We start from the raw sequence: 115343 nt of genomic DNA on the forward strand, positions 1-115343 counted from the left end.
CTATTCGCCAAACAACCGTACCCACCAGCGGACCGTGACGTGGAAAAACGGTCGCTGGCAGATCGAGGCGCCGCAACGGTTGCTCGGTGGCGGAATCGTACAGAGCCTATTGAATCGGACCCCGGAAACGTCGCAGCAGAGGACTTACAACGCATTGCTGGAAGGCGTGCTGGTCGATCATCATTGGCCTTCTTGGGAAGTGATGAATACGGCAAGAAGTGTCATCCATACGATGCCCGGTGAACTGGCCGAACGCATCCTGCACGAGAGCATGAATGACCTCGGCGTCAACGACATCGACACCTATCGCTCGCTCTTGAGTCAAATCAACAGGCGCCTGCGAGGCCTCGCCCACCATAAAATCGCCCACGAAAAATTGCTTTATAAATTCAACGTCTGGCAGGCCATCGATTACTGCACCAAAGACATCGACTCACAGGTACGGGGGATCCAGCTTACTTCCGCCCAGAAAATAAAAATATTCGACATGACCCTGCCGCTCAAGAAAGAGCTTTTCGACAACGAGGGTAACTTCAAGATGATGATGTCCTCGTTGCCGGATAACCTTACCGGCGCGTTATTCATCACCATCATTCCCGACCAGGGAAAAAAGAAAGCGGCGATGACTAAGATCCAGAACGACATCAACGACGTGGTCAAAGCAGCGGAGAAGCGAGTCTGGGCAGAGCTGGGCGCTCTGTATTCGGGGGAGGGGCCCGAAGTTGAAGCCGCCAGGAATAAGTACAAAGCGACGCCCGAAAACTTCTTGGAATACAAAAAGAACAAGCTCAGCGCCTTCAGGGACGAGATGAAGAAACGGCACAAGCCCGGCCTGCTGACAGAACTGCGCAGTAACAGGATTCCCTACGTCATTGCCAACAGGGGCAAGTCGCAACGAAAAACCCTGCTGGTGACGGGAGAGGACATTAGCAACTTCACGAAAGACCTCTCGAACTACGACGCCTTCGATATCGAGGTCGTGACCCAGGTCCGGACGAAAAAGGTTCCCGGCAAGTCGCCCACCACCAGTACCCCTCCGGCCACCGCGCAGGCGTCGATTGCCACCGATAAATTCACGGTGAGCCTCAGCACACTGGCTGAAACCCAGATGTCTTATGACAACTTCCCCGAAGCAGCCAGGGCCAAGATCACCGAAATCATGGATGACATCCGAGCCGGCCGGGCCACGACAAAACGCATCAACAAATATTACTGGTACGACATGGCCCAGCTATCCCCCGGCAGCGGCAGAGGCGCATGGCGCGCTGCGTTTGAACGCAAGGGCGATACTTGGGTGCTTCAAGGGTTTTACGACTACCACGCGAATAAACCTGCGACGGTCTGGGAAGGCTAAGTGGAAAAATAAAGGATCGAGGTGAGCACCGATTGCCACGGCAAGCGCCGCCCCCCACACGGATAATTCTGAATATGCGGCGCCAGCCGTGGCAGCGATCCTCAAACCGCTTCACCTGCCACCGAAAAACCAAATAGAGAAAGCGGAGTACGCAATTTCGGAAACGTCCCACAACAAGGTGTTGAGCTTCGAGCTACGGTCACTTCTTCAACACCTATTGGGACAGGTCCAAAATGAATGAAATGAGAAAAAAAGCAGTCGTCGTTTTCAGCGGCGGCCAGGATTCAACCACTTGCCTGATTCACGCCTTGCCCCGGTACGACGAAGTTCATTGCATCACGTTCGACTACGGCCAACGCCACCGTGAAGAAATTGAAGTGGCGAAACGGCTCTGCAAAACCCTTGGCGTGACCGTACATAAAATACTGGATACCACGCTACTCAAGGAACTGGCCATCAGCAGCCTGACCCGCGATAACATTCCAGTACCTTCGGCAAACGAAGGCGATGGCCTGCCTAGCACTTTCGTACCCGGGCGCAATATTCTGTTTTTGACCCTGGCATCTATTTATGCGTATCAGGTGGGTGCGAAAACGCTTATCACCGGTGTGTGTGAAACCGACTTCTCGGGCTATCCGGATTGCCGCGATGCGTCTGTGAAGGCGCTGAACAACGCCATTGAACTGGGCATGGACTATCCCTTGCGCATCGAGACGCCCTTGATGTGGCTGAACAAAGCCCAAATCTGGGCGCTGGCCGATTATCACGGGCGGTTGGAGTTCATCGATCAACAGACACTGACATGCTACAACGGCATCAAGGGCAGTGGCTGCGGTGACTGCGCCGCCTGTCATCTGCGCGCAAAGGGCCTGAGCCACTACCTTGAAAGCCGGGTGGAGATCATGAACAGCCTGAAGACAAAACTGGATTTATAGGCCCAACGCTCGAAGGGTAATGGGCTATGAGGCAATAGCCCATTGAGCTCTTATGCAGGCTGGGCACCGGTTACGTACTTTCTAAACAACGCCCTGACGCCATAGGCGGGTAGTACATTAAAAACAGCAAAACACATCTTTATCACTATTTGAACATAGACTATGTTTAAGATTTCCGAAACTGGCATCTTTCCATAAAATGCAATAAAGCAAAAAATATAGCTATCTATTATCACCGCAAAGAAGGTACTGAGAAAAACCCGCAAGAATAAATATCTAGAATTTGTGAGTTCTTTTATTCGACATAACAAATAGGAATTCACATACTCAGAAAAAACGAAAGAAACCGACGACGCTACTAACACAGCTAGCACATGAGAGACAACCTCACTGTAGGGACCGTCAAGCTTCCAACCCGACAGTCCCGGAAGCCAACTGCTGCCACTTAATAAAACAAGAATAAACGCGTTACTTGCAAACCCAAACAGTATCGCCTTTCGTGCCAGCCTAAACCCATAAAACTCATTCAGCATATCCACCATAAGAAAAGTCAACGGATATAAAAAACACCTGGAGTAACCACCACATCGAAATATTCTATATAGACAAGCTTTGCGGCGGAAATATTAGTAAAAATATATATCGCAAACAGCATCAAATTCAAAACCACGTAAATCAACCATGATCGTTCATGACGATCCCTGACCTCGTAAGCAGTCAGTGCTGTTCCGCCCGAATAGTATTTCTTATAAACCTCCCGAATTTCCGACTTATTTAAATCATCCACAACTTCACTACGCAATAAATTCTCCAACTTTATTCTGATGACTTGTCCGGTTGCTATCACCATGATGATCGCGAGGCTTTTATGGTTGTCAAAGCCCAACAGCTTATATCTACTGTTCTCCATTCCTGGGCCATCAGCCATTGAAACGCTCCTCTATTATATCTCCAATCACAACAACTACATCCGGATCAACGCAAATCTCAGCAACGACGAAAAATCTGTCGATTACTTTATCGTACACCAGCTTTTCACTTTCTCTGGTCCATGCACCTTTCTTCACTATCAGTAAATCACCAGCATCATTCATCCCATTGATTTTGTTTTCCAATAAAACGCCTATCAAATTACACGCCGTGCCAAAATAATAAGTCAAGGAATGACTGATAATCAGCTCACCAATTCGCTTATTCATATTCTGAATGACCTGGCTTTCCTTGATGATCGGCACCGCAGCAGGGTTCATATTTCCATACAAGGACACACTGCTCTCTATAATCTCCTTCTCTTCAAAATCCACCGTCTCTATTTCTTCATAAGAAACACCAAAAAAATCGGATATCTTACGAATAGTGGACTGCTGTACGTTAACAACCCGGCCTTCTAGGATGTTGTAGATAGTTGTTCTGGTCAAACCGCTCGCATTACACAAGGACAGCTGTGTTTCCCCACGGCTTTTTATAAGGTATCTAATATTATTCCGTAGCTTTTCTGTCCGATCTCTTTTAAACATCTACGCCTCGCTACTTCCTTATAATCACAACAAATCAAACACCTTGACGAAACACCTTCGAAAGTGATTTTCATAGGGTGGGGCATGTTACACACCCTGCCTCTCAGAAAAAATACTTATATTTGAAATGCAGGGTATTTCCTACACACAAAGATCTTCGACTACGAATCGAGCGATATTTCTTACACCACAAAAAGAAAACCCTGAAGGAACTTCATAGACTCAATACAAATGAATCATTTTTTTACATAGATGTTAAATAATTTGATGGGTGCCAAAGGTTTTTCTGCTAAATATTACTGACCGTCAGTCAATACATAGTCCGGCTGGACAAATAAGAGTGACGCCCCTTAAATCTTGCAAGGAGCTCAACATGAACAGGACACCCCCCAACCTCCCTGAGTCCCCAGACTTCGACGACTCCCGAATGTACGACCCTGGCCGTCCCGAGCCTGCCAGTCATGTGTTCATGATCATTCCGGATGTCGACACCGAGTCCCTGCTTTGCCACGCCTGCGAAACCCTTACCTCGCTCAACGTCATGACCGCCGACCTCGCCTGCGAATTGCAAGGCCCACGGCGCAACGTGGCGCTGGCCATCCAACAGCTGGCCGTGTTGGGCGAGTTACTGGTCAACCGCGCCCTGGACAACCTGGCCCCGCCCCGAGGGCGCGCTGACGCACTGTTGAACAACCAACGCTGAGATGAAATCGCGGCCTACCGTACTGTGTCCATGCCGTGACCCAGCCGTTGGGAGGATGCCGATCAATTAAGCGAAATACCTTTGGGGGAGCGCCTGGTCAGTACCGGTGAGAATGGCTGTGCCGTCATCGCGAGCAGGCTCGCTCTCACAGGCATTCCTCATTCATTGGACTCCCCCCTCATCGTCTTCGAGTGCAGGCGGTGAACATCCGCCAGCTTAAGCGCGGGCAAGAAATCCTCTGCCATCGGCACGCCTTCACGCACGATGATAAAGAAACGTCTCTGGAGCGTATTGATGATCTCGTCGCCATTGCTCAGGCGGCTGCCGACCAGCGCAATGTTGCTGTTGGCTTCCCCGGCGGCGGTTACGATCCGCGCCGTGCTGCCATCGGCGTACACAACCTGGTCGCCTTTCTGCGCTGCTCGTATTTTCCAGCCATTATCCAAGGTGAACCGCAACGACGATGACGCTTGCTGGACCGTTCCGCCGTTACGAGTCTGGCTACCCTCAGTGGCTACTCGGTAAATAGCGAGTGGAGGATGAGCTTCGACTTAAGATTTTTGACGATTAATAAAGGCCACGACTGTTTCGTCGCAACCCTCCAGTTGCCGTTGCACCAAATACAAGTCATCCAAATGGCGGAGCGATTCATGAGAGATTTCGTTGGTGTAAGGGGCATGCAAAGATGGACGCATTTCCAGGGGCCTTATTCAGGGGTTTCAGGCAGCGTCCCTTTCCGTCGGGAAGGCGCACTGAGCCGGATGACTCGAAATAATGAATAAAACATTGCAGCGCTGGCGAGTCGCAACCCCAAAAACACGGCATCTGTAGCGAACAGGAAACGTCGTAACTAGGAACGCGCGATTTCCTACAGTCGGGAGGAGCCTTACGCAAGTTACACCTTATTTTCCACCCGCCCCTCTTCTGCTGATTCAATTGGAGCAGCGCTTTTTTTGCCACTTGTCGGAACTGTCAGCTCTGACAGTATCGAGGGGATCCGGGATAGCTCCAGTCTTTTAGACATCGTTGGGGCAACAGTCGGTAAACCGCTCGGCCTTATGAGCCGCAACACGCGCCTCAGAAACATTAACCTGGCTCCAGACATGGATAAAAAATTGATGGACACAATAGCCTGGTCCGGCCGCGCAGCCATGTCTACCAACCACGCCACATCCTCTTCGGGGAAACAAAACAGCGTCGTTATTGACGGCGTGGAACTTACACGTGCCTATGCATACGTGAACGGCATTCGCCTGCACTACCTTATGAGCGGTGATGGCCAACACCCAGTTCTGCTGGTGCATGGGTTTCCAGGCAGCTGGCGTAATTGGGAGCCGTTGGTAGGTGCACTGGCGCGTGCCGACTTTACGCTGATCATTCCTGATTATCGCGGTGCTGGAGAAACAGATATATCCATCAGTGGCTACGACAAAAAAAACATGGCACATGACTTACACGAGCTGGTAACGCTGCTGAATATCAAGCAGGTCGATATCGTAGGTCACGACATGGGGTTAATCATTGCCTACGCCTACGCAGCGTTATATCCCGAAGAAACCAAACACATCATATTGATGGATGGATTCATTCCAGGTATCCCCGGCTGGGAAACCGCTTATAACGGGAACCCTGCGGCCGGCATTGCGAGCAAATGGCACTTCCGCTTTTTTGGCGAAACGGCCATCCGCATGATCCGAGGGCAGGAAAAAACCTACTTGGACATGTTTTTTGATGATTTTGTCTTCGAAGGCAACGACAAAGTGCCAGATGAGGTGCGACAGGCGCTGGTGGAAGACTACTCCCGGCCCGGACGCATGGAAGCCGCCTTCAAGCTGTATTCAGCCTGGATAACGGATGATGCGAATGACAACCAGGAGTTTTCCAAGAATAAACTGACTGTTCCTGTGCTCACCATCGGCGGTGACCATTCGAGAGGAAAGACCTTGGCCGAGCAGGCCTTGTGCATCGCTACACAACCGCATTCATTGATATTGGTAGACACCGGGCATTGGGTGCTGGAAGAACAAACGCAGGCTACCCGCGAGGCGATTTTGGCGTTTTTGCGAAATAGATAATGATCGGACGGTACAGCCTGTACAAAAAAGTCTGAGCCCTTTTTCACACTTAGCCAGAGCCCGGATCACTTGGAGCGTTCCGCAAGATTGAGAGATGCTTGCGTCGATAACTCCACCCCATCGTTTAACAACGCCACAAACGCCTTCGCCATCGGCGAGCGCTGGTCCTTGCGCTGCACCAGCCACACCGCCGAGACCGCCGCCGGGTCGAGCAGCGGCCGGTAGACCACGCCATCGATACGCATGCGTTGGTAAGACGCTGGCAATACCGAAACGCCAAGCCCCGCCGCGACCAAGCCAATGATGGTCATGGCTTCGCCGGCTTCCTGGGCGAAATGCGGGCTGAAGCCAGCGTCGCGGGCCAGGCTCAGGAGTTGGGCATAGAGGCCGCTGCCGTAGCTGCGGGGGAAGAACACGAACGGTTCCTGGGCCAATGCCGAAAGAAACAGGCCTTCTTCATTGCCCTGGGCCAGGGGATGCTTGGCACTGAGCACAGCCACCAGGGGTTCGCGACTGAGTTCGATTTCCCTGAGGGAGTCGGGCAATGGCAGCGGACGCATGATGCCCACCTCGATCGCGTCATCCAGCAGCGCATCGGCCACCTGGGTGCTGCTCATTTCCCGCAGGTTCAGGTGCACGGCCGGAAAGCGTTGGCGAAAGGCGAATATCGCCTGGGGAATGGTGGAGTTGAATGGCGCCGAAGAGGTGAAGCCGATTTTCAGCTCGCCCAGTTCCCCCAACTGGGCACGGCGGGCCACGTCAGCCGCCTTGTCGACTTGGGCCAATACCCGGCGTGCCTCTTCGAGGAACAATCGCCCGGCCTCGCTCAATTCGACCCGACGATTGGTGCGCTCGAACAACCGCGCGCCAATCTCCTGCTCCAGGGCTTGGATCTGCTGGCTCAAAGGAGGCTGGGAAATACCCAGGGCCAGGGCGGCCCGGCCGAAATGCAGTTCTTCGGCGACGGCGATGAAGTAGCGCAGGTGACGCAATTCCATGGGCAATCCAATAGGTCGTAAAACGTCTTAAACAGGTCGAACAATATATTGGATAGAAAGATTACCCGGCTATATGCTTTTTCCATTGCCTGCCTGGCCGTGCTTCGCTGAGGTCCACCGTGAAAACTGCTCTCGCTCCATTGGCCCATGAAATCCCGCCTCGTGTGCAGGATGACGCCGTCGCCGAACTCAAAGACATTTACATCGAAAAAGGCACGCCGAAGTTCATGCGCACGGTGCTGGCGCTGTTCAGCGGTGGCTTTGCAACGTTCGCCCTGCTGTATTGCGTGCAGCCGATGATGCCGCTGTTGTCCAGGGAGTTCTCCGTCAATGCGGCGCAAAGTAGCCTGATCCTGTCGGTGGCGACCGGCCTGCTCGCCATCGGCCTGTTGATCACCGGCCCGATTTCCGACCGCATCGGCCGCAAGCCAGTGATGGTCGCGGCGCTGTTCGCCGCATCGGTGTGCACGATCGCCAGCGCGATGATGCCGACCTGGCACGGCGTGTTACTGCTACGCGCCTTGGTGGGGCTGTCGTTGAGCGGATTGGCGGCGGTGGCGATGACCTATCTGAGTGAAGAAATCCATCCCAAACACATTGGCCTGGCGATGGGGCTGTACATCGCCGGCAACGCCATCGGCGGCATGTGCGGACGCCTGATTACTGGGGTATTGATCGATTTTGTCAGCTGGCACACGGCAATGCTGGTGATCGGCGGCCTGGCCCTGATTGCGGCGGCGGTGTTCTGGAGGATCCTTCCCGAGTCGCGTAACTTCCGTCCCCGCTCGCTGCACCCGCGCAGCCTGCTGGACGGTTTCACCATGCACTTTCGCGACGCCGGCCTGCCGCTGCTGTTCCTGGAAGCCTTCGTCTTGATGGGCGCATTCGTCACGCTGTTCAACTACATCGGCTACCGCCTGCTGGCCGAGCCGTATCACCTGGATCAGGCCTTCGTCGGTTTGCTGTCGGTGGTGTATCTGTCGGGCATCTACAGCTCGGCGAAAGTCGGCGCGCTGGCAGACAAGCTCGGTCGTCGCAAGATGCTCTGGGCAACCATCGCCCTGATGCTCGCCGGCCTTGCGCTGACCATGGCCACGCCGCTGTGGCTGGTTGTCCTGGGCATGCTGGTGTTCACCTTCGGTTTCTTCGGCGCCCACTCGGTCGCCAGCAGTTGGATCGGTCGTCGTGCCCTCAAAGCCAAGGGGCAGGCCTCGTCGCTTTACCTGTTCAGCTATTACGCCGGTTCAAGCGTCGCGGGCACGGCAGGCGGCGTAGCTTGGCATCTGGCAGGCTGGAACGGGATCGGCCTGTTCATCGGCAGCTTGCTCGCGGTGGCGTTGTGGGTGGCGGTAAAACTGGCGAAATTGCCGTTGCTGCCGGGGAATGTTCAGGTTTAGACCAGGTCCCCAATTCGAACAGTTTTAGTTGATCTGGCCCAACACCACCCGCGCCTCAAGCACCCCGTCCCGCGCTTCCAGGCTCAACGACTGCAACGCCGTGCCGTCCCGCTCGTGTTGATCCAACCAATGAAGCAACCGGCTGGCATCGCCGCTGACGGTGAGTCGCAACGAGTCGCCGTCGATCTGCATTTCGGCCATGTCCAACCCCGCCGCCGTCGCACTGTCACTGGCTCGCACCGACAAGGGCCGTGTAGCGGCGCTCATGTCCCGGACGGGCTCGGCGCGCTGGATCCGGGCGCTCAGTTCGGCCTGCTGGCGATACTGTCGTTCGGCAATGTCCAGCCGTTGCCGGGTGGGTTGCCAGATCGAGGTATAACCCACCGCCACCCACACCAGAGCGGCCAGTCCCAGCAACAAACCTCTCTCACGACGTGACAACCTCCCCCACGCCTGCATCAAGCCCCGCCATGCATTGACGTTCATCAACTGTCCTCCAGCGTGAGGATGGCCTGCACCCGATTGTCCTGCTTACTGGCGCTGCCCAATGCGAGGGGCAGCCCGTTTTGCTGTCCGCGCTCGCGCAACTGTTCGAGTTCGATGAAGCTATTGGCCGTCAACTGGATCTTCCAGCCTTCGCCTTCACGAAAATCGATGCGCTGCACCTCGACATTGCTGGCGCCAATGACCTGCTCCGTGAGACGCACCAGCCGCGCAACTTGAGTGTCCCGAGGCGGCCCACCTCGGCTCTGCAAGGCCTGGAATTGTGCCGCCAGGTCGACGATCCGGCTTTGCCCGGGATACAGCGACCTGAATTGCTGCTCCGCCTGGGCATACAGGCGCCGGGTTTCGCTCTCAAGGAACCGCACCCGGGCCTCATTGAAAGCCCAACTGAGCACCAGTGCTCCCAGCGCAGCCACCGCCGCACCGCGCCAAGGCAGAGGCCGGCGACGCCGACGAAACTCACCCTGCAACAGATCGATGGAATGTCCACCGCTGCTCAGTAGCCAGTCATCGATGCCCTGGCAATCTCGTGTTTCATCCAGCCAATGCATGTCCTCGGGCAAGCCCGGCTTGAGCGCCGCCAAGGCTCGGGCGGACAACGACAGCCGCGCCGACAGCGCGCCGCCCAGCAACCAGCGACCGAACCAGCGCACGCCATACGCCTTGTCGTCAGGCAACAGATCGGCATCGACATGCACTGTACCCACATCGATTCCTTGCTCAGCGAGCAGGGCCAGCAACGCTTGGAATCGGGCTCGCTGGGTCACGATCAGCGGATAGCGCTGTTGACGATCCCGTGGGCCGACGCTGATGTGCAGCGCCTCCAGGTTCTCACTCAGTTGCTCTTCGATGGCGAACGCAAGCGCCTGGGGTCGGGGATGGCGCCGTGAGGGCCACGGCTCGCTGCGCAACCCGCTGCACATTTCCATCGGCAACAACACATCGACGACATGCCCATGCAGCTCGCGGGCCGCTTCGTGCAAGGGCATGCAACGCCGTTCGCCCGCTGGCGACCACACGCAGCAGGGCCAATTGGCGCAAGGCGCGCTCAAGCCGTCAGCGGTCAGGTAAAGCCAGGTTTTCATCAAGGACGCTCGTTGGGGCTGATGGGCAGGAAACGACGCTGGAGCACCGTCCAGCGTCCGGTTAAGGGGTTACGCTCGATATCCGAGGCCAGGCGCAGGCGGCTGCCTGCGTGCGTCACGCTCACGGTGATGCGGAACCAGCGGCTGCTGACCCCCAGGCCATGGCTGCTGAGGCCCAATCCGGACAGCAACGGGTCGTTGGTAAAGGCCTGCACACTGGTGTAGGGCGCTTGCGCGCGTTGGCTGATCAACGCCTTGGCCGGCTCGGCCTCCATGCCGTCCAGGGTCATCAATAATCGCTGCGGTGCGGTATTGATGTTCAGTCGCGCCTCCTTGGGCAGCAGCACCACCCAGGGTTCCAGGCGGCGCAGCGTCTGGCCATCCATGTCTGGCAACAAACGCAATTGACTCAACTCCTTGACCGCCCCGACCTGAGGCAACACCAGCGGCGGTAGATCCAGCGAAGCGAGCAACCGCGTCCAACGGCCGAGGGTGACTGGGTCGATTTGGCCCCGGGCCAGTAACGCGTTGAGGTTCAAGCGCCCGGACAAATCCTCGATATCGATATGAAGCCTGGCGTCTTCCACTTCGAATACCGGCTCGAACCGAGCCCAATCCTGGCTCAGGTCCACGGGCCCGGACGGCGTAATCGCACTGCCTTCCAGCTTCGCCTGGGCCCAGGCTTCACCGGCCAACCCCAACTGCCGCAGTTGGACCTGTTGCAACTGCTGCGCGCTGCTTTTGAGCAACAGGCGATGACTGCGCAGCATGCCACCGACCAGCAGCAGCGCCAGGCTCAGCACCAGCAACACGCTGATCAGCGCCACGCCTCGTTGTCGATTCATGGCAACGCCCCCGGCAACAGCAGCACGCGACGGACCTGTTCGAAACGCCCCGTCGACAGGATCAATTCCAGCGCCAACGGCGGTGTATCACGCACCGTGTCGCCGCGCCAACCCCGTTGCGGATCGAACACACGCCAATCGAGGCTGTGTACGCCTTCGAGCAGTTTTTGCCGCTGCTCGCGGGTCGTGCCTTCACCGACACTGTCGCGCCACAACGCGGCGCCCTCGAGTCGATAGTCCACCGTTTGTCGCTCACTGCGCGGCTGGTCCAGTGGGTTGCGCCAATGGCTGCGCTGCAGTTGCAGATGTCCCTGCGTGAGCACGACAGTACCGTCGACGGCCTGCCACACATCCCGTTCGATCACCGCCACGGCACGCTGCAAGGCCCGGATCTCGCGCTCATGTTGGCCAGCGCCCTGCTGGGCACGCACCGCGCCATCGAACAAACGCCAACCGGCCAGGCCGAGCAGGGCAAAAATGGCGATGGCGATGACCAGTTCCAACAAGGTGAAGCCCGACTGTTTATTCATGGCGATTGCGGATCCACCCGGTGGTGCGGTGCACGACCATCGGGCTACCGGCGCGGCTGACCTGGATCTCGACCTGGAGCAGACGCGGGTCATTGGCTGGCGCGATTCGCTGTTGCAGGGTCCAGTCGCGACGATCCAGGTGTCGGTCCAGCAACTGTTGCCCTGGCGACGTAGCGGCTTGCAGGCGCAGTTCGCTCAACTGGTTGTCCGCCAGCCAGGCGCCGAACAGGCGATCCTCGAGCCCGGCGCTTTGCTTGAGCACGAACTGGCTGGCCGAGAGCACAGCCGCCGCCACCGTGGCGAATATCGCCAGGGCAATCATGACCTCCAACAAAGTGAACCCCTGGCAACCGGCGGCCAGCCTGCGAGTATCACGCATCGATCGACGGCTCCGCCAAACCATCACTCGACACCTGCGCAACCGGCTGGCCGAAGGCTCGGATGAACAATCTGAACGGGCTGATCTCATCACTGCTGAGCATCAGCAATTGCGGCGGGCCCTGGGCATCATCGAGGGGCACGACGTGACCGTCCTGCTCCAGCCCAAGGGTCAGGTTTTCGGGCAACCGGTAAATCGCCGCCACGGCAGTCCAATCCCTGGCCTCGAATCGCATGGCCTGATAGCCGCCACGCTGTATCCGCAGCCCATATTCCTGCCCCTCCAGCACCGCTCGTTCGCGCAATTGCTGCACCGCACGGACGAAGTCCTCGGCTTGCTGACGGGACTCACGGGCCGGGCTCGGGCCGAGGGCGAGGCTGACCATGCTCGCCAATACGCCAATCAGAACGATGACGACCATCAGTTCCAGCAAGGTAAAGCCCCGACAACGACGGCCCATCTTCACTCGGCCCAATTGCCGATGTCGGCTGCCATTCCATCCCCACCCGGCAAGCCGTCGGCGCCCAGCGAGTACAGGTCATAGCTGCCATCGGCAGATTTGTGGCCAGGATTGAGATACTGGTAAGGCGTGCCCCAGGGGTCGATCGGCAGGCTTTTCAAATAGCCATGGGGGTTCCAGTTTCTTGCCGCGGGCGTGCCGGACGGGCGTTTGCTCAGCGCCTCCAGGCCTTGCTGGGTCGAGGGATATTGGAAATTGTCGAGGCGATACATTTCCAGCGCCGTGGCAATCGCCTGGATATCGGTCCGCGCCGCCGTGGCCTTGGCTTGGTCGGGCCGGCTCATGAACTGCGGCACGACAATGGCGCCCAGCACGCCGATGATGACCACCACCACCATGATTTCGATCAGGGTAAAGCCGCGTTGGCGACGTGCAGGTCGGTTGTTTTGAAGTTTCATGGGTCAGTTCACCAATTGGTTGAGGCTCAAGATAGGCAGCAGGATGGCCATGACGATCAGCAGCACCACGCCACCCATCAGGACCAACATGGCTGGTTCGAAAAGGCTCACCACCAGCGCAATGCGCGCCGCGAGGCTGGCCTCCTGTTGTTCGGCAGCCTTGGCCAACATGCGGTCGAGTTCGCCGGCCCGTTCGCCGCTGGCGATCATGTGCAGCATCAGCGGCGGGATATCGCCGCCCAGCTCCAGGCCACGGGTCAGGGTCCCGCCTTCACGGACCGAACGGGCGACGTCGGCCATGCGGGCGCGAATGGTCAGGTTGCCGATCACCTGCGCGGCGATGTGCAAGGCTTCCACCAGCGGCACGGCGCTTTTGCTCAGGATCGCCAGAGTGCTGGCGAACCGGGCCGCTTCCATCGCCCGCAGTACGTCGCCCAACAAGGGCAGCCTGAGCAGCAGGCGATGCCAGCGCAGGCGCCACACCGTCTGGCGCAGGCTCCAGCGCCATAGCCCAATCAGCCCAGCCAGCGCCCCGAGCAACAACAGTCCATAGCGGCGCAGCCCATCGCTCACGGCGATCAATGCCTGGGTCAGCCAGGGCAAGGGCTGGCCGCTGTCGATGAAAATCTTCACCACATCCGGCACCACGTAACCCAGCAGGAACGCGACGATCGAGACGCAGGCCAGCATCAGGATCAGCGGATACACCAGGGCCAATTGGATGCGCTGGCGCGATGCCTGGCGTGCCTGGGTGTAGGTCGCCAGCTGTTCCAGCACCTGGCCCAAGTGTCCGGATTGTTCGCCCGCCGCAACCGTGGCGCAGAACAGCTCGGGGAACGCCTGGGGAAATGTCCTCAGTGCCGTCGCCAACGCATGGCCTTCCATCACACGGCTGCGCACCGCCGACAAGAGATGGGCAATACGACGTTTCTGGCTCTGCTGGGCCACGGCCCCAAGTGATTCTTCAAGGGGCAGGCCGGCCTGGATCAAGGTGGAAAGTTGCAACGTGAGCAACGCCAGGTCCGCCGCATTCAGGCGTCCTCCGGCATGACCGGCCCCCAAGGCCCGTTGTGGCCCGCCTTCGTGCAGTTCCCACGGCAGCAGGCCACGCTCGCGCAACAGTTGCCGGGCATGGCGAGGGCTGTCGGCGTCCAGCCGCCCCTTGCAGCGCCGGCCTTGGGCGTCTTCGGCCCGATAGTCGAAGGTCGGCATGGCGCTAATCCTCCTGGGTGATGCGCAGCAGTTCATCGACACTGGTCAGGCCTTCCAGCACCCGTTGCCGTCCGTCCTGGAACAGGCTGCGGGAGCTCTTGCGCGCCTCAAGGGCCAGCGCCTGCTCAGTGGCGCCTTGATGGATCAATTGCGACAGGGCAGCGCTCACAGTCACCAGCTCATAGATGCCAAAGCGTCCCCGATAACCTTTCTGGCATTGCTCGCAGCCCCGGGCCTTGAACAACCGTGGCGCGGCATTGGTTTCAAGCCCCAGGCGCCGACACGTGGCGGCATCAGCCACATAGGGCGTCTTGCAAAACGGGCACAGGGTGCGCAGCAATCGCTGGGCGACGATGCCGGCCAGGGAAGACGCCAACAGATAGGCATCCACGCCCATGTCCACCAGCCGCGTCACCGCGCCAACAGCGGTGTTGGTGTGCAGGGTCGAGAGCACCAAGTGACCGGTCAGGGAAGCTTGGACGGCGATTTCGGCGGTCTCGCGGTCGCGTATTTCGCCGACCATCACCACGTCCGGGTCCTGGCGCAGAATTGCCCGCAGGCCACGGGCGAACGTCATGTCGACTTTGGGATTGACCGGCATCTGGCCGATGCCCGGCAGGTGATATTCGATCGGGTCCTCGACCGTGAGGATGTTGCGGGTCTGATCGTTGATGCTGCTCAGCGCCGCGTACAGGCTGGTGGTTTTTCCCGAGCCCGTGGGGCCGGTGACCAGCACGATGCCGTGGGGTTTGCCGAGCAACTGGCGCAGGCTCGCCAGGGTGTCGTCGGGCAGGCCCAGGCGCTGTAGATCGAGGCGACCGGCCTGCTTGTCGAGCAGGCGCAACACCACGCGCTCGCCATGGGCCGAAGGCAGGGTGGAGACACGCACATCGACTTCATGGCCGGCCAACCGCAACGCCATTCGCCCGTCCTGGGGCACGCGTTTCTCGGCGATATCCAGGCGTGCCATGACCTTGATCCGCGACACCAACAGGTTCGCCAACTCCCGCCGAGGGCGGAGCATTTCCTGAAGCTGGCCGTCGATGCGCATGCGCACCGAGAGGTATTGCTCGAACGTTTCCAGGTGCACGTCCGAAGCGTGTTCGCGCACCGCTTCGCTGAGCAGGGCATTGATCAGGCGGATGATCGGCGCATCGCCCTGTTGTTCCAACAGGTCGGTTGTCTGCGGTATCTGGTCGGCCAGGCTGAGCAGGTCCAGTTCCTCGTCCAGGCCTTGGGCAACCTGCTCGGCGGCGCTCTGGCCCTGGCGGTAGACGCTGGCCAGGCGCGCGGCGAACTGCGCCGGCTCCAGGACCTGGATGGGCAAATCCCGACCACACAGGCGCGTGACTTCCGCGACGGCGCTCAAGGGCGTGTCGCGGCGCATGACCAGGCTCAAGGTTGGCCCCTGGCCTTCCAGCAACACCCCCTGGCGCCTGGCAAAACCAAAGGGCAACGACTCACTCACAAGTCACCCGAGTGCTGGGGACGCGAATCGGCCGCCGGGGTGGACGGCTCGAACAGCTGGCGGGCGTCCCGGGGCAGCAGCAGCGAATTGTTCTTGCGCGAGCCCGGCTTGCTCAATTCCCGCAGCGCGTCGTAGCGCTGCTGGCTCACTTCGGCCAGGTCCGCGTGGCTGCGCACGATGGTCGGGCGCAGGAATACCATCAGGTTGCTTTTGGTCTGGGTGTCGCGGTTCCAGCGAAACAGCGCGCCCAGGTAAGGGATACTGCGCAGCAGCGGCACACCGCTTTGCTGGGTTCGGACACTGTCGCGGATCAGGCCGCCGATCACGATGATCTCGCCATCGTCCGCCAGGATCGTGCTCTTCAAGGCGCGCTTGTTGGTGATCAAGTCCGAAGAGGCCACGCCGGAAACCGACGGCGCGATGTCCGAGACTTCCTGCTGGACTTCAAGACGCAAGGTGGAACCTTCGTTGATATACGGCTTGACCTTGAGGCTGATGCCGACGTCCTTGCGCTCCACGGTGGTGAAGGGGTTGTCCGCACCATTGCCGCTGGTGGCGTAGGAGCCGGTCTTGAACGGGACGTTCTGGCCGACGATGATTTCCGCTTCTTGGTTATCCAGGGTCAGCAAGCTGGGGGTCGACAACAGATTGCTGTGGGTATCGCTCGCCAGCGCCGTCACCAGCGCGCTGAAGCGGTCTGTGCCGAGCCGCAGCAGCGCGCCTTCCGTGGTTTTATCCAGTTCCTTGAGCCCGCCGATGATGGGGATGTCGGTTCCGGGGAAATTGACGAACCCGGTCGCGCTGCCGCTGTTGAGCCCCCACTGCACGCCCAGCGCCTCGGCGATATCACCGGAGACCTCGACGATTGCCGCATGGATGAGCACCTGCGCCCGAGGCTGGTCCAGCTCACGGACGATGTTTTCGATGGTGCGGATCTGGGCCGGTTCGGCGATCAACACAAGGGCATTCTGGCTTTCGTCAGCCTTGATCATGAATGGGCTCGACGGATTCTTTTCCCGTTGGCCAGCCAGTGTCGGTGCGGTTTTTCTATCCTGTCCGATGGTTTCCAGCACCTCGGCCAATTGCTTGGCATCGCTGTGGCGCAGGCGAATGACCCGCGCGTTGTCCTGGGAGGCGACCGCCGGGACGTCCAAGGTCCGGGCGAGGTCGACCAGGCGCTGGCGCACCGCCGGGGCGCCGATGATCACCAGGCGGTTGCTGCGTACGTCGGCAATCACCAGGCCTGCGGTGTCGCCCTCGCGCTTGCCACCCGAGGCCTCCATGAGCGGTCCGATGTCCGCGGCCTGGGCGTGCTGCAAGCGCACCACCACATGGTTGCGGTTGCGGCCAGCGTCCAACTGCTGCACCACTGCGGCGATGCGCTGGACGTTGGCGGCCGTGTCGGTGACCACCAAGGCGTTGGACGAAACCGAGGGACCGACGTAGCCATTGGCCGATACCAACGGCCGCACCAGCCCGGCGATGTCGGCGGCAATGCTCGATTGCAGGTCGAGGACTCGGGTGACGAACTGCGACGGCGTGGCACTTTTGGCATCGTTACCGGCGCGCGTCTTGGCATCGCTGACGGGAGTGATCAGGATCCGCTCGCCTTCATCGATCACGGTGAAGTTGTGGGCATCGAGCACCGAGTAGAACAACCGGCGCACGCCCTCGCGATCCAGTGCCTCGCGGGACATGACGGTAATGCGCCCTGACACCCGAGGATCGAGCACCACGGTCTTGCCCAGGATCGCCGAGAACTCCTCGACCACGTCGCGCAATTCCGCGTTGTTCATCGCCAGTTGCCATTGGGCTTGCTCAGCCCGCAGCGCACCCGGGAATATCAATGGACAAGCCACGGCAAGGCAGCACAGGACACGCGATAAGCGGCCCCGGATAAAACTGTTCATTTATTCGATCGCTCTGATTGCCCGGCCACCGGGCGTAGGTATTGCGGGGAAGCAAGCATTGCCGGGCGTCCCTCTTCGGTGCCCAAGCGGCGCAGCATGGCTTGGGCCTCTGGCTTCAAGGGCAAGCGCTCTTCGCGCCCGTTGCGCCACAACGTCACATGACTGGCCTCGACCCGCCGCAGCACGCTGCCACCGGGCAAACGTTCGCCTACCTGATACATGCGCGAGCCCGTGGCATCCGCCAGCAGCGCCCGCGACAAGCCTTCGCCGACGACAAAACTGGCCTGCAAGGTGATCGGCTCGGCGCTGGGCGCGCGGGCACTTTCAGGGACCAGACCGAGCACCGTCGCCACCGCTTGCACGTTCGGCAGCTCGCGAACCGCAACGGTCGGTGCGTCGGCAATCACCGGCATATCACGGGCCAATGCCTGGCGATATCGCCACTCCTGCTCGGCCAGGAATCCCCCATACAACAGCGGGGCGAGCACCAGTAGTGCCGTTGACAAACGGCTGCCGGCCTTGAAAGAACACTTCACTTTTGCGCTCGCCCGGTGGTCGCGCCCGCGGGCTTGGCGAAGGTCATTCGCCGCACCACCCTACGCCCGGAATACTCATGCCAGGCCACCGCGCAGAGGTGCAGCGCGACGAGTATCGACAGCACCACGCAAGACAGGACGTGGGCCGTGTTGGCCAATTCGATCAACGACGGGTCGCCGAGCGGCTGGGGTATTCGAACAAGGCCAAAAATACTGATGGGGCTTTTCATCATCAGCACGCCGGTCACCAGCACGACGCCAATGGTCAGGTAGATCAGCGCGTGTACCGCCAAGGCCAGCCTTTGAACCGATGAAAGCACACTGACACAGGGTCTTGGAGCGCGGACAAACAGCCACGCTCGCCACGCAAACAACGGAATGAACAACGTTGTCAGCGACACATTCAGCGACCCGACCCAATGTTCGGTCGCAGCCGACACCGGCAGGTAAGCCACGTAAAAACCGGACACCAGCGCCCATAAAATAATGACGGCCGACAGCCAATGCAGCAGCACCCGTCGCCTGGAATAATTGGAATGCATCAGCGCGCTCACCTAAAGGCTCCAGGCAACCCATGCGGACTGCCTGGAGCCGTGCCTGTCAGGACTTACAGCTTGTCCCAGGCGCTTTGCCAGGAGGCGCCGACACCTGGTTCAAAACCGTTCGACGTTGGGCTGTACTGCTTGCAATAGCCGGACGCGGGGAACGGCTTGCACTCGAAGACTTCGTCAGTCTTGGGTTGCAGCACTTTGGTACCGACGGTGTAGTCAGAGATGCCCTCAGGGAAAACGAAGTCGTACTCGATGCCTGCGCCCTCGCCGGTCAGGGTCACCGACTGAGTGTCCTGGCGAGTGGTACGTCCGTCTTCAGTCGTTCCTACCAACGTCAGGGTGTGAGCGCCCGGGGCGCTGCGCACGTCCAGGTTCAGGCCTGTGCTGCCGTCATTCGCCGTCTGGCTCACGACACCCACCTGCTTGTTCTTCTCATCGAACAACGTGGCTTCGAGGTTCATCTTGCGGTTGGTCTGCGCCGTGAACGTCATGCTGACCCGACCTTTGTCGAGCACGTACTCTGGCTGCAGCGAGGAGATCTTCATGCTGGCGGCGGCGTCTTCACGCATGTCCAACTGCACTTCATAGCGGGTCACGCCGCTTTCTTTCTGAGCGTACAGCTTGTTGGTGCCCTTGATCGGCGTGATATTGCCGTCGTCGTCACGGATACCGGCACGAATCAGAGGATGGGCTTTGTTGATGGCGTCGGCCAGTTTGAACGACCAGTTTTCAGACTTGCCTTCTTCAGCGTTGTCGATGCTGATTTGCACGCTGTATTCGGTGTTCTCGCCAGAGGCGGAGAATGCCCGCGCCTTGACCTTGTCGCCCACCAGCAACTGGGTCGACGGAGCGATGCTGCCTACCGGCGACCAGCCACCCGGCAACGCGGCTTCAGCGAGGATGTTCACATCCGCAGGGTTATAAAATGCGGCGTCGGTGTCGCCAACGGTCCAGACCGCCAGGATGACGTGGTGGCCCGTCTTGCCGTCGGGAATCACGCAACTGTGCTTGGCACCACTTACTGGATTTTGATGACCGCCATCGATCGTACAGAACGGTGCGCTATCGAACGATGCACGCTTGAGCGGCACGTTCGGATTCCACCCGTCGCGGGTAATGAAATATTCGTGTTTGGTCGCCGGATGCGGGGCGATGTATCGCCATTGAAAGTCGATGTTGCGATCTCGGATATCGGTCAGTTGCCAGCGAGTTGCCGACTGCGCATCCAGGGCGGAAAACAACGAGTTACCGCCACTGGCGATTTTACCGTCGATTGGCCCTTGCAGCGGGGCGCCGCCTGCTCCATTCGGGAAGCCCTTGAACGTTTCTCCAGTGCTATGAGGCTCGTACTGCGCGCCACCACAATTCTTGTTTTCACCTTTCTGGCACAAAAATGCGCGCGAAGGCGGTACTTCAAGGTACCCGTGGGCGAACACGCCTTGCGACGTCAGCAGGGCCGACAACAAAACCAATGACGATGCGCCCCCCGTTAAAACAGCACTCTTGTTGAAGTTGTTTTTCATATAAGTTCCAGACTATTCATCGAGTTTGAACGACGTATTACCGTCAACTTGCGAGGGCGCACTGGACCGTTCAGCACCACACCTCACAAGCGCCGAACCTTATAGAAAGTCGAACTTTCTCTATGTAGGATAAATCTCTCAAACCAGAAGGAATGATCTCTGAATCTATTTCTCTTACATAAAAAGAGAAACTTCTTATCAAGAGAAATATTTGTTAAACGCAACAAACAGCTACGCCCGATCAAATAGCGGACGGCGCTCATGTTGAATGGCTCGACGACAAGGCAGGCAATAAAAAGCCTGTCGGGCACTGGGCCGGACAGGCTGGGGCAATCAGGTTGAATCAGACGTGGTATTGCGCCGACAGCTCATGCACCGCCCGCAGGAAAGCACCGGCGTGTTCCGGGTCGACTTCCGGGGTGATGCCATGGCCGAGGTTGAACACATGGCCGCTGCCGCTGCCGTAGCTGGAGAGAATACGTCCGACTTCAGCCCGGATGGCGTCAGGCTTGGCGTACAACACAGTCGGATCCATGTTGCCCTGCAGGGCGACTTTATGGCCGACCCGTTCGCGGGCATTGCCGATGTCGCAAGTCCAGTCCAGGCCCAGGGCATCGGCGCCAACGTCGGCGATGCTTTCCAGCCACAGCCCGCCGTTTTTGGTGAACAGGATCACTGGGACTTTGCGACCTTCGTGCTCGCGGATCAGGCCGCTGACGATCTTGCGCATGTAGGCCAGGGAAATTCCTGGTAAGCCGCCGCCGACAGGTTGCCGCCCCAGGTATCGAAGATCTGCACCGCCTGCGCACCAGCGAGGATCTGGCCGTTGAGGTAGGACGTGACCGACTGGGCCAGCTTGTCCAACAGCAGGTGCATCGCTTGCGGGTTGTCGTAGAGCATCGCCTTGGTCTTGCGGAAGTCCTTCGACGAGCCGCCTTCGACCATATAGGTGGCCAGGGTCCAGGGGCTGCCGGAAAAACCGATCAGCGGCACGCGGCCGTTGAGTTCGCGGCGAATGGTGCTGACCGCATCCATGACGTAGCCCAGGTCTTTTTGCGGATCAGGAATCGGCAGGGCTTCGATGTCAGCCAGGGTGCTGACGACTTTCTTGAAGCGCGGGCCTTCGCCGGTTTCGAAATACAGGCCTTGGCCCATGGCGTCGGGGATGGTGAGGATGTCGGAAAACAGGATCGCCGCGTCCAGCTGCGGATAACGATCCAGCGGCTGCATCGTGACTTCGCAGGCGAACTGCGGGTTCATGCACAGGCTCATGAAGTCGCCGGCCTTGGCGCGACTGGCGCGGTACTCCGGCAGGTAGCGACCGGCCTGGCGCATCATCCAAACAGGGGTGACGTCCACAGGTTGCTTGAGCAGGGCGCGAAGGAAACGGTCGTTCTTCAGGGCAGTCATGTCGGCATCCGCAAAAAAAGTGCGGGCATTTTCTCAGAGCGCGACGCAAAAGGCACGGCAAGAGCCGTGCCTTTTATCTATCGGGGCAATTTGTCGCGGTGGTACGCAATATTCGCAACACAACAAAATACCTGTGGGAGCGGGCTTGCTCGCGAAAGCGGTGTGTCAGACAACATAAATATTGACTGAAAATCCGTATTCGCGAGCAAGCCCGCTCCCACACTTTTAGTGCATTTCAATCCAGGGACGAAGTCAGACCCGCAGGTAATCCAGGATCCCTTCCGCCGCATTACGGCCTTCGAAGATCGCCGTCACCACCAGGTCGGAACCCCGGACCATGTCGCCACCGGCGAAGATCTTCGGGTTGCTGGTCTGGTGCTTGTACTGGCCTTGCTCCGGGGCCACGACGCGGCCCTGGCTGTCGGTCTGGATGCTGAACTGCTCGAACCACGGCGCCGGGCTTGGGCGGAAACCGAAGGCGATGACCACGGCGTCGGCCGGGATGATCTCTTCGGAACCGGGGATCGGCTCGGGGCTGCGACGGCCACGGGCGTCCGGTTCGCCGAGACGGGTCTCGACCACCTTCACGCCTTCGACCTTGTCTTCACCGACAATGGCGATCGGCTGGCGGTTGTAGAGGAATTTCACGCCTTCTTCCTTGGCGTTCTTCACCTCTTTGCGCGAGCCGGGCATGTTGGCTTCGTCACGACGGTAGGCGCAGGTCACCGACTTGGCCCCCTGGCGGATCGATGTGCGGTTGCAATCCATTGCCGTGTCGCCGCCGCCGAGCACCACGACCTTCTTGCCTTTCATGTCGACGAAATCTTCCGGCGACTTTTCAAAGCCCAGGTTGCGGTTGACGTTGGCAATAAGGAAATCCAATGCGTCATAGACGCCCGGCAGGTCCTCGCCGGCAAAGCCGCCCTTCATGTAGGTGTAGGTGCCCATGCCCATGAATACCGCATCGTATTCTTCGAGCAGTTGCTCCATGGTCACGTCCTTGCCCACCTCGGTGTTCAGGCGAAACTCGATGCCCATGCCGGTGAAGACTTCGCGGCGATTGCTCAGCACGGTCTTTTCCAGCTTGAACTCGGGGATGCCGAAGGTCAGCAGGCCGCCGATTTCCGGGTTCTTGTCGAACACCACCGGGGTCACGCCGCCACGCACCAGCACGTCGGCACAGCCCAGGCCCGCCGGGCCTGCGCCGATGATCGCCACGCGCTTGCCGGTCGGCTTGACCTTGGACATGTCCGGGCGCCAGCCCATGGCGAACGCGGTGTCGGTGATGTACTTCTCCACCGAACCGATGGTCACCGCGCCAAAACCGTCGTTAAGGGTGCAAGCACCTTCACACAGGCGATCCTGGGGACACACCCGGCCGCAAACTTCCGGCAGGGTGTTGGTCTGGTGGGACAGCTCGGCGGCCTGGAGGATGTTGCCCTCGGCCACCAGCTTCAGCCAGTTGGGAATGAAGTTGTGCACCGGGCACTTCCATTCGCAATACGGGTTACCGCAACCCAGGCAGCGGTGGGCCTGGTCGGCCGACTGCTGGGGTTTGAAAGGCTCGTAGATTTCCACGAACTCTTTCTTGCGTTGACGCAACAGTTTCTTCTTCGGATCCTTGCGCCCGACATCGATGAACTGGAAGTCGTTATTCAGACGTTCAGCCATTGTTAAAACCTCATCAAACTCTTCAGGCGCATATCACTGCGGGTTGGCACGAGTGCTGGAAAGCAACGACTTCAGGTTGGCAGCCTTGGGCTTGACCAGCCAGAAACGACGCAGGTAGTCATCGAGGTTTTCGGCGAGTTCACGACCCCACTCGCTGTCGGTTTCCGCGACGTACTCGTTCAGCACGTTTTGCAGGTGGCTGCGATAGGCTTCCATCGCCTCGCCGCTGATCCGCTGGATTTCCACCAGTTCGTGGTTGACCCGGTCAACGAAGGTGTTGTCCTGGTCGAGCACGTAGGCAAAACCGCCGGTCATGCCAGAGCCGAAGTTGTAACCGGTCTTGCCCAGGACGCAGACGAAACCACCGGTCATGTACTCGCAGCAGTGATCACCCGTGCCTTCCACCACCGTGTGGGCCCCGGAGTTACGCACGGCAAAACGCTCGCCTGCGGTGCCGGCGGCGAACAGCTTGCCGCCCGTGGCGCCGTAAAGGCAGGTGTTGCCGATGATGGCACTGTCCTGGGTCTTGTAGACGCTGCCCTTGGGCGGAACGATGACCAGCTTGCCGCCGGTCATGCCCTTGCCCACGTAGTCGTTGGCATCGCCTTCCAGATACATGTTCAGGCCGCCAGCGTTCCAGACGCCGAAGCTCTGGCCTGCGGTGCCCTTGAACCGGAAGGTGACCGGCGCCTTGGCCATGCCCTGGTTGCCGTGCTTGCGGGCGATTTCGCCGGAGATCCGCGCGCCGATGGAACGATCGCAGTTGCAGATATCCAGGGCGAATTCGGCGCCGCTCAGGTCGTTGATCGCCGAAGCGGCCATGTCGACCATCTTCTCGGCCAACTCGCCCTTGTCAAATGGCGGGTTGCGGTCGACCTGGCAGAACTGTGGCTTGTCCGCCGGGATCAGATCGCTGCCCAGCAACGGAGTCAGATCCAAGTGATGCTGCTTGGCGGTCTGGCCTTCGAGCACCTCCAGCAGATCGGTACGACCGATCAGCTCTTCGAGGGAGCGCACGCCCAGCTTCGCCAGCCATTCACGGGTCTCTTCGGCCACGTAGGTGAAGAAATTCACCACCATGTCGACAGTACCGATGTAATGGTCCTTGCGCAGCTTGTCGTTCTGGGTGGCCACGCCGGTGGCGCAGTTGTTCAGGTGGCAGATGCGCAGGTATTTGCAGCCCAGGGCGATCATGGGTGCGGTGCCGAAGCCGAAACTCTCGGCGCCGAGAATGGCCGCCTTGATCACGTCCAGGCCGGTTTTCAGGCCGCCGTCGGTCTGCACCCGGACCTTGCCGCGCAAGTCGTTGCCGCGCAGCGTCTGGTGGGTTTCGGCCAGGCCGAGTTCCCACGGCGCGCCCGCGTATTTGATCGAGGTCAGCGGCGATGCACCGGTACCGCCGTCATAACCGGAGATGGTGATCAGGTCGGCATAGGCTTTCGCCACACCAGCAGCGATGGTACCCACGCCGGCTTCCGCCACCAGTTTCACCGAGACCAGCGCCTTCGGGTTGACCTGCTTGAGGTCGAAGATCAACTGCGACAAGTCTTCGATCGAGTAGATATCGTGGTGCGGCGGTGGCGAGATCAGGGTCACGCCCGGTACCGCATAGCGCAGCTTGGCAATCAGGCCGTTGACCTTGCCGCCAGGCAGTTGACCACCCTCACCCGGCTTGGCGCCTTGGGCAACCTTGATCTGCAGCACTTCAGCGTTGACCAGGTACTCCGGCGTCACACCGAAGCGGCCGGTGGCGACCTGCTTGATTTTCGAACTCTTGATGGTGCCGTAGCGCGCCGGGTCTTCGCCGCCTTCGCCGGAGTTGGAACGCGCACCGAGGCGGTTCATGGCTTCAGCCAGGGCTTCGTGGGCTTCGGGGGACAAGGCTCCCAAGGAAATACCGGCCGAATCGAAGCGCTTGAGCACCGATTCCAGCGGTTCCACTTCGTTGATATCCAGCGGCGTGTCGAGGGTCTTGACCTTGAGCAGGTCACGGATCATCGACACCGGACGGTTATCCACCAGCGCGGTGTATTCCTTGAACTTGCTGTAGTCGCCCTGCTGCACGGCGGCTTGCAAGGTATTGACCACGTCCGGGTTGTAGGCGTGGTATTCGCCACCGTGGACGAACTTCAGCAGCCCACCCTGTTGGATCGGTTTGCGCGGGCTCCAGGCTTCGGCGGCCAGGGCTTTCTGTTCGGCTTCGATGTCAACGAAACGCGCACCCTTGATGCGGCTCGGCACGCCACGGAAGCTCAGCTCGCAGACTTCTTCGGACAGGCCAATGGCCTCGAACAATTGCGCACCGCGGTACGAGGCAATGGTCGAGATGCCCATCTTCGACAGGATCTTGAGCAGGCCCTTGGTGATGCCCTTGCGGTAGTTCTTGAACACCTCATAGAGGTCGCCCAGCACTTCACCGGTGCGGATCAGGTCGCCCAGCACTTCGTAGGCCAGGAACGGATACACCGCCGAGGCACCGAAACCGATCAGCACCGCAAAGTGATGCGGATCGCGGGCGGTGGCGGTCTCTACCAAAATGTTGGAGTCGCAGCGCAGGCCTTTTTCGGTCAGGCGATGGTGCACCGCGCCGGTGGCCAGCGAAGCGTGGATCGGCAGCTTGCCCGGCGCGATGTGACGGTCGCTCAGCACGATCTGGGTACGACCCGCGCGAGCGGCCTCTTCAGCCTGATCGGCGATGTTGCGGATCGCCGCTTCCAGGCCGACGCTTTCGTCGTAGTTCAGGTCGATGACCTGGCGCGCGAAGCCCGGGCGGTCGAGGTTGGTCAACGAGCGCCACTTGGCGGGCGAGATGACCGGCGAGCTGAGGATTACCCGCGAGGCGTGCTCCGGCGACTCCTGGAAAATGTTGCGCTCGGCACCCAGGCAGATTTCCAGGGACATCACGATCGCTTCACGCAGCGGGTCGATCGGTGGGTTGGTCACCTGGGCGAACTGCTGGCGGAAATAATCGTACGGCGTGCGCACACGCTGGGATAGCACGGCCATCGGCGTGTCATCGCCCATGGAGCCGACCGCTTCGTAGCCCTGCTCGCCCAACGGACGCAGCACCTGATCACGCTCTTCGAACGTCACCTGGTACATCTTCATGTACTGCTTGAGCTGGTCGACGTCGTAGAAAGCCGAGCCGTGGTCGTTGTCTTCCATGGTCGCCTGGATGCGCAGGGCATTCTTGCGCAGCCATTGCTTGTACGGATGACGGGACTTGAGACGGTTGTCGATGGCGTCGGTGTCGAGGATCTGGCCGGTTTCGGTGTCCACGGCAAAGATCTGGCCCGGGCCTACGCGGCCCTTGGCGATGACGTCTTCAGGCTGGTAGTTCCAGACGCCGATTTCCGACGCCAGGGTGATGAAGCCATTGGTGGTCGTGACCCAGCGCGCTGGACGCAGGCCGTTACGGTCCAGCAGGCACACGGCATAGCGACCGTCGGTCATGACGATACCGGCCGGGCCATCCCACGGTTCCATGTGCATGGAGTTGTATTCGTAGAAGGCCCGCAGGTCCGGGTCCATGGTCTCGACGTTCTGCCACGCCGGCGGTACCAGCATGCGCACGCCACGGAACAGGTCGATGCCGCCGGTCACCATCAGTTCGAGCATGTTGTCCATGCTCGAAGAGTCGGAACCCACGCGGTTGACCAGCGGGCCGAGGTCTTCGAGGTCCGGCATCAGGTCGTTGGCGAACTTGGTGCGACGAGCCACGGCCCAGTTGCGGTTGCCGGTGATGGTGTTGATCTCGCCGTTGTGGGCGAGGAAGCGGAATGGCTGGGCCAGCGGCCATTTCGGCAGGGTGTTGGTGGAGAAACGCTGGTGGAACACGCAGATCGCGGTTTTCAGGCGCTCGTCGCTCAGGTCTGGATAGAAGGCGGTGAGGTCCGCCGGCATCATCAGGCCTTTATAAATGATGGTCTTGTGGGAAAAGCTGCAGATGTAGTGATCGGTGTCGGCAGCGTTGGCCACCGACGAGCGACGACGGGAACTGAACAGCTTGATCGACATGTCCTGGTCGCTCAGGCCTTCGCCGGCGATGAACACCTGTTCGATCTGCGGCAGGCGCTCAAGCGCCAGGCGGCCGAGGACGCTGGTGTCGATCGGCACTTTGCGCCAGCCGACGAGTTGCAGGCCGGCAGCCAGGATCTCGCGGTTCATGTTTTCGCGAGCGGCCTGTGCCTTCACTGGGTCCTGGTTGAAGAACACCATGCCCACGGCGTACTGCTTGGGCAGGGTCACACCAAACGTTTCCTGGGCAACGGCACGCAGGAACTCGTCGGGTTTTTGAATCAGCAAGCCACAACCGTCACCGGTCTTGCCGTCGGCGTTGATCCCACCGCGGTGGGTCATGCAGGTCAAGGCCTCAATGGCCGTTTGCAAAAGGGTATGGCTGGGCTCGCCCTGCATATGAGCTATCAGGCCGAAACCGCAGTTATCCTTGAATTCATCTGGTTGGTACAGACCTGCTTTCATAGACACTTTCTCACCAGGCTGCCTCTCATCGAGGCAAATTTCTTTTCAATTCAACCAGTTGCATACCGCGCCGAACGTACGCCAGCTTTGCGGGGGCAAAAGGGAGGTCATTGTACACACCGACACAGGGGCTCACAAATTTGACGACGAACTGTCGCAAATCCATGTCGCATTTGTGAAAGGTTTAAAGCTATATGCTGTGCTAGTCAAAACTTTTTTGGGTTCGACCGCTACGACTCAAACGCTACTGTGACGCAGACACCACAAGGCGCGCGGCCTGAAAGGTCGCTCGCCCTTGTGGAAATTTTGAGGTTGCCGGGAGAGGCGGCCTGGGTAAGGCCGCCGAATCTTCAGCGAGTTGCTGCCAGTTCCTGTTGGACGCTGGCGACAGTGCGAGGCCAAGGTTTACCAGCCTGAACCTTCGCTGGCAAGGCCTTGATGGCGGAAACGGCTGCATCACGGTTGGCGAAGCTGCCGTAGGTGATGACATACAGCGGCTTGCCATTGAGCACTTTCTTGAAATAGCGGTACTCGCCGCCCTGTTCCTTGACGAAGTTTTGCGCCGTCGCTTCAGAGCTGGTGCCGAGGATCTGCACCACGTAGTTGCCTGGCGCCTGACCGGCGTACCAGTTGCCGCCAGCGGCCTTGGCCGGGGCAGCTGGCTTGGCCGCTGGCGCCGGTGCCGCCGGTTTGGCCGCAGGCGCCGGAACCGGTGCAGGCTTGGCGGTTGCCACTTGGGTAGGCGCCGGGGTCGGCTTGGCAGGCTGCGCCGGAGCGGGCGTCGGCGCTGGGCCGGCCGGCACGCCCACAGGCGGTGCCGTAGTGGTCACGGTTGGCGGGGTGTCGCTGCTGTCGTCAATTGGCGGGGCTGCGCCGTCGTCGCCTTCGGTGATGCCGCCGGCAGCTTCGGCCAGGGGACCACGCATTACCGGCTGCGACTGGCCGACCAGCGGTAGCGGCATCGGCTGGGTGTTACCGGCAAATTCCACTGCCGGCGCCCCACCGTTGGGTTTCGGCGTGCCCTGGCCGAGGGGCAGTTGTGCCTGTTCGTTGGCTGGCGTACCCGTGGTTGGCGCCTTGTTGCGACCCGGCATCAGCCAGGCGGCGGCGACCGCGACCACGACCACGGCGGAAATCGCCAATACGTGTTTCTTCGGCATATTGAACCCCATACTTGGACGCTTCACCGCAGAGCGGCTGGCAATCATGACTTCGATCAGAGCATCGCGGGCAACCTGGTTGATGTTCCCAGGCCAGCCGTCGGAGCTTTCGTGAATCTCAGAGATCTGATCGGCGGTGAAAAGTTCGATACCCCGGCCAGCACCTTCAAGACGCTGGGCAAGGTATTCGCGGGTCTCTTCCTCGGTGTAGGGCGCCAGCTCGATGACGTGGAAGCGCTCTTCTTCGAGGTTCAATTGATCCAGATCGGCGATCAACGACGACTCACCGAACAGGAACACATGCGGACGGCCTTCCGGCGCACCGGCCGCCAGGGCCAGCAGGGCTTCGAGGGCCGACTCGTCGAGTTGCTCGGCGTCGTCCACCAGCAGATAGACTTCCTGCCCGGTCAGCGCCAGTTGCACGATCTGGTCGACAATCGCGCCGACCTCGGCTTGGCCGACATTCAGTGCCTGGGCCACCTGGCGCAACACTCCGACGGCATCGCCAGCACCGCGGGCAGACACCACCACGCTTTGCACTGACTGCTTGTTGGTGCTGGCCACCAGGGCCTGGCGCAGCAAGGTCTTGCCGCTGCCCTGGGGGCCGGTGACCACCAGGAGCAACTGGCTGTAGCGCGCCAGGTGATGCAACTGACCCAGCACCGGCTTGCGCTGGGCAGGGAAGAACTTGAAGCCCGGAACCCGAGGAGCGAAAGGGTCATGACTCAACTGAAAATGGCCGAGGAACGCCTCGTCGGCATGCAAACTAGTCATCGGAATCTTATTAACCTTTAAGCTGAGCCAGGGCGCGGTAGTCCGCTCCCAGCGTGGCCTGTAGAACCTCTTTCGGATAATCGTCGGTCACCACCGCTTCGCCCATGTGGCGCAGCAGCACCAGGCGCAGACGACCGTCGATCACTTTTTTGTCGATTGCCATGTGTTCAAGAAAATCCGCCTCGGTCATTTCCTCGGGCGGAACCACCGGCAGCCCGGCGCGTTGGAACAGGCGAATGCCGCGATCACGCTCCTGTTCGCTGATCCAGCCCAGGCGCGCGGACATTTCCAGGGCCATGACCGTACCGGCCGCAACCGCTTCACCATGCAGCCAGACACCATAGCCCATGTGGGTTTCGATGGCATGGCCAAAGGTGTGGCCCAGGTTGAGCGTGGCGCGCACCCCCGACTCACGCTCATCGGCGCCGACCACGGCAGCCTTGGCGGCGCAAGAGCGCTGGATCGCATAGGTCAGGGCCACTTGCTCCAGCGCCCGCAGGCGGTCGACGTTCTCTTCCAGCCAACCCAGGAACGGCTCGTCGCAGATCAGCCCGTACTTGATGACTTCCGCGAGTCCCGCAGACAGCTCCCGCGCCGGCAAGGTATTGAGGGTGGCGGTATCGATCAGCACCACGTTGGGCTGATAGAAAGCGCCAACCATGTTCTTGCCCAGCGGATGGTTGATGCCGGTCTTGCCGCCCACCGACGAATCGACCTGGGACAACAACGTAGTAGGGATCTGGATGAAATCGACGCCACGCTGATAACAGGCGGCGGCAAAGCCGGCCATGTCGCCGATCACCCCGCCGCCCAGGGCGACCACCGTAGTCCGGCGGTCATGGCGTGCAGTCAGCAGGCCATCGAAAATAAGTTGCAGGGTTTCCCAGTTCTTGAAGGCTTCGCCATCGGGCAACACCACGGAGATGACCGAGTAGGCCGACAGGCTGCGGGTCAGGCGTTCCAGATACAGAGGGGCGACGGTTTCGTTGGAGATGATCGCCACTTGCCGTCCGGCGATATGCGGCGCCAGCAGTTCGGGCTGGTCCAGCAAGCCTTCGCCAATGTGAATCGGGTAGCTACGCTCGCCCAGGTCGACCTTAAGTGTCTGCATGTGTCCCCACAGTGAAGATGGAATCAGGCGTCCTGCCTGCAATTAACGAAAGTCCACGGTGCTTGTTCTGACGCCAAGTGATAGCCAACCGCCACGCCCCAGGCGGACCAAAACGGGACGTCGAGGATAGCGCATTTCGCCAGGCGCATTAACGGGGCGGCAGTAGTTGAAGGCGATCGAGAATATCCAGCACGACCATTCGCGGCGGCCGCTCGTCGGTTTCCACCACCAGGTCGGCAATTTCCCGATACAGCGGATCGCGCAGTTCCAGCAGATCGCGCAGGGTCTTGGCCGGGTCGGCGGTGCGCAACAACGGCCGGTTGCGATCCCGCGCGGTGCGGCCAACCTGCTGCTCGACGGAGGCGTGCAAATAGACCACCCGACCGCCGGCGTGCAATGCCCGACGATTGGCTTCGCGCATGACCGCGCCGCCGCCGGTGGCCAGCACCACGCCATCGAACGCGCACAGCTCGGCGATCATCGCCTGCTCACGGTCACGAAAGCCTGGCTCGCCTTCCTTGTCGAAAATCCATGGGATATTGGCGCCCGTGCGCAATTCAATTTCCTTGTCGGAATCTTTGAATGGCAGGCGCAGCTCTTTGGCCAGCAAACGGCCGATGGTGCTTTTTCCAGCGCCCATCGGCCCTACAAGAATCAAATTTCGCACAGAATCAACGACTCACAGCAATCGCCTGGTTGTTCATGATACGCGGAGTGAGGAACACCAGCAGCTCGGATTTTTTCTCCGAAACCACATCACGCCGGAAAAGGCGGCCAAGATACGGCACATCGCCAAGAAATGGCACCTTATCTACAACCTTGCTCTGAGTATTTGAGAAAACCCCGCCAATCACAATGGTCTCGCCATCATTGACCAGCACCTTGGCGTTGACCTCGTTTTTCTTGATCGGCGGTACTTCCTGCACCTTGTTCAAGTAGTCCGGCTCATCCTTGGTGACCTTGACCTCCATGATGATGCGGTTGTCCGGGGTGATTTGCGGGGTGACTTCCAGTGACAGCGAGGCCTCCTTGAACGACACCGACGTGGCACCGCTGGAGCTGGCTTCCTGGTAGGGAATCTCGGTGCCCTTGAGGATTTTCGCGGTCTCCTTGTCGGATGTCACCACTTTGGGCTGGGAGACGATTTCGCCGTTGCCGGTTTTCTCCATGGCCGTCAGCTCAAGGTCCAGCAAGACGTTGTCGGTAATGAAGGCGATGCCGATCCCCGAGGTGTTACCCGAGGCGCCCATGTCGACGAACGGCTGGTTGGTACTGGTGCTGCCCGGCGTGCCAATGGTGGTGGAGCTGCCGTTGGTGACGCCGGAGGAATTCCAGTTGCCCTGGTTCTGTACCGAACCACCCCAGCGCACGCCCAGGCTTTTGTCGTAGTCGACGTTGGCCTCGACAATCCGCGCCTCGATCATCACCTGGCGCACCGGAATATCCAGCTGCGCCACGATCCGCCGCAGTTCGTCGAGTCGATCCTGGGTCTGGTAGGCAATGATGTTGTTGGTTCGCTCATCGACTGTGATCGTGCCGCGCTCATCGGCTTTCGCCTCGGCACTGGTCACCGACTGGAAGAGCTTGGCGATGTCCGCCGCTTTGGCATAGTTGACCTGCAACAACTCGCGCCGCAGCGGCGCCAGGTCGGCGATCTGTTTCTGGGACTCCAGCTCCTGGCGTTCACGCGCGGCAATTTCGTCGGCCGGAGCCACGAGCAGCACGTTGCCGACCTTGCGCTTGTCCAGCCCCTTGGTCTTGAGCACCAGGTCCAGCGCCTGGTCCCAGGGAACATTCTGCAACCGCAGGGTGATGCCGCCCTGCACCGTGTCGCTGGCCACCAGGTTCAGGTTGGTGAAGTCGGCGATCAGTTGCAGGACCGAACGCACTTCGATGTCTTGAAAGTTGAGCGAAAGCTTTTCACCACTGTAGGCGGCGCGATCGGTATTGCGTTTTTGCAGGTCCTCGACCGTCATCGGACGAACGCTGACGGTGAGCTTGTTATCCGTCTGGTAGGTCGAGTAATCGAACGTGCCGCTGGGTTCGATACTGATGGTCGCCCGGTCGCTGCCGGCGCTGGCGTTGACGAACTGCACCGGGGTGGCGAAATCCTTGACGTCCAGGCGCACCCGCAGCGGCTCGGGCAACTGCGTCCTGGCAAAACTGAGGATAATCTTGCCTTCGCGCTCCTGGATATCAGGCGCGATGGAGGGATCTGACAGATCGATCACCACGTTGCCTTCGCCCTGGGTCCCGCGCTGGAAATCCACCCCACGGATAGCCTTGCCCACCGGCGCGTTGCTTTTCACCGGCGCCGCGCTCGCAACCGCCGGACGAGGTGCCTGGGCGGCAGCCTTCGGTGCGGCGCCCTTGCCAACCACGACGAACAGGTTATTACCTTCGACTCGGGTGTTATACGGTGCCAATTGGGTCAGGCCAATAATCAGTCGGGTGCGGTCACCGGCCTCGACCACGGTGGCGCTGCGTGCGTTACCGCCGCCGAGATCATGACTCTTGCTGGCCAGTTGGCTGGTCACGCCCGGCAGGTCCAGCGCAATCCGGGCCGGCTGTTCGGTGGTGTAGCCCCGGGGCGTGGGCGGCGGGGCGTCGAAGGAGAGTTTCAACTCGACGCGGTCCCCCGGCAATGCCGCGACGTCCAGCGTCTTCAGACTGGCCGCATGAACCATCGGCGACACCAGCGCTATCCATAGCGAAATACCGAAGGCTGATATAAACCTGTTCATTGTTGGGGTTCCACGATTGAGTGCTCTTTCAAGGGAATGGTTCGCGGTCGCTCCAGCCAGGCACCCTCGCCATCGGGAACGATTTCGATCACATCGACCTGGGTCGCGCCGATGGCGGTGATCCGCCCGTCGTTGCGCCCCAGATAGTCACCGACCTTGAGCCGATGCACCCCGCCCGCCCCCCGCAGGAGCGCGAAGGAACCGCTGGCGTTGGCGATCGTGCCGACCATTTCGAATTGTTCGATGTTGAAGCCTTCCAGGTACTGCTTGACTCGGTTGGGGTCGGGCCGGACGTTGCGCGAACCCTTCTGCCGCTCGGCCTGGTCCACCCGAACCTGCCTGGAAAAGGGGCTGCGCAGGTTGGCGGCGCTGTAAGTGAAGGTTTCGTAGGGCCTGAAGGTCGGCGTTGGCTCGATCTTGCCCGGTGGGCGCAGGCGCACTTCGTTCATGTAGGCGTCCAGGTCGCTGAAACCGTTGTCGTCGTTACAGCCCGCCAGCGCGACCAGGCCTGCCAGCAGGCAAAAGCGGCAGACCGGCTTCATGGCTGCGCCTCCTGCTCGTTATAGCGGTAGGTCTTGGCCTGGATACTCATGCGAAGCTTCGTTCCTGCCTCGGGCTCCATCGGCGCGATCTCGAAATCGTGCAACGTGACGATCCGGGGCAGGCCGGCCACACCGCTGACGAACGTCGCCAGGTCGTGGTAGCCGCCGGTCACGGTGATCTGGATCGGTAGCTCGATGTAGAACGGTTGGGTGACCTCGGGCAGCAACTTGATTTCCTCGAACTCCAGGCCACTGCCCAGGCCGGTCCGGGTGATGTCTTCCAGCAGGCCCGGCACCTCGGTGTCGCTGGGCAACTGCCGCAGCAGCACACCGAAAGAGGTTTCCATCTGCTTCATCTGCTCGGTGTAGCGTTCGAGGTTGGCAGCCATGTGGGCCTTGCCTTCGAACTGCGCCTTGAGGGTGTTTTCCTCCTCCCGCACCTGCTGCAACCGATCTTGCAGGTCGCTCAAGGCAAAGTTATAGCCCAGCCCCAATACCAGGATCACCAGCAGGATGCCGGCCAGCCACTTGATGGGCGCCGGCCAGGAACCGATGTTGTTGGTGTCCAGGTCGCTGAGTTCGATCTTGCGCAGCGCGTCAAACCATTCCCCCGGCTTCATTGGGCGTCCTCCCCATCAGCCGGACGGGTCTGGCGAACCGTCAGTTGGAAAACGTTGGCCTGGTCGACCTGGCCGGCCGTGGTGGCCTTGACCTCCGTCAGGCTGGGGGCATCGAACAGGTCCGACGCATCCAGGTTACGCATCAGGTCCGAGACGCGGTTGTTCGACTCCGCAGCGCCCTTGATTGAAAGCGTCCGGTCTTCCATCTTCACCTCAGTGAAATAGACACCGTCCGGCAAGGTCCTCGCCAACTGGTCGAAGATGCGCCCGCTGACCGGCCGGTTGCCCTGCAAGTCCTGGATTATCCGCATGCGCTCCAGCAGTTGCTGGCGACGGGCTTTCAGTTCGCTGATCTGCTTGATGCGCTCGTCCAGCACGGCGATCTGTTCCGAGAGATGAGTGTTGCGAGCCAGTTGATGGTCAATGGCGCTGTCGAGGTACTGGACGACGATCAGTGTCAGGCCCACCGCGCCGACCAATGCCCCCACCAACGCCAGCAGAAAACGCTTGCGGCGCTCTTCGCGAAGTTCTTCGCGCCACGGAAGCAGATTGATCCGCGCCATCAGTCAAAACTCCTGAGGGCCAGCCCACAGGCAATCATTAGCGCGGGCGCGTCACTGGCCAGGGCGCCGGCATTGACCTTGCTGCCCAGCGCCATGTTGGTGAACGGGTTGGCCACCTGGGTCGGCGTCCCCAGGCGTTGCTCGATCAGCCGATCCAGGCCGGCCACCGAAGCCGTACCGCCGGCCAACAGGATGTGATCCACCGCGCTGTACTGGCCCGACGCGAAGAAAAATTGCAGCGACCGCGACACCTGCTGCACCAGCGCCTCGCGAAAGGGCTGCAGTACCTCGGCGAGGTAATCGTCCGGCAAGCCGCCCTGCTTTTTTGCCAGGCCCGCCTGCTCGGGCGTCAGGCCATAGCGGCGCTGGATTTCCTCGGTGAGCTGGCGGCCGCCGAACAGCTGCTCGCGGGTATAGATGATGCGCCCGTTGTGCAGCACGCTGAGGGTGGTCATGGTGGCGCCGATATCGATGACCGCGACGGTCAGCCTTTCCTGGGAAGCGGCCAGTTGCGTGGCCAGCAGGCCGAAGGCACGCTCCAGCGCGTAGGCCTCCACGTCGACGACGCGCGCCGTCAGCCCGGCCAGGGCCAGCGCGGCCTCACGGACCTCGACGTTTTCCTTGCGGCAGGCAGCCAGCAGCACTTCCACTCGCTCGGCGTTGCGCGGCGATACGCCCTGGACCTCGAAATCGATGGCCACCTCGTCCAGCGGGTAGGGTATGTATTGATCAGCCTCGATCTTCAGCTGGTTTTCCATCTCGTCGTCGGACAACCCGGCATCCATCTCGATGGTCTTGGTGATGACTGCAGAACCCGCCACGGCCACCGCGACGCTACGCAAGGGCGTCCTGGCCTTGGCCAGCACGCGCGACAATGCCTGCCCCACGCCTTCGAGCTCGGCGATGTTCTTCTCGACCACAGCGTTGGCGGGCAACGGTTCGACCGCATAGGACTCGACGCGGTATCGGTCCCCCTGACGGCTCAACTCGAGCAGTTTCACCGACGTCGAGCTGATGTCGATTCCCAGAAGCGCATGGGCTTTTTTATTGAAGAGTCGTAGCACTACCAATTCCCTATGACTATCCGTGAGTTACGGACTCTCTAATATGCGTTGCGTTCCATCACCGCGGTCCGACAGACGTCCGGATGGCATTCCTGACGAAAAAAAATGCTTATAATGCCCAGCGTTTTTTTCGCTTTGTTGCAAGCACGGGTCCTTCCCTGCACCTGGCGCCTTTTTTCATTCTTTGCCTGGATATCCAAAAGCCTTGATTCGTCTGCTGAAATTTTTCGGATGGTCCATCGTCGCCGTTTTCTGCGGACTGCTCTTGGGCCTGAGCGGTGCGTATCTTTACCTTAGTCCGGGATTGCCGTCCGTGGAGGCGCTGAGAAGCATTCAGTTGCAGATTCCCCTGCGGGTGTACAGCAGCGACAACAAGCTGATCGCCGAATTTGGCGAAATGCGCCGCACACCGATCCGTTTCGCCGACATTCCGCCCAATTTCATCAATGCGTTACTAAGTGCTGAAGACGACAATTTCGCCAATCACTATGGCGTCGATCCCGGCAGCCTGATGCGCGCCGCCAGCCAGCTGGTCAAGAGCGGACATATACAGTCCGGCGGCAGCACCATCACCATGCAGGTGGCCAAGAACTTCTTCCTGACCAGCGAGCGCAGCTTCTCGCGCAAGACCACCGAGATTTTGCTGGCCCTGCAAATCGAGCGGCAGCTGACCAAGGATGAAATCCTCGAGCTGTACGTGAACAAGATCTACCTGGGCAACCGCGCCTACGGCATCGAGGCAGCAGCGCAGGTGTATTACGGCAAGTCGATCCGCGACGTGAGCCTGGCGCAGATGGCGATGATCGCCGGCCTGCCCAAGGCGCCATCGCGCTTCAACCCGCTGGCCAACCCGGCGCGCAGCAAGGAGCGTCGCGACTGGATCCTGGGGCGCATGTACAAGCTCGGCAAGATCAGCGAGGCCGACTACACCGCCGCGATCAATGAACCGTTGAACGCCAGCTACCACGTGCCGACCCCGGAAGTGAACGCCCCGTACATCGCCGAAATGGCCCGTGCCGAAATGGTCGGGCGCTATGGCAGCGATGCCTACACCGAAGGCTTTCGCGTGACCACTACGGTGCCGAGCAACCTGCAGGAAATGGCCAACACCGCGCTGCACGAAGGCCTGATGACCTACGACCAGCGCCACGGTTACCGGGGCCCTGAATCGCGCCTTCCAGGCAAGACCAAGCAGGCCTGGGCCTTGGAACTGACCAAGCAGCGCACCATCAGTAGCCTGGAGCCGGCGATCGTCACGTCGGTGGACAAGGATGGCCTCAAGGTTCTGACCCGCAACGGCGAACTGGAAGAACACGTGGGCTGGGACACCATGAAATGGGCGCACCCGTTCCTCAATACCAACAGCATGGGGGCCGCGCCGCGCCAGCCATCGGACGTCGCCCAGGTTGGCGATCTGATCCGCGTGCAGCGCCAGGCGGACAACACCCTCAAGTTCAGCCAGATCCCGGCCGCCCAGGGCGCGCTGGTATCCCTCGATCCGCAGGACGGTGCCATCCGTTCGCTGGTGGGCGGCTTCGCCTTCGAGCAGAGCAATTACAACCGGGCATTGCAGGCCAAGCGCCAGCCGGGGTCGAGCTTCAAGCCATTCGTCTACAGCGCCGCCCTGGATAATGGCTACACCGCCGCCAGCCTGGTGAACGATGCGCCAATCGTCTTTGTCGACGAATACCTGGACAAGGTCTGGCGACCGAAGAACGACACCAACACCTTCCTGGGCCCGATCCGCCTGCGCGAAGCGCTGTACAAGTCCCGCAACCTGGTGTCGATCCGCCTGCTGCAAGCCCTGGGCGTGGATCGCACCATCGACTACATCAGCAAGTTCGGCTTCAACAAGCAGGATCTGCCGCGCAACCTGTCCCTGGCACTGGGTACCGCAACCCTGACGCCGATGGAAATCGCCACGGGCTGGAGCACGTTCGCCAACGGTGGCTACAAGATCACCCCGTACATCATCGATAAGATCGAAAGTCGCAACGGCGATACGCTGTTCGTCGCCAACCCGCCACGCGTCCCCACTGGCGAGCAGGCCAGTGATGGCGTCGCCGCGCCGGCCACCCAGGCCTTTACGGTCAATGCGACACCGGGTGAAGCGACGACGGCACCAGCGGTACCGCAAGCGCCGGCCATCGCCGAACGCATTGTCGATGGACGTACCACCTACATCCTCAACAGCATGCTGCAGGACGTGATCAAGCTCGGCACCGGCCGCCGCGCCCTGGCCTTGGGTCGAACCGACCTGGCGGGCAAGACCGGTACTACCAACGAATCCAAGGATGCCTGGTTCTCCGGCTACAACGCCGATTACGTGACCACCGTCTGGACCGGTTTCGACCAGCCCGAAAGCCTCGGTCGTCGCGAATTCGGCGGCACCGTGGCGCTGCCGATCTGGATGAGCTACATGGGCGCGGCCCTAAAGGACAAACCGCCACACACCCAGCCGGAGCCGGAAGGCATCCTCAGCCTGCGTGTCGACCCGGTCAGCGGCCGCGCGGCCACGCCCGGCACTCCGGGCGCGTACTTCGAACTGTTCAAGAGCGAAGACACCCCACCGTCCGTCAATGAACTGGGCAATGGCTCCGCACCGGGCAGCCCGCTGCCGGCAGACGAAGCGGCGCCGATCGATTTGTTCTAAAGAGCACGCACACCCACCTGTGGCGAGGGAGCTTGCTCCCGCTCGGTTGCGCAGCGACCGCAAGTTTTTGGGGCCGCTTCGCAGCCCAGCGGGAGCAAGCTCCCTCGCCACAAGTCATCTGGCTTCCCTGAAGGGCCATGCCGCCCCAGACAATCTTCGTAGACAATAAAAAACCCCGACTCACAAGAGCCGGGGTTTTTCGTTGAAGCGCTACAACAGCTTAGCCGTTGAACACGTCATCCACGCTCTTGAGCGGGTAGTTCTTCGGATACGGCAGGGTCGCCACGCCGGTCTCAATCGCGGCCTTGGCCACGGCGTCGGAGATCAGGGTGATCAGGCGGGCGTCCATAGGCTTCGGAATGATGTACTCACGACCGAATTCCAACTTGATGCCGCCGTAGGCGTCGCACACTTCCTGAGGCACCGGCAGCTTGGCCAGTTCGCGCAGGGCGTTGGCGGCCGCGACTTTCATTTCTTCGTTGATGCGCTTGGCGCGAACGTCCAGGGCACCGCGGAAGATGAATGGGAAGCCCAGTACGTTGTTGACCTGGTTCGGGTAGTCCGAACGGCCGGTGGCCATGATCACGTCGTTGCGAGTGGCGTGGGCCAGCTCCGGGGAGATTTCCGGATCCGGGTTGGAGCAGGCGAACACGATCGGGTTCGGCGCCATGCGCAGCAGGTTTTCCGCGCTCAGCAGGTTCGGGCCCGACAGGCCGACGAAGACATCGGCACCGTCCAGCGCGTCCGCCAGGGAGCGCTTATCGGTCGCGTGGGCAAACACGGCCTTGTACTGGTTCAGGTCGTCACGGCCGGAGTGAATCACACCGGTACGGTCAACCATGAAGATGTTTTCGATCTTGGCACCCATGCTCACCAGCAACTTCATGCACGAGATGGCGGCAGCACCGGCACCCAGGCAGACGATCTTGGCTTCTGGCAGGGTCTTGCCGGCGATTTCCAGGGCGTTGATCATGCCGGCTGCGGTCACGATGGCGGTGCCGTGCTGGTCATCGTGGAACACCGGGATGTCGCACTGTTCGATCAGGGCGCGCTCGATCTCAAAGCACTCAGGCGCCTTGATGTCTTCCAGATTGATGCCGCCGAAAGTGATGGAGATACGCTTGACGGTATCGATGAAGGCTTGCGGGCTTTCGGAGTCGACTTCGATGTCGAAGACGTCGATGCCGGCGAAGCGCTTGAACAGCACGCCTTTACCTTCCATGACCGGCTTGGAAGCCAGTGGGCCGAGGTTACCCAGGCCGAGAATCGCGGTGCCATCGGAAATGACTGCAACCAGGTTGCCCTTGCCGGTGTATTTGTAGGCCAGCTCAGGATCGCGTGCGATTTCGCGGACTGGTTCGGCTACGCCGGGGCTGTAGGCCAGCGACAGATCGCGGGCAGTAGCGGTGGCCTTGGTGAGCTCGACACTCAGCTTCCCCGGACGAGGGTGAGCGTGATATTCGAGAGCGGCAGTTTTCAGATCAGACATGTGGGCATTCCGCTTTTACTGTGTTGGACAGACGGACCGCCGAGGATACGCGCCTCGCAAAGTCCCTACAAGACTGACCAGTCACCGCTGTCAAGCGCCCTGCCCTACGACTTTGGACCAAGGGCCGCGAAACACAAGGGCTGCATGCATACAATCCAAACAAAAAATGTCTACAATTTTTTATTCCTGCGCCAGACCCAACATGGTCGGGTCGGTCAACGGCAAGAGCCAGCGCGCCTGTCCTTGCTTGAGTCCGTCACGCCGCGAACGATCGATGACCCAGCCACGCGCCTCAATCCGCTTGCCCTTTAGCCCTTCAAGCGATGCCCTGTCAAAGCGACCCACCAGACCAGGGGCAATACGCAATACAACCGAATCCTGCAATTGGAGCCAAACGCCGCCGCGATTACGCCTGATTTCGCTCACCCGACCACTGAGCACGGCGAAGCCCGGCGCGTTGATTTGCCCTGCCTTGCGCACAGGCGAGCGCTTCCACAACCCCAGGCCCGCATCACGCGCCTGACGTTCGGCGGCGCGCTGGCAGGCCACCAAATCGACATTTGGCGCCACAGCCACATGAAAACCCAGGCCCTCGGCGAGCAATTGCGCTTCGACATTTTTACCGTCGGCGCCATAGACATGGGCCAGCGTGCGGCCGTAGCGATCCTTGCCTTCCTTGCCCACCAGCAAACCCACGCGCCCAGCACTGCCGGCGATCAGCGCTTCAAGGCGCCGGCGAGCCGCAACCGCGAAAGGTTCGTCGGAGCGCCCTTGTCGGCCCAGCTCGGGGCTGTTGAGGCCAATCATGCGCACGCTGCGGCCATCGGCCAGGCGCAGGGTATCGCCATCCACCACGCGCCTGACCGTCACCTGGGAAAGGTTCGCCGGCGCGGGACAAAAGGCCTGGGCTCCCGTGAGCCAAATCGCGGACACAAAAAAGGCGCCCGCAAGGGACGCCTTCTTTATCAGTCTGGAGCCGTCGAGACGAGCATCCAAAATGATTAGCCTCAGGCTTTTGGAGTAACTTTGCCGAAAGCACCGAAACGATCGGCGAACTTCTGAACGCGGCCGCCGGTATCCAGAGTCTTTTGCTTACCGGTGTAGAACGGGTGGCATTCGTTGCAAACGTCGATCGCCAGGGCTTTGCCGTAGGTCGAACGCGTTTCGAACTTGTTGCCGCAGCTGCAAGTCACGGCAATTACTGGGTAGTCCGGATGGATATCGGTTTTCATGCTGTTTTCCTCAGGCTAGCGTGCCGCCACCCAACACTATTGTTGAATACCGCACGTAATTAGGCCGCGGATTCTACCAGACATCGTCATTCGCGCAAGCTGTCGCTTATACCAACCGTCTGCTAGGCTCGCGCCCTCAAGCACCCGTCCTGCGTGGGAGCGGGCTTGCTCGCGAAGGCGGTCGGTCAGTTTGGGCTGATTGTGACTGTGCCGCCGTCTTCGCGAGCAAGCCCGCTCCCACGAGAATCGTGCCCAGCCTTAGAACGTGTCTGTTACCGAGATTCCCCGCGTGCCCAACGCCATCCTGCGCCTCGCCCTGCCATCGCCCCTGCGCCGCCTGTTCGACTACCGCGCCCCGGCCGGGATCCTGCGCGCCCAGTTGCAGCCAGGCATGCGCCTGCGGGTGCCATTTGGCCGGCGGGAGATGATCGGGATCCTGGTGGAAGTCACCGACCACAGCGAGGTGCCGGCCGACAAGCTCAAGCCGGCCCTGGCCCTGCTCGATGCCACGCCGCCGCTGCCGGCGTCGCTGTTCAAGCTCTGCCTGTGGACCTCCCAGTATTATCAGCACAGCCTCGGCGACACCTTGAGCTGGGCGCTGCCGGTGCTGCTGCGCCAGGGCGAACCGGCCGAGGCGCGCCAGGAGCGATTCTGGTCCGTGACCCCCGGGGCTTCGCTGGACGATCCGCGCATCGCCCGCGCTCCACGCCAGCGCGAAGCCCTGGCGACCCTGGCGCAGCATCCCCACGGCGTTGCCCATCAACTGCTGAGCAAGCTGATGCTGAGCAAGGACAGCCTCGATCTCCTGCTGGCCAAGGAGCTGGTTCAGGTGGAGGTCCGCCGGCATGCCCCAGGCATTCGCCATGAACATTGGCTGGCCCAGCCGGAACTGCCACTCAATGCTGAACAGCGGGCCGCTTGCGAAGCCATTCGTGCCGGTTTCGACAGCTATCATGCGTTCCTGCTGGCGGGCGTCACCGGCAGCGGCAAGACCGAAGTTTATCTGCAACTCATCCGCCAGACCCTGGAAGCCGGCAAGCAGGCCCTGGTGCTGATTCCGGAAATCAACCTGGGCCCACAAACCCTGGCGCGCTTCGAACAGCGCTTCAACGCCCGGATTGCCCTGGTGCACTCGGCGGTCAACGACCGCGAACGCCTGGAAGCCTGGCTTGCCGCCCGGGACGGCGAGGCTGATATCATCATTGGCACTCGCTCGGCCCTGTTCACGCCGATGAAGAACCCCGGCCTGATCATCATCGACGAAGAACACGACGGTTCCTATAAACAGCAGGAAGGCCTGCGCTACCACGCCCGCGACCTGGCGCTGGTGCGCGCTCGCCAGGAAAACATCCCGATCGTGCTCGGCTCGGCCACGCCGTCCCTGGAAAGCCTGCACAACGCCTACACCGGGCGCTACGGCTTGCTGCGCCTGAACGAGCGGGCCGGCGGCGCCAAGCAGCCGCGGTTCCTGCGCCTGGATGTGAAAAGCCGCCCGCTGGACAGCGGTATTTCCGGGCCGATGCAGCAAGCCATCGGCCAGACCCTGGCGGCCGGCCAGCAGGTCCTGGTGTTTCTCAATCGCCGAGGCTTCGCCCCGACCCTGCTGTGTCACGACTGCGGTTGGATGTCCGGCTGCGAGCGCTGCGACGCACGGATGACCGTGCACCAACGCCACGGCGAGCTGCGCTGCCACCATTGCGGCCACGCCGAACGGGTACCGAGGCATTGCCCGCAGTGCGGCAAAGTGGACTTGCGCCCGGTCGGTGCCGGTACTGAACGCGCCGAAGAGCGGCTGGGCATCCTGTTCCCGGATTACCCGGTGCTGCGGGTGGATCGCGACAGCACCTCGCGCAAGGACGCGATGAACCAGCTGTTCGCGACGATCCAGAAGGGCCAGCCGTGCATCCTTGTAGGCACGCAAATGCTCGCCAAGGGCCATCACTTTCCCCGGGTCACGCTGGTGTCGATCCTGGATGCCGACGGCGGGCTGTTTTCCGGCGATTTCCGCGCCAGCGAGCGCATGGCGCAGTTGATCGTCCAGGTCGCGGGCCGCGCCGGACGGGCCGAGGAGCCGGGCAAGGTGATCATCCAGACACACCTGGCCGACCATCCGCTGCTGATACAGCTGACCGAGCAAGGCTACTTCGCGTTTGCCGAACAGGCCTTGAGCGAGCGCCGCAGCGCCGGCCTGCCGCCGTTTGCCCACCTGGCATTGTTGCGCGCCGAAGCCCATAAACCCGGCCAGGCCGAGAGCTTCCTCGACGAAGCCTGCAGCGAGGCGGAGCGCTTGCTGGCCGAGCAGCACCTCACCGGCATCGAACTGCTCGGCCCGGTGCCCGCACCAATGGAGCGGCGGGCCGGGCGTTACCGGGCGCAGCTTCTATTGCAGGCCAATGCCCGAGCGCCGTTGCATCGGCTGTTGAGTGCCTGGCTGCTGGTGCTGGAACAGATGCCCAGCGGGCGCGCAGTGCGCTGGTCGCTGGATGTGGATCCGGTGGATTTGTATTGATTTGGCGCTGCTCATATAGCCGCTACCGATACCCTTGTGGGAGCGGGCTTGCCCGCGAATGCGATGGAACCATCAATACGTGTGTCGACTGACACGCCGCTTTCGCGAGCAAGCCCGCCCCCACAGGGAATTGAAAAGCATTCTGCAACATTAAGACTCCAACCGACCCGCTACAGTTGGCAAGCTCGTCTGGGCCACGGATAATGCCCAGTTTTTCCACCAGCGCATCGAAGCGCCGCCGCGCCTGCGGTTGAAAGAGATGACCATGAAAGACACCATTCGCCAGCTCATCCAGCAAGCCATCGCCCAACTCGTCACCGAAGGTGTGCTGCCAGAAGGCCTGTCGCCGGCGATTCAGGTCGAAAACACCCGCGACAAGACCCACGGCGACTTCGCCAGCAACATCGCGATGATGCTCGCCAAACCGGCCGGCATGAAACCGCGGGACCTGGCGGAAAAAATCATCGCCGCCCTGCCCGCCGACGAAAACGTCAGCAAGGCTGACATTGCCGGCCCTGGTTTCATCAACTTCTTCCAGAACACCCAGGCCCTGGCCTCGCGCCTGGACGCAGCCCTGGCCGATGAACGCATCGGCGTGCGCAAGGCCGGTCCGTTACAACGCACCGTGGTCGACCTTTCGGCGCCCAACCTCGCCAAGGAAATGCACGTCGGCCATTTGCGCTCGACCATCATTGGCGACGGCGTGGCCCGGGTACTCGAGTTTCTCGGCGACACCGTAATCCGCCAGAACCACGTCGGCGACTGGGGCACCCAGTTCGGCATGCTGATGGCCTATCTGCAGGAAAACCCGATCACCAGCGACGAGCTGTCGGACCTGGAGAACTTCTACCGCGCCGCCAAGCAGCGCTTCGATGAGTCGCCCGAGTTCGCCGACCGCGCCCGTGGCCTGGTGGTCAAGCTGCAGGCCGGCGATGCCGAGTGCCTGGCGTTGTGGACCAAATTCAAGGACATCTCCCTGTCCCATTGCCAGAAAATCTATGAACTGCTGAACGTCAAGCTGACCATGGCTGACGTGATGGGTGAGAGCGCCTACAACGATGACTTGGTCAACGTGGTCAACGACCTCAAGGCCAAGGGCATGCTGGTGGAGAGCAACGGCGCCCAGTGCGTGTTCCTCGATCAGTTCAAGACCGCCGATGGCGAGCCGCTGCCAGTGATCATCGTCAAGGCCGACGGCGGCTACCTCTACGCCACCACCGACCTGGCGGCCGTGCGCTACCGCAACGGCGTGCTCAAGGCCGATCGAGTGCTGTATTTCGTCGACCAGCGTCAGGCCCTGCATTTCCAGCAAGTGTTCGAAGTGGCGCGCCTGGCCGGTTTCGTGACCCATCCGATGGAGATGGAGCACATGGGCTTCGGCACCATGAACGGCGCCGACGGCCGCCCGTTCAAGACCCGCGACGGCGGCACGGTGAAGCTGATCGACCTGCTGACCGAAGCCCAGGACCGCGCCTATACCCTGGTCAAGGGCAAGAACCCGGACCTGGCCGAAGACGAATTGCGCAAGATCGCCAAGGTGGTGGGCATCGACGCGGTGAAATACGCCGACCTGTCCAAGCACCGCACCAGCGACTACAGCTTCAACTTCGACCTGATGCTCAATTTCGAAGGCAACACCGCGCCGTACCTGCTGTACGCCTACACCCGCGTAGCCGGGGTGTTCCGCAAGCTCGGCAAGCGCTTCGACGAAGTGGACGGCCAGATCGTGCTTGAGGCGGCCCACGAGCAGGAGCTGGCGGCGAAACTGGCGCAGTTTGGCGAAGTGCTGAACAACGTCGCCGACAAAGGCACCCCGCACACCTTGTGCGCTTACCTGTACGATGTCGCCGGCCTGTTCTCCAGCTTCTATGAGAACTGCCCGATCCTCAGCGCCGATACCCCAGCGCAAATACAGAGCCGCCTGCGCCTCGCCGCGCTGACCGGGCGTACGCTCAAGCAAGGCCTGGAATTGCTGGGCCTGGAAACCCTGGAGCGCATGTAAGTTGGCCGCCAAGAAAAAACCTGCACCCAAACGCGGCGCCAGTCGTTACCAGGCCCCGGCCAAGAAGCCGATTCCGGGCTGGTTGTGGATGGCCATCGGCCTGACCGTCGGCGCATTCATTGTGTTCCTGATGAAGCTCGACCCGGGCCAGGGCGATGACGTCAAGCGTGTCCGGCAAGAGCAACAGAAAGCCACGCGCATCGCCGAGGCGAACAAGACTCCGCCGAGCCCGACGCAACCGGTGAAGCCGAAGTACGACTTCTATACCTTGCTGCCGGAATCGGAAGTCATCGTGCCACCCGATGCGGTGCCGGAAAAAACCCTGCCGACCCCGCAAGTGCCCACCACGCCGGTGACGCCAGCCGAAGCGGCAAAAATCGACACCGCCCGCGCCCAGGCGGCGCTGGCCGGCATCACGCCGCCACCGGCTCCGCCAGTTCAGAAAGCCGCGCCGGTGACCAAGTTCTTCTTGCAGGCCGGCTCGTTCCGCAAGGAAGCTGATGCCGACAAGGTCCGGGCGCAGATCATTCTGCTGGGCCAGTCGGTGTCGGTGGAGTCAGGGACCGTGAAGGACGAAACCTGGTATCGGGTATTGGTGGGGCCGTTCAGTAACCGCGAGGAGCTGACCAAGGCCCAGAAACAACTGGCCGGCAGCGGCTTCAGCAACCTGTTGTTACAACAACGCCAGAGCCGCTGATTTCGCCAAGGACACCTGTGGCTGTGGGCTTTTGTGGCGAGGGAGCTTGCTCCCGCTGGGCTGCGCAGCAGCCCCAAAAGCTTGGGACCGCTACGCGCTCCAGCGGGAGCAAGCTCCCTCGCCACAGTGAATGCCTTTGCCACAAACTTGATCGACAACCCCGGGGCACCACTCGTCCCCTCTCCCACCCGGCAGTTGAAAAACCCCACGCCACCCCCATATGAGTTCCATCCGGGCATTTTCGCCCCGCTGCGTGGAGACTCTCCCTTGACCACCATCGTTTCAGTCCGCCGTCATGGCAAAGTCGTCATGGGCGGCGACGGCCAGGTTTCACTGGGCAACACCGTGATGAAAGGCAACGCGAAAAAAGTCCGTCGCCTGTACCACGGCCAGGTCATCGCCGGTTTCGCCGGGGCCACTGCCGACGCCTTCACCCTGTTCGAGCGTTTCGAAGGCCAGCTGGAAAAACACCAGGGTCACTTGGTCCGCGCCGCCGTTGAGCTGGCCAAGGAATGGCGCACCGATCGTTCATTGAGCCGCCTCGAAGCCATGCTCGCGGTCGCCAACAAGGACGCCTCCCTGATCATCACTGGCAACGGTGATGTCGTCGAGCCAGAAGACGGCCTGATCGCCATGGGTTCCGGCGGTGCCTACGCCCAGGCTGCGGCCAGCGCCCTGTTGAAAAAGACTGACCTGTCGGCCCGCGAAATCGTCGAGACAGCCTTGGGCATTGCCGGCGACATCTGCGTCTTCACCAACCACACCCAGACCATTGAGGAGCAGGATCTCGCGGAGTAAGCCGGCCACCTGCGCCACGGCTCATTCCCGCTCGAGAACCGCCAATTATTATGTCCATGACTCCCCGCGAAATCGTCCACGAACTCAACCGTCATATCATCGGCCAGGACGATGCCAAGCGCGCCGTCGCCATTGCCCTGCGTAATCGCTGGCGCCGGATGCAGCTGCCTGAAGAGCTGCGCGTCGAAGTGACGCCCAAGAACATCCTGATGATCGGCCCGACCGGTGTCGGTAAAACCGAGATCGCCCGTCGCCTGGCCAAGCTCGCCAATGCGCCGTTCATCAAGGTCGAAGCCACCAAGTTCACCGAAGTTGGCTACGTCGGTCGCGACGTCGAGTCGATCATTCGTGACTTGGCCGATGCCGCCATCAAACTGCTGCGCGAGCAGGAAATCACCAAAGTCCGTCATCGTGCAGAAGACGCCGCCGAGGAACGCATCCTCGACGCCCTGCTGCCGCCGGCGCGCATGGGCTTCAACGCCGACGCCGCCGCGACGCAGGATTCCAACACTCGCCAGCTGTTCCGCAAGCGCCTGCGTGAAGGTCAGCTGGACGACAAGGAAATCGAGATCGAAGTGACCGAGATGGCCGGCGTCGACATTTCCGCGCCGCCGGGCATGGAGGAGATGACCAATCAGTTGCAGAGCCTGTTCGCCAACATGGGCAAGGGCAAGAAAAAAAGCCGCAAGCTCAAGGTCAAGGAAGCGCTGAAACTGGTGCGCGATGAAGAAGCCAGCCGCCTGGTCAACGAAGAAGAATTGAAGGCCAAGGCCCTGGAAGCGGTCGAGCAGCATGGCATCGTGTTCATCGATGAAATCGACAAGGTCGCCAAGCGCGGCAATGTCGGCGGCGCCGACGTGTCCCGCGAAGGCGTGCAACGCGACCTGCTGCCGCTGATCGAAGGCTGCACGGTCAACACCAAGCTGGGCATGGTCAAGACCGACCATATCCTGTTCATCGCCTCCGGCGCGTTCCACCTGAGCAAGCCAAGCGACCTGGTGCCGGAACTGCAAGGCCGCCTGCCGATCCGTGTCGAGCTCAAGGCCCTGACGCCGGAAGACTTCGAACGCATCCTGAGCGAACCCCATGCGTCGCTGACCGAACAGTACTGCGCACTGCTCAAGACCGAAGGCCTGAACATCGAGTTCACGCCAGAAGGCATCAAGCGCGTGGCGCAGATTGCCTGGCAGGTCAACGAGAAGACCGAAAACATCGGTGCCCGTCGTCTGCACACGCTGCTCGAACGCCTGCTTGAGGAAGTGTCGTTCAGCGCCGGCGACCTGGCCAGCGCCCACGACGAAGCGCCGATCCGCATCGACGCCGAGTACGTCAACAGCCACCTGGGTGAGTTGGCGCAGAACGAGGACCTGTCGCGCTATATCCTGTAACCCAGCATTACAGGCGAACGCGGACCTGTGGGAGCGGGCTTGCTCGCGAATGCGATGTATCAGTCAATATTGCAGTGACTGACACGCCGCATTCGCGAGCAAGCCCGCTCCCACATCTGTCGGTGTCGTTTAATAGATCAAGGCTCCCTTCATATACGGATCCAAAGCCATGACCAAACTCCCCACCGCCATCAACCTGCACAAAGCCTCCAAGACCCTGACGCTCAAATACGCGCCAGACGAGGAGTACCACCTGCCCGCCGAATTCCTGCGGGTGCATTCGCCTTCCGCCGAAGTCCAGGGTCACGGCAAGCCCATCCTTCAATATGGCAAGCTCAACGTCGGCCTGAGCAAGGTTGAACCCGCCGGCCAGTACGCACTGAAATTGACCTTCGACGACGGTCATGACAGCGGACTGTTCACTTGGGATTACCTCTATCAATTGGCCGTGCGCCAGCAAGACCTGTGGAACGATTATCTCGCCGAACTCAAGGCCGCCGGAAAAACCCGCGACCCGGACCAGTCCGTCGTCAAACTGATGCTCTAACTCAAGGGCTGGCGCTTTAGGGCGAATTTTCTAGACTCATCTGCTTGAATGCCCGCGCAGCAACGTCAATGACTGGCCTGCTTGCGAAATAAATCAAACTCGGGTAACCAATGGAGCTGGCAAGGTCCCTGCAAAGGAACCGGCGAGTTCTGGCACACGTTTCCTCATTGGCCCTCGATGCGGAATTAATGGTCACCCGAGCAGCGTATCCGGTATTGGCTGTGGGCTTTACGGCACGGTCCGGGTACTCGTCTGAAGGACAATGGAGCGTCGTAGATGAGCAACAAGAACAACGATGACCTGAAGTACCAGGCCTCGGAAAACACCTTGGGGTTGAATCCTGTCGTCGGCTTGCGCAGGAAAGACCTGCTGGCTTCAGCCCGTATGGTGCTGACCCAGGCCATCAAGCAACCGCTGCACAGCGTCAAGCACGTCACCCATTTCGGCATCGAACTCAAGAACGTGCTGTTTGGCAGATCCGAGCTGCAACCGGCCAGCGATGACCGCCGCTTCGCCGACCCGGCGTGGAGCCAGAACCCACTCTACAAGCGCTACCTGCAAACCTACCTGGCGTGGCGCAAGGAGCTGCATGCCTGGATCGATGACAGCAGCCTTTCGCCCCAGGACATCAGCCGCGGGCACTTCGTGATCAACCTGATGACCGAAGCCATGGCCCCGACGAACTCGGCGGCCAACCCGGCAGCGGTCAAGCGCTTCTTCGAAACCGGCGGCAAAAGCCTACTGGACGGCCTGTCTCACTTGGCCAAGGACCTGGTGCACAACGGCGGGATGCCGAGCCAGGTCAACATGGGCGCATTCGAAGTCGGCAAGAGCCTGGGCGTGACCGAAGGCGCCGTGGTGTTTCGCAACGATGTGCTGGAGCTGATCCAGTATCGGCCCATCACCGAACAGGTCCACGAGCGGCCGTTGCTGGTGGTGCCGCCACAGATCAACAAGTTCTACGTGTTCGACCTGAGCCCCGACAAGAGCCTGGCGCGCTTCTGCCTGCGCAGCAACGTGCAGACGTTCATCGTCAGTTGGCGCAACCCCACCAAGGAACAGCGCGAATGGGGCCTGTCGACCTACATCGAGGCGCTCAAGGAAGCGGTGGACGTGGTCACCGCCATCACGGGCAGCAAGGACGTGAACATGCTCGGCGCCTGCTCGGGTGGCATCACCTGCACTGCGCTGCTGGGCCACTACGCCGCCCTCGGCGAAAAAAAGGTCAATGCCCTGACCTTGCTGGTGAGCGTACTCGATACCACCTTGGATACCGACGTGGCGCTGTTCGTCGATGAGCAGACCCTGGAAGCGGCCAAGCGCCATTCCTACCAGGCCGGCGTGCTCGAAGGCCGGGACATGGCCAAGGTCTTCGCCTGGATGCGCCCCAACGACCTGATCTGGAACTACTGGGTCAATAATTACCTGCTGGGTAACGAGCCGCCGGTGTTCGACATCCTGTTCTGGAACAACGACACCACAAGGCTGCCGGCGGCGTTCCACGGCGACCTCATCGAAATGTTCAAGAACAACCCATTGATCCGGCCCAATGCACTGGAAGTGTGCGGCACGCCGATCGACCTCAAGCAGGTCACCGCCGATATCTTTTCCCTGGCCGGTACCAACGACCACATCACTCCATGGAAGTCCTGCTACAAGTCGGCGCAGCTGTTCGGCGGAAAAGTGGAGTTCGTGCTGTCGAGCAGCGGTCACATCCAGAGCATCCTCAACCCGCCGGGCAACCCCAAGTCACGCTATATGACCAGCGATGACATGCCGGCCAAGGCCGAGGACTGGCAGGAAAACTCCACCAAGCACACCGATTCATGGTGGCTGCACTGGCAGGCCTGGCAAGCCGAGCGCTCGGGCAAACTCAAGAAAGCCCCTACGGTATTGGGCAACAAGGCGTATCCGGCGGGTGAAGCGGCGCCGGGCACTTATGTGCATGAGCGGTAACGGATGCAACTCGTCTGCTGCGGGGATGGGCTTGCTCACGAATACATCCCGCCAGCCGACATTTATTTTTGAATGCAAGGCCGTCTTCGCGAGCAAGCCCGCTCCCACATTGGTTTTGCTGCGAACATGTGTTTGGAGTTCGCAACCGATCAAGTGTGGGAGCGGGCTTGCTCGCGAAGGTCGCGACTCGGTCCGACAGACCGAACACACCCGAGACATGACCCACAGGGCTTGAAGCATGCCGCAACCGTACATTTTTCGTACCGTCGATCTGGATGGCCAGACCTTGCGCACCGCGGTACGTCCCGGCAAGCCTCACTTGACGCCCCTGCTGATTTTCAACGGCATCGGCGCCAACCTGGAACTGGTCTTCCCGTTCATCCAGGCGCTGGATCCGGACCTGGAAGTCATCGCCTTCGATGTGCCCGGTGTCGGCGGTTCATCGACGCCCAACCGGCCGTATCGTTTTCCCGGCCTGGCGAAACTCACCGCGCGGATGCTCGATTACCTCGACTACGGGCAGGTCAATGTCATCGGCGTGTCCTGGGGCGGCGCGCTGGCCCAGCAGTTCGCCTACGACTATCCGGAGCGCTGCAAGAAGCTGGTGCTGGCCGCCACTGCCGCCGGCGCGGTGATGGTGCCGGGCAAGCCGAAAGTGTTGTGGATGATGGCCAGCCCCCGGCGCTACGTCCAGCCGTCCCACGTGATGCGCATCGCCCCGCTGATCTATGGCGGCTCGTTCCGTCGCGATCCAAGCCTGGCGGCCAGCCATGCGGCCAAGGTTCGTTCGGCGGGCAAGCTCGGTTACTACTGGCAGTTGTTCGCCGGCCTGGGCTGGACCAGCATCCATTGGCTGCACAAGATCCACCAGCCGACCCTGGTGCTGGCTGGCGACGACGACCCGCTGATCCCGCTGATCAACATGCGCATGCTGGCCTGGCGCATCCCCAATGCCCAACTGCACATCATCGATGACGGCCATTTGTTCCTGATCACTCGGGCCGAGGCCGTGGCACCGATCATCATGAAATTCCTCGAGGAAGAACGTCAGCGCGCCGTGATGCACCCGCATCCTTCGCCGCTGGGTGGCGGCTGACACCGCCCGTTAGCGCCTGGCAGGACGCCGGATCGCGCAGCGACCCGAAACAGCGACTATGTTGTCTGGTTCGGTGTGTTTGTTTTTAGCCTGATGACGAAGGAGTTGACTCATGCGCGACAAACCGGCGAAGGGTTCCATTTCCGCCCCTGCCAGCTTCATCAATGTCCAGAGTGCGGTTACCGGCCTGCGTGGGAGAGACTTGCTGTCGACGCTGCACAGTGTGGTCGCACAGGGTTTGCGCAACCCGGTGCACAGTGCCCGGCACGCGTTGAAGCTGGGCGGACAGCTGGGCCGGGTGCTGCTGGGCGAAACCCTGCACCCCACCAACCCCAACGACCAGCGATTCGCCGATCCCACCTGGCAGCTCAACCCGTTCTACCGGCGCAGCCTGCAAGCGTACCTGAGCTGGCAGAAGCAGGTCAGGAGCTGGATCGACGAAAGCACCCTGAGCGAGGACGATCGAGCCCGCGCCCACTTCGTCTTCGCCCTGCTCAACGATGCCGTATCGCCCTCCAATACCTTGCTCAACCCGCTGGCCGTCAAGGAGCTGTTCAACTCCGGCGGCACCAGCCTGATTCGCGGCATCAGCCACCTGGTAGATGACCTGCTGCACAACGATGGACTGCCGCGGCAGATCACCCCCCACGCTTTTGAAGTCGGCAAGACCCTGGCGACCACACCTGGTGCCGTGGTGTTTCGCAACGAATTGCTCGAGCTGATCCAATACCGGCCCATGAGCGAAAAGCAGTACGCCAAGCCACTGCTGATCGTGCCGCCGCAGATCAACAAGTTCTATATCTTCGACCTGAGCCCCTCCAACAGCTTCGTCCAGTACGCCCTGAAAAACGGCCTGCAGGTTTTCATCATCAGCTGGCGCAACCCTGACGTACGCCACCGTGAATGGGGCTTGTCCAGCTACGTCGAGGCCACGGAAGAAGCCATGAACGTCTGCCGGGCGATCACCGGCGCCCGGGAAGTCAACCTGATGGGCGCTTGTGCCGGCGGCATGACCATCGCCGCCCTGCAAGGCCATCTTCAAGCCAAGCGCCAGTTGCGCCGGGTCGCCAGCGCCACCTACCTGGTGAGCCTGCTGGACTGCCAGATCGACAGCCCGGCGACGCTGTTCATCGACGAACAGACCCTGGAAGCGGCCAAGCGCCGCTCCTATCAAAAAGGGGTCCTCGATGGTCGCGACATGGCTCGGGTATTCGCCTGGATGCGCCCCAACGATCTGATCTGGACTTACTTCATCAACAACTACCTGCTGGGCAAGGAGCCGCCGGCCTTCGACATCCTTTACTGGAACAACGACTGCACCCGGCTTCCAGCCGCCTATCACGGCGACCTGCTGGACTTCTTCAAGCACAACCCGCTGACCCATCCTGGCGGCCTGGAAGTGTGCGGCACGCCAATCGACCTGCAGAAAGTGACCGTGGACAGCTTCAGCGTGGGCGGCATCAATGACCACATCACGCCGTGGGACGCGGTGTATCGCTCGACCCTGCTGCTGGGCGGCGAAAAACGCTTCGTGCTGTCCAACAGCGGTCATGTGCAGAGCATCCTCAACCCGCCGGGCAACCCCAAGGCCAACTTCATCGAAAGCCCCAAGCTAAGCAGCGACCCGCGCGCCTGGTACTACGACGCCAAGCACACCGAGGGCAGTTGGTGGACCCAATGGCTGGAGTGGATCCAGGCACGCTCTGGCGCCCAGCACGAAACGCTGATGACCCTGGGCAATGCGAATTACCCGCCCCTGGAAGCCGCTCCCGGAACCTATGTTCGCGTGCGCTGAACACCTCATTCCACGGTCAGGCTGTTGGCCGTGGCACGACTCGATCATTAAGAAGACCGGATGAAAACCCGCGACCGCATCCTTGTATGTGCCCTGCAGTTGTTCAATGAAAAGGGCGAACCGAACGTTTCCACCCTGGAAGTTGCCAATGAAATGGGGATCAGCCCTGGCAACCTCTATTACCACTTTCACGGCAAGGAGCCGCTGGTCCTCGGCCTGTTCGAGCGTTTCCAGGCCGAACTGGCACCGCTGCTGGACCCTCCCGCAAACGTGCAGTTGGCGCCGGAAGACTACTGGCTGTTCCTGCACCTGATCGTCGAACGCCTGGCCCAATACCGGTTCCTGTTCCAGGACCTGTCGAACCTGGCCGGGCGCCTGCCGAAGCTGGCCAAGGGCATCCGCCAATTGCTCAATGCCCTGAAACGAACCCTCGCTTCACTGCTGGCGCAGCTCAAGGCCCAGGGCATGCTGGTCAGCGACACCCAGGCGCTGGGGCAGTTGGTGGAGCAGATCACCCTGACGTTGCTGTTCTCGCTGGACTATCAACGGATCCTCGGTCGCGAAGGCGAGGTTCGGCTGGTGGTCTATCAGGTCATGATGCTGGTGGCCCCGCATTTGCCGCCCGCGACCAAGGTGGCGACCGAGCAGTTGGCGTTGCGGTATCTGGAAGAACACGAATAACGACCTGTGGGAGCGGGCTTGCTCGCGAATGCGGTGGGTCAGTCAATATCACTATTGAATGACCCACCGCATTCGCGAGCAAGCCCGCTCCCACATGGATATGTGACGCCTTGAGATATCCCTCAAACAAAAACGCCTGACCTTCACAGGCCGGGCGTTTTTGCGTGTCCTGCTGTATCAGGACTGGGTGCTTGGCGTCGATGGAGCCGGCGCGATAGTCGGGGTGGCCACTGGGGTCGGAGCCGAGGCGGAGTTCGCTGTGCTCGTCGGAGTAGCCGGTTTGGCGGCCGCGGTCGGCGCCTTGGGGGCGGCAGTTTTCGGTGCGGCCGCTTTTTTCACGGCAGGCTTTTTCGCTGCGGCGGGTTTGGCCGCTGCCTTTGCCGCAGGTTTGGCGGCGGGCTTAGCGGCGGGTTTAGCAGCCGGTTTGGCCGCTGCGGTTTTAGCAGCGGGTTTGGCGGCAGGCTTGGCTGCTGCTTTGACCGCTGGCTTGGCCGCTACCGGTTTGGCTGCTGCCTTGGCTGCAGGCTTGGCCGCTGCGGTTTTAGCCGCTGGCTTGGCCGCCGCTTTTGCCGCGGGCTTGGCGACGGTTTTTGCCGCAGCCTTGACCAATGGCTTGGCCGCCTTGGTGGCCGGTTTAGCCGCTGCAGTCTTGCTGGCCACCGGTGCGACTTTCGCCCCGGTAAGCTTTTCGATTTGCTTGGTCAGGGTATCGACCTTGCTGTGCAGCGCCTTCACTTCGTTACGGCTCGGCACGCCCAGGCGAGAGATCGCACTGTTCAGGCGCTTGTCGAAAGCCCCTTCCAGTTCACTCCACTTGACCAATGCCTGATCCTTCACACCGCCGATTCGCGACTTGGCGGACTCGGCAGAGCCCTTGGCGGCATCGACTTGTTTGCCAACTGCTGTCTTGGTGAGTTTTTCGGCTTTTTCGCCGTCCTTTACCAGGGACTCGAAGAGCTTGTTGCCGTCAGTGTCGATCTTCGAGTACACGCCTAAACCGGCAAGCCAGATTTTGCGGGAATATTTTTCAATCTTCCCGGCCCACGAGCTGCCTTCTTTTTCGGTGATTTTTTTACCAGCCATCCCGTTCTCCTTAATGTTTACGCGCGACACGTTCGAGCAATGCTGTCAGCTCATCGAGCTTAGCAGAGAGTGTCTCAACGTCATGTTTAGACGGAATGCCGATACGATTCAAGGCACTTGCAACACGGGCATCAAATACTTTCTCGACCTTATCGAGTTGTACTTCAACCCGAGCCTTGAAAGTACTGACATCGGTCTTGGCTTCAATCAATTCGCTGTTGGCCGCTTCAAGTTTTCCGGCAATCTTCTTTTTACCTTTGGTTTCAACAACTTCGCCGGCTTTTACCAACTCCTGGAAATACCCGCTGCCTTCCTGGCCGACCTTGGTGTAGGCGCCCAGGCCAGCCAGCCAGATCTTGCGCGCGTACGTTTTCACGTCGCCCAGCGTGGAAGATTCAACGTCGGTTTTTTTCTTCAGAATAACTTTGGCCATGGTGCACCTCACTGGAAGACAGGTTTGAGGAACTGCCCGCACATGGACGGGCTCAGGCACAAAGTAGTGACAATAATTAGAAAGGGCACCCTAACAACTGATACACATCCTGAGGGTGACAGACTTCATGTGGGAGCGGGCTTGCTCGCGAATGCGGTGGACCACTCACTATTGATGTCGACGGATCCACCGCTTTCGCGAGCAAGCTCGCTCCCACAGAGGTTGGTGGTGAACTTTAATTCTGCATTCGCCGCCCTTCCGATAAATCAGGCCAACGCTTTATCCAGCGCCTTCTCGATTTCCGCCTTGATCGTGCCGCTCATGGCTGACATCAACAGGCCCAGTTCCACATCGACGCGGATCGAGTCTTCGCCCACGTGCACTTCGCCCTTGACCCCGGAACGCTTGAGTTTCAAGGTGTCGCCCGCCCACTGCGGCTCCAGGCCATAGCTGTCGGACAGCTTCTGTGCCAGCTTGTCGGCTTTCTCTCGTGCCACTTCCTTGCCCAGGCCATGGGCACGTTCAACCGTTATACGGGCCATCGGGTGACTCCTGTTTGATCGGGACTTGCCGGTACGTTTCGGACACTGGCTGCGTCAAAACGTCCCGGCGGTAGCCCATCTTACCTTCAGCCTTGCCAAGACAAAGCCCTCTACCGGGATTAGAATGTCCCGCATTCTTTTTTGGTGACCGCGATATGACTGATCAGCGCAAAGGCAGCGATGCCGAACCCACCACTCACTTCGGCTTCAAGAACGTGCCGGAAAGCCAGAAGGCGGAAAAAGTCGCTGAGGTTTTCCACTCGGTAGCCGCCAAGTATGACCTGATGAACGACCTGCTCTCCGGTGGCATGCACCGCCTGTGGAAGCGTTTCGCGATCGAACTGTCAGGCGTGCGCAGCGGCAATCGCGTACTGGACATCGCTGGCGGCACGGGCGACTTGACCAAGAAGTTCTCCCACATCGTCGGGCCGACCGGCCAGGTGGTGCTCGCCGATATCAACGAATCCATGCTCAAGGTCGGTCGCGATCGCCTGCTGGATCTCGGTGTGGCCGGCAACGTCGAGTTCGTCCAGGCCGACGCTGAAAAACTGCCGTTCCCCGATAACCACTTCGACTGCGTGACCATCGCCTTCGGCCTGCGCAACGTCACCCACAAGGAAGACGCCCTGCGCTCGATGCTGCGGGTGCTCAAGCCCGGTGGCCGCCTGCTGGTGCTGGAGTTCTCCAAGCCGACCAACGCGCTGATGTCCAAGGCCTACGACGCCTACTCGTTCGCCTTCATGCCGCTGATGGGCAAGCTGATCACCAACGACTCGGAAAGCTATCGCTACCTGGCCGAATCGATCCGCATGCACCCGAACCAGGAGACGCTGAAGTCGATGATGGTCGACGCCGGTTTCGACCGGGTGACCTACCACAACATGACCGCAGGCATCGTCGCCCTGCACCGCGGCATCAAGCCCTGATGCTGCTCACCGGCCTGCTCGCCAGCGTGGAACTCGGTATCAACCGCGTGCTGCGCCTGGACGGCACGGCGCTCCCGCGCCTGGCGCACTTGAGCGGCAAGGTGATCGCCGTCGATTGTCGCAGCCCGGCGTTGCGTCTGTTCATCCTGCCCAGCGACGAAGGCCTGATGCTCGCCGCGCACTGGGAGGCCGATGCGGACTGCACCCTGCGCGCCCCGGCGTCGAGCCTGCTGAACCTGGCCCTGAACAAGGACAAGACCGCGGTGCTGCACAGCCCCGAGGTGGCGCTGGACGGCGACAGCGGCGTGCTGCTGGAACTGGCAGCCATTCTCCAGGACCTGGAGCTGGACTGGGAATATGAAGTGTCGCGCTGGCTCGGTCCGGTGGCCACCCAGTTGCTCAGCGGCCACCTGCGCAGCCGCACCCGCTGGTACCGCCAAGGGTTCGCCAGCCTGGGACAGAATCTGAGTGAATACCTGGCCGAAGAATCGCGTACTCTCGTAGGCCAACGCGAAGCCGAAGCCCGCTTCAATGAACTGGACCAGATCAAACTCGACCTGGAACGTCTCGAGGCGCGTTTCGAGCGCCTTTCCCGATCCCTTGAAACCAAGCGATAACGCATGAAGCTGCTTGCCGTCCGCCGTTTGTTGCGCATCCAGCGCGTCGTGATCCGTTACCGCCTCGATGACTTGCTGTTCGCCCTGCCTTTGCCCTGGTTTCTGCTGGCACTGCGCTTCGTATTGCCGTGGCGCTGGTTTCCCCGCCGCACGCTGGACCTGAGTCGCGGCGCGCGCCTGCGTCTGGCCTTGCAGGACCTGGGCCCCATTTTCATCAAGTTCGGGCAGATCCTCTCGACCCGTCGCGACCTGCTGCCCGAAGACATCGCCGATGAATTGATGCTGCTCCAGGACCGCGTGCCGCCCTTCGACTCCAAGCTGTCCGTGGCGTTGATCGAAGCGCAACTGGGCAAGAAAATCAGCGAAGTCTTCAGCCGTTTCGATGTCGAGCCGCTGGCTTCGGCCTCCGTGGCCCAGGTTCACGCCGCGCAACTGAAAAGCGGCGAAGAAGTGGTGGTCAAGGTCATCCGCCCGGGCCTCAAGCCGATCATTGCCCAGGACCTCGCCTGGCTGTTCATCCTCGCCCGCGCAGCCGAGCGATTGTCCGCCGATGCACGCCTTCTGCACCCGGTGGATGTGGTCCAGGACTACGAAAAAACCATCTACGACGAGCTCGATCTGCTGCGCGAGGCCGCCAACGCCAGCCAGTTGCGCCGCAACTTCGAAGGCTCGCCGCTGCTCTATGTGCCGCAAGTCTATTGGGACTGGTGCCGCCCGAAAGTGCTGGTGATGGAGCGCATCTACGGCATCCAGGTCACCGACCTGGCGACCCTGGCCGACCAGCGCACCGACATGAAAATGCTCGCCGAGCGCGGTGTGGAGATCTTCTTCACCCAGGTATTCCGCGACAGTTTCTTCCATGCCGACATGCACCCGGGCAACATTTTCGTCAGCACCGTGCAGCCGTGGAGCCCGCAGTACATCGCCATCGACTGCGGCATCGTCGGCAGCCTGACCCCGGAGGACCAGGATTACCTGGCCCGCAACCTGTTCGCCTTTTTCAAGCGCGACTACCGTCGTGTGGCACAGCTGCACATCGATTCGGGCTGGGTACCGGCAGAGACCAAGCTCAACGAATTCGAAGCGGCGATCCGTACTGTGTGCGAACCGATCTTCGAAAAACCGTTAAAGGATATTTCCTTCGGTCAGGTGCTGATGCGCCTGTTCCAGACCGCCCGGCGCTTCAACATGGAAGTCCAGCCGCAATTGGTGCTGTTGCAGAAAACCCTGTTGAATATCGAAGGCCTGGGTCGCCAGCTATACCCGGACCTGGACCTGTGGAACACCGCGCAGCCCTTCCTCGAACGCTGGATGCGCGAACGCGTCAGCCCACGCACCTTGCTAGGCAATGTGCAGAGCCAGTTCGAGCAGATTCCGCACCTGGCCAACATGACCCGCGACCTGCTCGAACGCATGTCCCAGCCCCACGCCCACGACCCGGCACCGCCCTGGCATCGACGCAAGGATGATTGGATCCTGCGCCTGCTTGGCGCGGCTCACCTGGGCGGCGGCGCGGTGTTGGCGACTGGCGGGCCGTTGAGCCAATTGGGCCACTGGCCGGCCGGTGTCATGATTGTGGTGGGTTTGTATCTGGTCGTTCGCCGATAGCACGAATCAGTTGCAAGCGATAAGCTGCAAGCCGCAAGTTCATGGGTTGAACCTACCAACGCAGCACGACACAGAATTGTTTTTACTTGCAGCTTGAAGCTTAAAGCTTGCCGCTGCCGTCAGGACTCAAGATGAAAAACTGGCAGGACGAGATCAAATGGGACGCTGACGGCCTGGTGCCGGCCATCGCCCAGGATCACAAGACCGGGCGCGTATTGATGATGGCCTGGATGAACCGCGAAGCGCTGGCCCTGACCGCCGCCGAGAACCGCGCCATCTATTGGTCACGTTCCCGTGGCAAGCTATGGCGCAAAGGTGAAGAGTCCGGGCATGTGCAGCATCTGCATGAGATGCGCCTGGATTGCGACGGCGACGTCATCATCCTGATGGTCGAACAAGTCGGTGAGATTGCTTGCCACACGGGCCGTCAAAGCTGCTTCTATCGCGTCTTCGAAAACGGTGACTGGAAAACCGTCGACCCGGTGCTCAAGGACCCGCACGCCATTTATTCAGGACATTCCCATGAGTGACACCCTGACCCGCCTGGCCCAGGTGCTGGAAGAGCGCAAGGGCGCCGCCGCCGACAGCTCCTATGTCGCCAGCCTGTACCACAAGGGTTTGAACAAGATTCTGGAAAAAGTCGGCGAAGAGTCCGTCGAGACCATCATCGCCGCCAAGGACGCCGCCATCAGCGGCGATTGCAGCGACGTGATCTACGAGACCGCCGACCTGTGGTTCCACAGCCTGGTCATGCTCGCCCAACTGGGGCAGCATCCGCAGGCCGTACTGGATGAACTGGACCGTCGTTTCGGTCTGTCCGGGCATGTCGAGAAAGCCTCACGCCCGTCCGCCTGATCAACTTTTGAGAGGAATAGCCCCATGGGTATTTTTGACTGGAAACACTGGATCGTCATCCTGGTAGTCGTGGTCCTGGTGTTCGGCACCAAGAAACTGAAAAACCTCGGCACCGATGTCGGCGAGTCGATCAAGGGCTTTCGCAAGGCTATGAACGATGATGAAAAACCGGCCGACCCGGCGACAACCCAGGCTCAGCCCGTACAACCGGCCCAACCGGTACACCCACAGGCCACCCAGCCGGTGAACGCGCCGAACACCATCGACGTGCAGGCCCAGAAAGTCGAAGAGCCAATCCGCAAAGACTCGTGAGCACTGACTAATGTTTGGGATCAGCTTCACTGAACTGCTGCTCGTCGGCCTCGTCGCCCTGCTGGTATTGGGCCCCGAACGGCTGCCGGGTGCTGCGCGCACCGCAGGTCTCTGGATCGGGCGGCTGAAGCGCAGCTTCAATGCGATCAAACAGGAAGTTGAACGTGAAATCGGTGCCGACGACATCCGTCGGCAACTGCATAACGAACACATCCTCTCCCTGGAGCAGGAAGCCCGGAAGATATTAAACCCGACCCAGCAGGAACCGACGCCAGTCGCGCCTGCAGTCGAGCCGACGATCGCGCCGCAAGCGCCAGTGGCCGAGCCGGCACCGGGGCTTGCAACCGAGCCCGTCAAAGCGGTGGACCCAGCCTCCACGGTGACGACGCCTGCCGCTCCCAACGACCCTACATTGCCGCCGCGAGCCCCATGAGCGATATTCCGGAACACGACCAGCCCATGCCGCTGGTATCGCACCTCACCGAGTTGCGCACCCGCCTGCTGCGTTGCGTCGCGGCGGTCTTCATCATTTTCGCCGGGCTGTTCTCGTTCACCCAGCAGATCTATACCTTCGTCTCCACACCGCTGCGCCAGTACCTGCCGGCGGGTGCGACGATGATTGCCACCGACGTCTCCTCGCCGTTCCTGACGCCGTTGAAGCTGACGATGATGGTCTCGCTGTTCCTGGCGATCCCGGTGATCCTGCACCAGATCTGGGGCTTCATCGCACCGGGCCTGTACAAGCATGAAAAACGTGTCGCCGTGCCGCTGCTGATCTCCAGCATCCTGCTGTTCTATACCGGCATGGCCTTCGCCTATTTCTTCGTGTTCCCGCTGATCTTCAAGTTCTTCGCCGCAGCCACGCCGGCGGGCGTGGAAATGATGACCGACATCACCAGTTACCTGGACTTCGTCATGACGCTGTTCTTCGCCTTCGGCGTGGCGTTCGAGATTCCCGTGGCCGTGGTGCTGCTGGTGTGGATCGGCGTGGTCGACGTCAAGTACCTGAAGAAGATCCGCCCCTACGTGATCATCGGTTGCTTCGTGGTCGGCATGATCCTGACCCCCCCGGATATCTTCTCCCAGACCCTGCTGGCCGTGCCGATGTGGCTGCTGTTCGAGATCGGCATCCTGTTCGGTGCCCTGGTGCGCAAGCGCAGTGAAGAACCGGATGAGCAGTCCGCCGACGATCACAACGACCAGCCGCCAGCGACCCAAGCGTGAACCTGCTGCTGCTCGAAGAGGCCGATTTCATCGGCCCGGACCGAGTCGTATTGAGCGATCGCCGGCTGACCCACATGCAGGACGTCCACCGCAGCGCCGTCGGCGACAGCCTGCGGGTCGGGCGTATTGGCGGCTTGATGGGCACCGCCCAGGTGCTGCGCCTGGAAGCCCGCGAGGCCGAGCTGCAGGTGAGCCTCGACCAACCGCCACCGGCCAAGCTGCCATTGACGCTGGTATTGGCCCTGCCACGCCCGAAAATGCTCCGTCGAGTGTTCCAGACCATCGCCACCATGGGCGTGCCGCGCGTCGTGCTGGTCAACAGCTATCGCGTGGAAAAGAGCTTTTGGCAGACGCCATTCCTGGAGCCCGAGGCGATTCGTGAACAGTTGATCTTGGGCCTGGAGCAAGCCCGGGACAGCGTGCTGCCGGAAATCATCATAGAAAAACGCTTCAAGCCCTTCGTCGAGGACCGCCTGCCGGCCCTGGCAGAGGGCACCCTGGGGCTGGTCGGCCATCCTGGCAACTATCCGCCCTGCCCTCGCGCACAGACGGAGCCGGTTACCTTGGCCATCGGCCCGGAAGGCGGCTGGATTCCCTACGAGATCGACCTGCTGGCAAAGGCCGGCCTGCAACCGGTGCAGCTTGGCGAACGCATCCTGCGGGTCGAGACTGCGGTCACCGCGTTGCTCGCCCGCCTGTTCTGATTTCACTGGCTTATCAGCTTATTCCAAGCTGGCTCCCTCCGGTTTTTCCCTTTGGGCCTATAGTGCTTATACAAAAAGCAGTTTCGCCCTTCGAGGGAGTACCAGCATGTCCCGATGGCTAGGTAACGTAGGCGTCAATCGTAAACTCGGCTTCGGCTTCGGTCTTGTACTGGTCTTGACCTTGATGATCGCCTTCACCGGATGGATCGGCCTGGGCAAAGTGACTGCACGCGGTGATACGCTGGGGCTCATCGCCAGCCTGAACGATTTGACCAAGGACCTGCGCTCCGCGCGCATGGACTACTACGCGACCCGTGGTGAAAAGGGCCCCGGGGAAATCAACGATCTGCTCGGCAAATTGGAGCCCGGGCTCCAGGCCGCCCGTCAATCGATCGAACAGCCAGCCGATGTGGCGATCGTCGACAAGCAATTGGCTGCGGTCGCTGATTACAAAATGGCCTTCGCCGCATTGACCCGCGCCATGGCCACTCGTGAAGACGCACGCGGCAAACTGGGCGCCAGCGCCGACAACGCCGTGACCCGCGTCGCCAACGTTGAAAACGCCACGCGGCAAAGCGACAACCTGGCTCAATTCGACAGCGTGGTCAGCTTGAGCAAGGCGATTCAGCAAGCCCGCTATCAGGTTCGAGGCTACACCTACAGCGTCCAAGCCGATGCCGAGCAACCGGCCTTGGATGCCATCGACAATGCCTTGAAAACCCTCGGCAGCCTGCCGGCCCAACTGCCCGGTGAACACGCCGCCAACCTGCAACAGGCCAGCGAATCGTTCAAAAGCTATCGTGCCGCGGTCAGCCAATTCCAAGACGCCCAGACCGCCAGCGCGGCCGCCATCCAGCGCATGTCCGATTTGGGGGTTGTGCTACGTGGCGCCAGCCGGGATCTCACCCTGTCCCAGACGGCCGTGCGTGACCATGACGCCGCCGAGGCCGAGATCATCCTGGTCTCGGCCGCCACGCTGGCGTTTCTGTTAGGCGTGATTGCCGCCCTGGCGATTACCCGGCAGATCGTCGGGCCGCTGGAGCAGACCCTCAAGGTCGCCGAACGCGTGGCGGCGGGCGACCTGACCCACAACCTCAGCTCCGAGCGCCGCGACGAACTGGGCCAACTGCAACGTGCCATGCAGGGCATGACCGTGGGGCTGCGGCAATTGATCAGCGGCATCAGCGACGGCGTCACGCAAATCGCCAGCGCGGCCGAACAACTCTCATCCGTCACCGAACAGACAAGCGCCGGGGTGAACAGCCAGAAAGTGGAAACCGACCAGGTCGCCACGGCCATGCATGAGATGACCGCCACGGTGCAGGAAGTGGCGCGCAATGCCGAGCAAGCGAGCGAAGCCACTACCGCCGCGGACCAACAGGCGCGCGAGGGCGAAAAGGTGGTCGGCGAAGCCATCGCCCAGATCGAGCGCCTCTCCAACGCGGTGGGCGATTCCACCGAAGCCATGGGCCACCTCAAGCGCGAAAGCGACAAGATCGGCAGCGTGCTGGACGTGATCAAGTCCGTCGCCCAGCAGACCAACCTGCTGGCCCTCAACGCCGCCATCGAGGCAGCCCGGGCCGGCGAAGCCGGGCGTGGGTTTGCGGTGGTGGCCGACGAAGTCCGCAGCCTGGCCCAGCGCACCCAGAAGTCCACCGAAGAAATCGAGCAACTGGTCCTAAGCTTGCAGACCGGTACCGAACAGGTCGCGACCAGCCTGGACAACAGCCGCAACCTGACCGACAGCAGCGTAGAGCTGACCCGCCGCGCCGGTGGCTCGTTGGGAAACATCACCCGCACCGTCTCGGCCATCCAGTCGATGAACCAACAGATCGCCGCCGCGGCCGAGCAGCAGAGCGCCGTGGCCGAAGAGATCAACCGCAGCGTCGTGAACGTGCGCGATGTGTCGGAACAAACCGCCGCCTCCAGCGAAGAAACCGCCGCCTCCAGTGCTGAACTGGCGCGTTTGGGGGCGCATTTGCAGACGCTGGTGGGTCGCTTCAGGGTCTAGAGACCCGTAGAGCAAGTCAATCCCCGTGGCGAGGGGAGCTTGCTCCCGCTTGGGCGCGCAGCGGCCACCCGTCGCGCCGGATTGCAACCCATTCGCAGCCACGCAATAACAGGCTCGCCATGGAAGTCTTGCCGACCAACGTCCTACAGATCACAGCCAAATGGTCGATACGTTTTCTACAAAACCTATAAAAAGGCTCGAGGGACATATCATGTTCAGTTGGCTGACCGAAAAGCTGGGAAACGTAAGCGTCAATCGCAAACTGGGCTTTGGTTTTGGCCTCGTCTTGCTCCTCACCCTCCTGAGCACCTTCGCCGGCTGGAACAGCCTGAGCAGCGTGATCAGCCGCGCCGACAAACAGGCTTCCATCGCCAGTCTCAATGAGTTGGCCAAGGACCTGCGAGTCGCCAGTCTCGACTATGAAATGCGGCGCGGCGAACAAGGGCCGACAGCCGTCAACGAGTTCATGGGCAAGCTTCAGGAGAGCATCCAAGCTGCCCTCAAACGGTTTGTGCGTCCGGCGGATCAGGAGTTGCTCAATCAGCAACTGGCTAACCTCGATGAATACAAACGCGCCTTTACCGACCTGACACAAGCGACGCAGAACCGCGAATCGGCCCGATCCAAGCTTGGCGCCAACGCCGACAACGCCGTCGCCAAAGTGACAGGCGTCGAAAATGCCTTGCGACAAGGCGACAGCGTCCCGCAATTCGACAGCGTGGTCGAGCTGAGCAAATTGCTCCAGCAAGCGCGCTACCAAGTTCGTGGCTACACCTATAGCGGCAAGGCCGATGCCGAGCAGCCAGCGCTGGATGCCATCGATAATGTCTTGAAAAACCTCGAAAGCCTGCCGGGCAAGCTCCCGGAACACACTTCCAACCTGCAACAAGCCACCGAATCGATGAAGGCTTATCGCGCGGCCGTCAGTCAGTTCCGCGAGTCGCAGGTTGCCAGCACCTCAGCCCTCAAGAAAATGCTCGATCAGGATGCCCGCCTCAATGAGCTGAACAGTAATTTGACTGCCTCACAGATTGAGAAACGCAACGAGGAGACGGATCAAGCGAAACAAACACTGATCGTCGTCACCGTCCTGGCGCTGGCGTTTGGCCTGATGGCCGCATGGATTATTACCCGGCAGATCGTTGTTCCCCTGCAACAGACCCTGGTTGCCGTCGAACGTGTCGCCTCCGGGGACCTGAGCCACAACCTGGTGGTCACCCGTCGTGACGAAATGGGCCAATTGCAAGGCAGCCTGCAGCGAATGGTGATCAGCCTGCGGCAACTGATCGGAGGTATCAGCGACGGCGTCACGCAAATCGCCAGCGCCGCCGAACAGCTTTCGACCGTCACCGAGCAGACCAGTGCCGGGGTCAACAGCCAGAAAGTGGAGACCGACCAGGTTGCCACGGCCATGCACGAAATGACCGCCACGGTGCAGGAAGTGGCGCGTAACGCCGAGGAAGCCTCCGAAGCCGCCGTCGCGGCGGACCAGCAGGCGCGTGAAGGCGAAAAAGTAGTCGGCGAAGCCATCGTCCAGATCGAGCGCCTGTCCAAGGAAGTGGGCAATTCCACCGAAGCCATGGGCCATCTCAAACGCGAGAGCGACAAGATTGGTAGCGTGCTGGACGTGATCAAGTCCGTCGCCCAGCAAACCAACCTGCTGGCCCTCAACGCCGCCATCGAAGCGGCCCGGGCCGGTGAGGCCGGGCGTGGTTTCGCGGTGGTGGCCGACGAAGTTCGCAGCCTGGCCCAGCGTACCCAGAAGTCCACCGAAGAGATCGAGGAGCTGATCCTCGGCCTGCAATCGGGCACCGAACAGGTGGCGACCACCCTGGACAACAGCCGCAACCTGACCGACAGCAGCGTCGAACTGACCCGCCGCGCCGGCGGCTCGCTGGAAAATATCACCCGTACCGTCTCGGCGATCCAGGCGATGAACCAACAGATCGCCGCCGCCGCCGAGCAGCAGAGTGCCGTGGCCGAAGAGATCAACCGCAGCGTGGTAAACGTGCGCGATGTGTCCGAACAGACTGCCGCCTCCAGTGAGGAAACGGCTGCGTCCAGTGCTGAACTGGCGCGACTGGGGGTGCATTTGCAAACGCTGGTAGGACGCTTCAAGGTCTAACTTTAAAAACACGCATACTTGGCCCAACGGTGCATCTGACGCCTATTTCCTTTAGATCCGTACCAACCGGCCGATATAACTCCCAGCATATAAATTCAACGCTGCAGGAGTAACGGTATGTTCCGATGGCTGGGTAACGTTGGCGTCAACCGCAAACTAGGTTTCGGCTTCGGCCTGGTGCTCTTCCTGACCGTGATGATCGCCTTCACCGGTTGGAGCGGCTTGGGTAACGTGATCAGCCGTGGCGACAAGCTGGGCTTCATTGCCAGCCTGAACGATTTGAGCAAGGACCTGCTCCAGGCTAGCGACGACTACAACACCACCCGTGGTGAAAAAGGACCGCAACAGGTCAATGACCTGTTGGGCAAGCTCGACGCCGGGCTGAAGACCGCTCGCCAGTTGATCGAACAACCGGCCGATGTGGCCCTGATCGACCAGGAACTGGCCGCAGTCGCTGAATACAAGAGCGCTTTCGCCATGATGGCCCAGGCCACCGTCAACCGCGAAGATGCCCGCAGCAAACTCGGCGCCAGCGCCGACAACGCCGTGGCCCGCGTTGGCGATGTGGAACAGGCACTGCTGCAAGCCGGCGATATCACGCTGTTCAATAGCGTAGTGACCCTGAGCAAGGCTGTTCAGCAGGCGCGTTATCAGGTCCGCGGCTACACCTACAGCGGTAAGAGCGAAGCGCAGCAACCAGCGATCGTGGCCATCGACACGGTCCTCAAGCTGCTCGCACGCCTACCGGACCAATTGCCCGAGGAGCATGCCGCCAACCTGCAACAGGCTAGCGACTCGTTTAATCTCTATCGCGCGGCGGTCGCCCAGTTCCGTGACTCGCAGATCGAGAATGGCGCCGCACTCCAACGCATGACCGAGCAAGGCCAGGTGCTGATTGACGCCAGCCAGAAGCTGACTGTGTCGCAGACGGCTGTGCGTGATCATGATGCTACCCAGGCCAAGACTGTCTTGATCACAGCCGCCGCGCTGGCCCTGTTGTTCGGCGTCATCGCGGCCCTGCTCATCACCGGACAGATCGTCGGCCCGCTCGGCGAGACCTTGAAGGTGGCTGAACGCGTAGCCGCAGGCGACCTGACCCACAACCTCACCTCCGACCGCCGCGACGAGCTTGGCCAGCTACAACGCGCCATGCAGAGCATGACCGTGGGTCTGCGGCAATTGATCGGCGGCATCAGCGAAGGCGTCACGCAAATCGCCAGCGCGGCCGAACAACTCTCCGCCGTTACCGAACAGACCAGCGCCGGGGTCAACAGCCAGAAGGTGGAAACCGACCAAGTCGCCACCGCCATGCACGAGATGACCGCCACGGTGCAAGAAGTGGCGCGCAATGCCGAGGAGGCTTCCGAAGCGGCCGTCGCGGCAGACCAGCAGGCCCGCGAAGGCGAAAAAGTGGTCGGCGAAGCCATTGCCCAAATCGAACGCCTGGCCCTCGAAGTGGGTAATTCCACCGCAGCAATGGGCGACCTGAAGCGCGAAAGCGACAAGATCGGCAGCGTGCTGGACGTGATCAAGTCCGTGGCCCAGCAAACCAACCTGCTGGCCCTCAACGCCGCCATCGAAGCAGCCCGGGCCGGTGAAGCCGGGCGAGGTTTCGCGGTAGTGGCCGACGAGGTCCGGAGCCTGGCCCAACGCACCCAGAAGTCCACCGAAGAAATCGAAGAACTGATTGTCGGCCTGCAGTCGGGCACTGAGCAGGTCGCGGCCATCATGGATAACAGCCGTAGCCTGACTGACAACAGTGTCGAACTGACCCGTCGGGCGGGTGGTTCACTGGAAAACATCACCCGCACGGTCTCGGCCATTCAGTCGATGAACCAACAGATCGCCGCGGCGGCCGAGCAGCAGAGTTCGGTGGCTGAGGAGATCAATCGTAGTGTGCTGAATGTGCGTGATGTGTCGGAGCAGACGGCGTCGTCCAGCGAGGAAACGGCCGCTTCGAGTGCTGAGCTGGCGCGGTTGGGGGGGCATTTGCAGGCGTTGGTGGGGCGGTTTCGGGTTTGATGCCTGAGGGGGCGGCTCACACCGTGGCGAGGGAGCTTGCTCCCGCTGGGTGACGCAGTCGCCCTTTTGGTATTGTGTGTATATCCGTTTCTGCGGTGACGGCGAACTTGGTTTCGCCCTTACGGCGACTCACTTTCGAAAAGCGCGAAAGTAAGCAAAGCGCTTCTGCCCCACCACTCGGTGCCTCGCCTAGGCTCGGCATGCCCTCACTCCGGCATTGCTCCGTGGGCCCGCCGCGAAGGGCCATCCATGGCCCAGCGCGGCTAACCCGGCATCCATGCCGGGATGCCCACTGCGCAATGCCTGCGTTCGGCCTGCGTGGTTAATGGGGCGCCCGAGATCAACATCCACCACGAGGCGGCCTTAGAGCCGACCTGGTTCTTGATGGGGACCGCATTCCTCCTGTGGGAGCGGGCTTGCTCGCGAAGAGGCCGGCACATCCAGCATCTTCATCGGCTATGACAACCGCCATCGCAAGCGAGCTTGCTCCCACATTCAACCTCCAGGGAAAACAAAATTCATGTCCAACACAGCCCCCCTGTGGGAGCGAGCTTGCTCGCGATGAGGCCGGCAGCCCAACATCTATGTGACTGAACCACCGCCTTCGCGAGCAAGCCCGCTCCCACAGTTGGATCGGGGTACACCCGCAAGAGACAGGCCGGCTACTGGCGCCTTCGCGGGCAAGCCCGCTCCACAGGAGAAACACAGTCCCACCCAAACCAGGTCGGCTACTAGGCCGCCTCGCGGCGGACGTTGATCTCGGCGCCCCGTTAACCACGCTGGCCGAACGCAGGCATTGTGGAGTGGGCATCCCGGCATGGATGCCGGGATAGCCGCGCTGGGCCATGGATGGCCCTTCGCGGCGGGCCCACGGAGCAATGCCGGAGTGAGGGCACACCGAGCCTAGGCGAGGTGCCGAGTGGTGGGGCATATAGCGTTTTGCTTACTTTTGCGCTTCTCAAAAGTGAGCCGCTGTAAGAGCGGAACCGTAAGCAGCCGTTACCTAAATAACGGATATACATACAAAAATACCTGAGCCCCACAATCCGTCATCCCAAGGCTACGGAGCCTTGCGCCATTGCCTACAACTACGCCAGAATCCGCCGGCTTGTGCGCCTTGGCCCCGGGTTCTAATGTTTGCCGGTCGCTGTCAGTTCAGCGATCGGGTTTAGCAGCTCGGCACAATATCAAGGCACGCAGGTCCGCTTTATGGCGGCTGTGCGTGGGGCACTTCGGTGCGCCGGGTTCCTTGATTCCTGGTCTGCTAACCCGCGTACTGCCGTCACCCTTTCGTTTAGCAGCGATGTCTGGCGGCTCCATCAATCAAGGAGCGTCAACCATGCCCAAAGTCACACCCAACCCACCAGAACCCGAAACCGACCCCAAGAAACTCCAGGAAGCCACCGACCGCGCGCTCGATTTCTACCTCAAACCCAAACAGCCCCAATCCGAGAACGAACAGCCGCAGGGGCCGCTCTTTACCGTCGTGAACGGCATCGACACCGAAAGCCTCCTAGCCAACCTCAGCGAAACCCTGGCCTCAGCCGATGCCATGGTCAGCGACCTGGCATTCGACCTGGAAGGCTCACGACGCCATGTAGCCCTTGGCATCCAGCAACTGATCGAGCTAAGCGGCTTGCTGGCGAACCGGGTGCTGGATAACGTCAACACACCAGCCTGACCGCACCACACAATGTGGCGAGGGAGCTTGCTCCCGCTCGGCCGCGCAGCGGACGCCAAAAAGCGAGGGCGGCTGCGCCCCCCAGCGGGAGCAAGCTCCCTCGCCACAGGTCGTGTTCACAACAGCGCCCAACAAAAAGCCCCGCTTCCTTTCAGAAGCGGGGCTTTTTGTGCATCAGGCCAGTTGAGGCTGTACGCCCACGGGCTGAAGCGGTAGCAATGGCGCGTGAGGGTCAGCCTTTACCGACTCACGCCACGCCGCCAGCCACTCCGGATGTGCCTCGGCCCAGACCTGCTCATGCAGGCGGGACAGGGCCACCGGATCGCTCAGCAGCGCCAGGCGCTCGGCATTGTTGAGACCGGCAGGGCCAGCCTTCAAGGCGTGACGAACACGTTCGACCCGCAGCCATTCAATCGGCTCGGCCTTGCCGTGACGCGAAGTGGCCAATGCGTATGCCAAGGCGTTCTGTTGTGGATCGACCACCGCCCGGATGAAGCCGTCATTCAGCGCGTGCCAACGGTTTTCATGGGTGTACTGGTCCGTCGACAACAATTCCTGTGGCGGTGCGTATTCCTCGGGAATCAGGAACAGGCTTTCATCACGGGACTTCAAGCCCAGGCCAACGCGGCTGGAGATGACCGACACCGGGATCGACAGTATCAGCGACCCGACGATCGGCACCAGCCACCACAGGAAGCTGGGGTTCAGCCAGATCACCAGCAAGGCCCAGAAGAAGCCCAGCAGGGTTTGCGGACCGTGGCGCTTGGCCGCTTCGCTCCATGGTGTGGAATCGTCATCGCGTTTCGGCGAGTTCCAGGTCGCGGCCCAGCCCAGGAACGCGGCGAGCACGAAACGGGTGTGGAAGATCATCCGCACCGGCGCCAGCAACATGGAGAACAACATCTCCAGCAGCATCGACAGCGTCACCTTGAACTTGCCGCCAAACTCCTTCGCACCCTTGGCCCAGATCAGCACGATGCTCAACAGCTTGGGCAGGAACAGCAGGACAATGGTGGTCGAGAACAGGGCGATGGCCTTGTCCGGATGCCATTGCGGCCACAACGGATAAAGCTGGCGCGGTTCAAGGAAGTACTGCGGCTCCATCAGCGTATTCACCGCCAGCAGCGCGGTGGACAGCACCAGGAAGAAGAACCACAACGGTGCCGACAGATAAGACATCACGCCCGTCAGGAACACTGCACGGTGCACCGGGTGCATGCCCTTGACCAGGAACAGGCGGAAGTTCATCAGGTTACCGTGGCACCAGCGACGGTCACGTTTGAGTTCGTCCAGCAGGTTTGGCGGCAGTTCTTCGTAGCTGCCCGGCAGGTCGTAGGCAATCCAGACGCCCCAGCCAGCCCGACGCATCAACGCCGCCTCGACGAAGTCGTGGGACAGGATTGCCCCGGAGAACGCTCCTTTACCCGGCAACGGCGCCAAGGCGCAGTGGTCGATGAACGGCTTCATGCGAATGATTGCGTTGTGGCCCCAGTAGTGGGATTCGCCCAACTGCCAGAAGTGCAGGCCCGCAGTAAACAGCGGACCGTATACCCGTGTGGCGAACTGCTGCATGCGTGCATACAGCGTGTCCATGCCCGAGGCACGTGGCGCGGTCTGGATGATGCCGGCGTCCGGCGTGGCTTCCATCAGGCGCACCAGGCTGGTCAGGCATGTACCGCTCATGACGCTGTCGGCGTCGAGCACGACCATGTACTTGTAGTCGCTGCCCCAGCGACGGCAGAAGTCGTCGAGGTTACCGCTCTTGCGTTTCACACGGCGGCGACGGCGGCGATAGAAGATCTTGCCGAAGCCCCCGGTTTCCCGGCAGACATCCAGCCAGGCCTGCTGTTCGGCGACGCAGATATCGGTTTCGTTACTGTCGCTGAGGACAAAGAAGTCGAAGCGATCCAGGTCGCCAGTGGCGGCCACCGACTCGAAGGTCGCGCGCAGGCCGGCGAAAACCCGCGGCACGTCTTCGTTGCAGATCGGCATCACCAACGCGGTGCGGGCCTCTTTGGGAATCGGCTCGTTACCGGCGCTGGCACCGGAAATGCGGTATTTGTCATGACCGGTGAGCAGTTCCAGGAAGCCCATCAGCGCGGTCCAGAAACCCGCCGACACCCAGCAGAACAGGATCCCGAACAGAATCAGGATGCTGGTTTGCAAGGCATAGGGCAGCACTTGGGTGGCGGTTTGCAGCAGCGGCTGATGCAGGACTTCGTCCAGGTCGACGAACGACCAGCCCTGGTACGGCATTATGCCTTTCATGTACCAGCCGGCGACGATGGTCTGGCCGAGCATCAGGATCAGCAGGATGTAGCGACGGGTCGAACCGACGGTACGCCAGCGTGCATGGGGCAGCACGCGTTCATCCTTGGGCGGTTTCGGCGGGTTGGTGCGACCGGTCAGGCGCCGCCAGGCGCGCACCAGGATATTGGTGCGCCAGGGCTCCGGCACGACCTTGGTCCGGCGAATCGGCGGAGTCGCCTTCAGGCACACGCGGCCATTGGCATCGACCGCCAGCATTTCGGCGTCCTCGAGCTCTTCGGCAGTGCTCAGGGTCAAGCGACGACCCACCGAGGCTTGTGCCGCCTCGGCAGGAGCGTCGAAAGTCGAAGACGAAAGGCGCTCGTGCAACTCACTGAAGGACGAGCAGCCCGCCAGTTCGGCGCGCTGCTGGTCGGTCATGGGCAAATGGGCCAGGTACTCGCTGAGCGTCTCTGGCTGTACTGGAGTATTACTCATCGGCTGGCAACTGATAGCTCCAGGTCTCGGTCAGGACTTGTTCAGTCGGTTCCGGTTCCTGCTGGGTTGGGGTCGGTTCAACAGCGGCGTCCGCCGCCTTGACGGCCTTGGCGTCGTCTTTCGCTTTTTCGTTCGCGAGTTCTTTTTCGGTCTGCTGCCGGGCGACTTTATCGGCCTTGGCCAGGGTCGTGGTCACGGAGTGCGAGGCGGCCGGGGCTTCGACAGGCGTCAATGGGCGGACCAGCGCCGCGCGCATTTCGGTGGCCTGTTTCGAGTCCTTGATCTTCAGGCGCAGGGTCAGGCGCCAGCCCTTGGTTTCAGGGTTGTAGCGCACGCTATTCTCGACGATCTCGCCGTTTTCGCCGATGCTCACCTGGCTACGCACATCGGCGTCTTCCGGCAGGGCTTGCAGCGAAGGTCCTTCGAAATCCACCAGGTAGGCGACGCTGCCGTCCGGCTGGCGAATCAGGTTGGACTGCTTCACGTCGCCAGTGGAACGCAGGGTCTGCTTGACCCAGGCACTGTCCGGCGAATGCAGGCTGGCTTCGTCGAGGGTCCAGTGCAGGCGGTAGCTGAAGTCCAGCGGCTGGCCTGCCTCAGGCAGTTTTTCCGGGCTCCAGAACGCAACGATGTTGTCGTTGGTTTCGTCAGCGGTCGGAATTTCTACCAGGTCGACGGTGCCCTTGCCCCAATCGCCTTTCGGTTCGATCCAGGCACTTGGACGCTTGTCGTAGCGGTCGTCGAGGTCTTCGTAGTGGCTGAAATCGCGGCCGCGTTGCAGCAGGCCGAAACCGCGCGGGTTTTCCACCGAGAAGTTGCTTACGGCCAAGTGTCTTGGATTGTTCAGCGGACGCCAGATCCATTCGCCATTGCCGGCATGGATCGACAGGCCGCTGGAATCATGCAGTTCGCGACGGTAGTTCAGCACCTTGGATGGTTGGTTGGCGCCGAACAGGTACATGCTGGTCAACGGGGCAACGCCGAGCTTGGTGACGCGATCACGCAGGAACATGCGCGACTTCACGTCGACAACGGTATCGGTGCCCGGACGCAGGGTCAGGCGATAGGCGCCGGTGGCCCGTGGCGAATCCAGCAGGGCGAAGATCACCAGATGCTTGTCGGTCGGTTTCGGGCGCTGGATCCAGAATTCGCGGAAACGTGGGAATTCTTCACCGGATGGCAGCGCGGTATCGATGGCCATGCCACGGGCGGACAAACCGTAGGTCTGGCCCTTGCCGATGACGCGGAAGTAGCTCGCGCCCAGCATGGTCATGATTTCGTCCTGTTTGTCGGCCTTGTTGATCGGGTACAACACGCGGAAACCCGCGTAGCCCAACTGCTCAGTGGCCTTTGGATCGAATTTCACATCGTCGAAATCAAAGCGCGAAGGGTCGTACTTGATCTCTTCGACGGTCGTCGCGGTGATTTCGTTGATTTTCACCGGCGTGTCGAAATGCATGCCCTGGTGATAGAAGGACAGCCTGAAAGGCGTCTTCTGGTCGGCCCATTCGGCTTTTTCGGTGCGGAAACGGATTTTTTGATAGTCAGCGAATTTCATTTCGCGGAATTCGTTCGGCAGATTGCTGCGCGGGGCTTCGTATTTTTGCCCGGCCAGTTCTTGAGCCTTCGCCGATACATCATCCAGGCTGAATGCCCACAGTTGGCCCGCGCCGAACAGGCAAAACAGGGCCGAGCCCGCTACCAGAGCGTTTCTAAACCGTTTGGCAGTCATTTTTGGTGCATTACAGGGACTAACAATCACGAGCAACCCTCGCCGAAAACAGATCAAAAAACCAACGGCCAGATAAAGTATCTGCAAGGTATCGGCATTGAAAAACCGATCTTGCGGAACACTCTTGCCAAGTTGGCGAGCATTGTTCCGACTCCTATGGGACAAAATGATTCCCCAAAGGGTCCAGGACAAGTCTCTACCTAAGTCAAATGGACCAGCGGACGCTGATCCCCCGTAGCGCGCGATTATCTAGTAGGCCGCGTGACAACGCATCAGGCGTAGCAAAGTATTTATCGAGAAAACTCCCTGTTTAGCCTCGAAACAGAACCGAAAAGTTGTTTCAAACGCTTTCAGGCCTGTAACAGGAAGGTTACCGGGCCGTCGTTGACCAGATGCACTTGCATGTTGGCGCCGAATCTACCTGATGCCACAGTGCCATGCACCTGTTTCGCCTGGTTTACGAGATAGTCGAACAACTCCTCGCCCAAGGCCGGAGGTGCGGCCGTCGAAAAGCTGGGGCGCAAACCGCTTTTGGTGTCCGCCGCCAGGGTGAACTGCGACACCAGCAGCAACCCACCGCCTACATCCGCCAAGGACAGGTTCATCTTGTCGTCGGCGTCACTGAATACCCGATAGTTAAGCAGTTTATGCAGGAGTTTGTCGGCGATGGCCCGGGTATCCCCAGGCTCGACTGCCACCAGCACCAGCAGGCCCTGGTCTATGGCGCCGACGATTTCGCCCGACACTTCGACCCGGGCGCCACTGACCCGTTGCAGCAGCCCCTTCATGCTTCTTCGGGCGGCAGGTCGAGCAGGCGCCGGGCCATTTGCGCTGCGGCGCGCACCAGCGCATCGGTAATGCCTGGCTCCGAGGCGGCGTGGCCGGCGTCGCGGATCACTTGCAGTTCACTGTTGGGCCAGTTCTGGTGCAATTCCCAGGCATTGTCCAGCGGGCAGATGACGTCGTAGCGACCATGCACGATGACGCCCGGCAGATGGGCGATCTTGCCCATGTCGCGAATCAGCTGGTTCGGCTGGAGGAAAGCGTTGTTGGTGAAGTAGTGGCATTCGATCCGGGCGATCGACAGCGCGCGCTGCGGCTCGGAGAAGCGGTCGACCACCAGCGGGTTCGGGCGCAGGGTCGCGGTCCGGCCTTCCCAGGTGGACCAGGCCTTGGCCGCGTGCATCTGGGCGATCTGGTCGTTACCGGTCAGGCGCTTGTGGAAGGCGCTGAGCAGGTCGTCGCGTTCGTCCAGCGGGATCGGCGCGATATAGTCCTGCCAGTAGTCGGGAAACAGGCGACTGGCACCGGCCTGGTAGAACCACTCGATTTCCTGCGGGCGGCAAAGAAAGATCCCCCGCAGGATCAGGCCGTGTACCCGCTCCGGGTGGGTCTGGGCGTAGGCCAGGGCCAGGGTCGAACCCCAGGAACCGCCAAACAGCACCCATTTCTCGATGCCAAGGTGCTTGCGGATACGCTCCAGGTCTTCGACCAGATCCCAGGTGGTGTTGTTTTCCAGGCTGGCATGGGGGGTGGAGCGACCACAGCCACGCTGGTCGAAGGTGACGATGCGGTACAGGTTCGGATCGAAGTAGCGACGACTCTGCGCATCGCAGCCGGCACCCGGGCCGCCGTGAATGAACACCACCGGCAAGCCTTCCGGGGAGCCGCTTTCATCGACATAGAGCGTGTGGGTGTCATCGACAGCCAGATCGTGCCGGGCATGGGGTTTGATCTGCGGGTACAAAGTCTGCATTGCGCGCTCCGTAAGGGGTCGAGTCATCCCTGTGGGGACTTCTATTTAGTCTGCCGTCCGGCATCATAAACCCGAATGACATCAATGAGCATGTCCCCTGCGCAGTCAAAGCGTGTCAGCCAGGTACGCCAGCAGTGTGCGATACATCTGATCGACCTCGCGCACCTGGCCCCGCGCCCGTAGACAACCGTGGACCAGGCCTTCGCCAACATACAACACAGCGCCTGCTCCTGCGGCGTTCAGCCGCTCGCTGTAGAGCACGCCGTCATCGCGCAACGGATCCCATTGCGCCACGCCAATCCATGCCGGCGGCAGGCCGCTCAGGTTATCGGCCAGCAGCGGCATGGCGCCGGGCGACAAGGGGGCGTCGCCCAGATATAGCCGGTGATAGTCGTCAAGGTCGCGGCTGCTTAATAGAGGCGCATCGGCGCATTCACGGCGCGACGGCAGATGGGCCGGGCCACCAAGGGCTGGATAAATCAGCACCTGGGCCCGAGGCAACGTTTGCCCGGCATCGCGCAAGGCCAGGCATAACGCGGCAGCAAGATTGCCACCGGCACTGTCCCCCGCCACCAGCCGACGACGCGGGTCGATGGCAAAGGGCAAACTTGCCAGATGCCGCCACACCGCGAGGCAATCGTCCAGAGCGGCCGGAAACGGATGCTCCGGGGCCAGCCGATAATCCACCGCCACGACCAGCGCACCAAGAGTGGCGGCCAGTTCCATGCAGATGAAGTCGTGGGAGTCCAGGTCCCCCACCACCCAGCCGCCACCGTGCAAGTAGAGGATGCACGGCCAGCCTGGGAGCGGTGCCGCCGTTCGCGGGTGATAGGCCCGCACCGCCACAGCGGCCAGCTCGAAGTCCTCGACCACCAGCGTCTGCGGACGAGGCGGCGTGAACGCCCGGCACATCTGGCTGTAGGCCTGGCGCATGCCGACGAGGCTGTCGTCCGGGCTGCTGAAGCTCAGGGTTTTGTCGATGAAGGCTGACATCGCCTGGGAGAGTGGATAAGCCATTGTGGTTTTGCCCATGGGCTTAAAGGAAACGGCTCAGAAGCTTTTGTGGCGAGGGAGCTTGCTCCCGCTGGGCTGCGCAGCGGCCCCAAAATTTTGCGAGCACTACGCACTCGAACGGGAGCAAGCTCCCTCGCCACATGGATCTGCGATGCCACTAAGCGGCATCAAGGCTTGAGGCTGGCCTGGACCGCCGCTACGCCATCCTTGCCATCGAAGCTGGTCACACCGGACAGCCAACGCTGGAGATCTTCGGGGTGGTCGCGCAGCCATTGCCGGGTGACGTCCTGAGGCGTCTTGCGCTCCATGATCGGCACCATCAACTGGCTTTCCTGGGCTGCGGTGAAGGTCAGGTTTTCCAGCAACCGGTTTACGTTCGGGCAACGCTGGGCGTAGTCCGGCGCGGTCACGGTGGAGACGGTTGCGGCGCCTTCGTTCGGACCGTAGACGTCTTCGCTGCCGGTCAGGTAGCTGATGTTCATGTTGATGTTCATCGGGTGTGGGGTCCAGCCGACGAAAACCACGAACTCCTTGCGATTCACCGCCCGCTGCACTGCGGCGAGCATGCCCGCCTCACCGGATTCGATCAGCTTGAAGTCCTTGAGGCCGAAGTGGTTGGTCTCGATCATGGTCTTGATGGTGGTATTGGCCCCACTCCCCGGCTCGATGCCGTAGATCTTGCCACCCAGCTGATCCTTGAACCGCGCGATGTCGGCAAAGGTCTTGAGCCCTGCGGCAGCCACATAGTCGGGTACCGCCAATGTCGCCTGGGCATCGGCCAGGCTTGGCTTGTCCAATACCTTCACTTGGTTGGCGGCCAGGAATGGCGCGATGTTCTTGTCCATCGCCGGTTTCCAGTAGCCCAGGAAGATGTCGAGGCGCTTGTCGCGGATGCCGGCAAAGATGATCTGCTGCACGGCGCTGGTCTGCTTGCTGTCGTAGCCCAGCCCGGTGAGCAACACATCGGCCATGCCGCTGGTGGCGATCACGTCGGTCCAGTTGACCACGCCCATGCGCACGGCCTGGCAGGACGCCGGCTCAGCGGCCATAGCCCCGGCGCTTAATATGACGGTACCGCAGAGGATCGACAGACAGCGTTTGAACAGTCTTTTCATCGGGAAGGTCTCGTGCGGCAGCGGATTACTGTGGGCCGGTGTCTTTGTGCACCGTGTCCGAGACATTACGCAGCGCCGAGGGGGTAGAAGTGACCTGTGGCGACCCGGTTTTGCACGGTGGCGACAGGTTGATTGCGGTGAAGGCTGTTGTGGCGAGGGAGCTTGCTCCCGCTGGGCTGCGCAGCGGCCCCAAGATTTCGCGAGCGCTACGCACTCGAGCGGGAGCAAGCTCCCTCGCCACAACAGCTGCCTCGCCACAAATTAGTGTTTGTAGGTCTGCCGCCCCCACGCCAACAAGCCTTCGAGCAACGCCTTGAGCACCACCTGCGTCGGTTCCGCCAGGTCGGCGCGGTAGTTGAACGGTTCGAACTCTTCCATATAGGTGCTCTGGCACAGTTCCAGCTGCACGGCGTGGATGTCTTCAGCCGGGTTGCCGTAGTGCCGCGTGATGTGCCCGCCTTTGAAGCGCCCGTTGAGCACATGGGTGTACGCGCCGTGACGCGCACAAATGGCTTCGAGCTGGCTGGCCAGCGCCGGGTCGCAACTGGCGCCGTTGAATGTACCGAGGTTGAAGTCCGGCAGCTTGCCGTCGAACAGGTGCGGGATCACCGAGCGGATCGAATGCGCATCGAACAGCAAGGCATAGCCGAACTCAGCCTTGAGCCGCGCCAGTTCCTGCTGCAAGGCTTGGTGGTACGGCATCCAGACCTGTTGTAGATAAGTCGCCCGCTCCTCAACCGACGGCTCCAGCCCTTCGCGAAACAACGGCACGCCATCGAACAAGGTCGCCGGGTACAAGCCGGTGGTGGCGCCGACGTACATTGGTTTGTCATCGGCGGGACGGTTCAGATCGACGACGAACCGTGAATACTCGGCAGCCAAGGTGCTGGCGCCCAGTTCAGCAGCGAACTCATAAAGCCTGGGGATGTGCCAGTCGGTGTCCGGAAGGCTCTGGGCCTCGGGGATCAGCCCGGCCTGCACCGCCGGTGTCAGGCGCAGCCCGGCGTGGGGCATGCTGATCAGCAGCGGCACGCGCCCTTGCTTGAAATTCAGGACCTTTTCCACAAGTGCTCTCCTTAATCAATTTCGACGCCGTGGCGCACGACGCGTTTTTCCAGGTCACCGCCGAGCCAGTAAGACAGGTCGGCCGGCCGGTCGATGTGCCAGGCGACAAAATCCGCCACCTTGCCGGCCTCCAGCGAACCGTGGGTAGCCGCCATGCCCAAGGCCTGGGCCGCGTGGATTGTCGCACCGGCCAAGGCTTCTTCAGGCGTCATCCGGAAACACGTGCAAGCCATGTTCAACATCAAGCGCAGCGACAACGCCGGCGACGTCCCGGGGTTGAGGTCGCTGGCCACGGCGATTTTCACGCCGTGCTTGCGCAAGGCGTCCATGGGCGGCAGTTGGGTTTCACGCAGGAAATAGAACGCGCCCGGCAGCAACACCGCCACCGTGCCGGATTCGGCCATGGCCCTGGCATCGTCCTCGGTCATGAATTCCAAGTGATCGGCCGACAGCGCCTGGTACCGCGCCGCCAGGCTTGAGCCGTGCAGCGACGACAGTTGCTCGGCGTGCAGCTTCACCGGCAGCCCCAATCGTTGCGCGGTGATGAACACCCGCTCGACCTGCGCCGGAGAAAACGCCAGGTATTCGCAAAAGGCATCTACCGCGTCCACCAAGCCTTCGGCCGCCAGGGCCGGGAGCATCTCGCTGCAGATATGCTCAATGTAGTCATCAGCGGGATCAGCGTATTCCGGCGGCAAGGCGTGGGCTGCCAGGCAGGTGCTGCGCACGCTGACCGGCAACTCGGCGCCGAGGCGACGGATGACACGCAGGATCTTGCGCTCGCTTGTCAGGTCCAGGCCGTAGCCGGACTTGATTTCAACCGTGGTTACGCCGTCACGCATCAGGCTTTTCAGGCGCTTGGCGGCGCTGGCGAACAACTCGTCTTCACTGGCAGCGCGGGTGGCGCGCACGGTACTGGCGATGCCGCCGCCGGCTGCGGCGATTTCGGCGTAGCTGGCGCCTTGCAGGCGCTGTTCGAATTCACCGCTGCGGTTACCGCCAAACACGCTGTGGGTGTGACAATCGATCAGCCCCGGCGTGACCCAGGCGCCCTTGAGATCGTTGACCGCCGGGTAGTCGCCCGTCGGCAGCTCGGTACGCGGACCGATCCATTGAATGTGCTCGCCTTGGGTGACGATGGCGGCGTCTTCGATGATCGAGTAGACGCCCTGGGCCATGGTGGCGGCGTGGCAGTTTTGCCAGAGGGTTTTCATCCCGGTTTCCTCGAATTATTCATGTTCGTATCGCGAGCAGGCTCGCTCCCACATGGAACGCGCAAGACTTGTGGGAGCGGGCTTGCTCGCGAAGACGGTGGGCAGATTTTGCATTGATGCAAGCTGATCCACCGCTTTCGCGAGCAGGCTCGCTCCCACAGGGGTTTTGAGTACAGCAGAAAACCTTGTGGGAGCGAGCTTGCTCGCGATGAGGCCCTTACAGGCTCGGCAACAATTGCGCCGTGACCAGCTCGTTCAGGCAACGACTGGCCAACAGTTCAGTGGCTGCGTTGATGTCCGGCGCAAAGAACCGGTCCTTTTCATAAAACGGCACTTCTGCCCGCAAGAGAGCACGGACCTGTTCCAGCTTCGAGGAAGTCTTCAAGCCGCCCCGCAGGTCCAAGCCTTGGCAAGCCGCCAGCCATTCAACCGCCAGGATCCCACGGGTGTTCTCGGCCATTTCCCACAGGCGCTTGCCAGCGGCTGGGGCCATGGAGACGTGGTCCTCCTGGTTGGCGGACGTTGGCAGGCTGTCCACCGAATGAGGATGGGACAGCGCCTTGTTTTCGCTGGCCAGTGCGGCGGCAGTGACCTGAGCGATCATGAAGCCGGAGTTCACCCCGCCATTGGCCACCAGGAACGGCGGCAGTTGCGACATGTGCTTGTCCATCATTAACGAAATCCGGCGTTCGCTCAGGGAGCCGATCTCGGCAATCGCCAACGCCATGTTGTCGGCGGCCATGGCCACCGGTTCGGCGTGGAAGTTGCCGCCGGAGATCACGTCGCCCTCGGCGGCGAATACCAGCGGGTTATCCGACACCGCGTTGGCTTCGATCACCAGCACTTCGGCGGCCTGGCGGAACTGGGTCAGGCAGGCGCCCATCACTTGCGGCTGGCAGCGCAGGGAGTACGGGTCTTGGACTTTGTCGCAGTTCTGGTGCGAATCGGACACTTCGCTGCGCTCGCCCAGCAGCTCGCGGTAAGCGGCGGCGGCATCGATCTGGCCTTTCTGGCCGCGTGCGGCATGGATGCGTGCATCGAACGGCGAGCGCGAACCGAGCACCGCTTCCACCGTCAGGCTGCCCAGGGCCAGGGCGCCGGCGAACAGGTCTTCGCCTTCAAACAGGCCACGCAAGGCAAACGCGGTGGATACCTGGGTGCCGTTGAGCAGCGCCAGGCCTTCTTTCGCCGCCAGGGTCAGCGGCGCGAGGCCGGCCACTTTCAGTGCGTCGACCGCCGGCAGCCATTCGCCTTTGTAGCGGGCCTTGCCTTCGCCCAGCAGCACCAGGGACATGTGGGCCAGCGGCGCGAGGTCGCCGGAAGCGCCGACCGAACCTTTCAGCGGGATATGCGGGTAGACCTCGGCATTGATCAGCGCGATCAGCGCATCGATCACCTGCCGACGGATGCCGGAAAATCCGCGGCTCAGGCTGTTGACCTTGAGCACCATGACCAGGCGCACCAATGCATCGCTGATCGGTTCGCCCACGCCGGCGGCATGGGACAACACCAGGGAGCGCTGCAGGTTTTCCAAGTCTTCGCTGGCGATGCGGGTCGAGGCCAGCAGGCCGAAACCGGTGTTGATGCCGTAGGCGGTGCGGTTCTCGGCGAGAATCTGTTCCACGCAGGCGACGCTGGCTTCGATCTGCGCCGAGGCGCTGGCGTCGAGACTGAGGGTCACCGGCTGTTGGTAGATGTCACGCAATTGAGCCAGGCTCAGTTGGCCGGGGATCAGGTTCAAGGCAGTCATTTATTGCTCCTTTTGAGAGTTTTGTTGTTTAACCCGTCAGTCGCTCCGGAATGTTCCGTTATCCGTCACCCGCGCTTTTTGAGCGATGGCGCCTTGGCACGCTGACGCTTTTTTGATCAATTCAAATTCGGTAACACGCTGCGCAGCAGATTGGGGTCCTTGAGGACTTCGGCGGCACTGGCAATATCCGGCGCCAACCAGCGATCCTGGTCATAAGCCGGAACGCGCTGACGCAATAGTTTCCAGGCGATATCGGTGCCGGCGCCGAAGCGCTGCGTTTTAAGAAATTCAAACGCCTGGGCCGCCAGCAGATATTCGATGGCGAGGATCTGCGTGCAGTTTTCCAATGCCCTGTGCAGCTTGAGCGCGGCGTTGGTGCCCATGCTCAGATGATCTTCCTGCAGGCCCGAGGTGACGAAGTTGTCGAGCACGGCCGGTTGCGCCAGTTGGCGATTTTCTGCACACAACGACGCCGCCACGTATTGCACGATCATCATCCCCGAATTCACCCCGGGATTGGCCACCAGGAAGGCCGGCAAGCCGCTGACATGAGGATTGATCAGGCGATCGAGGCGGCGCTCGGCGATGGAGCCGATCTCGGCCATGGCAATCGCCAGCAGGTCAGCCGCCATCGCCACCGATTGGCCGTGGGGATTGGCCTGGGACATGACACGGAAATTTTCCGGTGTGCCCAGCAACAGCGGGTTATCGGTGGCGGCGTTGAGTTCGGTTTCGATCTGCTGCCGCGCGTGGGCCAACTGATCGCGAGCGGCGCCATGCACCTGGGGGATCGAGCGAATGCTCAAGGCATCCTGGGTGCGAATGCCCAGGCTTGAAGCGATGACTTCGCTGCCGTCCAGCAGGGCCCGCAAGTTGACCCCGACCTGTTGCATGCCCGGATGCGGCTTGAGGGCGATGATCTCGGCATCGAACGCGGCGATTTGCCCGCGCTGGGCTTCGAAACTCATGGCGCCGACTACATCGGCCCATTGGAGCAGTCGCGTGGCATCGGCCAGGGCCAGGCAGCTGAGGCCGGTCATGCACGGCGTACCGTTGACCAGGCACAAACCGTCCTTGGCACCCAGCTGTACCGCTTGCAGCCCTTCGGCGGCCAAGGCCTGTTGTGCCGACACGATTTGCCCACGATAGCTGACGTTGCCCACGCCCAGCAGCGCGATGCTGATGTGAGCCATGTGGGTCAGGTAACCCACCGATCCCTGGGACGGCACTTGTGGCGTGATGCCCTGGTTGAGCAGCGCCAACAGGGCTTCCACTACCCGGCGATGAATACCGGACTTGCCCTGGCTGTAGTTGAGGATGGCGGCGCAGAGAATCGCCCGGACCTGCTCATCGGCCAGCGGCGCGCCGACGCCACAGGCATGGCTGAGCAAGGTGTTGCGCGACAGTTGGCTGAGCTGTTCGTCCTTGAGCGAGACATTGCACAGGGCCCCCAGGCCGGTGTTGACGCCATAGGCGCGCTCGCCGCTTTCGACGATGCGCTGCACGATGGCCTGGGCATTGTCGATCCGCGCCCAGGCCTGGGCCGACAGCTCGAGCACCGCGCCGAAGCGGGCGACGGCGACCACATCCTGCCAACGTAACGGGGCGTCGGCGATTACGATTTTTTCAGCCTGGGACATCCTCAACCTCATGCTTGCAACCTGAACATAGATGCAGCTTTGCCGACGCCTTCGCGAGCAAGCCCGCTCCCACAGGGGTACGCATTCCAATGTGGGAGCGGGCTTGCTCGCGAAGAGGCCAGTCCAGTCACCCAAAAAACCTCAAACCACCGCCGCGCGCCGCTGCACAAACCGATCGACATATTCATCCGCTGGCGAGTGCAGGATTTCCCGGGGGGTGCCAACCTGGATCAGCTTGCCGTCCTTGAGAATCGCGATGCGGTTGCCAATGCGCACGGCCTCGTCGAGGTCGTGGGTGATGAAGACGATGGTCTTGTGCAAGGTCTTTTGCAGCTCCAGCAACTGATCCTGCATTTCGGCGCGGATCAGCGGGTCGAGGGCGCTGAAGGCTTCGTCCATCAGGATGATGTCGGTGTCCGCCGCCAGGGCACGGGCCAGGCCCACACGCTGACGCATGCCGCCGGAAAGTTGGTGCGGATATTTATTCTCGTAGCCTTTCAACCCCACGGTGTTGATCCAGTGCAGCGCTCGTTCGGCGCACACCTGCTTGCTCTCACCGCGCACTTTCAAGCCGTAGGCGACGTTGTCCAGCACGCTTTTATGCGGCAGCAGGCCGAAGCTCTGGAACACCATGCTGATCTTGTGCCGGCGAAATTCGCGCAACGCGTCCATGTCCAGTTTCAGGATGTCTTCACCGTCCACCAGGATCGCGCCGCTGGTAGGGTCGATCAGTCGGTTGAAATGGCGCACCAGGGTGGACTTGCCGGAACCGGACAAGCCCATGATCACGAAAATCTCGCCGGTGCCGATGCTCAGCGACAAATCGTTTACGCCGACCACGCAGCCGGTTTCGGCCAGCACCTGATCCTTGGTCTTGTTCTGGTGGATCAGCGCCAAGGCTTCCTTGGAGCGATTGCCGAAAATCTTGAAGACGTTCTTCACTTCGATCTTGCTGATGGCTGCGTTGCTCATTTGCTCACCTCATGCCGAGGACGACCATAGGCCTGGGTAATGCGGTCGATGACCACGGCGAGGATCACGATGGCCAGGCCGGCTTCCAGGCCGCGTCCGACGTTGAGGGTCTGGATGCCCACCAGCACGTCCTCGCCCAGGCCACGGGCGCCGATCATCGAGGCGATCACCACCATCGACAGGGCCATCATGGTGGTCTGGTTGATCCCGGCCATGATGCTCGGCAGGGCCAGCGGCAGTTGCACGCCGAACAGCTGTTGCCAGCGGTTGGCGCCGAAGGCGTTGATGGCTTCCATCACTTCGCCGTCCACTTGGCGAATGCCCAGGTCGGTCAGGCGAATCAAGGGTGGCGCGGCGTAGATCACCGTGGCGAAAATCGCCGGGACCTTGCCCAGGCCGAACAGCATCAACACCGGAATCAGGTACACGAAGCTTGGCATGGTCTGCATGATGTCCAGCAACGGCATCAGCACCGAACGCAGGCGATTGCTGCGCGCCGAAAGAATGCCCAGGGGAATGCCGATCAACACTGAAATCAGCGTCGCGACCAGCATCAGCGCGAGGGTCTGCATCAGTTTGTCCCACAGGCCCACCGCGCCCACCAGAAACAGCAGGCCGACGATCACCGCCGTGGCCACGACCTTGCGGGTGGCATGCCAGGCGATGCCGCCGACGATGGCCAGCATCAACCACCAGGGGGCCATGCGCAGCAGGCCTTCGAGGTTGACGATGGCCCACAGCAGCGTGTCGGATATCTGCCGGAACACATCGCCATAGTTGGTCACCAGAGCGTCGACCCAACCGTTGACCCAGTCGGCGATGGAGAAGGTAAAACTTTCGGGAAACATAAGAGACTCTCGATCAAGTGGATGCGGTGAACGTCCCGACCAGCCCCACGGTTGGCCGGGAAATATTCGACCTACAGAGCCGCGTCGATTTTCTTGGCAGCGTCGTCGCTTACCCAGGCGTGCCAGACTTCAGGATGTTCCTTCAGGAAGATCTTCGCCAGTTTCGGCGACTCGATCCGCTCCTTGGCCATGCGTCCAAGGTTCTGGTTCAAGATATCGATGGGCAGGTTGACCTTTTCCAGCACCGCTACCAGCTCCGGGGCTTGTTCGTGGAAGGTCTTGGACAGGCCGACCTTGATGTTCACGCTTTTATCCACGCCGGGTTTTTCTTCCAGTTTAACCAGGTCCACCTGGCCCATCAGCGGCGTTGGCGACCAGTAGTAGAACAGGATCGGCTCGCCACGCTTGTAGCTCGACAGCACTGCGGCATCCAGGGCCGGGCCGGTGCCTGGACGGAAGTTGGTGTAGGTTTTTTCCAGGCCATAGCTTTTCAGCATTTCGCTGTTGTCCAGCTCACAGGTCCAACCGGCCGGGCAATTATAGAAACGGCCCTTGGACGGTTCTTCCGGGTCCTTGAACACGGCAGCGTACTGGCCCAGGTCGGCAATGTTCTTCAGGCCCGGCGCCTTGGCTTCGAGCTTGCGCTTGGCGTCACCTTCAACCACGTAGCGCGGCACGTACCAGCCTTCGATGGCGCCCACGACCGGGGCGCCGACGCCAACCACTTTGCCGGCCTTCTCGGCCTTGTTCCAGACTTCGCTGCGGCCGACCCATTCTTCGGCAAATACCTGGATGTCGTTGCTGCTCAGGGCGTTCTCCATGGTGATGGAGTTGCCCGGCAGGCTGTCGGTCTTGCAGTCGTAGCCTTTTTCCAGCACCACTTGCAGGACATCGGTCAGCAGCATGGCGCTTTCCCAGTTCAGGCCGGCGAACTTCACCGGTTTACCCGACTCGCACCAACCCGCCGCTTGCGTGGCGCCGGCACTGGCCAGCAGGCCCATGGAAAGCAACGTGGTCAGCAGGGTCTTGTTCGTTTTCATTGTGTGACGCTCCTAATCAGTGAATTGGCTTACGGCAGTCAAGAGGCATCCAGCCCTGTCAACGTCCCATCAGACCGCTTGGATGCGGCCCGCCCTGCTCGGTTGTGCGTCAACCGCGTCCTGCTCGACCGGCAGGATCAATTGATCAGGTACAGCGCTGTGCCATTTCTTGGCGCAGACGTAATAGAGCGCCGCCGGAACCACCAGGCCGATGATCCAGGAAATATCCACGCCACCCATGGCTTCCACCAGCGGACCGGTATAGAACTTGGTGGCGATGAACGGCAATTGAACCAGGACACCGAAGACATAGATGCTGATGCCAAGGGGATTCCAACGACCGTAGCGACCGCTCGGGTCGGCCAGCGCCGGCACGTCATAGTGCTCGCGAGTGATGCAGTAGTAGTCCACCAGGTTGATCGCGCTCCAGGGCGTAAAGAATGCGAGCAAGAACAGGATGAAAGACTTGAACGCGCCGAGGAAAGAATGCTGGCCGAGCAGCGCGATCAGGGTCGCGGTACCGACGATGACCAGCACGAAGACCAGACGTTGCAAGCGCGTTACGTTCAGGTGGCCACGAAAACCGCTGATGATGGTCGCGATGCACATGAAGCTGCCGTAGGAGTTCAGCGTCGAGATGGTGACCTTGCCGAACGCGATGCTGAAATACAGCAACGCAGCGGTGGCGCCGGTACCCCCCAGGCCAACGATGTAGGCCACTTCATGACCGGCGAACTGCCCGTTGGCCGAAGCGGCGGCAAACACACCGAGGATCATCGCCACCTGTGCACCGATGACCGAACCGGCGCCAGCGGCAAAGAAAGTCTTTACCGAGGAAGTCTTGCTCGGCAGGTAACGCGAATAATCCGCCACGTAGGGGCCGAACGCGATCTGCCAAGAGGCCGCGAGCGACACCGCCAGCAGGAAACTGCTCCAGCTGAAATGGCGGATTTGCAGGAGTGCGCCAACGTCCGTCTGGCTGATCAGGCGAGCGAACAGGTAAACAAAGGCAATCACACCAATCACACTGGCGACACGGCCAATGAAGTGAATCACCCGATACCCGAGCACCGTGACCAGCACGATGACGCTGGCAAAAATGAGGATGCCAACACTGTCGCTGACGCTAAACAACTGGCCCAGCGCCTGGCCGGAAAGCACGGTTCCGGTTGCGGTGAAACCCAGGTACATCAGGCACACCAACACGATCGGGATCGCCGCGCCATAAACACCAAACTGCACCCGGCTGGAGATCATCTGCGGCAGGCCAAGCTTGGGCCCTTGGGCGGCATGCAACGCCATGACGCCACCGCCGAGCAGTTGGCCGATCAGCAAACCGATCAACGACCAGAACACATCACCGCCCAGCACCACCGCCAAGGCACCGGTGACAATTGCCGTGATCTGCAGGTTGGCCCCCATCCAGAGGGTGAACTGGCTCAACAGACGACCATGTCTCTCCGCTTCCGGGATGTAGTCGATCGAACGTTTTTCGATCAACGGCTTGCTGCTTGCGCGTGTGCTGGTGACAGCCATGGTTCAACCTCTGTGGATTGTTCTGGAATTCGTTTGCGCCGCGTCCCTGTGGGAGCGGGCTTGCTCGCGAATGCGGTGTGTCATTCGATACATGTGTCGGATGTAAAACCGCCTTCGCGAGCAAGCCCGCTCCCACAGAGGGATTGGGGTTATTTGCCGGTAATCATCGGCAGGTTCAGCCCCTGTTCCTTGGCGCAATCAATGGCGATCTGGTAACCGGCATCGGCATGGCGCATCACGCCAGTGCCCGGGTCGTTGTGCAGCACCCGGGCAATGCGCTCGGCCGCTTCGTCGGTACCGTCGCAAACAATCACCATCCCCGAATGCTGGGAGAAGCCCATGCCGACGCCGCCACCGTGGTGCAGCGAAACCCAGGTCGCGCCGCTGGCGGTGTTGAGCAAGGCGTTGAGCAACGGCCAGTCGGAGACGGCATCGGAACCGTCCTGCATGGATTCGGTTTCACGGTTCGGGCTCGATACAGAGCCGGAGTCCAGGTGGTCACGGCCGATCACGATCGGTGCGGACAGCTCGCCGCTGCGCACCATTTCGTTGAAGGCCAGGCCCAGCTTGGCGCGCTGGCCCAGGCCGACCCAGCAGATACGTGCCGGCAGACCCTGGAAACTGATGCGCTCGCGAGCCATGTCCAGCCAGTTATGCAGGTGAGCATCGTCCGGGATCAGTTCCTTGACCTTGGCGTCGGTCTTGTAGATGTCCTGCGGGTCGCCCGACAGCGCGGCCCAGCGGAACGGACCAATACCGCGGCAGAACAGCGGACGAATGTAGGCCGGGACGAACCCTGGGAAATCGAAGGCATTTTCGACGCCCTCTTCCTGGGCCATCTGGCGGATGTTGTTGCCGTAGTCGAAGGTCGGCACGCCCATTTTCTGGAAGGCCAGCATGGCTTTGACGTGGACGGCCATCGATTGCTTGGCGGCCTTCACCACGGCAGCCGGTTCGGTCTTGGCCCGGGCACGGTATTCGTCCCAGGTCCAGCCGGCCGGCAGGTAACCGTTGAGCGGGTCGTGGGCGCTGGTCTGGTCGGTGACCATGTCGGGGCGTACACCGCGACGGACCATTTCCGGCAGGATTTCAGCGGCGTTGCCGCACAGCGCGATGGAAATCGCCTTGCCTTCGGCAGTGTATTTCTCGATACGGGCCAGGGCGTCGTCCAGGTCGGTGGCCTGCTCGTCGACGTAGCGGGTCTTGAGACGGAAATCGATGCTCACCTGTTGGCATTCGATGTTCAGCGAGCAAGCACCGGCCAAAGTGGCGGCCAAGGGTTGCGCACCGCCCATGCCGCCCAGACCGGCGGTCAGGACCCAGCGACCCTTGAGGTTGTTGTCGTAGTGCTGGCGACCGGCTTCGACAAAGGTTTCATAGGTGCCTTGGACAATGCCCTGGCTGCCGATGTAGATCCAGCTGCCGGCGGTCATCTGGCCGTACATGGCCAGGCCCTTGGCATCCAGTTCGTTGAAGTGTTCCCAGGTGGCCCAGTGCGGCACCAGGTTGGAGTTGGCGATCAGTACGCGTGGCGCGTTGGAGTGGGTCTTGAACACGCCGACCGGCTTGCCGGATTGCACCAGCAGGGTTTCGTCGTCATTCAGGTTGGTCAGGCTTTCCACGATTTTGTCGTAGCACTCCCAGTTGCGCGCCGCGCGGCCGATACCACCGTAGACCACCAGCTCCTTGGGGTTCTCTGCCACTTCCGGGTCGAGGTTGTTCATCAACATGCGCAGCGGTGCTTCAGTCAGCCAGCTCTTGGCGGTCAGCGTGTTACCGCGTGGGGCGCGAATTTCAACGTCACGGTATTTTTCGGGTTTGCGGGTAGCGTCGGTCACAGCAAAAACTCCTCAGCGATCAATCCAGACCAGCCCGGGCAGTGGGCAGCGATTTAGCGAACGTTGCGTAGAAGATCGGTGACTCATACGCATACGTCTTTACTTGTATGTACAAGCATATGCAATCAAGCGGCCAACTTGTTGGTGAGGTGTTCAAGAATAATTCGAGGCGTGGCTGTAAGGCGCTGACTAGAGGGGTCTAGCAGGCGGATGAAATTTCTGGAGGGTTTTTTACGAAGGCGTCGGGGCGGGCAGGAATGCGTGATATTGCGTCACGCTGGGGCATTCGGTAACAAGTTGGTGCGCTTGGAGGGAACAATGAGGTGGGCTTTTTGTGGCGAGGGAGCTTGCTCCCGCTGGGTGGCGAAGCCGCCCCAAGCATTTGTGCTGAAACAAAGAACTTGGGCCTGCTGCGCAGTCCAGCGGGAGCAAGCTCCCTCGCCACAGGGGATCCAGGCTGAAGTTAGCGAGCCGTCAGTTCGATCACGCAACATTGGCCATGGGTGGAGATATCCAGCAGCCCGGTGTTACCACTCAATTGCAAACAGTCGTAGAGGCCCAGGTTCACGTCGGACTCACCGAGCCTGACCGCCAACCCCGGAGCCGCGCTGAACACCAGCACCGTCCCCGCTTCGCTGAAGAACCGCTGCTGGCCTCCCAGCCATTGCAACCGTGCGCGGTAACGCTGCGGCGCGTAAATCAGGTTGAAGTCGCGAATCGGCCCGCCCAGCAGCGAGCATTGGACATGGCTTTCGCCGCTGAACGCGAAGGGGTCCAGTGGACGCAACGGCCGGGTGGCCTGGCCATCGACATTCAGGGTCATGCCGTCACCCTGCAAGACGCTGATGATCCGCTCGTAACCGGCGAAGGTGGAGAAGCCCCCCGACTCAGCGATGTCGGCAATCGACAGACGCCAGCCGAAACCCTCCAGGCCGGTACCGGCATCGCGGGTGATTTCTTCGGTGCTGCCGCCACCGTTTTTCCACGGCATGCGTGGGTAATCCGCAGCGCGTAAAACCTTCAAGTCGCTCATTTATGAAAACGCCCTTCCAGACGATGACGGGAACCGGGGTGGATCAGGCGCGCGGCAGTCACTGGCTGACGACCGGACCAGGTGCGGCGGCGGATCAGCAGGCATGGCTCGCCCTTTTCGATCTGCAGCAGCTTGCATTCGCTCGGCTCGGCCAGGATTGCCTCAACCACATGCTCGCCTTCGGTCAGCGGCGCGACCTGGTTCAGATAGGCGTAGGGCGTTTGTAGGGTAAAGTCCTGCTTGAGGTAGTCAGGCGCCACCAGCGCGTTGACGAAACGGTCCTCGATCTGCACGGGAATGTCGTTTTCAAAATGCACGATCAGCGAGTGGAACACCTTCTGCCCTTCACGCATGTCCAAGGCCAGGGCCCGTTCGGAACCGGCGGCCTCTTCTTCCAGGGTGATGACCTGGCAAGTGTGACGATGACCACGGGAGGCGATTTCGTCGGCGATGTTATGCACTTCGAACAACGCGGACTGGCTCTTGGGCTCGGCCACGAACGTGCCGACACCTTGCATGCGCACCAGCAGGCCATCGGCGGTCATTTCCCGCAGGGCACGGTTGATGGTCATGCGGCTGAAACCCAACTGGCTGACCAGCTCGCTTTCCGACGGCACGCGGTAATGCGGCGGCCAGTTTCCACTGTCGATCTGCTGGGTGATCATCTGTTTGACGCGGGCGTACAAGGGCGCCGGAGTGTCGCCCATGTTTGCGGCCAGCGGCGGTTTGGCAGGCGGAGTCGGCACGGCGGTTCCCTGTTCTGCGAATAAGGTTGCTAGCTTGCCGGAGTTTACCGGCCAGGCAAACGTCTGTATATGTATATACAAATTACGCACGATGAGGTTGAACCATGTCCGCCTTCTTTGCCGAACGCGCGCTGCTGCCTAGTGGATGGGCCAATGATGTACGTCTTGAAGTCAACGCCCAGGGCGTCCTGACTCATATCCAGGCCGACTCCCTTGCAGACGGCGCCGAACGGCTGGGCGGTCCGCTGCTGCCGGGCATGCCGAACCTGCACTCCCACGCCTTCCAGCGGGCCATGGCCGGGCTGGCGGAAGTGGCAGGCAATCCCAACGACAGCTTCTGGACCTGGCGCGACCTGATGTACCGTCTCGTCGGAAAAATCAGTCCCGATCAGCTCGGCATCATCGCCCGGCAGCTGTACATCGAAATGCTCAAGGCCGGCTACACCTCGGTCGCCGAATTCCATTATGTGCATCACGACACCGACGGCGCGCCCTACGCCGATCCGGCGGAACTGGCCTTGCGCATCAGTCACGCCGCCAGCGCCGCCGGCATCGGCCTGACCTTGCTGCCGGTGCTCTATAGCCACTCCGGTTTCGGCGGCCAGGCGCCCAATGCCGGGCAGCGGCGCTTCATCAACAGCACTGAAAACTATCTGAAGCTCCAGGCGCGCTTGCAACCGATCCTGGCCGGGCAACCGGCCCAGGAATTGGGTTTGTGTTTTCACTCGTTGCGTGCAGTAACTCCTGGGCAGATCCAAGAGGTTCTGGCGGCGAGCGACCGCGATTGCCCGGTGCATATCCACATCGCGGAGCAGCAAAAGGAAGTCGATGACTGCCTGGGCTGGAGCGGTGCCCGCCCGCTGCAATGGCTGTACGAAAACGTAGACGTCGACCAGCGCTGGTGCCTGGTCCACGCCACCCACGCCAACGCCCAGGAAGTCAGCCTCATGGCCAAGAGCCGGGCGATTGCCGGCCTGTGCCTGACCACCGAAGCCAACCTGGGCGATGGGATTTTCCCGGCGGTGGATTTCCTCGCCCAGGGCGGCCGCCTGGGGATCGGTTCCGACAGCCATGTGTCATTGAGCGTGGTGGAAGAGTTGCGATGGCTTGAGTACGGCCAGCGGTTGCGGGACCAGCGGCGCAACCGGTTGTACCGCACGGATCAGCCGATGGTCGGACGCACCTTGTTCGATGCCGCGTTGGACGGTGGCGCCCAGGCTTTGGGACAACCGGTCGGCGCCCTGGAAATCGGCAAGCGCGCCGACTGGCTGGTACTCGACGGCAACGATCCGTACCTGGCGACGGCCCAGGGCGACGGGATCCTCAATCGCTGGCTATTTGCCGGTGGCGATCGCCAGGTGCGCGATGTAATGGTCAGCGGACGGTGGGTTGTACGTGAGGGGCGCCATGCCGGCGAAGAGGAAAGCGGCCGGGCGTTCACCCAGGTTTTGCGCGAACTGTTGGGCTGACACCGATAGTGAAGAGCGCCCCCGCAAACGACAACGGGGGCCCTACCTCAACGACTGACGACCGCCGGGGATTTATCGGCAATCCGGGCTTGCCTCAGCGAGTGTTCAATGATGACCGCTTCGATGTTACGAACGCTGATGCCCAGCCGCTTCTTCGCCACGACCAGCCCATAGGCCGCCAACTCGTCAGTGGCGATGTCGCTTGCCGCAGGAGGAACCTTCACCATAAGCACTCCGCCACTCAGCAGGTTCACCTGCAAATTGAGACGTTGCCCACTGGCCATTGCGACTGAACCTTCGACCGAGCCGCCACCGGAGCCTTGCAGCACAGGCGTTTGGTGGCTCCCCCCGTCGATCAGTTCCAGCGTTAGGCTATTGCCCAAGTCGGTCGCCGAATACTGCCCTTCCCCACTAAGCGGTTCGCCGGCACGGGTGCGGTAAAGCGCCAGGCTTTTTTGCACCGCAGGCTCGGAGACACCATCGGCCAGGGCCAAGCTCATCCTGCCATTGCCGTTGAGTACAGCATCCTGCAGAACCAGCTCGTTAACGCCGACAAAATTGGCGGCAACATTCGTCAGATCCGGCGTATCGCTGAACAAGGCTGTAGACGGGATCGACTGCGCAGGGGACTGTACCTCTACAGCCACCCAGTCTCCGGGGCGATTGATAGCGACTTCGGTGCCATTCGCTCCCGGCGCAACGTTGATCAGCCCAACCGGAGTGTGAAAAGACGGCTCGATACTGGCCGTGGCCACTTGCAGTTGGTCAGCCAATTGATAATTGGCCGCATCGTCGCCGTGCAACAGCAGGTTAATCACACTCACCGTCTTTCCCTGACCGACCTGCGGCGTGTCAAAGAGCGCCTTGCCTATGGCCCCGACGCCATCGCCAGCAATCACACCATCAAGAGCGACGGCCCGAATGGTCGCGGTATTTGCACCGTCGAAAAGTTTATCGGCGATATCTACCGTCGCATTCAATAGCTTGCGGCCGATATCAGCTGTGCCGATCCGGGCAGCGGTGTCGAATGCATAGTTGTTCGCCTCGACACCGGTCAAGGCAACGCCCGAGCCACTGACCGCTTTGTTCTGGCCGGCGTTTTTGTCGACAAAAGTGCCGGTGGTGCCACTGGCATTCACGTTGCCGGCATCACCGCTCACGACGCCGATCAGCGCTAAGTTGCTCAGGCTGGCCGTGGTGCCGCCGTCGTAGGTTTTGTCGGCCACGTTGGCCGTGGCGGTCAAGACTTTGCGGTTGATATCGGCCGAGCCGATCTGCGCAGCGGTGTCGAACGCGTAGTTGTTCGCCTCGACACCGGTCAAGGCAACGCCCGAGCCACTGACCGCTTTGTTCTGACCGGCGTTTTTGTCGACAAAGGTGCCGGTGGTACCACTGGCATTTACCTTGTCGGCATCACCGCTCACGACGCCGATCAGCGAGAGGTTGCTCAGGCTGGCCGTGGTGCCGCCGTCATAGGTTTTGTCGGCCACGTTGGCCGTTGCGGTCAAGACTTTGCGGTCAATATCGGCTGTGCCTATCTGTGCGCTGGTGTCGAACGCATAGTTGCTCGCCTCGACACCGGTCAAGGCAACGCCCGAGCCACTGACCGCTTTGTTCTGGCCGGCGTTTTTGTCGACAAAGGTGCCGGTGGTACCACTGGCATTTACCTTGCCGGCATCACCGCTCACGACGCCGATCAGCGCGAGATTGCTCAGGCTGGCCGTGGTGCCGCCGTCATAGGTTTTGTCGGCCACGTTGGCCGTGGCGGTCAAGACTTTGCGGTCAATATCGGCTGTGCCGATCTGTGCGCTGGTGTCGAACGCATAGTTGCTCGCCTCGACACCGGTCAAGGCAACGCCCGAGCCGCTGACCGCTTTGTTCTGGCCGGCGTTTTTATCGGCAAAGGTGCCGGTGGTGCCACTGGCACTCACGTTGCCGGCATCACCGCTCACGACGCCGATCAGCGTGAAGTTGCTCAGGCTGGCCGTGGTGCTGCCGTCATAGGTTTTGTCGGCCACGTTGGCCGTTGCGGTCAAGACTTTGCGGTTGATATCGGCTGTGCCGATCTGTGCGCTGGTGTCGAACGCATAGTTGCTCGCCTCGACACCGGTCAAGGCAACGCCCGAGCCGCTGACCGCTTTGTTCTGGCCGGCGTTTTTGTCGACAAAGGCGCCGGTGGTGCCACTGGCATTCACGTTGCCGGCGTCACCGCTCACGACGCCGATCAGCGCGAGGTTGCTCAGGCTGGCCGTGGTGCTGCCGTCGTAGGTTTTGTCGGCCACGTTGGCCGTGGCAGTCAAGACTTTGCGGTCGATATCGCCCGAGCCGATCTGCGCGCTGGTGTCGAACGCATAGTTGTTCGCCTCGACACCGGTCAAGGCAACGCCCGAGCCGCTGACCGCTTTGTTCTGGCCGGCGTTTTTGTCGACAAAGGTGCCGGTGGTGCCACTGGCACTCACGTTACCGGCGTCACCGCTCACGACGCCGATCAGCGCGAGGTTGCTCAGGCTGGCCGTGGTGCTGCCGTCGTAGGTTTTGTCCGCCACGTTGGCCGTTGCGGTCAAGACTTTGCGGTCGATATCGGCTGTGCCGATCTGCGCGCTGGTGTCGAACGCGTAGTTGTTCGCCTCGACACCGGCCAAGGCAACGCCCGAGCCGCTGACCGCTTTGTTCTGGCCGGCGTTTTTGTCGACAAAGGTGCCGGTTGTGCCACTGGCATTCACGTTGCCGGCGTCACCGCTCACGACGCCGATCAGCGCGAGGTTGCTCAGGCTGGCCGTGGTGCTGCCGTCGTAGGTTTTGTCGGCCACGTTGGCCGTGGCAGTCAAGACTTTGCGGTCGATATCGCCCGAGCCGATCTGCGCGCTGGTGTCGAACGCATAGTTGTTCGCCTCGACACCGGTCAAGGCAACGCCCGAGCCGCTGACCGCTTTGTTCTGGCCGGCGTTTTTGTCGACAAAGGTGCCGGTGGTGCCACTGGCACTCACGTTACCGGCATCACCACCCATGATGCCGATCAGGGCGAGATTGCTCAGGCTGGCCGTGGTGCTGCCATCGTAGGTCTTGTCGGCCACGTTGGCAGTGGCGGTCAGAACCTTACGGTCGATCTGGCCAACATTTCCGCTGACACTGGAGGCATCGACTTGATAGCCGAATATCCTGACAGCACCATTGGTCGCTTCGGACACTTCGACGTTGTCCACCGTCACCCGCTTGCCCGCACCCGCGTTCTTATCTGCGTAAGAGGCACTGCCGAACGAAAGGACGTCGATGGTATCCCCATCGATTGCCCCGGTCATGGCAAAGTTGGGGTTCGTCACCGCCGCGGTGGCGTTTGCATCATAGGTCTTGCTCACCTGGCCCTGCAGTTCGACATGGACCTTGGGCGCAAAACTGTAGAGGTGGCCATTGCCCGTACCCAGCACCGCGTCGCCAAATTGCGCTGCGTACTGTTTGAACGCGGCAGCCAGCGCTCCACGGATATCATCCAGCGGGCTGGTGGAATAGGTCAGCCATCGACCGTTGTTGGCAGTCAATGCGCCGGCACCGGCCTGGTTGACGAAATTGCGCGCGGCGACCAATACGACGGCATCGCCAGTGCCCTGTGCGCTCACGGTGCCGCCGCTGCCGATGACCACGTCCCCGGTGCCCGCTTGAGCAAGGATGTGCCCGTTCGCATGGGTGTTGCGCAATTGTCCATCGATCCGGATGTCGCCATTGAGCAGACTCAGGTTACTGCCGGCACTAAAACCGAAGCCAGAGGCATCCACCGAGGTGGTGCCGGTGCCATCAGCACGGCCGATAGTGAGGTTATTGGCCCCCTGCAGCTTGCTGATATCCGTAGCCGGCCCGTTCGCGTCCAGCAGAATGCCGACACCGGCATTGCCGCTGATGCTTTTCAACTGGATATCCGTGGTCGCGTTGAAGGGTTCCAGGCGGATGCTGGCAGTACTCAGGTTTTGCAGCGTCGCCTGGGTGAAGTCGATGTTTTTGGCACGCAGCGTTAGCTGGCCGGTGCCGGTGTCCAGCTTGAGCAGGTTGGTGAAGTTGATCGCCCCGTCTGTATAGATCGAGGCCCCGGAAAGCATGGTCATGGGCGTACTGAAATTGACGTCGCCGCTCAGGCTGAGCAAGCCTGCCAAACGTTTCTCTCCGGTGGAGGCGCCTAGCGCTTTGCTGCCCATCGCGTCGCCGAAATACAGCCGACCTGCGCCGAGCGTGACATTGCTGTTAAGTGTGGCGATGCTGTCAGCGTTTGCGGCAGTTCCGAACGACATGTAGAGGTTGCCGCCGTGGGTGGTGATAGGCGTATTGATGGTCAATGCGCCACCGCCGCCGCTATCGGAATCGCTGGACAGCCTGACGTAACCGCCTTCGGTGGTCAGCGCGCCGGCAATGGTCAACCCGTCGGCGCCGAGTAAGGTGATGCTACCCGCTCCAGGCGTACCGCTACCGATCGACGCGACATTGTGAGTGGGCAGACTGGCCACCGCGGGGTTTACGCCCGCTCCCGACGCAGAAAGTTTGAACACATTGATAATAGAGCCGGTGGCAGTGCCGCCCGCTTGCATGTAGATACTGCCCGTACCGGAAACAGCAAGCGTGTTGTTCGGGTTGGCGAAGGTAATGGTTGAGTTGCTGCCACCGAGCGCCTCGGCACGGAAGCTGACGTTGTTTTGCATGGAGATGACGCCGTCTCCACCATTGAGATTCAGATCGGCAAAGTTGATGTTGCTGGTTGCCTGCATCAGCACGTTAGCCAACTGAGCTTCAAGCGTCTGTTCGAATACCGTCACGTTACCGGTGCCGGAGGACCAGTTGCCACTGACACCATTCCCGCCGGAAACGGTGATGTTGGTCGGGTCGAGCAACAGATCACCCGTGCGCCCCTTGGCTGCACGGGCATCGGTCGTGCCGGCATACTGCAGCGTCTGCTTGCCGGACACTTCGGCCTTGCCGCCGTTGCCGCCCTGGGCACCACCACGGACAGAGATATCGCCAGCAAAACGGTTTTCCCCGTCAGCCCAGAACACGGCGGTACCGCCGTCGCCGCCCAGGGTCGCATCCGCGTTCACCTTGACGTTACGCCCCACCGTCACCTGCCTGGCGTTGGCCACGCCGGCATCCTGGCCTTGCCAGCCGCCACCGACCTTGATCGTACCGCCACCGCTCGTCCCGCTGGCCTTGAGGGTTGCATCGGCAATGGCGATACGCTCACCCGTCACCACGACATCGCCGCCCCGGCCGTGCTCGGAGGACGCATCGAGCGTACCGGCAACCTGGGTCAGACCGCCCTCGCTATCACCGTCAAGCAGGATGCGGCCACCGCGCGTCACCAGACCTTTGGCCTCGATGAGGCCGGTGTTGTTGACCACGCTGTTCAATGCGGCATCGGCGGAGCGTGCGCTCAATGCAACCATGCCGCCATCGGCGCTGATATGACCTTCGTTCCGGACCAAGGCATCGAGCACACCCCGGTCGATGTTGACGCTCACCAGGCCGTCGCCCTGGAAATCGAGGCTGACTTTATCGCCTGCGGCCAGCACGGTGCTCCCGCCTGGGGTACGGATTGTTCCGCTGTTGCCAACCTGTGGGCCAATCAATGCGACCACACCACCCGGCGCCGCATTGACCGTGCCTTGGTTGAGCACCGTCCCTGCACCGGCACCACCACTCAAAGCGGTTTTGCCGGCAAGAAAATCCTGATCACTGGTCTTCAGGGAGGACGCCACCAGACCGCCAACATTGACTTGGGCGCCTTTGCCAATCACCACCCCATTAGGGTTGAGCAGCCACACCTGGCCATTGGCGTCGAGCTTACCCAGGATCTGACTGGCGTTACCGCCGCCTATGACGCGGTTGAGCGCGACACTCTGCGCACTTGGCTGACGGAACGTGACGCTGGCATCGGCAGCAATATCGAAACTGTTCCACTGGGTGATGAGTTTGCCGGTGTGTTGGTCGATGACCATATGGCTGCCGTTCTGCGAGATCGCTCCACTGCCACCGACTATGGACCCGCCAGTGGGTAGCTCGGCCGCTTGAACCACCCCGCTACCGAGCAGGCCAACGACGGCGAGCACACCGACTACTCCAGCGCGTTTGCCCCTTGAGGTGGAATGCTCCGCGACGGCAACAAATACCTGATCGGCATCGCTCCAGACAAGGCGATAAAGATGGTTCAACGAAGCGCGCTTCATGGGAGCTCCTAAACTCATGGAGGCCGTACCAGGCCTGATCAGAACGCGTATGAGACCTGGACCCAGGCGCGCCATCGACTGTCGCGGCCGTCCGCGTCCAGCCCGGACTCTCCCCGTCCCGGGTTGTTGCCTAGCGTGCGCGCCACAGCGGTACGGACACTGAAATCGTTCGCCCATACATTGGCGCCCAGGCCGACGGCGTGCAGGTCATAGCGATTGGTCTCGCCAGCGTTGTTGATCGAGCCCGGCCAAGGGTTCTCGTTCAGCCAGACACGGCCAGTGTCGAAAAAACCAAGGCCCTGCATCGTGACGCTTGGCAGACCCAGATCGATGTTGCGGCGCAGCTCGAGGGTGGCCAGCCAGCCCTGATCGGCGGAGGCTTCGCCGACCGGATAGGCGCGAACACCAGCAGGGCCACCCAGCAGGAATTTTTCCGAGGAGTCGAGGTTGTCACCGGCCCATTGCGCCGAAACACCGCCGAACAACGTCCATGGACTAGCGACCCCTAGGCTCTGCAAGCGGGAAACGCGCAGGTTGAACTTACGGAAGCTCCCGTCGCTTTGGGCACTTACGCTGTCGACAAACTGATCATCGCGGTTACCGGACAGATCCAGTTCGCCAAGGGTCAACGCCACCATGGCATCCGTCACACCGCCACCTGCGAAACTGTCGAAGCGGTTACCGCTCAGGGCAACGATAAAATTATTCAGCTCACGATCACGCAGGTTGGTACCCAGGCCACGGTCCTCGAGCGCCTTATATTCATAGGTCGCGGACAGATTGAGATTCTGCAGGCGTGAGCGAATCAACGGATAGCTGAGCCCCAGCGAACCGCTACGGGCAGTGCCACGCAGATCCAGCGGACGGAATTGCTCCTGGTCCACCTCATACCGCAGATAAGAGGCCGAGGCATTGAGGCGCAGACCAGAGGCCGTCAGCGGCACATTGTAAGAGCCGCCAACGATGTCGCTGCCGGTACTTTTGCTCAAGCCGATGCCCAGTTGGTCACCGATACCCAGTGGGTCGTTGACGTTTACTTGTGCGTTGGCACGAGCAGTACCGGTACTGCGATTGCCGTAGTTATCCATCGAAACCCCGCCGTCGAACAGGGCGCCCTGCTTGGTGTTGATCAACAGACGGCTGGTGCCGGGCTCGGTGCCGCGCTCAAGCGCAGACTGGGCGTTAACGCCGGGCTGATCATTGATCAGCAGCAAGGCCCGCTCCAGATCTTCGACTTGCAGCACCTTGCCTTCCGGGAGCGCAGCATCGGCGATTTGCCGCAAGCGATCGTTGCTGCTGCGGGTATTGCCGTTCAGTTCGATGCGTGAGGTGCCCGACTGCAGCCGCCCCTTGACCAAGGCGATCTGCAACTTACCCTCAGTCAGATCCTGACGGGGCAGATAGGCGCGGGCCAGCACATAGCCGCGCCCGCGAAGGTAGCGGGTGAGATCGTCGGCCAACTGCTGCAGACCTGCATGATCGAATGTCTTCCCCAAGACCGGCCTGACCAGCGCTTGAAGACTCTCCGCTTGCGCCAGCTCAGTATCACCACTGAAGTAAATCTCTTTGAGCTGCACGCGAAGCCCGGAAGCTGCGGGACGGCTCCTGTCGGAGGGGAGTTCCAACGCCGGCGTTGGTTCGGTAGAGCGAGGCTCGGACGGCAGTGTTTGCCGATGCTCGTTCAGTAACTGTCCTGCATCGGGAATACTCAGCGCGAACACGAACGGCGCAGCACTGGCCCCAACCAGCGCCACGGCGTAACACAGCAGACGCTTGCCCAGGCGAGCGGAACCCTTGTAAGGAACGGGCATCGTACAACTCCGTGGAAATAGGGATACCAGCCACCGTGCCTCAGCCCGACAGGGGTAAAACGCGTAGAGTTCAATACATTGCCAACGTCCCGACTCTGCCTGACCGGACCGATGCTTTGGCGGAGCGCAAAAAAACGCTCATCCACGCAACAGCGACGAACATGACGCGCGCAACCGAAGCGCGCAGGTGGCCTGCGATATATCCAGGAAGGGTTATTGAAGACTCTGCGCAATTTATCGGCACAGTCGAGCAGATCTTGAAATTCAGAATCGGGGCGCCCGCAGAGCGCCCTATCGATACGTGCAAATCATCAGGCCGGTTCAAGACCGCCCAGGCACGTTTGATTCAAGACGGTAGTTTATTCCGACGTCTTGGCCATCTGCCGATCGGAGGCGCGCCAGATCAACCGTGAGGTGTCATATCCCTGCTGGCGCGCCTTGCTCAGCAGTTCTTCACGCACATCGACCTTGACCGTTGGCGTGCGGGACAGCAGCCACAGGTAGCGACGGCTCGGATCGCCGACGATGGCGGTCTTGTAGTCATCGCTGACGTACAACACCCAATATTGCCCCTTCGCCACGCCCGGCACGATCCGAGAGAACCAATTGTCGAACTCGACCCAGAGCTTGTCGGTTTTGCCCGGCACTTGTGGTGTGGCGGTGCCCCTGGCTTCTTCCCATTGCCAGTCCGACGTCAGGCAGCGGTTGAACACATCCACATTGCCGTCAGGCTTGAGGGTGTAGTGGGCTTCGGATTGCGCGCAGTTGCGCTGGAAGTACATCGGCAGGCGGGCCAACTCATACCAAGTCCCTTGGTACCGCTTGAGATTGACACTGTTTACAGTCTTGGGCGCCAACGGATCTTCGCCAGAAGTGGCACAGCCGGCCAATATCAGGCCAGCCAGAAGCACAAAAACTAACCGCATCATTATTTTATTCTCCCGTGGGCACTTGGCCCCGGTTTACTTCAGGCCTTGGCCGGAAAACATCAACACTTTGTCACCGGCGTACTGGACGCTGATAAAGCTTTTCTGGTCGCCCCAGGTGCAGCTGGACATGCCGAGCGCGCCCGAACAGTCAGTCGGTTTCCCCAGCAACGTCTCGACTTCGGCCTTGGGCATCCCGGCCGACAGCTTCGAATAATTTTCCTGGTTGACCTTGCTGCATGCGGTCAACACGACGCACATAAAGAGCAGGGCGATAGATCGCAGCGACATGGTGTAACTCCTGGAGCGGAAGGGAGGTGGCAGGGTGCCAACCTGATCCTTAGAAGAGAAAACCCCTATCTGGTTCCCTGACGAATCCAGTATTTATCGGCGGTGCAGAGGTGTTTCACGGATGAATCACAGAGTTTGTGACACGGTCGTGCCTTTCGTCGGGAACGGGGGCCGGGAACCTGATGAGCCGGGCTTGTGCGCCGATAAAAAGTAACAGCGTAAAAACCAATGCTATGGCAAATTGACACCCCTTTCCTGACCCGTCCCTCCGCGGTAGCGTTCTTAATGACCAGAAACATGAAATTCAGCCACAAAATTCTGTTGGCTGCCGCCCTTGTGGTGGCCGTCGCGTTCGCCTGTTTCATCCTGTTCAACGACTATCGCCAACGGCAAAGCCTGAACATCAGTACCGAGACGTCCATGCAGGAACTCGGCAGCCTGACCAGCCGCAATATCCAAACCTGGGTTGATGGTCGCATTCAGTTGGTGCAATCGCTGGCCCAGCAAATCGCGGCAGACGGCAGCAGTGCCGACAGCCTCAAGCGCGCCGTGGGTCTGCCGGCGTATACCGGCAACTTCCAGCTCAGCTACTTTGGCGGTACGGACGGTGTGATGTTCTCGGTCCCTGCCGGTAACCGTGCAGCCGATTACGACCCTCGTGCCCGTGGCTGGTACAAAGCTGCCAACAATGCACAACAGGCTATCGTTACCGAACCTTACATTGCCGCCTCGTCGGGCAAGCTGGTGGTCACCGTGGCGACTCCGGTGCAGCACCAAAACCAGATGATTGGCGTGGCCGGTGCAGACATCGACTTGTCGAGCATCAGCGCCATCATCAACTCCCTGAATTTCGGCGGCCACGGCTACGCCTTCATCGTCAGTGCCGAAGGGAAGATCCTGATCCATCCTGACAGCAAGCGCGTGCTCAAGACACTGGCCGAGGCCTACCCCAACGGAGCGCCGCAAGTCAGCCCGGGCATGAAGGAAGTCGAACTCGACGGCAAAGCCCAATTCATCTCCTTCACCCATGTAAATGGCGTACCGGGCGCCGACTGGTACGTGGCTCTGGTGCTCGACAAAGACACTGCCCTGGCCATGCTCAGCGAATTCCGCACCTCGGCGCTGATCGCTATGACCATCGCCGTGGTATTCATCATCGCCCTGCTGGGCATGCTGATCCGTGTATTGATGCAACCGCTGCTGACCATGGGTCGCGCCATGCATGACATTGCCGAAGGCGAAGGCGACCTGACACGGCGCCTGACCATCCACGGCCAGGACGAATTCGGCGCACTGGGCACCTCGTTCAACCGCTTCGTCGAGCGTATCCATACATCGATCCGCGAAGTCGCCTCGGCCACCGGCCAGGTCAATGAAGTCGCCTTGCGCGTGGTCAGCGCCTCCAATTCCTCGATGTTCAATTCCGATCAGCAAGCGTCGCGCACCAGCAGCGTGGCCGCGGCGATCAATGAGTTGGGCGCCGCCGCCCAGGAAATCGCCCAGAACGCAGCCCTCGCCTCGCAACATTCCAGCGATGCCCGCAGCCTGGCCGAAGAAGGTCAACAGGTGGTGGATAAAACCATCACAGCCATGCAGCAGCTGTCGGCCAAGATCAGCGACTCGTGCGGCAATATCGAAACCCTGAACAGCAACACAGTGAACATCGGCCAGATCCTGGAAGTGATCACCAGCATTTCCCAGCAAACCAACCTGCTGGCCCTGAACGCTGCAATCGAGGCCGCCCGCGCCGGTGAAGCCGGACGCGGCTTCGCGGTGGTGGCCGATGAAGTGCGCAACCTGGCGCACCGCACTCAGGATTCGGCGCAGCAAGTGAAGAAGATGATCGAAGAGTTGCAAGTCGGCGCACGGGAAGCGGTGGTGACCATGACCGACAGCCAGCGCCAGAGCGAAAGCAGCGTCGGCATCGCCAACCAGGCCGGCGAACGCCTGGGCAGCGTGACCCAGCGCATCGGTGAAATCGATGGCATGAACCAGTCCGTCGCCACCGCCACCGAAGAACAGACCGCTGTGGTGGAGTCGATCAACGTCGACATCACCGAGATCAACACCCTGAACCAGGAAGGCGTGGAAAACCTGCAAGCCACCTTGCGCGCCTGTGCCGACCTCGAACAGCAAGCGGCGCGGTTGAAGCAGTTGGTGGGTAGTTTCAGGATCTAATACCTGGACTGGCCCCATCGCGAGCAAGCTCCCACCCACAAGATTCTTTGTACGATAAAGATCCACTGTGGGAGCGAGCCTGCTCGTGATGACGACGTGTACGCTCAGCAGGGAAAACATTTGGTCAGCTTGCCCAGACGAAAAGACTGAATTAAGACTAAAATCAGTCCACTCAACTTTTCGGGGGCTTACGTCATGAAGCTGTCATCCCAGATCAAACCCATCAGCTATTTGAAAAGCCACGCCGCTGAAATCGTAAAGACCATCACCGAGAGCCGGGAGCCTTTAGTCATTACCCAAAACGGTGAAGCCAAGCTGGTCGTCATGGATGTCAAAAGCTTTGAAGAGCAAGAAGAGACCATGGCGTTACTAAAGCTGCTGGCTATCGGCAACCGGGAAATCGAAGAGGGTAATTTTCGGGATGCTGAGGACGTTTTCGCTGAGCTAGACCGGGCTGACCTCAAGTGAGTTTGAAGATTGTCATTCTTCAATCGGCTGAAACCGATCTCACAGAGCTTCGCACCTATTTGATCGGGCGCTTCGCCCCTCAAACATGGCAAAGCACCTATACCGGCCTGAAAGCAGCTATCCGTCATCTGGCAACCCTGCCCTATTCAGGATCCATTCCTGAAGAGATAGAAAGGCTCAATCTCGGTCAGTATCGGCAGGCCCTTTCAGGAATGAACAGGATAATCTATGAAGTGCGAGGCCAAACGCTCTACATCCATATCATCTGTGACAGTCGCAGGAGCTTGCCCGCACTGCTGATGAAACGCCTGCTTCGAAGCAGCGCTTGAAACTTCGCTAAAAACGGGACCCAGGTTTACCCAGGAACTCCATCTCCTCAGCCGTGGACTCGCGCCCCAGCATCGCATTGCGATGGGGAAAGCGTCCAAACCGGGCAATGATTTTCTGATGCCGCTCGGCATAATCCAGGTTGTCTTCAAACACCGCACGCTGCGCCTCGGGCTGTTCCCGGACCAGGTCGATGAACCGTGACACGGCTTCGTTCTGCACCGCCAGGTTTTCGCAGTGTTCAAGCACCAAATAGATGAATACGCGCTGGATGGGTTTGAGCTGTCGGTCGAACCCGGCTGCCAGGCCTTGGGCAACCAGCGATTGGGCGCGCAGGTCACCGGAAAAGGCCTTGGGGGTGTCGCGAAAGATCATTCGCGGAAATTGATCGAGCAGCAGCACCAGGGCCAGCCAACCTTCCGGGTGTTGCGCCCAGTCGGTCAATCCGCCGGCCAAGGCCTGCTCGACCTGATCGCCAAAGCGCTCGCGCGCCTGGCGATCATGGCGCTTGCCGAACCACAGCTTGCCCTTGTCAGCGGCTATTTCGTCCGGTGTGCTGGCTGAACCAAACCACCATTCGAGCAACGGCTGCCAGGGCTGGGCCATGATTTATTCCTTGTGGTAAGCCGTTGCGCGTGCCACTTCTTCCTTCGAGCCGAGGAACACGGCGACACGCTGGTGCAGGCCTTCGGGCTGGATGTCGAGGATGCGCTGGTGACCGTCGGTGGAAGCACCGCCGGCCTGTTCAACCAGGAACGACATCGGGTTGGCTTCGTACATCAGGCGCAGCTTGCCTGGCTTGGATGGCTCGCGGCTGTCGCGTGGGTACATGAACAACCCACCACGGGTCAGGATACGGTGCACATCGGCAACCATCGCCGCAACCCAGCGCATGTTGTAGTTCTTCTTCAGCGGACCTTCTTCGCCCGCCAGCAATTCTTCGACGTAGCGTTTTACCGGAGCTTCCCAGTGACGCTGGTTGGACATGTTGATGGCGAATTCCTGAGTGGTTTCAGGAATGGTGATGTCTTCGTGGGTCAATACGAAGCTGCCCATTTCGCGGTCCAGGGTAAAACCCTTGACGCCGTGGCCCAGGGTCAACACCAGCATGGTTTGAGGGCCGTAGATGGCGTAACCGGCAGCGACCTGCTCGGTGCCTGGCTGCAAAAAGGCCTTTTCATTCAAGGCTTCGTTCTGGCTCAGGTATTCGTTTGGGCAACGCAGTACCGAGAAGATGGTGCCGACCGGCGCGTTGATGTCGATGTTCGACGAACCGTCCAATGGATCGAATACCAGCAGGTAGGCACCTTTAGGGTATTTGCCTGGGATCTGGTACGCGTTGTCCATTTCCTCGGACGCCATGCCGGCCAGGTGACCGCCCCATTCGTTGGCTTCGAGCAGGATTTCGTTGGAAAGCACGTCGAGCTTCTTCTGCACTTCGCCCTGCACGTTCTCGGTGCCCATGCTGCCCAGGACGCCACCCAATGCGCCTTTGGATACGGCGTGGCTGATCTCCTTGCATGCACGCGCCACCACTTCGATCAGAAAGCGCAGATCGGCAGGGGTGTTGTTGCTACGGGTCTGCTCAATCAAATAGCGACTCAAGGTAACGCGGGACATGGACGGCTCCGAAGAATAGGGGGCGGAAAAACCAGCGCAGTTTAGCGCGAGTCGGGACTTAATTCCTCCTATGAGACGGGGAATGGAGGATTGAGTTCACGGGGTGGTGGTTCGCCTGTGGATTTTAGGTGGTCGGCGGACCGCTTTCGCGAGCAAGCCCGCTCCCACATTGGAATGCGGGTTTCTGTGGGAGCGGGCTTGCTCGCGAAAGAGACGACTCGGTTTGTCTATTGTCCCGAACTTAGGATTTGACCGGCGGCTTGCGCAGCAAGCTGAACGCCATTGCCGCAAGAAACAGCACGCTGAGCAGCAGCACGGCCCACAAACCGATCTTCTTCCAGTTGGTATCCACCGTGGCAGGCGTGGTTACGGCTGCCGTCGCCGGTGTCGAAGTGGCCGTGCCGCTCACCGTCGCCGTGCCCAGCGTCGCCAGGCGCGACGGTTTGTAGTCGGGCACCAGGGTTGTCAGCGGCAAGCTCGCCGCTTTCACCGTCGCACTGCCCAAGGCGAGGCTGAAAGGCCCTTCGCCGCGCGCCAGGAACACCACCTGGGTCGGACGCACGGCAAAGCGCAGGGCTGGGGCTTCGGCACCGAGGCCGCCGCCACGCTCGTCTACCGTGAGCTTCAATTGCTGGACGGTCTGGCCGGACAACTGCAACTGGTTTTGCAGCACGTCTTGGCCGTTCTGGGTCAGGCGATACAGCAAGCCACTGCCCATCGGCTGCCAGGGAAGGCTGCTTTCACGGCGTCCGGCCAGGGTCACCGGCGCGAGGCTGTTGGCCTGGCTCAACTCGACTTGCACCTGCTCGATATTCAGGCCCATGGGCAACTGCCAGGCGTATTCACCCCCCTTCACCGTACTGCCCGCCAACGGCTGCGACCAGACCAACGGCAACGGCAGGCTTTCGCGGCTGGCGCTGTGCAACTGGGCCGAAGTCAGCACCGGCGCGGAGGCCGGAGAATCCCACAACAACCGCAGATAACGCGCCGATTGCCCTGGCAGCTCCACCTCATGCTGTTCGACCCGCTCGTCGGCGAAGGTCAAGCGCGCCACCTGTCCTTCGCCCCACGACTGCCAGTGTTGCAAGTCGTCGCTGGCCTCGATGGTGAAGCGCTGGAAGCCGTCGCGTTCGCTGGTCCAGTCCAGGACCAATTGCTGCAACGGTGCCTTGATCGCGCTGGCGTCCAGCAACCAGCCACGCAACTCTTCCTCCCCCGCCTCGAGCCGGCTGGAGGGCTGGACTTCCACCAAGGTGCCATTGGCATTCGATTGCACCCGGACGCTGGGGGCGCGCTCGTTGTCATCGGCGGCGTTGTACAACGGAAACCACTTCACGTTTGTAAGGGTACGGTTTTCCCGGCTCTGGGCCGACTCGCGAACCAAGGCGTAGGCCTGGGCCTGCCCAGCGGCGTTGAAAACCCGCAAGTCGCTCAGGTCGGTCTGCCGCGCTTGCAACTGAACGTCCAGCGGCAATGGCAGGCGATACCACGGCCCCTCGCCGCTCAAGGACAACGGCACCTGATGGGTGAAATCCGCCGGCTGCTCCTGGGCCGTAGCCGTCATTGTCACCCACAACCCGACCACTCCCAGCCCGATGCGACTCAACATACGACTCAAGATGACACTCCCTCACTGACAGGCATTGGCGGTTCGGCCGGGACGGCCGTTTCCGGGCGCTTGGGCGGCAGCGGCGCGAAGTAGCCCACCACCAGCAGCAATACACCTACGCCGATAAACGACACGATCCGCGCCAGACCGCCACGGTTGCTCAATTCGACAAAGAACAGCTTCGCCACGACCACGGCGATCAGCGCCGCGCCAACCAGCCACACCTCACGGCGGTGCCGCAGATGCCCGCCAATCATCAGGCCCAGGGCTATCAGCGTCCAGACGATGGACAGCCCGGCCTGCACGAACATCGACTCAAGCAACGCGTCCAGCTCGTATGGCACCCCCATCCACTGGTGGGCAGTGCGCATCACCAGCGCGGTGAAGAACGCGAACAGCGACACACCGGCGATCAACTGGGCGATGTGCCCGACACGATTCCAACGGTTCGTCGATTGCTCCACGGCGTTGCGAGCCCACACATAGATACCGAACAAGGCGAACAGCAGGCCCAGCTCCAAGGGATTGAGCAACGGAATGTAAGGCAGCGGCTCTGAGTTGCCATCACTGAAGGTGTTGGTCAACCAGAACCAACCGAGCATCAACAGCGCCATGGGCGCCGCCGCATAGACACGGTATTCCCGTGGTTGCGCCGAAACCGGCCATGGCAAGCTACGCGGCGTGGCCATCAGCACCAGATAAAGGCCTGGCAGGATCGCCCAGGCCAGCCAGCGCCAAGCGTTGTACTGCTCAGACAGCAACAGCAGGCCGTAACGCAACTCCAGCATCAATACCGCCATCAGCAACCAGCAACCGAGTACGTGAGCCGTACTGCGCGCCTGGGTGGGCAGCGTTGGCGCCAGGCGCTTGAGAGAGAGGAAATGCACGGCAAATACCGCCAACCAGGCCAGCCAGCCGAAATTCGCGGCCGGGTGATAGTGGCTGTGCCCCGTCGCCACCAGCACGCAGCCCGCCGCCGGGATCAACAGGGTGCACAGCAGCCCCATCGCCGGCCATTTCAACCGCAGGGACAGGACCGTCCACAGCGCCACGCTGATCGCCGCGACCAGCAGCAGCAAGCTGCCCTGCAGGTTCGCCGGGGCAAAGCGCAGCACTTCACTGACCCACGCCAGCGCCCACCAACCGCCGCCCCAGACCAACAGCAACTGGGACAAGCGTTGCAGGTTCAAGGCATCGAATACCGTCGCCGAATGGCCGCGCTGCAGTCGCCATGCGCCCACCAGCGCCGCCAGCCCCAGCACCAGCGGCGTCCAGAATCCGCCATGGGCCAGGGGCCGCAGACCTTCGGCATCGAGCGGCCCCAACAGGGCCGGTCCGGCGGTGAGGAACGCTGCGCCGCCCAACAATTGCAGCAACAGGCCGAACACGAAGCTCATGCGCTGTTTCAGGTACAGGCTCAGCCAGATGATCAGCAGACCGCTGGCCGCCCACACACCGCTGGCTGTTTGCCAAGGCAGGACGAACAGCACAGCGAGGTTGATCAGCACCAGCCCCGCCAGCAACACCACGGACAATCCGCGCAGCAATCGGGCATCGTTGCGCACCATGTCGTCGCGCGCCGCCAACAGCATGCCGCCGATCAGCGCCAGGCCGATCAGCGAGGCACTGAGCAAGCCGCTCCAGCCGGCGCTGAACACCGCAGCCGAGTCTCCCTCGGCGCCTTGCAGGCGCAGCAGGAACAACGCGCCGCCCAACAGTTGCACCGCGAACGCGGTAAACAGGAAGGTCCGCGATTGCAGGCGCAGGCCGACAAACAAAGTCACCAGCCCGGCCAAGGCCCAGGCAATGGCGGTGCCGTGGGTGAAGAAAAACATCGGGGCCAGTAGATAGAGGAAACCCAGCCCCAACACGGCCAGCACCGGCTGGCCTCGGCGCTCCCAAGCCGCCGCTTGTTCAGGCGACGCCTTGCGCAGTTGGAAGAAGGTGAACAACAAGGCGCCGCCGAGCATCAATGCCCCCAACGGTGAGCCGTCGAGCAGGCTGCTTTCGCCGGAGCGCAATTCGCTGAGGAAGGCCAGCGCCGAGCCCAGTTGCAAGAGCAAGGCAAAGGCTCGCGCCAGAGGCCGCTGTTGGCGCAGGCCCAGCCAGAAGATCCCCGCGCCCTCAACGGCCCAGGCCGCTGCGGTCCAACGGGCATCGAGCCCCAAGGGGATCGCCAGGCTGGAAAAAATCACCCCCAGGGCCAGGCAGGTTTCGGCCAGCAGCAAGGCGCGGCCACCCATCAGCACACGGGCCAGGCCCATGTAGATCATGCCCAGGGCCAGGGCGCTGAAGGCGGCGGCAAATTCCAGATGCTGCACCAGCGCGAACTGCAACCCGAAGCCCACCAGCGGCGGGCCGAACAGCATCGTGCCGTCCACGTAATCGCCCTTGCGCGCCGACCAGCGCAGCACGGCGTCGCGACTGCCGTCTTCGGGTGCGTCGTTCATTTCCAACAGTTTGCGGCGCGTGAACAACAAGCCAATCGCCAGGTACATCAGGAAAAACAGGACCAGGAACGGCTCGGTGCTCCAAAGGAGTTGCGGCGCGTAGGAGCGCAGGCCCCAGGCGAAACCGATGCCGAAGGTGCCGATGAAGCCAATCAGGTTGAGCAAGCGCCAGGCCTTGAACCAGGCGATGGCGAGGATGCCGGCATTGAGCAGGATGAAATAGCTGAACAGCGCGACGTGATTACCGCTGCCGGTGGAGGTCAGGATCGGTGCGGCGAACCCGCCCAGCGCCGCGGCCGCCGCCAAGCCCAGGGCGTTTTGGGTGACCGCCAGGATCGCCGAGAACACCGTGACGGCGACCAGCAAGCCCAGGGCAGCTTTTGAATCGAGCAGCGGGTGCAGGCGCATGGCGGCGAATACCGTCAGGTACAACACCGCGATGCCCGTGCCTTGCAGCATCAACGCGTAGTCATTCTTGCGCTGGCGCAACCACCAGCCCAGACCCAGCAGGCCCAGCGCGCAGGCCGCAACGCCGGCGTAACGCAGCTCGATCGGCACCACCATGCCTTCGGTGGCATAACGCAGCAGGAACGCCAGGCCGAGGAACAACAACACCACGCCGACTCGCAGCACGGTGTTGCCGCCGAACAGCCAGTTGCGCGCACCCAACATGGCGCGGTCGAGCAGGTTCGGGCCACGGGGCGCCGCTGGTTCCAAGACTTGCGGTTTAACGGGCGCAGGGCCGAATTCACGGGCGGCGGGCCTGGAGGTCGCGGGCGCAGGGGTCCAGATATCGTCGGGCAACGGCTGGCTGGCTTGGGTGGCCATCGCAGGCGCAGGTTCAAGCTCGGGCGGCAATTCCCAAAGCAGCGCTGGCTCAGGCTCCGCCTCTTGTGCAGGCTTGGCTGGCGCTTCGGGGCTGGTGGCCCGGGCCGCGACGGGTCGCGACACAGGCTCACTCGAGCCAGGGACCGCTGCGCGTTCGAGGACCAGCAGGCGCGCCTCGAGCGTGATCAAGCTACGCTGAGCTCCTTGCAACAAATCCTGTTGTTTGGCGAACTGGGCCCCAAGACGCCCCAGCCGATACGCCTGGGCGATGCCAAGCCCCACCAATGCGCCTATCAGCGCATCGGCGAACGACTCGTCCACCACCCAGCCGAGTGCCAGGCCCAACAGCATCAAGATCCATTGCATGGTCGATATCCCTAAGCGGCCCGTTGCGGGCATGACCGGGCTAGTGCCTGGCTCAGCTTAGTGGAAGAGCACAACCCTTGTGGGAGCGGGCTTGCTCGCGAATACGGTGTGTCAATCGCCGAAACTTTAAATGACACATCGCATTCGCGGGCAAGCCCGCTCCCACATTTGGTTTATTGACTTCTCCAGTACTGAGTCCGGCCACACCCCCCGGCGAAACTGGCGCTTAGTATATCGACGAAGCCCAACCGCCGTTGGGCTTCGCTCACATTTCTTGCAGCAAAGGCTACTCCAGGGCCTTCCAGATGTCGGTGGCGTATTCACGAATGGTCCGGTCCGAAGAGAACCAGCCCATGCGCGCAGTGTTGAGCACCGCCGAACGCCACCATTGCTTGGAGTCGTGCCAGCGCTCTTCGACCTTGGCCTGGGCGCTCCAGTACGAGTCGAAGTCGGCGCAAACCAGGAACCGGTCATAGTCCACCAGCGAGTCCACCAGCCCGGTATAGCGCATCGGATCGTCCGGCGAAAACACACCGCCGCGGATCGCTTGCAAGACGTCGCTCAAGCGATGGGAGGCGGCGATGTCCGGTGCGGCGCTGAATTCACCGTTGCGCTTGCGGGCCTCGACCTGCTCGGCGGTCAGGCCGAAGATGAACATGTGCTCACCGCCTACCCGATCGTGCATCTCGACGTTGGCGCCGTCCATGGTGCCGATGGTCAGCGCACCGTTGAGGCCGAACTTCATGTTGCTGGTACCCGACGCTTCGAAACCAGCGGTGGAGATCTGCTCCGACAAGTCCGCTGCCGGGATGATGCTCTCGGCCAGGCTGACGTTGTAGTTGGGCAGGAACACCACTTTGAGCAAGCCACGCACGGTCGGGTCGTTGTTCACCACGCGGGCGATGTCGTTGGTCAGCTTGATGATCAGCTTGGCCTGGTGATAGCTGGCAGCGGCCTTGCCGGCGAAGATCTTCACCCGCGGCACCCAGTCCACTTCCGGCTCGGCGCGAATCGCCTGGTACAGCGCCACGGTGTGCAACAGGTTGAGCAGTTGGCGTTTGTATTCGTGGATCCGCTTGACCTGTACGTCGAACATCGCCGCCGGGTTCACCGCGATGCCCAGACGCTCATGAATCAGGTAGGCCAGGGCTTTCTTGCTGTGCAGCCGCTGTTCGGCGAACTGTTTGCG

90 protein-coding genes and 4 pseudogenes (2 of these 94 running past the window's edge) are annotated in these 115343 nt (G+C 61.1%); 34 read left to right on the forward strand and 60 right to left on the reverse strand.

The features are described from left to right. Together PFLQ2_RS02195 and queC are read left to right on the forward strand one after the other, a co-directional pair. Nucleotides 1-1354: the final stretch of a dermonecrotic toxin domain-containing protein gene (locus tag PFLQ2_RS02195; protein WP_003186579.1), read on the forward strand. It extends 2711 nt beyond the left edge of the window; the window shows 1354 of its 4065 coding nt (coding positions 2712-4065); its start codon lies off the left edge, out of view; the stop codon is at nucleotides 1352-1354. Between the two features lie 242 nt (nucleotides 1355-1596). Further along, on the forward strand, nucleotides 1597-2289 hold the full coding sequence (gene queC, locus PFLQ2_RS02190; protein WP_033046328.1) for a 7-cyano-7-deazaguanine synthase QueC: 693 nt from the start codon (nucleotides 1597-1599) through the stop codon (nucleotides 2287-2289). Between the two features lie 50 nt (nucleotides 2290-2339). On the opposite strand, the pseudogene PFLQ2_RS28245 reads toward queC, so the two are convergent. Continuing rightward, nucleotides 2340-3217, reverse strand: a pseudogene (locus PFLQ2_RS28245) (queuosine precursor transporter). After that, complete coding sequence (locus tag PFLQ2_RS02185; protein WP_003186583.1) at nucleotides 3210-3806, reverse strand: helix-turn-helix transcriptional regulator; 597 nt, start codon at nucleotides 3804-3806, stop codon at nucleotides 3210-3212. The pseudogene PFLQ2_RS28245 and the gene PFLQ2_RS02185 overlap by 8 nt, the downstream one beginning before the upstream one ends. 373 nt (nucleotides 3807-4179) lie before the next feature. On the opposite strand from PFLQ2_RS02185, the gene PFLQ2_RS02180 reads away from it, so the two are divergent. Further along, nucleotides 4180-4509 (forward strand): DUF6124 family protein, encoded by a 330-nt coding sequence (locus PFLQ2_RS02180; RefSeq protein ID WP_033046330.1) that lies wholly within the window; start codon nucleotides 4180-4182, stop codon nucleotides 4507-4509. A gap of 158 nt (nucleotides 4510-4667) precedes the next feature. Here PFLQ2_RS02180 and PFLQ2_RS30770 read toward each other — a convergent pair whose 3' ends face one another. Continuing rightward, nucleotides 4668-4967, reverse strand: coding sequence for a hypothetical protein (locus PFLQ2_RS30770; RefSeq protein WP_225970849.1), 300 nt, complete (start codon nucleotides 4965-4967; stop codon nucleotides 4668-4670). A 660-nt stretch (nucleotides 4968-5627) separates the two neighbouring features. Between PFLQ2_RS30770 and PFLQ2_RS02175 the strand changes: the two genes are divergently transcribed. Further along, complete coding sequence (locus PFLQ2_RS02175) at nucleotides 5628-6584, forward strand: alpha/beta fold hydrolase (protein ID WP_003186586.1); 957 nt, start codon at nucleotides 5628-5630, stop codon at nucleotides 6582-6584. Between the two features lie 65 nt (nucleotides 6585-6649). Here PFLQ2_RS02175 and PFLQ2_RS02170 read toward each other — a convergent pair whose 3' ends face one another. Beyond that, on the reverse strand, nucleotides 6650-7582 hold the full coding sequence (locus tag PFLQ2_RS02170; protein WP_003186587.1) for a LysR family transcriptional regulator: 933 nt from the start codon (nucleotides 7580-7582) through the stop codon (nucleotides 6650-6652). Between the two features lie 140 nt (nucleotides 7583-7722). Here PFLQ2_RS02170 and PFLQ2_RS02165 point away from each other — a divergent pair, with 140 nt between their 5' ends. Next, nucleotides 7723-8979 carry an MFS transporter gene (locus PFLQ2_RS02165; protein ID WP_371261246.1) on the forward strand — a complete coding sequence of 419 codons (1257 nt, stop codon included), beginning with the start codon at nucleotides 7723-7725 and terminating at the stop codon, nucleotides 8977-8979. Between the two features lie 24 nt (nucleotides 8980-9003). Here PFLQ2_RS02165 and gspM read toward each other — a convergent pair whose 3' ends face one another. The 24 genes and pseudogenes from gspM to PFLQ2_RS02050 all read right to left on the reverse strand — a co-directional run bounded on the left by gspM (nucleotide 9004) and on the right by PFLQ2_RS02050 (nucleotide 36581). Next, a complete protein-coding gene (gene gspM / locus PFLQ2_RS02160; RefSeq protein ID WP_003186589.1) occupies nucleotides 9004-9465 on the reverse strand; it encodes a type II secretion system protein GspM in 462 nt (153 codons plus the stop codon). Then, nucleotides 9465-10568 (reverse strand): type II secretion system protein GspL, encoded by a 1104-nt coding sequence (gspL, locus tag PFLQ2_RS02155; RefSeq protein WP_003186590.1) that lies wholly within the window; start codon nucleotides 10566-10568, stop codon nucleotides 9465-9467. The genes gspM and gspL overlap by 1 nt, the downstream gene beginning before the upstream one ends. Further along, complete coding sequence (locus tag PFLQ2_RS02150) at nucleotides 10568-11413, reverse strand: general secretion pathway protein GspK (RefSeq protein WP_003186591.1); 846 nt, start codon at nucleotides 11411-11413, stop codon at nucleotides 10568-10570. Before PFLQ2_RS02150 ends, gspL begins: the two co-directional genes overlap by 1 nt. Beyond that, the gene (locus PFLQ2_RS02145; protein WP_003186592.1) at nucleotides 11410-11943 is read right to left on the reverse strand and encodes a type II secretion system protein GspJ; all 534 of its coding nucleotides are present in this window, start codon (nucleotides 11941-11943) and stop codon (nucleotides 11410-11412) included. The genes PFLQ2_RS02150 and PFLQ2_RS02145 overlap by 4 nt, the downstream gene beginning before the upstream one ends. Continuing rightward, entirely contained in the window at nucleotides 11936-12322 is a 387-nt protein-coding gene (gene gspI / locus PFLQ2_RS02140) for a type II secretion system minor pseudopilin GspI (RefSeq protein ID WP_003186593.1), read from the reverse strand. Before gspI ends, PFLQ2_RS02145 begins: the two co-directional genes overlap by 8 nt. Continuing rightward, nucleotides 12315-12782 carry a type II secretion system minor pseudopilin GspH gene (gspH, locus tag PFLQ2_RS02135; RefSeq protein WP_003186594.1) on the reverse strand — a complete coding sequence of 156 codons (468 nt, stop codon included), beginning with the start codon at nucleotides 12780-12782 and terminating at the stop codon, nucleotides 12315-12317. Before gspH ends, gspI begins: the two co-directional genes overlap by 8 nt. Nucleotides 12783-12784: 2 nt before the next feature. Next, entirely contained in the window at nucleotides 12785-13240 is a 456-nt protein-coding gene (gspG, locus tag PFLQ2_RS02130) for a type II secretion system major pseudopilin GspG (protein WP_003186595.1), read from the reverse strand. A 3-nt stretch (nucleotides 13241-13243) separates the two neighbouring features. Then, complete coding sequence (gspF, locus tag PFLQ2_RS02125; protein ID WP_003186596.1) at nucleotides 13244-14452, reverse strand: type II secretion system inner membrane protein GspF; 1209 nt, start codon at nucleotides 14450-14452, stop codon at nucleotides 13244-13246. Nucleotides 14453-14456: 4 nt separating this feature from the next. Beyond that, entirely contained in the window at nucleotides 14457-15920 is a 1464-nt protein-coding gene (gene gspE, locus PFLQ2_RS02120) for a type II secretion system ATPase GspE (RefSeq protein WP_003186597.1), read from the reverse strand. After that, entirely contained in the window at nucleotides 15917-17830 is a 1914-nt protein-coding gene (gspD, locus tag PFLQ2_RS02115; RefSeq protein WP_003186598.1) for a type II secretion system secretin GspD, read from the reverse strand. The genes gspE and gspD overlap by 4 nt, the downstream gene beginning before the upstream one ends. Beyond that, nucleotides 17827-18336, reverse strand: coding sequence for a type II secretion system protein N (locus PFLQ2_RS02110; protein WP_343228927.1), 510 nt, complete (start codon nucleotides 18334-18336; stop codon nucleotides 17827-17829). The genes gspD and PFLQ2_RS02110 overlap by 4 nt, the downstream gene beginning before the upstream one ends. 26 nt (nucleotides 18337-18362) lie before the next feature. After that, nucleotides 18363-18908 (reverse strand): cytochrome b, encoded by a 546-nt coding sequence (locus tag PFLQ2_RS02105; protein WP_003186600.1) that lies wholly within the window; start codon nucleotides 18906-18908, stop codon nucleotides 18363-18365. Nucleotides 18909-18973: 65 nt separating this feature from the next. Then, the gene (gene gbpA, locus PFLQ2_RS02100) at nucleotides 18974-20440 is read right to left on the reverse strand and encodes an N-acetylglucosamine-binding protein GbpA (protein WP_003186601.1); all 1467 of its coding nucleotides are present in this window, start codon (nucleotides 20438-20440) and stop codon (nucleotides 18974-18976) included. Nucleotides 20441-20867: 427 nt separating this feature from the next. Then, nucleotides 20868-21850: pseudogene (gene hemE, locus PFLQ2_RS28255) on the reverse strand (uroporphyrinogen decarboxylase); the annotation flags it as partial. A 252-nt stretch (nucleotides 21851-22102) separates the two neighbouring features. After that, nucleotides 22103-23521: an FAD-dependent oxidoreductase gene (locus tag PFLQ2_RS02095; RefSeq protein ID WP_003186604.1), complete on the reverse strand. Its 1419-nt coding sequence runs from the start codon at nucleotides 23519-23521 to the stop codon at nucleotides 22103-22105. A 33-nt stretch (nucleotides 23522-23554) separates the two neighbouring features. Next, a complete protein-coding gene (gene gltB, locus PFLQ2_RS02090; protein WP_003186606.1) occupies nucleotides 23555-28003 on the reverse strand; it encodes a glutamate synthase large subunit in 4449 nt (1482 codons plus the stop codon). A 350-nt stretch (nucleotides 28004-28353) separates the two neighbouring features. Next, nucleotides 28354-29937 carry an AAA family ATPase gene (locus PFLQ2_RS02085; protein WP_003186608.1) on the reverse strand — a complete coding sequence of 528 codons (1584 nt, stop codon included), beginning with the start codon at nucleotides 29935-29937 and terminating at the stop codon, nucleotides 28354-28356. Between the two features lie 10 nt (nucleotides 29938-29947). Then, nucleotides 29948-31048 carry a 3-dehydroquinate synthase gene (gene aroB / locus PFLQ2_RS02080; RefSeq protein WP_003186610.1) on the reverse strand — a complete coding sequence of 367 codons (1101 nt, stop codon included), beginning with the start codon at nucleotides 31046-31048 and terminating at the stop codon, nucleotides 29948-29950. A 148-nt stretch (nucleotides 31049-31196) separates the two neighbouring features. Beyond that, a complete protein-coding gene (aroK, locus tag PFLQ2_RS02075; protein ID WP_003186612.1) occupies nucleotides 31197-31715 on the reverse strand; it encodes a shikimate kinase AroK in 519 nt (172 codons plus the stop codon). A 4-nt stretch (nucleotides 31716-31719) separates the two neighbouring features. Next, complete coding sequence (pilQ, locus tag PFLQ2_RS02070; protein WP_003186614.1) at nucleotides 31720-33792, reverse strand: type IV pilus secretin PilQ; 2073 nt, start codon at nucleotides 33790-33792, stop codon at nucleotides 31720-31722. Beyond that, on the reverse strand, nucleotides 33789-34334 hold the full coding sequence (locus PFLQ2_RS02065) for a pilus assembly protein PilP (RefSeq protein WP_003186615.1): 546 nt from the start codon (nucleotides 34332-34334) through the stop codon (nucleotides 33789-33791). The genes pilQ and PFLQ2_RS02065 overlap by 4 nt, the downstream gene beginning before the upstream one ends. Further along, on the reverse strand, nucleotides 34331-34954 hold the full coding sequence (gene pilO, locus PFLQ2_RS02060) for a type 4a pilus biogenesis protein PilO (protein WP_003186616.1): 624 nt from the start codon (nucleotides 34952-34954) through the stop codon (nucleotides 34331-34333). The genes PFLQ2_RS02065 and pilO overlap by 4 nt, the downstream gene beginning before the upstream one ends. Then, complete coding sequence (locus tag PFLQ2_RS02055) at nucleotides 34951-35517, reverse strand: PilN domain-containing protein (RefSeq protein ID WP_003186619.1); 567 nt, start codon at nucleotides 35515-35517, stop codon at nucleotides 34951-34953. Before PFLQ2_RS02055 ends, pilO begins: the two co-directional genes overlap by 4 nt. Continuing rightward, nucleotides 35517-36581, reverse strand: a complete 1065-nt coding sequence (locus tag PFLQ2_RS02050; protein WP_003186621.1) for a pilus assembly protein PilM — start codon at nucleotides 36579-36581, stop codon at nucleotides 35517-35519. The genes PFLQ2_RS02055 and PFLQ2_RS02050 overlap by 1 nt, the downstream gene beginning before the upstream one ends. Before the next feature lie 208 nt (nucleotides 36582-36789). Between PFLQ2_RS02050 and PFLQ2_RS02045 the strand changes: the two genes are divergently transcribed. Then, on the forward strand, nucleotides 36790-39234 hold the full coding sequence (locus PFLQ2_RS02045; RefSeq protein ID WP_172680641.1) for a penicillin-binding protein 1A: 2445 nt from the start codon (nucleotides 36790-36792) through the stop codon (nucleotides 39232-39234). 220 nt (nucleotides 39235-39454) lie between these two features. On the opposite strand, the gene PFLQ2_RS02040 is transcribed toward PFLQ2_RS02045, so the two are convergent. The 3 genes from PFLQ2_RS02040 to rpmE all read right to left on the reverse strand — a co-directional run bounded on the left by PFLQ2_RS02040 (nucleotide 39455) and on the right by rpmE (nucleotide 41955). Next, complete coding sequence (locus tag PFLQ2_RS02040; RefSeq protein ID WP_003186625.1) at nucleotides 39455-40723, reverse strand: malic enzyme-like NAD(P)-binding protein; 1269 nt, start codon at nucleotides 40721-40723, stop codon at nucleotides 39455-39457. 180 nt (nucleotides 40724-40903) lie between these two features. Further along, a complete protein-coding gene (locus tag PFLQ2_RS02035) occupies nucleotides 40904-41719 on the reverse strand; it encodes a thermonuclease family protein (RefSeq protein WP_003186627.1) in 816 nt (271 codons plus the stop codon). Between the two features lie 11 nt (nucleotides 41720-41730). Then, on the reverse strand, nucleotides 41731-41955 hold the full coding sequence (gene rpmE / locus PFLQ2_RS02030; RefSeq protein ID WP_003186629.1) for a 50S ribosomal protein L31: 225 nt from the start codon (nucleotides 41953-41955) through the stop codon (nucleotides 41731-41733). Between the two features lie 289 nt (nucleotides 41956-42244). On the opposite strand from rpmE, the gene PFLQ2_RS02025 reads away from it, so the two are divergent. The 10 genes from PFLQ2_RS02025 (at nucleotide 42245) to PFLQ2_RS01980 (ending at nucleotide 55424) form a co-directional block, all read left to right on the forward strand. Further along, a complete protein-coding gene (locus PFLQ2_RS02025; protein ID WP_003186631.1) occupies nucleotides 42245-44464 on the forward strand; it encodes a primosomal protein N' in 2220 nt (739 codons plus the stop codon). A 265-nt stretch (nucleotides 44465-44729) separates the two neighbouring features. After that, entirely contained in the window at nucleotides 44730-46466 is a 1737-nt protein-coding gene (gene argS / locus PFLQ2_RS02020; protein ID WP_003186633.1) for an arginine--tRNA ligase, read from the forward strand. A 1-nt stretch (nucleotide 46467) separates the two neighbouring features. Beyond that, on the forward strand, nucleotides 46468-47163 hold the full coding sequence (locus PFLQ2_RS02015; protein WP_003186635.1) for an SPOR domain-containing protein: 696 nt from the start codon (nucleotides 46468-46470) through the stop codon (nucleotides 47161-47163). A gap of 267 nt (nucleotides 47164-47430) precedes the next feature. Further along, complete coding sequence (gene hslV, locus PFLQ2_RS02010; protein WP_003186641.1) at nucleotides 47431-47961, forward strand: ATP-dependent protease subunit HslV; 531 nt, start codon at nucleotides 47431-47433, stop codon at nucleotides 47959-47961. A 50-nt stretch (nucleotides 47962-48011) separates the two neighbouring features. Next, on the forward strand, nucleotides 48012-49349 hold the full coding sequence (hslU, locus tag PFLQ2_RS02005; protein WP_003186642.1) for an ATP-dependent protease ATPase subunit HslU: 1338 nt from the start codon (nucleotides 48012-48014) through the stop codon (nucleotides 49347-49349). A 169-nt stretch (nucleotides 49350-49518) separates the two neighbouring features. Further along, a complete protein-coding gene (locus PFLQ2_RS02000) occupies nucleotides 49519-49896 on the forward strand; it encodes a gamma-butyrobetaine hydroxylase-like domain-containing protein (protein ID WP_003186644.1) in 378 nt (125 codons plus the stop codon). A 276-nt stretch (nucleotides 49897-50172) separates the two neighbouring features. Next, a complete protein-coding gene (phaC, locus tag PFLQ2_RS01995) occupies nucleotides 50173-51852 on the forward strand; it encodes a class II poly(R)-hydroxyalkanoic acid synthase (protein ID WP_003186646.1) in 1680 nt (559 codons plus the stop codon). Between the two features lie 238 nt (nucleotides 51853-52090). Further along, nucleotides 52091-52948 (forward strand): poly(3-hydroxyalkanoate) depolymerase, encoded by an 858-nt coding sequence (gene phaZ, locus PFLQ2_RS01990; RefSeq protein ID WP_003186648.1) that lies wholly within the window; start codon nucleotides 52091-52093, stop codon nucleotides 52946-52948. Nucleotides 52949-53060: 112 nt separating this feature from the next. Then, nucleotides 53061-54743 carry a class II poly(R)-hydroxyalkanoic acid synthase gene (gene phaC / locus PFLQ2_RS01985; RefSeq protein ID WP_003186650.1) on the forward strand — a complete coding sequence of 561 codons (1683 nt, stop codon included), beginning with the start codon at nucleotides 53061-53063 and terminating at the stop codon, nucleotides 54741-54743. Between the two features lie 60 nt (nucleotides 54744-54803). Beyond that, on the forward strand, nucleotides 54804-55424 hold the full coding sequence (locus tag PFLQ2_RS01980; RefSeq protein ID WP_003186652.1) for a TetR/AcrR family transcriptional regulator: 621 nt from the start codon (nucleotides 54804-54806) through the stop codon (nucleotides 55422-55424). Between the two features lie 177 nt (nucleotides 55425-55601). Here the strand turns inward: PFLQ2_RS01980 and PFLQ2_RS01975 are convergent, their stop codons facing one another. The 3 genes from PFLQ2_RS01975 to PFLQ2_RS01965 form a co-directional block, all read right to left on the reverse strand. After that, nucleotides 55602-56507 (reverse strand): phasin family protein, encoded by a 906-nt coding sequence (locus tag PFLQ2_RS01975; protein ID WP_003186654.1) that lies wholly within the window; start codon nucleotides 56505-56507, stop codon nucleotides 55602-55604. Nucleotides 56508-56517: 10 nt separating this feature from the next. Next, a complete protein-coding gene (locus PFLQ2_RS01970) occupies nucleotides 56518-56940 on the reverse strand; it encodes a phasin family protein (protein ID WP_003186656.1) in 423 nt (140 codons plus the stop codon). A gap of 266 nt (nucleotides 56941-57206) precedes the next feature. Then, nucleotides 57207-57482, reverse strand: a complete 276-nt coding sequence (locus PFLQ2_RS01965) for a polyhydroxyalkanoic acid system family protein (RefSeq protein WP_003186659.1) — start codon at nucleotides 57480-57482, stop codon at nucleotides 57207-57209. Between the two features lie 155 nt (nucleotides 57483-57637). On the opposite strand from PFLQ2_RS01965, the gene ubiE reads away from it, so the two are divergent. From ubiE to PFLQ2_RS01900, 14 genes and pseudogenes are all read left to right on the forward strand, one after another. Then, nucleotides 57638-58408: a bifunctional demethylmenaquinone methyltransferase/2-methoxy-6-polyprenyl-1,4-benzoquinol methylase UbiE gene (gene ubiE / locus PFLQ2_RS01960; protein WP_003186661.1), complete on the forward strand. Its 771-nt coding sequence runs from the start codon at nucleotides 57638-57640 to the stop codon at nucleotides 58406-58408. Beyond that, nucleotides 58408-59032 (forward strand): annotated as a pseudogene (locus PFLQ2_RS01955) (ubiquinone biosynthesis accessory factor UbiJ). Before ubiE ends, PFLQ2_RS01955 begins: the two are co-directional and overlap by 1 nt. Next, nucleotides 59029-60633: a ubiquinone biosynthesis regulatory protein kinase UbiB gene (gene ubiB, locus PFLQ2_RS01950; RefSeq protein ID WP_003186667.1), complete on the forward strand. Its 1605-nt coding sequence runs from the start codon at nucleotides 59029-59031 to the stop codon at nucleotides 60631-60633. The pseudogene PFLQ2_RS01955 and the gene ubiB overlap by 4 nt, the downstream one beginning before the upstream one ends. Nucleotides 60634-60764: 131 nt before the next feature. After that, the gene (gene hisI, locus PFLQ2_RS01945; RefSeq protein ID WP_003186669.1) at nucleotides 60765-61163 is read left to right on the forward strand and encodes a phosphoribosyl-AMP cyclohydrolase; all 399 of its coding nucleotides are present in this window, start codon (nucleotides 60765-60767) and stop codon (nucleotides 61161-61163) included. Continuing rightward, nucleotides 61156-61488 (forward strand): phosphoribosyl-ATP diphosphatase, encoded by a 333-nt coding sequence (locus PFLQ2_RS01940; protein ID WP_003186671.1) that lies wholly within the window; start codon nucleotides 61156-61158, stop codon nucleotides 61486-61488. Before hisI ends, PFLQ2_RS01940 begins: the two co-directional genes overlap by 8 nt. 24 nt (nucleotides 61489-61512) lie before the next feature. Continuing rightward, nucleotides 61513-61800, forward strand: a complete 288-nt coding sequence (locus PFLQ2_RS01935) for a twin-arginine translocase TatA/TatE family subunit (RefSeq protein WP_003186674.1) — start codon at nucleotides 61513-61515, stop codon at nucleotides 61798-61800. A 10-nt stretch (nucleotides 61801-61810) separates the two neighbouring features. Further along, nucleotides 61811-62233: a Sec-independent protein translocase protein TatB gene (gene tatB, locus PFLQ2_RS01930; RefSeq protein WP_003186675.1), complete on the forward strand. Its 423-nt coding sequence runs from the start codon at nucleotides 61811-61813 to the stop codon at nucleotides 62231-62233. Next, nucleotides 62230-63024, forward strand: a complete 795-nt coding sequence (tatC, locus tag PFLQ2_RS01925) for a twin-arginine translocase subunit TatC (RefSeq protein ID WP_003186677.1) — start codon at nucleotides 62230-62232, stop codon at nucleotides 63022-63024. Before tatB ends, tatC begins: the two co-directional genes overlap by 4 nt. Next, a complete protein-coding gene (locus tag PFLQ2_RS01920; RefSeq protein ID WP_003186679.1) occupies nucleotides 63021-63728 on the forward strand; it encodes a 16S rRNA (uracil(1498)-N(3))-methyltransferase in 708 nt (235 codons plus the stop codon). The genes tatC and PFLQ2_RS01920 overlap by 4 nt, the downstream gene beginning before the upstream one ends. Before the next feature lie 106 nt (nucleotides 63729-63834). Further along, the gene (locus PFLQ2_RS01915) at nucleotides 63835-65739 is read left to right on the forward strand and encodes a methyl-accepting chemotaxis protein (protein ID WP_003186681.1); all 1905 of its coding nucleotides are present in this window, start codon (nucleotides 63835-63837) and stop codon (nucleotides 65737-65739) included. 211 nt (nucleotides 65740-65950) lie between these two features. Continuing rightward, nucleotides 65951-67009 (forward strand): annotated as a pseudogene (locus tag PFLQ2_RS31120) (methyl-accepting chemotaxis protein); the annotation flags it as partial. 141 nt (nucleotides 67010-67150) lie between these two features. Next, nucleotides 67151-67864 (forward strand): methyl-accepting chemotaxis protein, encoded by a 714-nt coding sequence (locus PFLQ2_RS31125; RefSeq protein WP_371261251.1) that lies wholly within the window; start codon nucleotides 67151-67153, stop codon nucleotides 67862-67864. A gap of 117 nt (nucleotides 67865-67981) precedes the next feature. Continuing rightward, nucleotides 67982-69886: a methyl-accepting chemotaxis protein gene (locus PFLQ2_RS01905; RefSeq protein WP_003186686.1), complete on the forward strand. Its 1905-nt coding sequence runs from the start codon at nucleotides 67982-67984 to the stop codon at nucleotides 69884-69886. Between the two features lie 1339 nt (nucleotides 69887-71225). Next, complete coding sequence (locus PFLQ2_RS01900; protein WP_003186688.1) at nucleotides 71226-71567, forward strand: DUF6124 family protein; 342 nt, start codon at nucleotides 71226-71228, stop codon at nucleotides 71565-71567. A 174-nt stretch (nucleotides 71568-71741) separates the two neighbouring features. Here PFLQ2_RS01900 and mdoH read toward each other — a convergent pair whose 3' ends face one another. The 17 genes from mdoH to hutC form a co-directional block, all read right to left on the reverse strand. Further along, nucleotides 71742-74312, reverse strand: coding sequence for a glucans biosynthesis glucosyltransferase MdoH (gene mdoH / locus PFLQ2_RS01895; protein ID WP_003186690.1), 2571 nt, complete (start codon nucleotides 74310-74312; stop codon nucleotides 71742-71744). Further along, the gene (locus tag PFLQ2_RS01890) at nucleotides 74305-76044 is read right to left on the reverse strand and encodes a glucan biosynthesis protein G (protein ID WP_430452133.1); all 1740 of its coding nucleotides are present in this window, start codon (nucleotides 76042-76044) and stop codon (nucleotides 74305-74307) included. Before PFLQ2_RS01890 ends, mdoH begins: the two co-directional genes overlap by 8 nt. Before the next feature lie 350 nt (nucleotides 76045-76394). Further along, a complete protein-coding gene (gene dtd, locus PFLQ2_RS01885) occupies nucleotides 76395-76832 on the reverse strand; it encodes a D-aminoacyl-tRNA deacylase (protein WP_003186693.1) in 438 nt (145 codons plus the stop codon). Beyond that, a complete protein-coding gene (gene pip / locus PFLQ2_RS01880) occupies nucleotides 76829-77800 on the reverse strand; it encodes a prolyl aminopeptidase (protein WP_003186695.1) in 972 nt (323 codons plus the stop codon). Before pip ends, dtd begins: the two co-directional genes overlap by 4 nt. 105 nt (nucleotides 77801-77905) lie before the next feature. Beyond that, a complete protein-coding gene (locus PFLQ2_RS01875) occupies nucleotides 77906-78817 on the reverse strand; it encodes an alpha/beta hydrolase (RefSeq protein ID WP_003186696.1) in 912 nt (303 codons plus the stop codon). Between the two features lie 164 nt (nucleotides 78818-78981). Then, on the reverse strand, nucleotides 78982-79929 hold the full coding sequence (locus PFLQ2_RS01870; RefSeq protein ID WP_003186698.1) for a choline ABC transporter substrate-binding protein: 948 nt from the start codon (nucleotides 79927-79929) through the stop codon (nucleotides 78982-78984). Nucleotides 79930-80190: 261 nt separating this feature from the next. Further along, nucleotides 80191-80994, reverse strand: a complete 804-nt coding sequence (gene hutG / locus PFLQ2_RS01865) for an N-formylglutamate deformylase (protein ID WP_003186700.1) — start codon at nucleotides 80992-80994, stop codon at nucleotides 80191-80193. 11 nt (nucleotides 80995-81005) lie between these two features. After that, complete coding sequence (gene hutI / locus PFLQ2_RS01860) at nucleotides 81006-82208, reverse strand: imidazolonepropionase (RefSeq protein WP_003186701.1); 1203 nt, start codon at nucleotides 82206-82208, stop codon at nucleotides 81006-81008. A 217-nt stretch (nucleotides 82209-82425) separates the two neighbouring features. Beyond that, nucleotides 82426-83958, reverse strand: coding sequence for a histidine ammonia-lyase (gene hutH, locus PFLQ2_RS01855; RefSeq protein ID WP_003186702.1), 1533 nt, complete (start codon nucleotides 83956-83958; stop codon nucleotides 82426-82428). Nucleotides 83959-84074: 116 nt separating this feature from the next. Next, nucleotides 84075-85598, reverse strand: coding sequence for a histidine ammonia-lyase (gene hutH / locus PFLQ2_RS01850; RefSeq protein WP_003186703.1), 1524 nt, complete (start codon nucleotides 85596-85598; stop codon nucleotides 84075-84077). Between the two features lie 141 nt (nucleotides 85599-85739). Beyond that, nucleotides 85740-86570 carry a quaternary amine ABC transporter ATP-binding protein gene (locus tag PFLQ2_RS01845; RefSeq protein WP_003186704.1) on the reverse strand — a complete coding sequence of 277 codons (831 nt, stop codon included), beginning with the start codon at nucleotides 86568-86570 and terminating at the stop codon, nucleotides 85740-85742. Next, nucleotides 86567-87418, reverse strand: coding sequence for an ABC transporter permease (locus PFLQ2_RS01840; protein WP_003186705.1), 852 nt, complete (start codon nucleotides 87416-87418; stop codon nucleotides 86567-86569). Before PFLQ2_RS01840 ends, PFLQ2_RS01845 begins: the two co-directional genes overlap by 4 nt. Nucleotides 87419-87489: 71 nt before the next feature. Beyond that, complete coding sequence (locus PFLQ2_RS01835) at nucleotides 87490-88458, reverse strand: ABC transporter substrate-binding protein (RefSeq protein ID WP_003186706.1); 969 nt, start codon at nucleotides 88456-88458, stop codon at nucleotides 87490-87492. 69 nt (nucleotides 88459-88527) lie between these two features. Continuing rightward, nucleotides 88528-89994 carry a purine-cytosine permease family protein gene (locus PFLQ2_RS01830; protein ID WP_003186707.1) on the reverse strand — a complete coding sequence of 489 codons (1467 nt, stop codon included), beginning with the start codon at nucleotides 89992-89994 and terminating at the stop codon, nucleotides 88528-88530. 149 nt (nucleotides 89995-90143) lie between these two features. Then, entirely contained in the window at nucleotides 90144-91832 is a 1689-nt protein-coding gene (hutU, locus tag PFLQ2_RS01825; RefSeq protein ID WP_003186708.1) for a urocanate hydratase, read from the reverse strand. A gap of 463 nt (nucleotides 91833-92295) precedes the next feature. Continuing rightward, entirely contained in the window at nucleotides 92296-92865 is a 570-nt protein-coding gene (locus PFLQ2_RS01820; RefSeq protein ID WP_003186709.1) for a HutD/Ves family protein, read from the reverse strand. Then, on the reverse strand, nucleotides 92862-93572 hold the full coding sequence (gene hutC, locus PFLQ2_RS01815) for a histidine utilization repressor (protein WP_192814273.1): 711 nt from the start codon (nucleotides 93570-93572) through the stop codon (nucleotides 92862-92864). Before hutC ends, PFLQ2_RS01820 begins: the two co-directional genes overlap by 4 nt. Nucleotides 93573-93715: 143 nt before the next feature. Between hutC and PFLQ2_RS01810 the strand changes: the two genes are divergently transcribed. Then, on the forward strand, nucleotides 93716-95080 hold the full coding sequence (locus tag PFLQ2_RS01810) for a formimidoylglutamate deiminase (RefSeq protein WP_003186711.1): 1365 nt from the start codon (nucleotides 93716-93718) through the stop codon (nucleotides 95078-95080). A 47-nt stretch (nucleotides 95081-95127) separates the two neighbouring features. Here the strand turns inward: PFLQ2_RS01810 and PFLQ2_RS01805 are convergent, their stop codons facing one another. From PFLQ2_RS01805 to PFLQ2_RS01790, 4 genes are all read right to left on the reverse strand, one after another. Further along, complete coding sequence (locus PFLQ2_RS01805) at nucleotides 95128-101280, reverse strand: YDG domain-containing protein (protein WP_003186712.1); 6153 nt, start codon at nucleotides 101278-101280, stop codon at nucleotides 95128-95130. A gap of 38 nt (nucleotides 101281-101318) precedes the next feature. Further along, a complete protein-coding gene (locus PFLQ2_RS01800) occupies nucleotides 101319-103091 on the reverse strand; it encodes a ShlB/FhaC/HecB family hemolysin secretion/activation protein (protein WP_003186713.1) in 1773 nt (590 codons plus the stop codon). Between the two features lie 359 nt (nucleotides 103092-103450). Continuing rightward, nucleotides 103451-104020 (reverse strand): lipocalin family protein, encoded by a 570-nt coding sequence (locus PFLQ2_RS01795; protein ID WP_003186714.1) that lies wholly within the window; start codon nucleotides 104018-104020, stop codon nucleotides 103451-103453. A gap of 33 nt (nucleotides 104021-104053) precedes the next feature. Then, entirely contained in the window at nucleotides 104054-104308 is a 255-nt protein-coding gene (locus PFLQ2_RS01790; protein ID WP_003186715.1) for a hypothetical protein, read from the reverse strand. A gap of 285 nt (nucleotides 104309-104593) precedes the next feature. Between PFLQ2_RS01790 and PFLQ2_RS01785 the strand changes: the two genes are divergently transcribed. The 3 genes from PFLQ2_RS01785 to PFLQ2_RS01775 all read left to right on the forward strand — a co-directional run bounded on the left by PFLQ2_RS01785 (nucleotide 104594) and on the right by PFLQ2_RS01775 (nucleotide 107283). Then, entirely contained in the window at nucleotides 104594-106486 is a 1893-nt protein-coding gene (locus tag PFLQ2_RS01785; RefSeq protein ID WP_225970851.1) for a methyl-accepting chemotaxis protein, read from the forward strand. A 195-nt stretch (nucleotides 106487-106681) separates the two neighbouring features. Next, nucleotides 106682-106954 (forward strand): type II toxin-antitoxin system Phd/YefM family antitoxin, encoded by a 273-nt coding sequence (locus tag PFLQ2_RS01780; protein WP_003186717.1) that lies wholly within the window; start codon nucleotides 106682-106684, stop codon nucleotides 106952-106954. Then, nucleotides 106951-107283 carry a type II toxin-antitoxin system RelE/ParE family toxin gene (locus tag PFLQ2_RS01775; protein WP_003186718.1) on the forward strand — a complete coding sequence of 111 codons (333 nt, stop codon included), beginning with the start codon at nucleotides 106951-106953 and terminating at the stop codon, nucleotides 107281-107283. The genes PFLQ2_RS01780 and PFLQ2_RS01775 overlap by 4 nt, the downstream gene beginning before the upstream one ends. 7 nt (nucleotides 107284-107290) lie before the next feature. On the opposite strand, the gene PFLQ2_RS01770 is transcribed toward PFLQ2_RS01775, so the two are convergent. The 5 genes from PFLQ2_RS01770 to PFLQ2_RS01750 all read right to left on the reverse strand — a co-directional run. After that, a complete protein-coding gene (locus tag PFLQ2_RS01770) occupies nucleotides 107291-107887 on the reverse strand; it encodes a DUF924 family protein (RefSeq protein WP_003186719.1) in 597 nt (198 codons plus the stop codon). 3 nt (nucleotides 107888-107890) lie between these two features. Further along, complete coding sequence (locus PFLQ2_RS01765; protein ID WP_003186720.1) at nucleotides 107891-108901, reverse strand: class 1 fructose-bisphosphatase; 1011 nt, start codon at nucleotides 108899-108901, stop codon at nucleotides 107891-107893. A 241-nt stretch (nucleotides 108902-109142) separates the two neighbouring features. Further along, nucleotides 109143-110510, reverse strand: a complete 1368-nt coding sequence (locus PFLQ2_RS01760) for a DUF3999 domain-containing protein (protein ID WP_003186721.1) — start codon at nucleotides 110508-110510, stop codon at nucleotides 109143-109145. Between the two features lie 5 nt (nucleotides 110511-110515). Further along, nucleotides 110516-114154, reverse strand: a complete 3639-nt coding sequence (locus PFLQ2_RS01755) for a DUF2339 domain-containing protein (protein WP_003186722.1) — start codon at nucleotides 114152-114154, stop codon at nucleotides 110516-110518. Between the two features lie 286 nt (nucleotides 114155-114440). Then, a protein-coding gene (locus PFLQ2_RS01750) for a glycogen/starch/alpha-glucan phosphorylase (protein WP_003186723.1) crosses the window boundary here: on the reverse strand, nucleotides 114441-115343 show its 3' end. The gene runs 1548 nt beyond the window's last position; 903 of the gene's 2451 nt are visible here — the last part of the coding sequence; its start codon lies off the right edge, out of view; its stop codon occupies nucleotides 114441-114443.

Origin of the sequence: Pseudomonas fluorescens Q2-87 (genome assembly GCF_000281895.1) — a bacterium.
Lineage (GTDB): Bacteria > Pseudomonadota > Gammaproteobacteria > Pseudomonadales > Pseudomonadaceae > Aquipseudomonas > Aquipseudomonas fluorescens_S.

Coding starts and splice junctions, on each gene's coding strand:
- queC (WP_033046328.1), top strand. CDS start 1,597: ATGAGAAAAAAAGCAGTCGTCGTTTTCAGCGGCGGCCAGGATTCAACC.
- PFLQ2_RS02185 (WP_003186583.1), bottom strand. CDS start 3,806: ATGTTTAAAAGAGATCGGACAGAAAAGCTACGGAATAATATTAGATAC.
- PFLQ2_RS02180 (WP_033046330.1), top strand. CDS start 4,180: ATGAACAGGACACCCCCCAACCTCCCTGAGTCCCCAGACTTCGACGAC.
- PFLQ2_RS02175 (WP_003186586.1), top strand. CDS start 5,628: ATGGACACAATAGCCTGGTCCGGCCGCGCAGCCATGTCTACCAACCAC.
- PFLQ2_RS02170 (WP_003186587.1), bottom strand. CDS start 7,582: ATGGAATTGCGTCACCTGCGCTACTTCATCGCCGTCGCCGAAGAACTG.
- gspM (WP_003186589.1), bottom strand. CDS start 9,465: ATGAACGTCAATGCATGGCGGGGCTTGATGCAGGCGTGGGGGAGGTTG.
- gspL (WP_003186590.1), bottom strand. CDS start 10,568: ATGAAAACCTGGCTTTACCTGACCGCTGACGGCTTGAGCGCGCCTTGC.
- PFLQ2_RS02150 (WP_003186591.1), bottom strand. CDS start 11,413: ATGAATCGACAACGAGGCGTGGCGCTGATCAGCGTGTTGCTGGTGCTG.
- PFLQ2_RS02145 (WP_003186592.1), bottom strand. CDS start 11,943: ATGAATAAACAGTCGGGCTTCACCTTGTTGGAACTGGTCATCGCCATC.
- gspI (WP_003186593.1), bottom strand. CDS start 12,322: ATGCGTGATACTCGCAGGCTGGCCGCCGGTTGCCAGGGGTTCACTTTG.
- gspH (WP_003186594.1), bottom strand. CDS start 12,782: ATGGGCCGTCGTTGTCGGGGCTTTACCTTGCTGGAACTGATGGTCGTC.
- gspG (WP_003186595.1), bottom strand. CDS start 13,240: ATGAAACTTCAAAACAACCGACCTGCACGTCGCCAACGCGGCTTTACC.
- gspF (WP_003186596.1), bottom strand. CDS start 14,452: ATGCCGACCTTCGACTATCGGGCCGAAGACGCCCAAGGCCGGCGCTGC.
- gspD (WP_003186598.1), bottom strand. CDS start 17,830: ATGAACAGTTTTATCCGGGGCCGCTTATCGCGTGTCCTGTGCTGCCTT.
- PFLQ2_RS02105 (WP_003186600.1), bottom strand. CDS start 18,908: ATGCATTCCAATTATTCCAGGCGACGGGTGCTGCTGCATTGGCTGTCG.
- gbpA (WP_003186601.1), bottom strand. CDS start 20,440: ATGAAAAACAACTTCAACAAGAGTGCTGTTTTAACGGGGGGCGCATCG.
- PFLQ2_RS02095 (WP_003186604.1), bottom strand. CDS start 23,521: ATGGCTGAACGTCTGAATAACGACTTCCAGTTCATCGATGTCGGGCGC.
- gltB (WP_003186606.1), bottom strand. CDS start 28,003: ATGAAAGCAGGTCTGTACCAACCAGATGAATTCAAGGATAACTGCGGT.
- PFLQ2_RS02085 (WP_003186608.1), bottom strand. CDS start 29,937: ATGACTAGTTTGCATGCCGACGAGGCGTTCCTCGGCCATTTTCAGTTG.
- aroB (WP_003186610.1), bottom strand. CDS start 31,048: ATGCAGACACTTAAGGTCGACCTGGGCGAGCGTAGCTACCCGATTCAC.
- pilQ (WP_003186614.1), bottom strand. CDS start 33,792: ATGAACAGGTTTATATCAGCCTTCGGTATTTCGCTATGGATAGCGCTG.
- PFLQ2_RS02065 (WP_003186615.1), bottom strand. CDS start 34,334: ATGAAGCCGGTCTGCCGCTTTTGCCTGCTGGCAGGCCTGGTCGCGCTG.
- pilO (WP_003186616.1), bottom strand. CDS start 34,954: ATGAAGCCGGGGGAATGGTTTGACGCGCTGCGCAAGATCGAACTCAGC.
- PFLQ2_RS02055 (WP_003186619.1), bottom strand. CDS start 35,517: ATGGCGCGGATCAATCTGCTTCCGTGGCGCGAAGAACTTCGCGAAGAG.
- PFLQ2_RS02040 (WP_003186625.1), bottom strand. CDS start 40,723: ATGTCTGATCTGAAAACTGCCGCTCTCGAATATCACGCTCACCCTCGT.
- rpmE (WP_003186629.1), bottom strand. CDS start 41,955: ATGAAAACCGATATCCATCCGGACTACCCAGTAATTGCCGTGACTTGC.
- argS (WP_003186633.1), top strand. CDS start 44,730: ATGAAAGACACCATTCGCCAGCTCATCCAGCAAGCCATCGCCCAACTC.
- hslU (WP_003186642.1), top strand. CDS start 48,012: ATGTCCATGACTCCCCGCGAAATCGTCCACGAACTCAACCGTCATATC.
- PFLQ2_RS02000 (WP_003186644.1), top strand. CDS start 49,519: ATGACCAAACTCCCCACCGCCATCAACCTGCACAAAGCCTCCAAGACC.
- phaC (WP_003186646.1), top strand. CDS start 50,173: ATGAGCAACAAGAACAACGATGACCTGAAGTACCAGGCCTCGGAAAAC.
- phaZ (WP_003186648.1), top strand. CDS start 52,091: ATGCCGCAACCGTACATTTTTCGTACCGTCGATCTGGATGGCCAGACC.
- phaC (WP_003186650.1), top strand. CDS start 53,061: ATGCGCGACAAACCGGCGAAGGGTTCCATTTCCGCCCCTGCCAGCTTC.
- PFLQ2_RS01980 (WP_003186652.1), top strand. CDS start 54,804: ATGAAAACCCGCGACCGCATCCTTGTATGTGCCCTGCAGTTGTTCAAT.
- PFLQ2_RS01975 (WP_003186654.1), bottom strand. CDS start 56,507: ATGGCTGGTAAAAAAATCACCGAAAAAGAAGGCAGCTCGTGGGCCGGG.
- PFLQ2_RS01970 (WP_003186656.1), bottom strand. CDS start 56,940: ATGGCCAAAGTTATTCTGAAGAAAAAAACCGACGTTGAATCTTCCACG.
- PFLQ2_RS01965 (WP_003186659.1), bottom strand. CDS start 57,482: ATGGCCCGTATAACGGTTGAACGTGCCCATGGCCTGGGCAAGGAAGTG.
- ubiE (WP_003186661.1), top strand. CDS start 57,638: ATGACTGATCAGCGCAAAGGCAGCGATGCCGAACCCACCACTCACTTC.
- ubiB (WP_003186667.1), top strand. CDS start 59,029: ATGAAGCTGCTTGCCGTCCGCCGTTTGTTGCGCATCCAGCGCGTCGTG.
- hisI (WP_003186669.1), top strand. CDS start 60,765: ATGAAAAACTGGCAGGACGAGATCAAATGGGACGCTGACGGCCTGGTG.
- PFLQ2_RS01940 (WP_003186671.1), top strand. CDS start 61,156: ATGAGTGACACCCTGACCCGCCTGGCCCAGGTGCTGGAAGAGCGCAAG.
- PFLQ2_RS01935 (WP_003186674.1), top strand. CDS start 61,513: ATGGGTATTTTTGACTGGAAACACTGGATCGTCATCCTGGTAGTCGTG.
- tatB (WP_003186675.1), top strand. CDS start 61,811: ATGTTTGGGATCAGCTTCACTGAACTGCTGCTCGTCGGCCTCGTCGCC.
- tatC (WP_003186677.1), top strand. CDS start 62,230: ATGAGCGATATTCCGGAACACGACCAGCCCATGCCGCTGGTATCGCAC.
- PFLQ2_RS01915 (WP_003186681.1), top strand. CDS start 63,835: ATGTCCCGATGGCTAGGTAACGTAGGCGTCAATCGTAAACTCGGCTTC.
- PFLQ2_RS31125 (WP_371261251.1), top strand. CDS start 67,151: ATGCACGAAATGACCGCCACGGTGCAGGAAGTGGCGCGTAACGCCGAG.
- PFLQ2_RS01905 (WP_003186686.1), top strand. CDS start 67,982: ATGTTCCGATGGCTGGGTAACGTTGGCGTCAACCGCAAACTAGGTTTC.
- PFLQ2_RS01900 (WP_003186688.1), top strand. CDS start 71,226: ATGCCCAAAGTCACACCCAACCCACCAGAACCCGAAACCGACCCCAAG.
- mdoH (WP_003186690.1), bottom strand. CDS start 74,312: ATGAGTAATACTCCAGTACAGCCAGAGACGCTCAGCGAGTACCTGGCC.
- PFLQ2_RS01890 (WP_430452133.1), bottom strand. CDS start 76,044: ATGACTGCCAAACGGTTTAGAAACGCTCTGGTAGCGGGCTCGGCCCTG.
- dtd (WP_003186693.1), bottom strand. CDS start 76,832: ATGAAGGGGCTGCTGCAACGGGTCAGTGGCGCCCGGGTCGAAGTGTCG.
- pip (WP_003186695.1), bottom strand. CDS start 77,800: ATGCAGACTTTGTACCCGCAGATCAAACCCCATGCCCGGCACGATCTG.
- PFLQ2_RS01875 (WP_003186696.1), bottom strand. CDS start 78,817: ATGGCTTATCCACTCTCCCAGGCGATGTCAGCCTTCATCGACAAAACC.
- PFLQ2_RS01870 (WP_003186698.1), bottom strand. CDS start 79,929: ATGAAAAGACTGTTCAAACGCTGTCTGTCGATCCTCTGCGGTACCGTC.
- hutI (WP_003186701.1), bottom strand. CDS start 82,208: ATGAAAACCCTCTGGCAAAACTGCCACGCCGCCACCATGGCCCAGGGC.
- hutH (WP_003186702.1), bottom strand. CDS start 83,958: ATGACTGCCTTGAACCTGATCCCCGGCCAACTGAGCCTGGCTCAATTG.
- hutH (WP_003186703.1), bottom strand. CDS start 85,598: ATGTCCCAGGCTGAAAAAATCGTAATCGCCGACGCCCCGTTACGTTGG.
- PFLQ2_RS01845 (WP_003186704.1), bottom strand. CDS start 86,570: ATGAGCAACGCAGCCATCAGCAAGATCGAAGTGAAGAACGTCTTCAAG.
- PFLQ2_RS01840 (WP_003186705.1), bottom strand. CDS start 87,418: ATGTTTCCCGAAAGTTTTACCTTCTCCATCGCCGACTGGGTCAACGGT.
- PFLQ2_RS01835 (WP_003186706.1), bottom strand. CDS start 88,458: ATGAAAACGAACAAGACCCTGCTGACCACGTTGCTTTCCATGGGCCTG.
- PFLQ2_RS01830 (WP_003186707.1), bottom strand. CDS start 89,994: ATGGCTGTCACCAGCACACGCGCAAGCAGCAAGCCGTTGATCGAAAAA.
- PFLQ2_RS01820 (WP_003186709.1), bottom strand. CDS start 92,865: ATGAGCGACTTGAAGGTTTTACGCGCTGCGGATTACCCACGCATGCCG.
- hutC (WP_192814273.1), bottom strand. CDS start 93,572: ATGGGCGACACTCCGGCGCCCTTGTACGCCCGCGTCAAACAGATGATC.
- PFLQ2_RS01810 (WP_003186711.1), top strand. CDS start 93,716: ATGTCCGCCTTCTTTGCCGAACGCGCGCTGCTGCCTAGTGGATGGGCC.
- PFLQ2_RS01805 (WP_003186712.1), bottom strand. CDS start 101,280: ATGAAGCGCGCTTCGTTGAACCATCTTTATCGCCTTGTCTGGAGCGAT.
- PFLQ2_RS01800 (WP_003186713.1), bottom strand. CDS start 103,091: ATGCCCGTTCCTTACAAGGGTTCCGCTCGCCTGGGCAAGCGTCTGCTG.
- PFLQ2_RS01795 (WP_003186714.1), bottom strand. CDS start 104,020: ATGATGCGGTTAGTTTTTGTGCTTCTGGCTGGCCTGATATTGGCCGGC.
- PFLQ2_RS01790 (WP_003186715.1), bottom strand. CDS start 104,308: ATGTCGCTGCGATCTATCGCCCTGCTCTTTATGTGCGTCGTGTTGACC.
- PFLQ2_RS01785 (WP_225970851.1), top strand. CDS start 104,594: ATGACCAGAAACATGAAATTCAGCCACAAAATTCTGTTGGCTGCCGCC.
- PFLQ2_RS01780 (WP_003186717.1), top strand. CDS start 106,682: ATGAAGCTGTCATCCCAGATCAAACCCATCAGCTATTTGAAAAGCCAC.
- PFLQ2_RS01770 (WP_003186719.1), bottom strand. CDS start 107,887: ATGGCCCAGCCCTGGCAGCCGTTGCTCGAATGGTGGTTTGGTTCAGCC.
- PFLQ2_RS01765 (WP_003186720.1), bottom strand. CDS start 108,901: ATGTCCCGCGTTACCTTGAGTCGCTATTTGATTGAGCAGACCCGTAGC.
- PFLQ2_RS01760 (WP_003186721.1), bottom strand. CDS start 110,510: ATGTTGAGTCGCATCGGGCTGGGAGTGGTCGGGTTGTGGGTGACAATG.
- PFLQ2_RS01755 (WP_003186722.1), bottom strand. CDS start 114,154: ATGCAATGGATCTTGATGCTGTTGGGCCTGGCACTCGGCTGGGTGGTG.